Source organism: Pseudocolwellia sp. AS88, from assembly GCF_030551755.1.
In the GTDB taxonomy this organism is placed as follows: domain Bacteria; phylum Pseudomonadota; class Gammaproteobacteria; order Enterobacterales; family Alteromonadaceae; genus Pseudocolwellia.
In genome coordinates, this window is the sequence record NZ_JAUPEC010000001.1 from 115344 (window position 1) to 230686 (window position 115343).

The following is a 115343-nucleotide window of genomic DNA, read 5'->3' on the forward strand; positions in this document are numbered from 1 at the left end:
TTTTCTACACGCTTATTCCAAACACCTTCGATATTTTGATAAATATTTTGAATTTCAGGTGTTTGAATACGATTTAAAAATTCATTCATTGCACCCATTACATAAGGGTGGGAGTTAAATGTTCCACGAGCAAATGAGACATCAGCCGGCGCATCTTTTCTAAAGCGTTTCATTAAATGAGCTTGTCCAGCTAATGCTCCAACAGGTAATCCTCCACCTAGTGTTTTACCGTAAGTGACTAAATCAGCTTGCACGTCGAAGTAACCTTGTGCGCCTCTATAGCCCAATCTAAAGCCTGTAAATACTTCATCAAAAATCAATACAATGTTGCGTCGATTACATATTTCTTGAATTTTTTTAAGCCAAATTGTGTAGTTAGCTTTATCGAAATTTGTGGCTCTGTCACTAGCGACTAAGGTTGAATCTGAGCCTGAATCTGAATTAGGGTGAAACGCTTGTAGAGGATTTATTAATACGCAAGCAATATCGTTTCTTGTTGCTAATATGTGAAGTGCGTTATCACTTAAATCGGCTAAGGTATAAACATCATTTACTTTGCGACGATTACCAACACCTGGCTGAACACCGTCCCACCAGCCATGGTAAGCACCACAAAACCTAACTAAATGTGATTTTTTAGTATGATATCTGGCCAGTCGAACTGCTTGCATAACCGCTTCTGTGCCAGACATGTGAAAAGACACTTCATCTAAACCTGAGACACTTTTAATTAACTCTACATTCTCAGCGATAATGGGATGATAAGCGCCTAATACCGGGCCTAAGTCTTTAACTTGTTCAAAACCTTTATCCATACAATCTTTATAAAAGTCGTAACCAAAAACATTAACACCATAAGATCCTGATAAGTCGAAGCGCCAGTTACCGTCTAAGTCTTTTATTTTGGTACCTAAGGTTTCATCAACAATAGAACCCAGCTTAAATGCCTTAGGTAGTAATTTCTGAAAGGGAAAGGGGATACGGTAATTACTTGTAAACTGTATATCTGAAATGCTTTTTTCAAGCTGATGAGAATAATCTATGGTTTTAGCACAGCTGTTATTAAGCTTGGTTGCTAAATTATGTAACGCTTCTTTGCGTTGTTGTCCTATGTTTTGAGGCGCACCATCACAGGTAAAGTAATGAGCTTCATTATAATAAAAGTAAGGGATTTTACTTGTTATTCGGCGCGACCATTTACTGTGACCACGCAACGAAGGGTGCTTTGCTTTTGATAATTGCAAACGTATTCGAATGCGATTCAATAAATAAATCACGGTAATAACACATAAAATATATAGTAAAAAATTCTCTTTCATTGTTAATCTCAACTATTCCTTTAGTCACGAGATTAACAAGCATATTTGAAGGATTTATTTCAGATATATGTCGTTTGTGTAACAGTATTGTTTTAGAAAAAAGACACGAGTGTGCTAAATAATTAGAATTGCGATTAAGGTAGTTTCAGGTTTATTTTGTCTTTGTGCGAAGGGAATATGGTCTAAGTAGACTATTGTATGCAATTTTATTGGTAAACGGTGCAAAATAAAAATTAGTGTCTAATATTAAGAAAAAGGCGATAAGCGTTTTCATTTATTCAACATGGAAGCAAATATTATTAGCAATATATTTAGGCATCACACATTAATAAATGACTCAGTGCATCAATTATTTGATGTGGTTGATGCTGTTTCTGTACAAGGCTACGATGAAGAACGTCGCGTAATTTATTGGAATGCCGGCAGCGAATTACTGTACGGTTATACCAAAGTTGAAGCTTTAGGTAAGAGAATAGAAGAACTTATTATTCCCCCCTCCCTCAGAAACGTTGTCATATCAGCACATCACGACTGGATCCATAAAGGTATTGAAATTCCAGCGTCTGAAATTACCTTACGCCATAAAAGTGGTGATGAAGTTGGTGTATTTTCAAGCCATGTGATGTTTGTTAATGAACATAATACTAAGCAGATGTACTGCATTGATGTTAATTTAACTGATGTTAGGCAAGCACAGGCGCATGCAGCATTTAAAGAACATATGCTTAAAGCTGTACTTGAATCAACACCAGATCTGTTTTTTCTTATGGAAGAAGATGGCACTATTATCGACTTTCATGCCAGTAATCAAAAGGAACTCTATGTCACTCCTGAAGAATTTATTGGTAAGTCTATGGTGGATATTTTACCCGATGGAATTGGAAATAGACTTAAAGTTTATATTGAGAAAGCATTAAAAGAACAAGGTGTTTCTAGCTTTGAATATGAGCTTAAGTTGCCTCATGGTTTACTTTTTTATGAAGCAAGAGTTAGCCACTTACCCCAGTATAATCAGATTGTTGTTATTGTTAGAGATATTACAGAGCAGCATAAAACTGATGAAATAATCCGTCATCATGCTTATTTCGATACTTTAACCTTATTACCTAATCGCTTTTTAGCTTTAGATCGTTTATCTCAAATGATTAATGAAGCTCAAAGAAATCATGAAAAAACAGCCATACTCTTTTTAGATTTAGACGATTTTAAAAAAGTTAATGACTCTCTTGGTCATGAAATAGGCGACAAGCTTCTGATAGAATCTGCTAATCGATTGAGTCAAAGTATACGTAAGGAAGATACCGTTGGTCGACTTGGCGGTGATGAGTTTATTGTTTTATTACGCGGTTTAACTGATGAGAATAACGCACTCGATTTTGTAGAGCATCTGCTGGAGGTATTTAGAAAGCCTTTTAATATTGATGGAAGAGAACTTATGATCACCTTAAGTATAGGGATTGCCATATATCCTGAAAATGGTGAAAATGCTTCCAACTTGCTACGTAATGCTGACACTGCAATGTATCAAGCTAAAGCTTTAGGGCGTAATGCTTATTCGTTTTTTACTCAAGAAATGAATGTGACTATGATCCGGCGTTTTGAAATTGAAGAGCAAATGCGTTGCGCATTGGAACGTGATGAATTTGAAGTATATTATCAACCTAAATTTGATGTTAAAACTGGATGCATAGTAAGTGCTGAAGCATTAATTCGTTGGCATAACCCCGTTTTAGGTAATATAACCCCTGATGAATTTATTCCCCTTGCTGAACACACAGGATTAATTATTCCTATCGGTCAGTATGTTATTAAGCAGGCGTTATCATTTTTAAAAGAGTGGCAAATGACTGAGCAGGAAAACTATACCATAGCTGTTAATTTGTCACCGCGTCAGTTCAGAGATAAAAGCTTATTCAGTTTCGTTCAGCAATCACTTATTGAGGCCAATATTAAACCTCAACATTTTGAGTTTGAGATCACCGAAGGAGTATTAATGATAGGTAAGTCTTATATTGACGAAGTCTTATCTAAAATACATGAGTTGGGTATTAAACTGTCGATGGATGACTTTGGTACAGGTTATTCATCACTAAGTTATTTACGACAATACTCATTTGATATATTAAAAATAGACCGAAGCTTTATCGATGGTATCACCATAAATAAATCTGACTGTGATCTTGTTAAAGCAACTATTGCTATGGCTCATAGTTTAAATTTAACTGTGGTGGCAGAAGGTGTTGAACTACAAAATCAATTGATATTATTGAATAAACTAGGCTGTGATTGCACGCAAGGTTTTTACTTTAGTAAACCTATACCGAGCAAAGAATTTTTAAAGTTTACGGCTAACTATAATAAGAAAACTTGTCAATAAGCTCATGAGTGAATCTTGATACATCAATACTTATTCAATCATAACCCATCATCCATTTAATTTTCTGTATTCGATTAACTTCTTATATTCACTAATAAAGTCACCCTCCAAAAATTTAGCGCAAATTTTACGCCTAGTGTTCAAAATTATCGTTACAATTATATTTATATCAAAACCGAATGAACTTTCAGTAAGTGGCTATTAACATGTTAAGTAATGTATTAAATAAAAAACGCTATAGTTACGTTTTTTCTGTATTTACAGTGTTTTTGTTTTCAATATTAGCCTATTTACTTTCTCTTATCATTTTGCCAAAAACAGGCATATTAATTATTTTGCAACTAGCTGTTGTGGTTGTGTCTATTTCATCTAATCGAATAGCCACTACATTGGCAGGCGTTGTGTGTGCTTTAGTATTTAACTATTTTTTTACTCATCCACTTTATTCACTTCATATGACCAATGCTGAAGATATTATTAATACGATAATCTTTATTGTTGTAGCAATGTTAACCAGTGAATTTTCCATAAGATATCGGAAAAAAAGTGAGGCTCTTGAGCAAGCAGAAATACGTTCAAATATTTTGTTATCTGTATCCCACGACTTAAGAACACCGTTAGCTAATATCATAGGTTCATTAAGTACATTTAAAGAATATAAAGAAAAAATAAATAATAAGGAAAAAGATTTACTTATTAATAGTGCGATTGATGAAAGCCATCGTTTACACAACTATGTCGAAAATATTCTTCAATTAACCCGCATTAAAAACAACACATTTAATTGCTACTTTGTTGCTCAATCTATTTGGCCAGTTATTAAAAAAGTGGAAGCGCGTTTTATAAGTTCTCGTTTAATTACGACTAAAGCTGACGATTTACCTCAAGTATTAATACAAGAGTCACTTTTGGAGCAGGCTATTTACAATATTGTAGATAATGGTTTGAAATATTCACCTAAACACTCTCAAGTAATGCTTACCGTAAATTGTGATAGCCAATTTATGTCGATCGTTATTTCAGATAATGGGCCCGGGATTGCTAAAGATAAACTGCCTATAATTTTTGATCTTTTTTATTCAACTCGAATTGGTGATACAGGAGAGGGGGGGGCAGGTATTGGTTTAACTGTAGCTAAAGGTATTGTTGAAGCACACAACGGAACTATAACCGCTAAAGCGAGCGACACAGGTTGTACTATTCACATTAAGCTACCGTTAGGAGATGAACATGCAACGGCCTAAAATTTTGGTTATTGATGATGAATCTAAAATTAGGGATTTTATTTCTATTTCTTTGTCAGCAGAAGGTTTCGAATTTATAGGTGCAAATAACGCTAAGCTAGGTTTACAGCAGTTTGCTTCAGAAAAACCAAATCTTATTGTTTTAGATTTAGGTTTACCAGATATAGATGGTCGTGAAGTACTAAAGAAAGTAAGAGAAGTCAGTCATATTCCTGTTTTAGTTTTAACTGCTCGTGATCAAGATAGTGAAAAAGTTAGGTTATTGGGTGCTGGAGCGAACGATTATTTAAGTAAGCCATTTAGTATTAAAGAGTTGATTGCGCGTATTAAAGTTTTACTGCGCGATATTAAATATGAGCCAATAGCGGAAGAATTATATTTTAGTGATTTAACTATTCGAACTAGCGAACCTTGTGTGTTTATTCATGAACATCAGGTTCATTTAACTAAAAAAGAGCATCAATTATTAGTTAGGTTGGCTAGTACGCCTGATGCTTTAGTTAACCAAAAACGTTTATTAGCTGATATTTGGGGTCCTAGTCATGAGCAAGATACTCATTATTTGCGCGTCCTTGTAACCCAATTAAGAAAAAAGCTTAATGATAATGCTGATGATCCACTTTACATAAATACTGAGCCAGGTGTTGGTTATCGGTTTATTGCAAGCCCTCTTAAGAATCATACTGATGACTAATTATCGTTTATCTTGTGTGAGTATTGTCTTGTTCACTCTAAAATATTACTGGAATAAAAATTATGGCGCATTTTACTATTATCGGATTAGGTAGTTTTGGTCTTTCAGCTTGTTTAGAGTTAATACATTTAGGTCATACGGTAACTGGGATCGATAGTGATCCTAAGGTTGCTGAAATGTATGTTGAATACTTAAATCAGGTGGTTATTTGTGATTGTACAGATGAAAATGCTTTACGCGAACTCGATTTAAAAAGTAGTGATACCGTGTTAGTTGCTATAGGCGAAGATATGCAATCAAGCATTTTGTGTACGCTGTGTTTAAAAAATATTGGTGTTGAAAATATTTGGGTAAAGGCAAATACAAAAGCTCATCACACAATCATTTCAAAATTAGGTGTTTCACGTATCATACACCCAGAAGAAGAAATGGGGATTAGAGTCGCTCAAGCCCTTAATTATCCTACTGTGAATGATTATATTACTTTAGGGGATGGTTATTATGTAGTAGAAATTCACATTAAAGAGCATTTACACAATCATGCTATCTCCAGTTTATTAGGAGGTACTCCAAGTTCGACAGAGCCTTTAATGGTGAAACGTAACAAAGAGAATATTACCCATTTAAATAGTAAATTTTTACTTCAAAGTAATGACACTTTACTTTTGTGCGGTAAACGCGCGGCACTTAAAAAAATATCACCTAGATTGTTGTAAAGCCAAATGATTTTATGGAAACCTTCTTACCAATTAATTGTTCGAAAAAAGATCGCAAATAAACGAATTAATGCTGCACCTCCTTTTATTTTGGCAGGGAGTTTTGCTATTTTGATCTTAATTGGTTCTTTACTCCTGCTCTTACCAATGGCAACTACAAGCTCTATTTCTTGGGAGCAAAGTTTATTTACTGCTACATCAGCTGTTACTGTTACCGGTTTAGCTGTAGTTGATACAGGAGCAAGGTTTACTCTTTTCGGACAAACCATTATCGCTATTCTTATTCAATGTGGTGGAATAGGTTTAATGACCTTTGCCGTTGTCACTTTGATAGCTTTAGGTGGAAAAATTGGTTTTTTACAGCGCGTAGTAGCTAAAGAAGCTTTTAATCATACTGATACTTCAACCTTGTTTAGTGTTGCTAAATCAGTCATCTATTTTTCATTTATTGTTGAGTTGATTGGTTTTTTAATACTTTCGGTATATTGGAGTAATGAATTAGGGTGGGAAACAAGTTTATTTCATGGCTTTTTCTACACCATTAGTGCTTTTAATAATGCTGGATTTGCATTGTCGCCTGATAGTTTAATGCCGTATGTTGACGATCCTATTATCAATTTAACCATCACAAGCCTTTTTATTGCTGGCGGCTTAGGTTTTACTATTTGGAAAGATGCGGTTAAATCAAGATCTTGGCAAGGTTTATCACCTTATAGTAAAACAATGATCATTGGAACAATTGTTATCAATGCCATTGCATTACTAGCAGTTTATGCAATTGAATATAATAATCCCAATACTTTAGGGCCTTTAACAGAATCAGGTAAATGGTTAGCTTCGTGGTTTCAAGCTGTTACTCCAAGAACAGCTGGCTTTAACACTTTAGCCACAGATAAACTTGAAGATGCCACTACTGCACTCATCTTATTGCTTATGTTTATTGGTGGAGGTTCGTTAAGTACGGCAAGTGGAATAAAGGTAGTTACTTTTATTGTATTAATTCTAGCAACATATAGTTATTTAAGAAGAGATAAAGCTATTACCTTGTTTAATAGAGAAATTGATAAGCAAACGATTTCAAAAGCTTTAGCATTAACTATGATTTCGGTTGGTGTTACTTGGATATCTATTTTCTTTTTATTATTAAGTGAAGATGCTCTTTTTCTAGATATTGTGTTTGAAGCTGTTTCGGCTTTGGGCACTGTGGGTCTTTCTAGAGGATTAACAACATCTTTGTCTGGTGCTGGTGAAGCGATTATTATATTACTGATGTTTATTGGGAGGTTAGGCCCGTTAACCTTAGCATATTTTCTAGCAAGCCCAAGAACCCGCCGTCTTAGATACCCAATCACAGCACTTACCATTGGGTAGCTATTTTATTTATTCTGTTTTGATATTATTAGTCGATAAATATTTAGTATATTCAGCATGAACTTTTATTTTATGACTATACTAAAAATAAGTTTATAAAATTCCACCAGAAATAAGACTTGTTAAACACAACAGGCTTTTGGACGGTTATTAGGGATGCTGATAATAAATCATGGCAGATATAACCACCTTACAAATTAATATCAGAAGAAGAAATGTTTTAGCAATCACTCTTATTGCCGTATTAATTGTTATTTCATTCTTTAGTTTAATACTCCTTTTTAATCAGCAAAAAGAAGATGCTCGGCTTATTAATTTGGCTGGTAGTCAAAGAATGTTGTCACAGAAAGTAGCGTATTTCTCTTATCTTCATCATCATCATTTAACCTTAGATATCGTCGACACTAACATTAATGAAAATTTAGCCGCAACGGCTAATGACTTTTATAAAAATCAACAGGTGTTAACAAGCTTAGCGCTTGATGAGTCAGATACTATTCCCGAAGAGGTTGCATTAATTTATACCTCTGAGCCAATAAACCTTAATAATCAAATTGAACATTATGTTGAAAATGCTAAAGCCCTGAGTAAAACCACTAATAAGAATATTTCTGAAAACATCATATCCACTCAATTTGAAGCGAGTGCTGTTGAGCATTTATTGAGTCAACTTGATGATGTTGTTACAAAGATAGAGCAACATGTTAATAATCGCATTGCCTATTATGAAATGCTTAAAACCATTTTGTGGTCAGTGGCTATGTTGTTACTTATCGTTTGTAGTTTTTTTGTTTTTGTACCATTACAGAAACGCATTAAGAAAATTTATCTTTCACTGTTTCTCGCTAAACAGCGCAGTGCTGAATTAAACTTCGCTATCGATAAACACGCGATTGTTTATCGAATTGAAATAAACGGAGATATTACTGAAGTTAACGAACGTTTTTGTGAGTTTTATTGTTACAGCGAAGAAGAAGTCATTGGTCTTAATGTCATGAGTATTTGCAGCGATACTTATGACGCTGGTTATCTAAAAAATATTTTTAAAGAGTGTGCTGAACATGAGTATTGGCATGGTGAATCAATCAATAAACTCAAAGGTGGGCGTGAATTATGGTTAAGTACCACAATTGTCCCTCTGAAAAATGATAACAATAGGATAGAGTCTTTTATTGTTATTCAAAATGATATTTCTGGTATAAAACATACTGAATTAGTTCTAAATAAATTACATTCGATCACTTCAAGTCTAGATAAAACTTTGCCGGAGAAAATACAAGGTATTCTAGAATTGGGTAAACAAATATTTAATTTACCCTTAGCCATCATTAGTGAAATACACGAAGAAAATTATCAAGTTTTATATTGCCATACACCGAATGATGAGATTTTACCTGGTACTGTATTTGAATTAGGTAATACCTATTGTTTCCATACCTATTTAGCTGACCATGCCATTGCTTTTCATCATGCGGGTTATAGCTCTATTAAATCACATCCGTGTTATCAGAATTTTGGTTTAGAAAGTTATATTGGTGTGCCATTACTTGTTGATGGTAAGCGTTTTGGTACTTTAAATTTTTCAGGACCAGAGCCTTCATCCAGAGCATTTACTAATCGCGAATTAGATTTAATACAATTATTTTCTCATTGGATAGGTTCAGAGTTAACACGAGCTAATCATGAAAACGAATTATTAGCTCAACAGTCATTGATGGAGGAAATAGGTAAACAGGCACGAATTGGTGTTTGGGAAATAGACATGATTAATGAAAACATTCATTGGTCTGATGTTACAAAAGATATACATGAAGTGCCTTATGATTATGAGCCTGATTTATCAACAGCAATTAACTTTTATAAAGAGGGATATAGCAGGAATACCATCGAATTATTGGTGGCTAAAGCTATTGAAGAAGGCGCTGCTTTTGAACGTGAGTTAGAACTTGTAACGGCTAAAGGAAATAAAGTTTGGGTATCAGCCCGAGGTAAAGCTGATTTAGAGAATGGGCGTTGCATACGCTTATTTGGTTCGTTTCAAGATATCACTGATAAAGTACTTACTCAGCAAAAAATAGCAGAGCATAGCCAACGTATGAGCTTGGCTGCTGATTCAGCTGGATTTGGTGTTTGGGCATATAATCTAATTGATAATGATGTTAAATGGGATGATTGGATGTATAAACTTTATGGTATATCCCAGAACTCCTCTATTAGCCCTTATGATTTATGGGAAGATAGTTTACATCCTGAAGATAAAGAAAAGGCTGTATCACAGCTTGCATACGCAATTGAAAATAATACCAAATTTGATACTCAATATAGGATTGTTTGGCCTGATGGGAAAATAAAATATATTAAAGCATCTGCCACGGTTACCTATGATCATGCAGACATCCCTGTTTCTGTTATTGGGGTAAACTATGACGTTACAGAACGTGAAGAAAACGAAATAGCGTTAACTAAAGCTAAGGTTCAAGCTGATTTAGCTGTGACCGCCAAAAACGAATTTTTTGCTAGTATGAGTCATGAAATAAGAACGCCAATGAATGGTGTTATTGGCATGCTTGATCTCGTTAAAGAGTCAAAGTTAAACCAAGAGCAAAAACACCGTATTGGTATTGCTCAGCAAAGTGCTAAATCTTTGTTATCGCTTATTAACGATGTTCTCGATTTTTCAAAAATAGATGCGAACAAGTTGGAGCTAGAAAATATCAGCTTCAATCTAATAAAAATGGCTGGTGATTTAGCTGAAGCTTCTGCACAACAAGCACAAAGTAAAAACTTAGAATTAATACTTGATACTGTTGACATGGAGGAGTCGTTAGTTGTTGGAGATTCAAACCGCATTCGTCAAATATTAACAAACCTAGTAGCAAACGCGATTAAATTTACCAAACAAGGTGAAGTGGTTATTCGACTCAAGCAACAGTATTATTCTAATAGTCATTGGCGAATTGTTGTTGAAGTTAGTGATACAGGTATTGGTATTCCAAAAGATAAACAAACGGCCTTATTTGAAGCATTTAGCCAAGTAGATGCTTCAACAACTCGAGAATATGGTGGAACAGGATTAGGTCTGGCTATTGTAAAAAAACTTTGTGCATGTATGCAAGGGAGTATACGAGTAGAGAGTACTGAGGGCAAAGGCAGTGTTTTTATTTGTGATTTACTATTAGAAAAATCGAATGAATCACTTTCATCATTACCTGAAAAAGAATTACAAGATCAGCGTGTACTTATTATTGATGAGAATAAATTGTGTGGTGAAACTATTATTCGACAACTGATTTGTTGGAACATTGAGGCTAAGTTTATCTCTAACGGACATGAAGCCTTGTCATTATTAGTATCTCAAGTTAAAAATCCGCAATTTGATTTAGTTATTATGAATCGTCATTTGACCGATGAAGATGGAATTTCTTTTGCCAATAAGGTTCGACAACATCCCCAATTAAGTGATTTAAAAATAATATTTATGACACAGATGGCAAGTCAAAATGATTTAGCTGATTTAGAGAAAATAGGGATCAGTGGTCACTTTCCTAAGCCTGTCACAGTAGATGATTTACATCGATCACTAAATGTCACATTAAACTTACCTGACACAGAATTAAGTCCTGAGAATGATGGAATAACAAGCGCGAATGATATCGATTTTAGTTGGAAAGGTGATGTTCATTTATTACTTGTTGAAGACAATCGAGTTAATCAAATGGTGGCACTTGGCGTATTGAAGAAAATAGGTATTAAAGATGTTGTGATAGCTGTTAATGGGCTCGATGCTATCGCTAAGCTAAAATCACATAATGATAAGCCTTTTAATTTTATTTTTATGGATTGCCAAATGCCAGAAATGGATGGTTATCAAACGACTAAATTGATCCGTGAAGGAAGTGCTGGTGCTTGTTATCAAGATATTCCTATTGTCGCGATGACCGCTAATGCCATGTTAGGCGATGAACAAAAATGTTTAGATGCGGGTATGAATGACTATTTAGTTAAACCTATTAATAAAGATAAGATTAGCAATACTTTACAAATTTTCATGAGCAAAGTGCATTAAATTTTCTCTTTTGAGAATTGATATATTTAATACAAGCTCATATAAAGCTCCTTATGAATAATTATGCTTTTCACTTCAACATTCGTTTACTAGCCTGAGGCTTTATTTCCCTTTAAAGTCTTGGGCTATTTTTATTGAAAATCCCTTTGTGTTTAGACTTTAAATTGCAGTCTTTGTTTACTTCATTAATTTTTAATTTATCTAAAAAATTGATGCTTTATATTTTATTCGTTTTTTACACTATTTTCATAATATAAATCTTGCGTTTTAGCTAAAGCTACCCTATATCTATCATCCGAAATGAGCTGTTGATACGGCATGAGTTTTTATTTGTTTTATTGGAGAAAAAACACAGGTTAGTACAGGTCATTGTAGAGTAAATATGGGTAGTACTGGATCTTGAATTCAGCCTTTAAAATAATGAGAAAAATATGACAGACGATATGTTAACGGAAGACACCGAACATAAACTAACTTTAAGACATTTAACTCTTGAAGATTATGATTATGTAAAAGACCTAATGGATGCTGTTTATCCTGGTTTAGGTGGCGCTTGGCCGAAAAATAAATTTAGAGCTCAACTTAAAGTTTTTCCGGATGGACAAATTTGTATTGAAGACCATGGTGTTGTCGTTGCTGCAGCCTTTAGTGTTATTGTGGATTACGATAAGTTTGGTGATCAACATACTTATGATGAAATTACTGGAGACGCTTATTTAACAACACATGATCCATTAGGCGATGTGTTGTATGGCGTTGATGTTTTTGTATCACCAGATTATAGAGCTATGCGTTTAGGACGACGACTCTATGAAGCACGTAAAGAAATCTGCCAAAACCTGAACTTAAAATCAATAGTTGCAGGCGGCAGGATACCAAGATACAAAGATCATGCCGCTAACTTAACACCGCAAGCTTATATTGAAAAAGTTAAACGAAAAGAGTTATATGATCCGATTCTTACCTTTCAATTATCTAACGAATTTGAAGTTAAGCGTGTATTAAAAAATTACTTGCCAGAAGATGAAGAGTCTCATGGTTATGCAACTTTGCTTGAATGGACAAACCTTTATTACGATCCTGACAAAGCTCCGTTAATTGGTGCTGCTAAAACCACAGCTCGTGTAGGTTGTGTGCAATGGCAAATGCGTCCATTTTCTTCTGTTGAAGAGCTGTCACAACAGGTTGAGTTTTTTATTGATGCCTTATCTGATTATCAATGTGATTTAGCGTTATTTCCAGAATTCTTTAATGCGCCACTTATGGGGATTGAGAACCATCAAACCTCTATTGCGGCGATTAAGGCATTGGCCGAATACAGTGTTGAAATTGTCGAAGTTATCTCAAAATTAGCAGTATCATATAACATAAACGTAATTGCTGGCTCTATGCCTGTGATCGAAAATGATGAACTTTTTAATGTTTCTTATTTATGTCGTCGTGACGGTACAATTGACTCGCAATATAAGATCCATGTTACACCACACGAAAAACGTGCCTGGATTATGCAAGGTGGTAACGAGCTAAAAGTATTTGATACTGACTTTGGCAGAATAGGAATTTTGATTTGTTATGATATTGAGTTCCCTGAACTAGGACGCTTATTGTCAGAGCAAGGTGTGCAGATTTTATTTGTACCTTTTTGGACAGATACAAAAAATGGTTACTTAAGAGTGAGGTGTTGTGCACAAGCACGCGCAATAGAAAATGAATGTTACGTTGCTATTGCGGGTAGTGTGGGTAACTTACCAAAAGTAGATGGTGCTGACATACAATATGCTCAATCAGCGGTTTTCTCTCCATCGGATTTTTCGTTTCCACACGATGCAATTATGGCTGAAACAACTCCTAATACCGAAATGACCATTATTGTTGATTTGGATTTAGATAAACTAAACAAACTACAAAATGAAGGTTCAGTAAGAAACTATTTAGATCGACGACGTGATCTTTATAAAATAGGTTGGATAGGAGACTAGTCTGAAGGGAGGCTAGTTTGCATCTTAATGTGACTTTATTTTAAAGATCGAGTATCTGTAGATCAGTTAGACGAATATATACTTGGTTAACTGATCTTTTAATAGATAGCTTGTTACAGTCATTTAGACATTATATGATTAAACTTATTTAAACTTATTTAAACTTATTTAAACTTATTTAAACTTAGGTGAATTGAAGGCGTATTACCTATGAAAACTAAAACTATGAATAAAACCAAAAATATAGGGCACATATCAAAAGGTAATGGATTTACCCTAATAGAATTAGTTGTTGTTATTGTTATATTAGGAATTTTGGCTGCTACAGCTGCTCCCAAATTTATAGATTTAACAGGAGATGCTAACGAATCTGTACTAAATAGCCTAGCTGGCACTATGAGATCTAGTGGGCAATTGGTTTATACCAAATCAATTATACAAGGGCTACATAATGAAGCTACGGGTGAAGTTGATTTAGATGGTGACGGTACAACCGATATTTCGACTAAATATGGTTACCCTAACGCACATAGATCTGAAGGTATCATAAATGCGTTAGATATTTCAGAAGATGATTGGACTTGGTCTGGAAATGGTTCCAATAATGTTTTTTTTATCACGACTGCTTCTTTAGGTAAAACGAATGGACAATATGTAAATACAGTTAATATATTAGCTTCCAATTGTTATGTTACTTATACAGGAGCAACAAGCGCTGGTGAATCAGCTGTAGTTGAAGTTATTAATACTGGATGCTAGTTATTGATAATGCCTGTTGTTGGATATTTTAATGATATCAGGTAGTTGGTGAAAGCTGGCTACTTAAGTGTTTTTCATTCTTTTCCTCAATATTTTATTTCTTCATCAATAAATATCTCATTGATTTGTCTGATTTAATTAAACTTTATTCGAAGCCTATACTTCATTTTGTAGTAAGGTGTAGACACTTTTCTAGGCATTAAAATATAAAGGATAACTAATGCTGGGTAATATTTATGAAGATCGCGTTAAATTTCTTCTAAGCAGATTTCGTGAGCGACTTTGGGTAAAGCCTCTAGCTGTATGTTTACTTTCAATAGTGGCTGTATTTTTTGCAAAATTCGCTGATGATACGAAACTAATCGATATTGTTCCTAGTATAACCTCAGAGGCCATTGAAACATTACTTTCTATTATGGCTTCTAGTATGTTGGTGATTGCGACACTCTCAGTTGCCTCTATGGTATCGGCTTATGCTTCAGCAAGTCGCACAGCAACACCTCGTTCTTTTGCCTTAGTCATATCTGACGACGCTTCACAGAATGCACTATCTACTTTTGTAGGAGCCTTTATTTTTAGTATTGTGGCTCTTACTGCAGTTAAAAATAACTATTTTCAGAATGCGGGTATTTTTATTCTTTTTGTTCTAACTGTTATTGTATTTGCTGCCGTACTTTTTATGTTTGTGCGCTGGGTAGATCGAATTGCTCGTTTAGGGAGAATTACTTCCACAATTGATAAAGTAGAGAGCGCTTCCGCCAAAGCTTTTAGTATTCGAAAAATGGCACCAACATTATGCGGTGTGTCGGTTAAGTCAGGAAAAAAGGGGAAAGCTATTTATGCTCGAACCATTGGTTATGTTCAACATATTAATATTGAAGCAATAAATACTTGGGCTGCTAATGCTGAATTACGCGTTGTAGTAGCGGCATTACCCGGAACATTTACCGCACCTGATAAACCTATAGCTTATTTGTACTCTGAAGAAGGAGAAGCCGAAGAGGATAATGTTGATTGTGTTATAGAGTCATTTCAAATTGGTGGTGATCGTATTTTTGATAATGATCCTCGCTTTGGTTTGATTGTTTTGTCTGAAATTGCTAGTAGAGCTTTATCTCCTGCCGTTAATGACCCAGGTACCGCAATAGATGTGATTGGGACATTACTAAGATTATTCTCTCAATGGAATGAGCCTGTAGACTCCAATAAAGTAAAAGATAACTGTTATAAAAATGTGGAAGTTCCTGAGATTTTAATAGAAGACATGTTTGACGATGCCTTTACTCCTATTGCAAGAGATGGGGCTGGCTTAGTTGAAGTCTCTATTCGTTTACAAAAAGCATTGGGTTCATTAGCTTCATTAAAAGATTCTAACGGGCATGAAAGTCATTCTACTCAAATGAAAGAGTCTGCTGAGTACTACAGCCGTTTAGCACTGAAAAGATCAAAGTTGGCTATGGATATTGAAGAGGATTTTTTAGCTGTAGAAAAGGCAGCTAAATTCAACTCAGCTGATTAAAATATTAAATGAGGGGAATGATTATAGTTGAGTAATGTATTTCTTTTCTTTTCTTTTCTTTTAATTCTTGAATATAGATAAAAAAATAACGCTCTCAAAAATCCTTTTTTTAAGAGCGTTTCAAATAGAACTAAGCTAGTTCAATTTTTTATACTAGTAATTAACCTGTATTTCTCATACCTGTTGCTATACCAGCCATAGTCACCATTAATATCTGTTCGTTATCAGGGTGCTCTGGTTGTGCACGAAGGCGCTTTAATACTTCAATTTGTATCAAGTGCAGTGGCGCTAAATAACCTCGACGTAAATCAAACGAACTATAATTCCATTGGTCGTTTTTCAAGAAACTGTCTTGACCTAATAAGTTTAATAAAGTCTTTTTATCTGTTTCTAACTGCGCTCTTAAGTCTTCGCCCATGTATTTCAATTCATCTTCAACTAAAGCTTCATCATAAAGCTCAGAAACTTTACTATCAGATTTAGTATAGACCATTTCTGTTAAAGACATTCTTGATTTGAAATAAGGCCAAGTTGTTAACATGTCGTGCATTATTTTACTGTTATCTTTGTAAGCGGCTTCAATAGCTGTTCCCAAACCTAACCAGCTTGGAACTACCAATCTGTTTTGGCTCCATGCGAATATCCATGGAATAGCTCGAAGTGATTCAATACCACCATCTGATTTACGTTTACTTGGACGAGAGCCTAAAGGTAGCGATGCTAATTCTTGCTCAGGTGTTGCCTGCCTGAAGTATTTAACAAAGTTTTCGTTAGCCTGAACGTAAGATCTATAAGTATCACAACTTTTGGTTGTCATTTCGTCCATGAGTTCACGCCACTCTGCTTTAGGTGCTGGTGGAGGCGTAACTAAACACTCCAATATCGCAGATGCATATAAATGTAAGCTGCGCGTAGCTAAATTAGGTAAGCCAAACTTATGACGAATGGTTTCGCCTTGTTCAGTGACTCGTAATCCACCATCTAATGAGCCTGGAGGTTGTGATGCTATCGCTGCATGTGCAGGTCCGCCGCCACGTCCAATTGTGCCGCCACGACCGTGGAATAACTTAAGTACAATGTCGTTTTCAGCAAATACTTCAACTAACTTTTCTTGACACTGATATTGACCCCAAGTTGCTGCTAATACACCAGCATCTTTAGATGAATCACTGTAACCAATCATTACGTGATGTTGTTGATCACAATATTCTTTATAAGTATCTAATGTAAATAATTCAGCCATTACTGCTGGCGCATTATTTAAGTCATCTAAGGTTTCAAATAAAGGCGCAATTGGCATTTTCCAGCTAATTCCTGCAGCTTTCATTAACAAGTTTACTGTTAATATATCGCTGACTTTACTTGCCATTGAAATAATATAAATACCGAAAAGCTCCGATGGCTGTTTTGCTATCATCGCGTAAGTATCTAATACTTCTTGCGTGTCTTTAGACCATGATTTATTTGGTAATAATGGTCTAGGGTTTTGTAATTCTTCAACTAAAAACTGTTGACGCTCTTTTTCGTCCCAAGCAGCAAAGTCACCAATATTTAATGTTTGGGTGATCTCTTGAACTGCACTTTCATGACGTTCACTGTGTTGACGAATATCTAATTTAACTAATGAAATTCCAAAACAATTTACTTTACGGATCATATCTAAAACTAAAGAGTTACCTGCATACTTTAACCCAACAGCAAGTAAACTATCACGACAAGCAATTAGTGGGGCTCTTAACTGTTCAGAGCTGCTTAACGCACCTTCAGTTTTACCATCTTTTAATTGCTCTACGCTGTGTTTTAGTAGTTCAATAACAGGTAGTAATTTTTTGCGATATGGTCCAATGTTATCAACATCTTCATCGAGTAATTCAGCTGAAGCTTTACGCATTGAAAGTTCTAACGATAAGCGTTCAAAGTCATCCAAATAAAGCTGAGCCGCCATTAATCTAGCATTTAATAGTGCTTGTTCGCTTAATTTTGCTGTAACAAATGGGTTTCCATCTCTATCGCCAGCCATCCAACTTGCCATTGTGATTGGGTTGTAATCAATCGGTAAGTCTTTGCCTGTTAACTCTTGGCTTAATTCATTTAATTCTTTTAAAAATTTCGGTACTGCAAACCAAAAACTGTTAGCAATTGCATTTAAACCCCAACGAGATTCGTCTAATGGAGTAGGGCGTTGCTGACGAATTTCGTCTGTGTACCAAGCTTGTTCTACTAATTCAGCAATACGTGTTGAAGAAGCTTTGTTATCTTCTTCAAGTGCTTGAGCAATTTGATTAAATTTATGAATAAGTGTTCGACGATTTACTTCAGTAGGATGTGCCGTTAACACTAATTCTATGTGTAATTTTTGTAATGCTTTCTCAAAGTTTTCTGGAGAAGTATTTGCTACGGCTAATTTCTCTTTTAAATCTTCTAGTGGATGCGCAAGTTCTAGCTCTGCTAAACCTTGTGGGCTAGTGGTATATTGTTGCTCGGCAACATTTTCTAGGTTTAGAAACTGGCTAAATGCACGTGCATAAATCAATAGTTCGTCTTCTGAACAATTAGCGATAGATTCTTGAAGTTGTTTAACTATAGATGCATCACCTAAGGCTATTTCACGGCCTTGTAGTCTTACTTTTTCTATATTTTCAAGCCATTGTTCGCCTTTATCATTGGCAATAGTTTGGCCAAGTAAAGTACCTAGTTCTCGTACGTTTTGTTGAATATTCTCTAACATGTAGCCTCTCTAAATGATGAATATTTATAAACTGTGATTTAATTTTTACGTTCTAATTGTTTTCTATTTTTAACTTATTGTTAAATTTAATATTAAAGCTGAGTAATGTATTTAGCTGCTGTGGTATACCATTCAATTCCCCAGATAACATTAAAGCTGAAACTTATGGCTAATGAAGCAAATAAAGCTTGCGCTACATTGGCTTTAGGATGTGTTTGTTCAAATACTGCAGGAACTGCTATATAGGAAGCACTTGCACCTAATACAGCTAACAGTGCTGTTCCACCATGGCTTAATCCTATTAACCATGCGGTAAATAATCCAATACTTGCCCCTACCAAAGGCATAACTAGTGCAAAACTTATGATAAATACTTTATTTGGACCAATATCTGACACTTTACTACCTGCCAATGCACCCATGTGTACTAAGTAAAGGGCTAACATTACGCTAAACATTGGTTTTAAATCATGTGTCATTGGTTTAGCACTATCACCATATAAAGCACCAATCACCATACCTATAAGAATTAAAGCTAAGCTTTTATGCGCTAATATAGTTTTTACACTTAATTTATTCTTTTTATCACTTAATAAATATAGCCCTAAAATTATGGCTGGCAATTCCAGTAACGCTACAAATAAATTAAGAGTAAGTTCATGGTAAATACCTTGTATATCTAAAAAACTTACCGCGACAGCAAAGGTACCAACACTCACTGAACCATAATGAGCAGCTAAGGTTATTGAGTCTGTTTTATCTAACTTTGAACCTACTTTAATAAACATGAGTGCAACTAAGGTAATAAACAACCCCATAACAATGATTAAAGTACTTTGACCTACTAATGCAAAGCTAGCGTTTGCACTTATCGCTTGCCCACCTTTTAAACCTATAGTAATTAATAAAATATAGGTTATAAGTTGATAAGCTGCATCAGGCAATCTTAAATCAACTGAAAGTCGTTGAGCGATAAAGGCCATCAGAAAAAAGAAAGCAAGAATGTCGGGAAGAAATTGAGTCATTACGTATAAATTTTGGTAGTTAATATGTGGGTTAATCTTACTTAGCTCTACAAATAATTAAAAATATATATTTTTAATATAAAGTATAGTTATTTATCTATACCTTGTTTGTTATACTTACAATTATTAATTATTTGAATGATCCTGTTATTTAAGATTATTTGTTACGTGAAAAGGTTTTAGCTTTTTATGGCCAACAGAACCCCCACATTACGTCAGTTACAAATATTTTTAGCTTTGTCTGAACATAAGAATATTTCGCGAGTTGCTGAAACTTTGCATATTTCTCAACCCTCTGTATCTATTCAATTAAAAAACCTAACTGATGTGTTGGGTATGCAGCTTTATAATGTAAATGGACGAAGTGTTGAATTAACAGAAGCAGGAGAAGCTACTGTTAAGAGCGCGCGTGAAATGTTTTTCTCGCTTGATAAGTTACATATAGAGTTAGATGATCTGAAGGGCATTAAGTCAGGGGTATTAAAGTTGTCGGTTGTTTCAACGGCAAAATATTTTTTACCTATTTTACTTGGCCAATTTTGTAAACGTTATCCACTAATCGATGTTGAATTGAATGTAGGAAATCGACAGGAAATTATTAAACGCTTTAATCAAAACAAAGATGATTTTTATGTTTTCAGTCAATGTCCCGAATCTGATAATTTAATAGCAGAACCGTTTTTAGATAATCCTTTAGTCGTTGTTGCACCTGCTAATCATGAATTAACTAAGAAAATGCCTATTAGTTTAAATCGTTTGGCTCACTATCCTTTTTTATTAAGAGAAATAGGTTCTGGAACACGTCGTTGTATTGATGACTTTTGTAAGTTACATAAGATTAAGCTGAAAGCGAAAATGACTATTGAAAGTAATGCTGCTATTAAACATTCTGTCGCAGCTGACTTGGGCTTAGCGATATTGAGTAGCCACACTTTAGATTATATGCAAGATTCAAGTTTAGCGATATTAGACGTTGAGCACTTTCCTTTGAAAAGCCAGTGGTATTTGGTGCGTACTAAAAATAGAAATCAAACGGCGTTAGCTGAATTGTTTCATGAATATTTACAAAATGAAGGTTTATCTACGCTACAAAAAATAGCGAAAACCAAAGCTTAATGCTAAAAAAATTGTATAAAAAAAGCCTTCAATTAAATCGAAGGCTTCTTGATAAGGTGTTCAGTACTTAGTTAACAAGTAATAGCAATTAAGCTAAAGGTTTGATTAAGCAAAGTTAGCTGAAGCAAATTCCCAGTTAGCTAAAGCATAGAATGCTTCCATGTAGCTAGGACGTAAGTTACGGTAATCAATGTAGTAAGCATGTTCCCATAAATCTACAGTAATTAGTGGTGTAACACCTTCATCAGTTAATGGTGTAGCAGCATTAGACGTGTTAACGATTGCTAAAGAACCATCAGCGTTTTTAACTAACCATGTCCAGCTTGAACCAAAGTTGTTAATTGCGCTGTCTGTGAATTTTGCTTGAAATTCAGCAAAAGAACCAAAAGTAGCGTTGATAGCATCAGCTAAAGCGCCAGTAGGTTCGCCGCCGCCGTTAGGGCTTAAGCTGTTCCAGTAAAAAGTGTGGTTCCAGATTTGTGCTGCATTGTTAAAAATACCAGCTGAAGATGTTTTAACGATATCTTCAAGAGATTTAGATTCAAATTCAGTACCTTTAATTAAACCGTTAAGCTTAACAACGTATGTGTTGTGATGCTTACCGTAATGGAACTCTAATGTTTCTTGTGAAATGTGTGGTGCCAACGCATCCATAGCATATGGTAATGCTGGTAATTCAATAGCCATTCTTCTCTCCAGAAAATGTAATTAAAAATATATATTCTTATACGATATATTAAAGAATTAGTTTGTTTTTATGTTAAACCTAGTAAACTACTCGGGTATTAATAAACCTTACTTAGTTTAACCCAATATATTGGGATTAACATTGATTTTATCAAGGTTAGTAAGTTTTAATAGTTAACAATTATATTTGTAAAAAGGTTTGTTACAAATAATGGCATTGTATAAATGTATTTTGCCACCATTATATAGTCGAGACTATACCCAAACCACTTCAACATTTAACAACGCTAAGATTAAATGCTTAGGTTACTTACAGTTAGCTTAAACAAGTGCTAACAGATGTTTAAGGTGGTTTGGGTATATATCATACAGTCAAGTTCATTAAATATAGAGGTTACCATGGATACGATCGAACGTATTAAGCAACAAATAGCTGAAAACTCAGTACTACTTTACATGAAAGGTTCACCTAAGCTTCCTAGCTGTGGCTTTTCGTCTCAAGCGTCTCAAGCACTTATTTCATGTGAAGAAAAGTTTGCATACGTAGATATTTTACAAGATCCAGAAATTAGAGCTGAATTACCAAAGTATGCTGATTGGCCTACATTCCCACAATTATGGGTTGATGGTGAGCTTGTTGGTGGTTGTGACATTATTATTGAAATGTTTCAACAAGGTGAATTACAGACTTTAATTAAAGAGTCTGCAGCAAAAAATAATTCAGAAGAAGCTTAGTTTTTTTAAAAATAATCTTGAAAAGTTAACATTCATCACAATAATGGGTAGTGTTAACTAAATAATTTAACCTTTATGGTTTTTTAAATTTATAAAAAGGAAAATAAAATGAGTGTATTAGTTGGTCGTTCAGCACCAGACTTCACAGCAGCAGCAGTACTAGGTACTGGTGAAATTGTAGATAGCTTTACTTTATCAGAAGCGATTAAAGGTAAAAAAGCCGTTGTATTTTTCTACCCTTTAGATTTTACATTTGTTTGTCCTTCAGAATTATTAGCTTTTGATCACCGTATGGATGAATTCACAAGCCGTGGCGTTGAAGTAATTGGTGTTTCTATCGATTCACAATTTTCTCACAATGCTTGGAGAAACACTCCAGTAAACGAAGGTGGTATTGGTCCAGTTAAATACACTTTGGTTGCTGATACAAAGCATACAATCTGTCAAGCATACGATGTTGAGCATCCAGAAGCTGGTGTTGCTTTCCGTGGTTCTTTCTTAATTGATGAAGAAGGTAACGTACGTCATCAAGTAGTTAACGATTTACCATTAGGTCGTAACGTTGATGAAATGATCCGTATGGTTGATGCATTACAATTCCACCAAGAACACGGTGAAGTTTGTCCTGCAGGCTGGAACAAAGGTGATAAAGGTATGACTGCTTCTCCAGACGGTGTTGCTGCATACTTATCTGATAACGCTGACAAGTTATAATATTGTTTTAAACAAGTTATAATTTAGCTCGTAAAATGGAAAGCCACTTAATTAAGTGGCTTTTTTTATGTTTATTAAATGGGTATATACTCAGTGAACCAACTAAAATCCGCGAAAGAATATTCTTTTAAAACTATATTTATTCAACATTTTTTGCATCAATTCAACATCTGAAATTCGATCATCTAATGCTTCAATTTGTAGTTCGTGTTTCACTAGTTTATTGTCTTGTGATTTATCTAAACCACCACTGGCTACAAAGTTTCTAATAAACTCTAGTTCACCTTTATCTAACCAAATACCACAATTAATACAAGAATCTATAAGCACACCTGATATAGACTTGAAATTACGACGCGACATCATTTTTTTACAATTTGCACATGGCAGGTATTTTTCTGATGCGGGTAAACTTGGGCGCATGTATAGCGGGTTGCTGTTGTCATCTCGGTAAACATCAAACTCTGAGGTGAGCACCGCAAATTCGTCAGGTTGAAGCCATATGCCTTCACAGGTATTGCACCTATCAAGTTCATGATTTCGGTAAATGTATTCGTCTAATTTTGTTGTGCAGCGAGGACATGATTTTATTTTAGATTGTTGGACCGATTTCATGCTTCCATTACACATAGGGCAATGGCGAATGGTTGTTTTAACGATATGATTACAAGATGAGCATTGAGAACTAGCCATAAATATCCTTATTTATTGTGGTTAAAGTACTTTATAAGGTTTTGTATAACATACACTAATTAACTTTATTATTTAACGGATATAAGATTTTTATTGAAACAGGCATTGTTGATTCATACTTACAGTGGGTAGCTATTATATTACCCTTTTGTAATGTCCTTAATCATTGGCACAATATGATAACCACTTGAACGCTTAATTGTTTGCGATGGTGTTTCACCAAACAGATGTTTATATTGTGAGTTGAATGTGGCTATATGATAAAAGCCAAAATCTAATGCAAGATCAGCAATAATAATATCCTTGTCTTCGCTATTTAATAAAATACGTCTGATCTCGTTAAGCCGACAATCTCTAATATATTGAATGGGAGAGATACCAAATCCGTGCTCAAAACAATATTGTAAAGTACGTCTGCCTACACCGGTAATTTTGCATAACTCAGAAATAGTGAGAGGGTAACTACTGGTTTCTTTTACATAATTGGTGATGTCAGCTACCACTTTTTGGATAGTTAGATTAGTCGTTAAATGTGTAACCTTAGGATCGGTATAATCGTATTCTGTTCTTGATAATAAATCGGCAACTTTAGAAGTGATCAACGGGCTTAGTTTAGTTAGTCGAGAAAGGTTATTTTGATCTAAAATCTCACTATTACCTATTGTCGAATTATTCGTATTAAGTACTAGGTTTATTATCTTTGCTAATTCATAAGTTACGTAATGGTTAGGCGCTGATACTTGCATATTGGTACTTTGATTTTGCCATAGCTCAATATCTGGTCCCACCATTTCTTTACTCAAACTTTCTTTATTGATCACTAAGCCATAAATAGAAAAATCTGAAGGGGTGAGTAGTTCAAATTCAACGCCTGAAGGGCGTGTCATTATTTGGCCTGCAAGGATCTCTTGATTATTTATTTTGGGTCGTTGCTGTTGCAATGAAAAACCTAGCCATAAATTATCTTCATTGATAGAGCATTGTTGTAATAAAGTGCGGTTTGTAAATTCTTCAAAGAAATGAATACCATCTAACTTTAATTCATCTAAATACCCATTGAACGTACCGCTACTGTGTTGATTATAGCGTTGCTCCCATTGAACTAGGCTTTCTGCTTGTTGGTTTACATCGAAGGTAAACGATTTGCACCTTTTTAGTGTAGAAGAGGAACTAATATGGTGCTGTTTTAAAATACTCATACATCCTCCTATATCATTTGTGCATTAAATTAATGCATAAAACCTATATCTTATTGTTTTTAAATACTTGTTCTTGATTGCGCAATAGCGTTATTTGGTTGGAATGATCTAAGCTACTATATCTTTCATCGTTTGCAAAGTTTGCGCCTAATTTATTTAAGGTATTTAAAATGTCTAATTATCGCTATCAGTTAGGAACTCATGTTTATCAATTTGATAACCTTGCTGATCTGATGGCAAAAGCTTCTCCTATGAGATCAGGAGATCAACTTGCTGGTGTTGCTGCACTCTCAGCAGAGCAAAGAGGTGTAGCTCAAATGTTATTGGCAGAGTTGCCATTAAAGGTTTTTCTTCAAGAAACAGTTATTCCTTATGAAATAGATGAAATAACGCGTTTAATTATAGATGAGCACGATGCGAGTGCATTCTCTGAGATTTCTCACTTAACCGTTGGTGATTTTCGTAATTGGTTGTTGCAAGAAGCTACCACTGAAGTTGAGTTTAAACGTATTCGTGCCGGCATAACACCTGAGATGGTTGCAGCGGTAAGTAAAATTATGCGTAACCAAGATCTTATTTTAGTGGCTAAAAAATGCAATATCGTAACTAAATTTCGTAACACCATAGGTTTACCGGGACATTTATCTACTCGCTTACAACCTAATCATCCGACTGATGATGTTAATGGTATTGCGGCTACTATTTTTGATGGTTTGATGTATGGCAGTGGTGACGCTGTTTTAGGGATTAATCCTGCTACCGATAGTGTTTCTCAAGCTGTTAAGTTAATGAAGTTGATGGATGATGTTATTCAACATTATGAGATCCCTACTCAATCTTGTGTTCTAACCCATGTAACAAACACTATTGAAGCTATTGAGCTAGGTGCTCCAGTTGATCTGGTTTTTCAATCTATTGGTGGCACTGAAGCCACTAACCAGGGGTTTGGCGTTAATCTAAATATTTTAGATGAAGCTCATAAAGCGGCTTTAGAGTTAAAGCGTGGCACGGTTGGTAATAACGTTATGTATTTTGAAACAGGTCAAGGTAGTGCGCTTTCAGCTAATGGTCATCATGGTGTTGACCAACAAACCTGTGAAACCCGAGCTTATGCGGTAGCGCGTAAGTTTGCTCCTTTACTCGTTAACACTGTTGTTGGATTTATTGGTCCTGAATATTTGTTTGATGGTAAGCAAATTATTCGTGCAGGTTTGGAGGATCATTTTTGCGGCAAGCTTTTAGGTTTACCTATGGGCTGTGATATTTGTTACACCAATCACGCTTATGCAGACCAAAATGACATGGATAATTTGTTGACCTTGTTAGGTGTGGCTGAATGTTCATTTATCATGGGCATACCAGGTTCAGACGATATTATGCTGAATTATCAAACTACGTCTTTTCATGATGCTTTATACGCTCGCCAAGTATTAGGTCTTCGTCCAGCTCCCGAATTTGATTTATGGCTTAAAAAGATGCAAATCTCGCCAGATCATGGACTCACTCAATTAACTAATAAGTTACCAGATAGCTTTGCTCATCCTTTAAATATGATTAAGGAACAGTTATGAGCAATATCAAATCCTCTGAACAAAATATTGTTCAAAAAGATCCATGGGAAAAGTTACGCCAATTTACCGATGCACGTATTGGATTAGGCCGTGTAGGAACCAGTATTCCTACCGAAGAGTTATTACGCTTTCAGCTTTCACATGCTCAAGCTATTGACGCAGTACATGTACCATTAGATGTTGAACAACTAGCAGAACAATTTGGGCAATCTGAATTACTTCAACCTTATTTACCTCTGCAGGTATTACATAGTAAAGCTCGTGATCGTATGGAGTATTTACAACGTCCTGATTTAGGTCGCCAATTAGATGAAGTTTCTATTTCTAAATTACAGCGATCTCCTGATCGCCGTTACGATTTAGTGTTTGTTGTTGCTGACGGTTTATCTTCTTATGCAATTAGTCATCATGCCAAAGCCTTTATCGAATTATTTATTAATCAATTACATGAAGACTCAAATAAAGATTGGCACATAGCACCTATTTGCGTTGTTCAGCAAGGGCGTGTGGCTGTTGGTGATGATGTGTGTGAGGCGTTAAATGCTAAGCAGTTGATCTTACTGATTGGCGAACGTCCAGGCTTAAGTTCACCAGACAGCATGGGCTTATATTTAACATGGAATGCTAAACGTGGTACCGAAGATTCTTTAAGGAATTGTATTTCAAATATACGTCCTGAAGGTTTGAAATATCACGCAGCGGCGCACAAAGGGTATTACTTATTAAATGAATCGCACCGAAGAGAGCTCTCAGGTGTGAGTCTTAAAGATCGTTCAGATGACTCACTACTTGAAGTAACTGATACACAACAATTCTGTTTAACAAAAAAATAATAAAGTAGAGGAAGTTTTATGACGACTAATAATGAAGAATATCTCGCACAAAGACAGTTGAAAAAAGGAGCCGCAGGTTGGATTTTACTTGCTGGTTTGGGTGTCTCATACGTAATATCTGGCGATTTTGCTGGCTGGAACTTTGGTATAGCTCAAGCTGGGTGGGGCGGTTTTGTTATTGCCGCTGTGCTTATGGGGATTATGTATTTAACACTGGTTCTATCTTTAGCAGAAATGTCGGCGGCTATTCCTGCTGCTGGTGGTGGTTATAGTTTTGCACGACAAGCGATGGGACCGGTTGGGGGTTATCTAACAGGTTTAGCTGTATTAATTGAGTACACCCTTGCTCCTGCAGCGATTGTTATTTTTATCGGTTCTGCTGTTAATGAATTATTAGGTATAGATGGCCCCATGGTCTATGCCGCTTTCTATATCATTTTTGTAGGTATTCATGTTTTAGGTGTTGGTGAAGCCTTAAAAGTAATGATGGTAATCAGCGCATTAGCTGTGCTGGCGATTATCACAACAGGTGTCGTGTTATTACAAGATTTCAGTGTAGATAATTTATTTGATATTGCACCGCTTGCTAATGGCACTGAGTTTTTGCCAATGGGATATTATGGTGTTTGGGCGGCATTACCTTTTGCCATGTGGTTATTCCTTGCTGTTGAAGGTGTGCCATTAGCCGCAGAAGAAGCTAAAGACCCAGCTAAAGATGTGCCTAAAGGTATTATTGCAGCGATGATCTTCTTATTATTTACAGCTGTTCTCGTTGTTGTACTTGTTGCTGGTGCTGCTGGTGCTCAAGCTACCGGTGCCAGTGCTGTACCTTTAGTTGACGCGTTAAATATGACAGGTAACCCTAAGATCGCCACTATGGTGAATGTATTAGGTTTAGCGGGGTTGATCGCTTCATTCTTTTCTATCATTTATGGTTATAGCCGCTTGGTGTTTGCCTTGTCTCGTGCTGGCTATTTACCGCAAAAATTGTCATTAACAAGTCAACGTAAAGTACCTGTGCGCGCACTAATTGTGCCTGGTGTTTTGGGATTTTTACTTTCGTTGACAGGTGAAGGAGACTTAATGTTGTCAATGGCTGTAGTAGGTGCGACCGTATCTTATGCCATGATGTCGGGTAGTCATATATTACTACGTATTAAGCAGCCAGAAATGAACCGTCCATACAAAACGCCAGGTGGTATTTTTACTTCAGGCATTTCATTTGTATTGTCGTTAATCGCGTTAACAGGTGTATATGCATATGACGTAAGAGCATTTTACTTTACTTTAATATTGTTTGTTATCGGTATGGTTTATTATGCTTTGATTGGTCGAAATAATTTAGTAGCGAGCACTGCTGAAGAAGAATTTGCACTGTTATCTCAAGCGGAAAGTGAACTAGCAACGGATTAACAATAACTACAGTTAATTGTTATTAGTCTTTCCAGAAACCTATTTTAGTAAGGTAGGTTTCTGGTTTTTTTGATTATTTGTAGGGAAATATAAGGCTTTTTGATTTTCAAAGTTAATCAATATTTTTACTCTCACTCTAACTACATATATAAATATTCAAATTAATTTATGTGTTCTTTGTTTCCTCAGTGTTTATTTCAGCATTTTCTTCTTCAAGCTTGGCTGTTATTTTTTGACTGAAGTCGTTTAAACCTTCTTGTACAAAGTCATAAGTTAAATCAATCTCGCTAGCAATTTCATCCTCAAGAACCGATAGTTTATCTAATATATCGCGTGCTTCACCAAACCCGGTATCTATACCGCTGCGAATAACACCCATAAATTGGGTAAGTGCTTCACTTTCACTCAGATCGCTGTTTTGTTCTTTGTATGCATTAAAGAATGCTGTCGCCCCCGTAATAATACGTTTTGCTGTAGCTTCTGAAGATACATCTAGATTGTTCTCATAAGCTTTTTCTATTGTGCTTTCTTTGCCTGTAGCTGGCATGTGCTTATTGATTTCTTCTATTGCGGTTCGAAATAAAAGTGACATAACACTCGGGCCATCTTTTAAGCTTACCTCTAGTTGGGCTTCAACAATTCTCTTATCGCTTTCTTTTTTCATATCAGCAATATTATATGACGGCTTAGTTTGCTCTACCGATGCTGTATGATTACTAACGCTTGATATAGCCATGAGAACCTCATTTATGATGTATGTTTTATAAACTAGTTTAGTCGTTTATTGTTAGCTGTACAGTTAAACTCGCTAATCTTTCTTTGCATTGAGTTTGAAGAGGGCTTGTTATAGTAATTTCAGAGGTGTTTTGTCAGCTTTTAGCTGTTCTTTAAATACGTGGTGCTTTGTAAATAATATAAAACTCTTATTATTTAAAAATGCTGCAACCTTTTTAATCTTTTTATCGTTTTAGACATTAGGTCGCTCCAAAAATAATATATTGAAACTATACGTAAGCTTTGTAAAACGTTACTTATCATTATTTTTTGACATGCTTTTTTACACTTGCACTTTGGTACATATAGTTTGAGGTAGACCAACTTAGTAAAACGTCTTGGTTTTAAGTGTTTTATCTTGAGTTATAAATAGTTCTATTTACACATAAAACGTAACATTTTTTTTGTATATTTTATGTAATGGTATCTATTAATTTTTATTTATAAAGCTACTATATCTTTATGCTTTATAAGCTAAATTTTATTGCTAACTCCGTTGTAGCAATAAATTATTGTTTTGCCATCTTTTAAGGTTAATCGTTTTATGAACTGCACTTTTCGGCACGGTTTTATAATCTTTAGTAGTCTATTTTTGTTTTCATGTGGAAACCTGTCAGAAATCGATAAAAAAATAGTAGATGTAACTCCGCCTACAAATTGGCAACAAGCTTCCTCCGCTCTAAAAGTGGAAGATAATTGGTTAGCTCAATTTAACAATAGTCAACTTAACATGTTAGTTGAACAAGCATTACAAGCTAATCATCAATTAAAAATACAGGCTTATCAAGTTGATATATCTAAGCAAAATGTGATTGTTTCAGGTAGTCAATTATGGCCAGAACTTGATTTGTCGGTGCAAAGCAGTCGAATTAAATCAACACAGCCTACAACTTATTCATCTGATAACGAGTTATCTTTAGACTTAAGTTATGAAGTCGACATTTGGGGCAAGTTATCAGCGGCAGAACGTGAAGACCAGTATAATTACTTAGCGCAAAAAGCTTTGTTTGAACAAGCGAAACAACAATTAGTTGTAGATGTAGTAACAAGTTGGTTAGCTGTAATTGAAGCAAATAAGCTTTTAGATTTATATCAAAAGCAAGCTGCCAACTCTCGTGAAAACTTAATGATAATTGAAGCTGGCTATCAAGCAGGTCTTAATGAAGCGCTTGATGTGTATTTGATACGTAATGAGCTCAATACCGCTTTATCACAAGTTGCATTACAAGAAGTTGAGAAAGTTAAGCAAGTAAGAGTATTAGAACGATTAATGGGGAAATACCCAACAGGCACTCTCGATGTTAATGCTCAATTACCTGAAATTAAAGATGATATTCCTTTAGGGTTACCTTCTGAACTGATTAGTAGAAAACCTCACTTAAAATCTAGCTGGTATCAACTACTTGCTAAAGATGCGGGTTTAGCTTACGCACATAAACAACGTTTTCCTGGTATTAACTTATCTGCTTCATTAAGTGATTCAGCCGATGATATTGGTGACTTATTGAGTAGCTCTTCCTTAGCTTGGTCTTTAATTGGTAGTATTTCTGCTCCTATTTTTAATGCTGGAAGATTAGAAGCGAACGAGGAAATAGTACGTGCAGAGCTTAGACAAAGCGAGCAAACCTATTTAGATGATTTATATGGTGCATTTAGTGATGTTGAAAATGCGTTATCAGTAGAAAAAAGTCTACGACAACGTTATGAAACAACGTTAGCAGCACAAGAAAACGCTATGTTAGCGGCAACACTTTCTTTTGAGCAATACCAAAGTGGTTTAGTAACTTACACCACGGTACTTGAAGCTCAAGCTCGATCATTTGATGCTCAAGCTAATTTAATTAACATACAAAATCAATTAATTGTGAACCGTATTAACTTACACCTTTCACTGGGTGGTGACTTTACCGCTGTGTCTGCAGAATCAAAGGCTGAATAAACATGACAAACAATAAAAAATCTCGAATCAGTAAACTTATAGTACCTCTCTGCGTTGTCGTGATAACTGCTGCTTTGGTTTATTGGATTAAAACAAATCCACCAGAAAGTAAACGTAAAGAAGCAAGCAATGCTCCTCAAATGACGGTTGAAGTTAAAAAGCTTATACCGCGCAGCTATCAAGTAAGCGTTGAAAGTTTTGGTACTGTAGCCCCAAGAACACAAAGTGTTTTATTTTCTCAGGTATCAGGTCAAATTATTAAAGTGAGCCCGCAATTTCGTGATGGTGGTTTTTTTGATAAAGGTGATGTACTTCTTGAATTAGATGATAGAGATTTTCGATCTGAAGCAAAAACAGCTGAAGCGGCTTTAATTGAAGCTAAACAAAACTATGCAGAAGAGAAAGCCCGAGGTGAGCAAGCAATAACAGATTGGAAACGCCTAGGTAATGGTAAAGAAGCTTCAGACTTAGTGTTACGTAAACCACAACTTGCTGCAGCACAAGCTCAAGTTTTATCTGCAGAAGCACAGTTTGAGAAATCGAATTTAGCATTAGAGCGAACAAAAATTATAGCTCCTTATGCAGGACGAATTCTTACAAAGAATGTTGATATTGGACAGGTTGTGTCAAGTACAACAGCGTTAGCTGATATTTACGCTGCAGACTATGTTGAAATTCGTTTACCTATAAAAAATAAAGATTTAGCGTTAATGAAGTTACCTGAAGAATACATTAATGATGCAAATGAAGATAAAGCATTAGGTAATGTTGTTATTTCGTCTAACTTAATTGGCAAGCAAGTTTGGCAAGGTAATATTGTGCGTACTGAAAGTGCTATAGATGAAGACTCTCAGCAACTTTATGTTGTTGCACAAATTGATAAACCTTATGAAAGTAATAACCAAACTGCTCAAATTAAAATTGGTCAATATGTTACCGCGGCCATAGAAGGTAAAAAAGTTGAAGGTGCACTTGTTGTTCCAAGTAGCTCAATTTACCAAGGTAGTTATGTTTACATAGTTGAAGAAGGGGTTTTAAAGCGTAAATATATAGAAGTCACTTGGCAAAATGGTATTGAATCTATTATTGGTTCAGGACTATCTGCAGGTGATAACTTGGTGATAACTGCCCTTGGACAAATTAACTCTGGAACTCGTGTACTTATTGCTGGTGAGCCAGTAGCACCTCGCAGTGGCCCTCGAAATGGTAAAGGTAAGAAGGGCGAAGGTAAAAAAGGCCAGGGTAAAAAAGGTGAAGGTAATAATGATAAGGTGAATAACTCATGATAGCTTGGTTTGCCAAAAATCATGTGGCAGCAAACTTACTGCTACTTACAATATTATTTGCCGGTTTATACAATTTAAGCATGCGGATCCCTCTAGAGATATTTCCTACTACTGAAGCCGAAACTATCAGTGTTAGTGTTTCTTTGCGTGCAGCGACACCTGAAGACGTAGAGCAGGGGATTTCTATTCGTATTGAAGAAGCGATACAAGATTTAGAAGGTATTAAAGAGATCCGCAGTAACTCATCAGAAGGCAGTGCATCTGTTACTATCGAAGTTGATAGTGGTTATGAACCTCGTGAAATACTTTCTGATATTAAAAGCCGTGTTGATGCGATTAATACATTTCCAGCTGATGCTGAAAAACCGATTGTTGCTTTAGCTACACGTAAAAGAGATGTTATTGCTGTTACAGTTACCAGTATTTACGGTGAAAAGGAAACTCGTGAATATGGGGAAAAAGTAAGAGACGACTTATTAAAAATACCAACCATTACCCAGCTTGAATTGGCTGGCGTACGTGATTACGAAATAGCGATAGAAATATCTCAAGATACTTTGCGACAATATGATTTAACCATTAATGAAATATCGTCTGCTGTTGCTAATTCCAGTATAGATGTATCTGCTGGTAATTTAAGAACTGAAGGTGGAGATATTTTATTACGTTCTAAAGGGCAGGCTTATCGTAAAGATGCTTTTGATGAGATCGTAGTAAAAAGTAACCCTGACGGTTCAATAATTCTTTTAGGTGACATTGCTACAGTCACCGATGGTTTTGAAGAAACGCCGGTTAGAGCTCGATTTAATGGCGAGCAAGCCGTATTTATTGATGTATATAGAATTGGGCAACAAAGTGCTATTGAAGTAGCTGATGCGGTTAAAAACTATATTGATGAACAACAAGAACTTTTACCTGAGGGTTTTGCGTTAAGTTATTGGGATGATGATTCTCAAATTGTTAAAAACCGTATTTCAACTCTTGCTTCAAGTGCTTTTCAAGGCAGTATTTTAGTACTGGCTTTACTCTCTTTATTTTTAAGACCATCCATTGCTTTTTGGGTGTTTATTGGTATCCCAATTTCATTTATGGGTGCCTTTATAATGATGCCGTTTTTTGGTGTTACTTTAAACGTTGTCAGTATTTTTGCTTTTATTTTAGTGCTAGGGATAGTGGTGGATGACGCCATAGTTACGGGGGAGAATATTTACTCCCATTTAAAAACTGCTAAGTCTGGTGAAGAAGCTGCTATTAAAGGTACTCAAGAGGTATCTGTTCCTGTAACTTTTGGTATTTTAACAACCGTTGCGGCATTTTTACCTTTGTATTTTATTGAAGGTGATCGTAGTGCATTATTTACTCAGATACCTGTTATTGTTATTCCCGTTTTATTGTTTTCATTAATAGAATCGAAGTTTGTTTTACCTTCACATCTTAAGCGATTAAAACTACGTTCTGAGAAAACTAAAAGATCCAAGTTTGGAGAATTCCAACAACGTTTTGCTGATGGTTTTGAAGCTATTATACTTCGTTATTATCAACCGATATTAAGAGTAGCGATTAGAAATAAAGCCACAACTGTTCTTGGTTTTACTGCGGTTTTCTTAATTATTCTTACATTAGTTGTTAGTGGTTGGACTAAATTTATTTTCTTCCCAAGAGTTCCTGGCGAAACAATCAGTGCAACAGTTGTATTACCTGCTGGAACACCGTTTGAATTAACCAATCAACACATCATGAAAATGGCAGAAAAAGCGGAAGAACTTCAAGCTAAATACATAGAACCTTCAACTGATAAAAGCGTAGTGCTAAATATTCTCGCTTCTACAGGTGGTCGTGGTGGTACGTCAAATGTAGGTAGTGTTCGTTTTGAAATTACACCACCAGAATCTCGTGAGTTATTAATTGGTGCAAGCGATTTAGCGAAAGAATGGCGTAGTTTAATTGGTGCAATACCTGGTGCTGAAAGTGTGACTTTCAGAGCGGAAAGAGGACGAGTATCAGATCCTATTGACGTGCAATTATCAGGTACTTCATTAGAAACGTTAAATGCCGTAGCAGAAAAAGTTAAAGGACGTTTAGCAACCTACCCAACTGTGTTTGATATTGCTGATAGTTTATCAAATGGTAAGCAAGAAATTGGTATTGAATTAACTGAACAAGGTAAAGCATTAGGCTTGACCCGAAACTCTGTTGCTAGTGAGGTTAGACGCTCGTTTTTTGGCTCTGAAGCACAACGTATTCAGCGTGGTCGAGATGATGTGAGAGTGATGGTGCGTTTACCACTAGAAGAGCGACGCACTATGGCTGATCTTGAGAGTATTCTTATTTCAACACCAAGTGGTGGAACCGTTCCGCTTTCTCATGTTGCTAGATTAATTCCAGGGACAAGTCCTTCTACAATAACTCGAATTAACTTATATCGTACCGTTAACATTACTGCGGATATTGAGAAAGAAAATACCAATATGACGATATTGCAAGCTGATTTGACTGAGTACTTAGATGAGCTGTTACTTCAGTATCCTGGAATTAATTACACATTAGAAGGTGAAGCAAAAGAACAGAGTGAATCGTTTAATTCGTTATTTATTGGTTTGTTGTTCGTGTTCTTTATTATTTATGCGCTATTAGCCATTCCATTTAAGTCTTATATACAGCCTATTATTGTGATGAGTATTATACCTTTTGGCATGATAGGCGCTGTTATTGGGCATTGGATTGTTGGTATGGATTTAACGATCACTAGTGTATTAGGTATGCTGGCATTGATAGGTGTTGTTGTTAATGACTCATTAGTTTTAGTCGATTTTATCAATAAAAAACGTCTTGAAGGTATTGCAACTATGGATGCTGTATTAACGGCAGGTGCTGCGCGATTTAGACCGGTAATATTAACTAGTTTAACAACCTTTATTGGTTTAATACCTTTATTGTTTGATGAGTCTACTCAAGCACAATACTTGATTCCTATGGCGGTTTCATTAGGCTTTGGTATTTTATTCGCTACTTTTATTACATTAATTTTAGTACCGGTAAATTACTTAATTGTGGAACATATAAAAGCTTTATTTAGTGGTAATAAAGAAGGCTTATATTTGAGTGATAATTCGGTTAAAGCTGCTGAATAATATATGTAATAAATTGCACTTATTAATTTTTAATAAGTGCAATAAATCTAATGTAATCATTTTATGTTTAATTTAGACATAATACTTAACCTGAACTTGGGATAAGCGATTATGCCTAACATTGTTATTTAACCTCCTACCTTAGTTGCCTATTTAGTTCGAGATGATTTTAAGATTAACTATCGTGTCCTAGAAGAAAGTAAGGAATGATATGTTTAAGTCATCTCAATTTTTGAAGGCTTCTTTTAAGGCTTTAGAGGTTAACGTTGAGGTGGGTAGAATGTTTTATTTTACAAGCTTTAGAAGTAAACGCTATCTAAAGCTTGCTCTGGTATATTAGTTAACTTAACTATTTCCCCAAGGGTTAGCTTTACCTGCAGCTCTTTCTCGTGTTTTTATTGCTTTCTTTGCTCTTAACCTTTCAGCATCTTCAAAACTCAAGTCTGCAGGCTCTTTAGGACTTTGATCGGCAGGTACAATACGTGCACGTGGTAGCAATAAAAATTGCTCATCATCAGCTTTAGGAAGACCTTTATATTGATACAAATAAAAGGCTTCTACTTTTTCACGAGCCCAATCTGTTTTTTTCAGGAATTTAATACTTGAAGCAATACTAGGGTTCTTTCTGAAGCAATTAATGTTTAAATAAGCATCAAGCAATTCAAAACCATATTGATCTACTATTTCATTTAATAAGGTTTCTAGTTTTAGGCCGTGAAGAGGGTTGTTATGATATGGGTTTTCGGTAGTCATGTTTGGCCTTTTTGTCACTTGTGTGAATTAATATGTTGATATGATGTCTATTATAAATTTCCTTCGAGTGTTTAGATAGTTTTATTACATAGTCCTCATTTTTTTGGGGTAATAATTAGATCTAATATACTTATCTTAGGTTTTTATATTTTATCCACTTTTTATAGTCTATTAGCTCTACCATTTAAAATAACGTCTATTTTGATTTATAGTGTTATTTTAGAAATGTTTATTCTATAAGTATTTCTTTTCTAATTCTTCTGCAGGTAAAGGTTTATCAAAAAAATAGCCTTGCATTTTATCTACATTCAAATTTTTACAGAAGTTTAAATCACTTTCTGTTTCAACACCTTCAGCAACAATTTCAAGCTCTAAAGATTGGATCATTACCACTAAGCCTGTGAGTAATTGTTTTACTTTTTCTTTAGATGTTGCATTTGGCATTAGTGATTTATCTATTTTTACAATATCTATCGGAAAACTATGCAAATGTGATAATGATGAAAAACCTGTACCAAAATCATCGAGTGAAATCTTACAGCCTAAGTCACTTAATCCTTGAATAACTTTCTCTGTTTTATCTGGCTCTACAATTAACGCTGTTTCTGTTAATTCTAATTCAATTAAATGTGCTGGGACTTTATATTGATTCAGACAATTGCTGATGAAATCAAGTAGGTATTCATCTGTTAGTTGGCGTGAAGATAAATTAATTGCCATGGTCATAGGCACAAGACGACTTTGATTCCAGTAACTTAGCTGTTTTATGGCTTCTTGCAAAACCCATTTACCAATTTCAATAATTAAACGTGACTTTTCAGCTATAGGAATAAAGGTGTCTGGGCTGATCATTTCACCGTCTAGATTCCAACGAATAAGTGCTTCAACACCAGTTAGTTGTTCGGTTGTTGAATCGATTACGGGTTGATAATTTAAATAAAAGTTGTTGTTATTAATGGCTGTTTTTAATTGGTCTTCAATAGTGAAGTGAGCTAAAAATTCTTTTTGCATTTCTTCTTCAAAAAATGAAAATTGACTACGGCCTTTGTTTTTAGCTTTGTACATTGCTATGTCAGCAAATTTAAATAATTCTTTCGTATCTGTACTATCCCAAGGACAAATAGCTATACCAATGCTTGCTCCTGAACGAATAGAATGTTTATCAATAATAATGGGTTCATTTAATGAGTTAATAATGCGTTGGGCAACAATGCTTGCACCATTCACAGATGTTAAGTGCTTTAATGTAATTGCAAATTCGTCACCGCCTAATCTTGCGAAAACTTCATTGCCTCGTAAGCAACCACTTATTCTTTTAACGACTTCAATAAGGAGCTGATCACCAATATCATGTCCAAAATTGTCGTTTACATATTTAAAATGATCTAGATCGATTAAGAGCAATGCAAGAATCGTATGGTCTCTTTGGTGGCTTTTTATATCTCTTATTAAAGCTTCATCAAAAAAATACCGATTAGATAAACCCGTTAAACTATCGTGCTCTGAAAGTTTTTTGGTGTACTGATAACTTTGGTATAACTCTTTTTCAAGATCTGAACGAGCTTGAGCATTAATAATTGCTCGTTGTAATCTGAAGGCGTTTATTTCATTTTTTACTAAAAAGTCTTGCGCGCCCGCATTAATACAATTAAGAGCTAATTCATCTTCCTTTGACGTACTCATCATAATCACGGCGATATTATGCCTTTTGGGGGCGTCTTTTAACTCCAATAATAATTCAATACCGTTTCTTTGCGGAAGATTGTAATCTAGTAAAACTGTATCAAAAGATGCGTTACTTAACTGGGTAAGTGCATCATCTATTGATTCAACTTCAGTAATTTTGCAGGTAATATTACTGCGTTTAAGAGTTCTTTTTATTAGTTCTCTATCAACAAGATCGTCATCAACGATTAATACATTCATCTGTTGCAACGGGACTCCAATTCTATTGTGATTTAGTTAATTTTATCATAGTGTTAAAAGGAAATACTTTAATGTTATGTAAAGTTTTATTTAGGTAAACGAACAACTTTCCAGTAACTATCTAAGACATTAATAATGTCTAAGAACTGTTCGCCCGACTTTCCTTTAACAAAATATCCCGCTATTTGCTGACGATAACTCGATATCATGTCTTCTTCTGATTCTGAGGTCGTTAACACAAAAACTACAATATCAGATAATTCATCATCTGCACGTAGTGCTTTTAAAAACTCAATTCCGCCCATTCTTGGCATTTGTAAATCAAGTAAAATGATTAGTGGACGTGAAATTTTATTACTTTTTAATAATTCTAAAGCTTCTATTCCATCATAAGCTCGCACAATCTCATTCGATATTCGCTGCTTTAAAAAGTTTCTCTTAATCATCATGGCATCTATATCATCATCTTCTACGAGTAATAAAGTTACCTCATCAGTATCATCAGCCATATTCTTTTCCTTGTTTATCAACGAAGTTTACAAGAATATTAATTTTTTTTCCAAAATATTAGTATTCTTGTTCCACGTTTACCATCTGAATGTATCATCACGCTTCCTTGGTAGTGAGTGACTATTTTTTTGATCATAGATAAGCCCATACCACTACCTTCTACTTTGTCTCTTGGTTTTAACGTTTGAAACATTTCCATCGCTTTTTCATGAAACTCTTCTGGTATGCCTGGTCCATCATCTTCTACGGTAATAATATGAAAGTCATTTCCTTGTTCATAAGAGATGATTATAGTCCCATTTTCTTTATCATGATGTTTAATTGAATTTGAAAGTAAATTTCTTAATACAATTTCAAAAGGTACTTCTGGAATTGTAATGTTGATATCTGGTGCAATGATGTTGAATCCACTAGGTATATCGAGCAATTTATCTAAATCTTTAGTCATTTCTTTAAGATTGATCGATATACTTTTAAATTCAGTTCGGTTAATACGTGAGTAATCAAGTAAATCGTTGAGTAATTTCATCATACGATCACTTCGTTGAGTTAAAATATCTAAGTGATTTTTGGATTCTTCAGGGATGATATCTATACAGTCTTCTCTTACCCAGCCAACCAGTTGTTTTATTGCATTTAAAGGTGACTTTAGGTCGTGAGAAGCGACATAAGAAAACTGTTCTAGGTCTTTATTCGATTTCTCTAAATGTTTGGTTTTAGTCTCTAGGGATGAATTTATCCTATCAGCATAATCAAGCGCGAGTCTGTTAGCTCTTGATAAAAAGAGAAAAAGTCCAAGTAGCATAGAGTCTATAAACAACCCCCCAATTAATATATATGAAGATTGATTCGCGGTTGATTCATTTCTAAAACTTAAATTTGATTGAATAGAAAAACTCCAAACACGACCATTTAGTTTGATATCAATTTGTTTTGTAAATAATGGGGTATTATCAAAATCTGTTAAGCTTTTATTATCTTTGTCGTCGTAAAGTATGTCTCCCGAATCTGTTATCTTAATACTTACTTGTCTATTTTTTTCGGCCAAGGTACCTTGCATTAAGTTTTTCATAATAAAAGGTGCATAAACAACACCTTCAATTAAATCTCTTCGTTCATCTATGCTTTTGGGTTTACTCCCATTTTTATAAAAAGGAGTATAAAACAAAAATCCCGGTGTTTTCTTAGCGTCTTGAACTAAAGTTATAGGCCCCGTTAGTTGGGCTTCTCCTGTATCTCTAGCTTTCTTAACTGAGGAATATCTATTTGTTTCAAATGCCATATCAAGACCAACAGCCATTTTGTTTGGCGCTACGGGTTCAATGTATGTAATTGGCCAATATTCAGATTCAGTATGGTTTGGGTGTATTTTATAGTTGGGTCTATATTGTCGTTGTTCATCTAAATAGCTATTTAGTTGATCAGGCTTAATATTATATATAATACCTATGCCATTTATCCCTGGATAAGTTAGATCTATTTTTAGACTGTTTGCATATAAAGCCCAGCGAGGTTGGGTTATTTCTGTTTCAACAGAGTCTATATAGGCAACGCCACTCCAAAGTGCGTTTTCATAAAGCTTCATTCTTTCTTTTACTAAATTGACGACTTGTTCCGCATTTCGTTCAAATTTAGCTTCAAGTTTTTGGTTTAATTGTGATTTTGAATAATACCAAGCGATTAATGTAATAACGATTGAGAGGACCACAATAAGCCAATGTACTAGATGCATTTGGCCTGCTTTTAGTAATTTTTCTCTTTCTTCGTGGATATTTTTCGGATCAAGCATCAATTCTATATCTCTTATTATTCCTTTAGTTAACTATAGCGGTTAATTATAACTTTACCGATAAAATATTTATTTTTTTGGGATAAATAAATTTTGATTGATAACTCAAGTGTTTGATTAGTTTGTTGGTATTAATATATTGATTTTAATAATAGATGGTTTTTAAAAAGAGGAGAATTTAGTATTGATACATTATTCTGATTTATTTAATTATTTATAATGAGTTATTAAATTAAAGTCAGATGTTTGTGCTACAGAGGTGAAATAATATTAAAAGTTAAGGGGTGTTTATTGCTTTGAAATAGACAAATCTAATTAAACACCTTCTTAAAAATATCTTAGTGATTAAAGTATATTCTAGCGGCTAGCTAGTAAATTGGATTTATTGGCAGCTTTGCTAATTTTAGGCTCTATTGATTTAACTTCTATAATATTGAGTTTTGGATAATAAGTGATCGAAGCAAAAGCATCGTTAGTTGATTCATAGGTCTTAGTTTCTAGCTCACTATAAAAGTCATTATTCAAACTACTTTGTTCTAAAGTATTGGCTACACATTCTTCTTGAATATTGAGTGATGCAGCATCTATACATTTAAATATTTCTGTTTTTTCTGCTACAGCAACTTGGCTAAAGCTTAAAATGGCAGCCATTGTTAACATACGTTTAAACATTTTATTCTCCTCTTCTTTAATACAAATAATATTAGCAAGGGAGTTGGCTTTTAGCTAACACATTAATATGACAATATTATGACAAAGGTTTTGATTTAAAAAAATAACCGCTAGACGGTTAAATATTTTTACATAGGAAAAATTTTAATTGAGTGATTTCTGTAATTCTTCAAGTTTGACTTTTTGGTCATTGATCAGTTTTATGTATGTTTTGTCAGTAGATATTATTTGCTTAGAAATTTCGTTTTGATGGAGTGAGCCCGCTCTATTATTACTTACAGACATAAAATTTGCTTCTAGCTCACTTAACTTGTCATTCTTTTGCTTAGTTAACGCTTCTATTTTTTTGACTGTTTTTTTTATTTTTTGGGTAACAATGAAGTTTTGCGGATCGTTTGTTATGTTCTCTGAATTTTGGGTTGAACTTTGTTGACTAGATTTAAAAGATTGTGGTTCATCAACTTCGATTTTTTGTTCGGTATCACCACATGGGATTTGACTAAATGTTGTTGTGCCATCTATTAAACAGGTGTAAATGTCCGCTGCATCTATGTGATAGTTAAAGCCAAAACTTAATACTAATATTGATAATAATTTACGCATTCCTGTCGTTATCTCGTTATTCCGTTTGTTGTCAATCATACCTTAACTTTAGCTATATTAATAAATTTTCCATCACGCCTATTAGTTTTGTGAGACATTGTCCCTAAATACGTAGGTTAACGATGTAAATATAGATGATTTTGTCTGGGGCTTTATTGTAACTTATTGTTTAATAGTGTTAAGTTTGTTTTTTTATATAGAGGACAAGGTTTTTTTTATTTGTACCTAGTAGGTAAAATATCAAAACTCTTTAATATTGTTTTTGTCAGGACGACATAGGATTTAAGAAAAAGCAGGAGCTTTTACCCACGGAAGGTTTAAGGATAAGTCGGGAAGACTTGCAGTATATGGATGTTGCTAGGATGCTAGGGAAAATAACTCTTCAGGAAGAAGTATTAGCAAGGATAGGCTTACATTAAATAAAAATACGACTTCGGTCGTATTTTTTTTGTCTCAATTTTATTCAAACTAATTTTTATAATTTTAATTTTTTTGTCATAAAAAAATCATATTTACCAATTAAATTTAAAGGAAAACTTTAATTAGGAATTAATATGTCTACTTCACATTCAGATCAAATAAATTATGACGAAGAAATGAGTGAATTTTCTGCTTTTGAAATGAAAGAAAATAGTAAAAAGCGTGATAAACGTCGTAATACTAAAATAATGAAAAAACAGCAACGCTTAAACAAGGATTCAGAGCAGTTTGAAGACTATAATATTTATGGTTATGAGCAATAAGTTAAGATCTTAATATAGCTAAAATATACAAGTTAAAGGCCTATCTATTATCTTACTCTTACCCATAGGCTGAAAGTGTTTTATTGGTAAATACGTTTAACCTCAAAAATCAATGAACTTCTAACGTATTACTTAATCTTGATAAAAACTACTGGGATTATTTTAGGAGAAGGTAATATGAATCAAGAAAGTTTAAAGGCGTTTTTCCCCGCTGGTGGCAGAGTAGATGAAAACATCAATATAATGGATGTTCAGTCTACAAGTCGAGATGATGTTTTAGTAGGAATGGCGGTTCTGCCCTTTACTGACTCTCAGCAGAAGGTTGTTATTTATCAACTAATATTATCAAATGGGGAATCTGATTACCGTGCTATTTCGGCATCATGCCCGCATCAAGGCGCTGATATTAGTAGAGATACATTAAAGCCGGATGGAAACGTTTATTGCTCGCTTCATAAAAGACCTATTTGTATTTACAGTAAATTCAATCAAGCATACGCAGTAGTAAAACATGATGGTCAATACATTATTACTAAAACTGTTTAGCTAAAATACTCCTTATTAAAGCATCTAAAGACATAAAAATATAAGTGAATAGGAAGTAAGAATATTCAATATATGTAACTTCATTCAGTCTTTGTCTATGCATTTATTTGTAAGGTTATAACGTGTATAAATCTTGCAAAAATCTGTCCGGTTTAGGAAGGTAGTAATTATCGTAGTTTAATGAAAAAGCCACGATTTCTGCTTTACCTTTTAATTCATCTCTTGGTACAAAACCATAAACTCTTGAGTCAGCACTATTACGACGATTATCACCTAATACTAAATAGTGATCTGCGGGAACAGTTACGTTTTTGAATGAAGCTAAATGAGTACTTTTTGTTTGATCATATTTAACAATGTGTTTTAAGTCTATTAGATTTTCTATCGCTTGGTTATGTAGGTTTTTAGCTGAAATAGCTTGATAATTTATCTGCTTACCATTAATTGTTAACACTTCATCATGCATCGATATATTATCACCAGGTAAACCTATCACTCTTTTTATCAGGCGATTATTTGCCGCTTCAGACTCAAAAACAATAATATCTCCTCTGTTGGGTTCACTCATTTTTTTAAGTGAAATATTTGTTAGGGGAATTCTTAAATCGTAAGCCATTTTGTTAACTATAACTCTGTCGCCAATTTCTATAGTGGGTTGCATAGAACCACTTGGCACAGTGTACCAATCAGCTACTGCACTTCTAAAACATACCATTAATATAAGAAATGAAAATATGCCGGCATAACTTTTGATTATTCTTCTGGTTTTTTCTCTGATAGATGATTTCATTAGTTTCGCCTTTGGCTGTTTAAATTTTTTAGTTTGTCTTATTTGTATTCGATTAGTTATTGAATTGTTGTGTTGAAGTGTAAATAAGTGTGAAAAGTAAACTAAGCTAATGTTAAAGAGAGCTTTTTAACGAATAAATCATATTAAAACCTGAGTTGTAGGTAACTCTAATTTTTGCCTAGCTTTTTAAATCAGAAATTGTGCTTTAAATACTCTATTTAGATTAAGTGTAGTTCTGTTTTTTATATGTTTTATAACAGTGAGTTAAACTGTATTTATTATGTTGTTTATTCGTACTGTAATCTTTATTACAGGTTAATTGTAATTATGATATGAAATAATTATGCACAATAGTATTAGATAGCTATAACTGTTGATATAATGCTGTTAATTAATGTTTTATCACTATTTTATTAGAGGTTCCTTGGATGTCGGAAGCTGAAAACCGTCCAACAAATTTTATCCGCCAAATTATCGATGCTGATTTAGAAAGCGGCAAACATACTACTGTGCAAACTCGTTTTCCTCCTGAGCCTAATGGTTATTTACATATAGGGCATGCGAAATCTATCTGCTTAAACTTTGGCATCGCTCAAGACTATAAAGGCCTTTGTAATTTACGTTTTGATGATACTAACCCAGAAAAAGAAGATATTGATTTTGTTAATTCAATTCAAGCAGATGTTAAATGGTTAGGCTTTGAGTGGGCAGGTGATATACGTTATTCATCAGACTATTTTGACCGTTTACATGGTTTTGCTGTTGAGCTAATTGAAAAAGGTTTAGCTTATGTATGTTTTTTAAATGGTGAAGAAACACGTGAATATCGTGGTACTTTGAAAGCACCAGGAAAAAATAGTCCATACAGAGACACAAGTCCAGAAGAAAACTTAGCCTTATTTCAAAAAATGAAAGAGGGTGGCTTTAAAGAAGGCGAATGTTCTTTAAGAGCTAAAATCGACATGAGCTCTAGTTTCATGTGTTTACGCGATCCTATTATTTATCGTGTTAAGTTTGCCGACCATCATCAAACCGGTGATAAATGGTGTATTTATCCAATGTACGATTTTACTCATTGTTTGTCTGATGCGATTGAAGGTGTTACGCATTCATTATGTACATTAGAGTTTCAAGACAACCGTAGATTATATGATTGGGTTTTAGAAAATGTGTCTATCGATATCACTCCGCATCAATATGAGTTTTCACGCTTAAATCTTGAATACACGGTAATGAGTAAACGTAAGTTACATACATTAGTAGATGAGAAATTAGTTACAGGTTGGGATGACCCTCGTATGCCGACTATTGCTGGTTTCAGACGTCGTGGTTATTCAGCTGCTTCGATCAGAGAATTTACTAAGCGTATTGGTGTTACTAAAATGGATAACACAGTTGAAATGGGCGTGTTAGAAGCTTGTATACGTGAAGACTTAAATGATAATGCTCCACGAGCTATGGCTGTTCTTGATCCTATTAAGTTAGTTATTGAAAATTATGATGAAGCTAAAGTTGAAGAACTAACGGTTAAGAACCATCCTAGTGATGATGAGCAGGGCACACGTATTGTTCCTTTTAGTAAAGAGCTATACATTGAAGCCGAAGACTTTAGAGAAGAAGCTAATAAAAAATATAAGCGTTTAGTATTAGATAAAGCGGTACGTTTACGCGGTGCTTATGTTGTTACTGCTGTGCGCTGTGATAAAGATGCTGAAGGTAATGTTACAACGGTATACTGTACTTACGATCCTGAAACATTAGGTAAAAACCCAACTGATGGCACTAAGCCTAAAGGTGTAATTCATTGGGTATCTGCGGAACAAAGTGTTGACGCTGAAATTAGACTTTACGATCGTTTATTCACTGTAGCAAATCCTAGCGCAGCTGAAGATTTTAACTCGGTTATTAATCCTGACTCACTTATTATTAATACAAAAGCTAAAGTTGAACCTTATTTAGTGAATGCTAAACCTGAACAAGCTTTTCAGTTTGAACGTCAGGGTTACTTTTGTTTAGATAATTCAGCTCAAACAAGTGAGAGTGGTAAGCTGGTATTTAATAGAACAGTAGGCTTAAGAGATACTTGGGCTAAAATGGATGTTTAGTGATTAAACTAATCAGCAGCTATAAAAAAACCGATGTTATGTCGGTTTTTTTATAAGAAGTATTTAATCTTAATTTGATTAAATTATCAGATCTTTAATACCTAAAAGTTACTTTTACGATATTCTTCACAAGCATCAACATCGTTACACTCACCATACAAATATAAACTGTGGTTAGTCAGTTTGATATTATGAGTTTTAGCAATATTTAATTGTCTTTCTTCAATTACGTCATCTTCAAACTCAACCACTTTACCGCATTTCAAACATACTAAGTGGTCATGGTGTTTTTTATGAGAAAGTTCAAATACAGACTTTCCACCTTCAAAATGATGACGAGAAACAATACCAGCATCATCAAATTGGTTAAGTACACGATATACAGTTGCTAAACCAATTTCTTCATTTTGCTCTAAAAGAATTTTATAAACATCTTCAGCACTTATATGTTGATTAGCTGGATCTTGTAATATAGAAAGAATTTTTACTCTCGGAAGAGTTATTTTTAAACCAGCGCGTTTTAGTTCTTCATTTTGATCAGGCATATAATTCTGTTTTTACTTATTAATAATTAATAGAAAATTATAGGTGTTTATTGCCGCGGTTGAAAGGGTTTGTTGGATTTTAGTTTATTTAATTTAACTTTTTCCTTATTATATTATGCTAAAGTTAACTGGTACGATGTGATTGTTTATCAAATATAGGTTAAAAATATGGAATGGATGTTTAGAAAATCATGGCTAATGAAGGCCTTACTTAATATTTGGCCACCTTTATTTTTTTCTCGTATTAAATTAGTATCTTTATCATCTGATTATAAAAGCGCGAGAGTTAGACTATCGTTAAGTGCTTGGAATAAGAATGCTGTAGGTACACATTTTGGTGGTTCTATATTTGCCATGACAGATCCCTTTTATATGCTGATGCTTATGCATCACTTAAGAGATGAACATTATGTATGGGATAAGTATTCAGATATAGATTTTATTAAACCAGGTAAAGGCAAGATTTATGCTGATTTTGAGTTAACTGATGAGATTATTGATAATATTAAAGCTATAGCCCAAAACGGTGAAAAATACTTACCTAGCTTTACTATTGATATCAAAGACGAAAATAATCAAGTTATCGCAAAAGTAACTAAAACCCTTTATGTTCGAAAAAAGAAGAAGAGAGTGATTAACTCATAAGGTCTAAAACAAAAAAGCTTAACGTATTTAACATTAAGCTTTTAGATTTTATTTTAAAATGGCTAAATATATTATTCAGCAAATTCCGCTAAACACATTTCATCATGAATTTGATTAACCCATTTTGTTACGCGCTCATCAGTTAATTCTGGTTGTCTATCTTCATCAACACATAAACCAATAAAGGTATTGTCATCAACTAAACCTTTAGAGGCTTCAAATTCATAACCTTCAGTTGGCCAGTTTCCTACTAAGATAGCACCTTTAGATTCAACGATATCACGAAGAGGACCCATAGCATCACAAAAATACTCTGAGTAATCTTCTTGGTCGCCTAAGCCAAAAATGGCAACTAGCTTGTCAGTAAAGTCGATTTCTTCTAGCTCAGGTAAAAAATCATCCCAGTCACATTGGTTTTCACCGTAGTACCAAGTTGGTATACCTAAAATAAGTAAATCAAATTCTGCTATTTCTTCTTTCGTACTTTTTGCAATATCTTTAACTTCAATTAGCTTTTTACCCAGTTTTTTCTGGATCATTTTACTAACAGCTTCTGTATTACCTGTATCGCTTCCGAAAAATAAACCTACAATTGCCATGTACTTATAACCTTTTATCGATAATCTAACACCCTAATAAGAGGTTAGAACATTTAATTTTAAATATTTTTTAACGCTTGCGTAAGTAGAGTTTCAATCAATTGACTGCGGTTAACACCTTCTTTGTCGGCTAACTGCTCAAGTTGTTCAAATAATGATTGGTGAATTTTAAATTCAACACGTTTTAAACCATTATTTCTATCACGTTTTACTTGATTTCTTTTGTTGATCTTTATTTGTACACTGCGTGAATGAGGATTTGTTTTAGGGCGTCCTGGACGTTTCTCATCTTGAAATAAATCAATTGTTGTTAAGTCTGATACTTCTTTAGCCATACTATTAACCTAAACCTTGGCTTTCAAATACAAATTGAATAACACCTTTGGCAATAAAACCTGCGCATCCTAAAAATAAAACAAAATAAACAACGTATTTCCCTTTTTTAGGAACATCATTGTTCTTCATCACATCATGAATAGTTAAGCCAATAAAACCAAATATAAATAAGTATGCAAGGTTAAGTGCTATCGTTTCAATTAATTCTAAATGTTCAGCTAACATAGTTTACCCTAAAAATTTCAGGCAATATAATAGCATAGCGAACTATTTAAGCCCAAATGTTTTGCTATTAAATTAGTAACAATTATTTACTCTATTTATGCTAAAAACTTTTCTACAATTTTATTAAACATGACTGTTTTCTCTGCGTGTAGCCAGTGTCCAGCATCTTGTATAACTTTAGCTTTACTATTTGCAAATAATGCGACGATTTTCTCTCTATGCTCAGCCAAAATATAATCTGATTGACCGCCTTTTATAAAAAGAGTTTCACCAGAAAAGCTAGGCATATTACTAAAACCAACCATAATTTGTTTATAGCAGTTACTTATAAATTCTACGTTACATTTGAAAACAAGTTTATCATCAACGGTTGATATGTTTCTTAATAAAAATTGGCGAACGCCGATCTCTTTAACATACTCTGATAACTGTAGGTCTGCGTCTTTTCTATTTTTCGCTAAGGTTAAATCAATCGACTTTAAACCTTCAATTATTTGATTATGGTGAGGTGGATATTCTACAGGTGCTATGTCTGCAACTATCAACTTCTCAACCTTTTCAGGAAAAGCTAGTGCACAATACATAGCTATTTTTCCACCCATTGAATGACCTAAGAAGTTAGCTTTTTCAATAGATAAATGTTCCATTACATTAATAATATCTTTAGCGAGCTCTTCATAACTCATTGAGTTTTCATGAAATGAGCTTCCATGGTTTCTTACATCTACACTTGTTACGGTATAATTTTCACGGAGTTTTTTCGCAACCATATTCAGGTTTTCTAAACTGCCAAATAATCCATGTATAAGAATAACGTGTGGTCCTGAGCCTTGTTGAGTGTAATTAAGTAGTGCCATGTAAGTCGCTTTTTAATAGATTAATGAGTAAGCCAAGTATTATATCAAATCTATAAAGACTTACTTGTACAATATTAAAATTAATCTTTTTATCAAATGTAAAATCTATAAGGTGAGTTGCTATTTTTTTAAGTAACTCATTAACGTCTAATATTCTGTGTTATCTATATAGCTCAAAAGAAGCTCTCAAAGCCGCCTTGAAAGTTTACAAGACCCAATGTACTTGCTTGTTATTTTAATCTGAGTCATGTATATCTTTATTGATGTACATCATATATCTGATACTCGAGTCGATTATTTTTATAAGCCTCGATATTTTATAAAGAAAATTTTGCCATTATTTTGATTAAACTTCCCTCATAGCTGAAATCCTTGTGGAGACTTATAAAGAAGATAAGTATAATCTTGATGCGTACGCAGTATTTTAATATCCAAGGTTCAAGGTAATTAATGAAAAATATAGAAATAGAAGAAGACCTTTATCAATACATCGCTTCACAAACTCAGTTTATCGGCGAAAGTGCAACGTCTATATTGCGTAGACTCTTATTAAACAACACTAAAGAACAATTCAGTTCTGAATCATCAAATAACGAAAATGTATCTAATACTCAAATAGAATCAATAAACCTTGATGATGTTAACGAGATTGATAGTCGTTCTGAATCAAGTAAAGTAATTGAATCGCCTAGTTTTGAAGGTTCAAATAAAACAACATCAGTGGCTGTGGATACTTATGTTGAAGAAGATAATGGCTCTGTTTTTGATTATTTAAACAAAGAAGAATTAGCAATGCAAAGAGGTGCGGTAGGTCGATTCTTACTTATTCTTGGCGCTTTATATCGTGTTCATTCTAATCGTTTTTCTGTTGTCTCTGAAATTCGAGGTAGAGACCGTTTATATTTTTCAGATAATTTAAACGAATTAACTGAAAGTGGAAGTAGCACAAAACCTTTCCAAATACCTGAAAGTCCATATTGGGTAGTTACTAATTCAAATACAACACGTAAGAAAATGATTTTAACAAAAGTTGCTCTAGCTTTAGGTTACAGTGAAAGCGACTCTGAAGATATTCGAGAATTATTGTAATAACTAACTAAAAAACTAATTTACTTATTTTATCAAGGGAGACGTTATGTCAGTTCATCATCATGCAGGAAAGCCAGTTAGGCCAGAAGACCGTATTAACATTGGCCGATTAGTAAGTGATTATTTTTTACAAATACCCGATGTAAATATTGTTGAACAAAAGGTTACATTTGGTACCTCAGGACACCGCGGTAATGCAAGTTTATTAAGTTTTAACGAATTACATATTGTTGCTATTTGTCAGGCTGTTGCAGAATATAGAACTAAGCAAGGTTATAAAGGACCATTGTTTTTAGGTAAAGATACACATGCGTTATCTGAGCCTGCTTTTGCTACGGCTATTGAGGTACTTATTGGAAACAATGTGCCTGTTGTTATTCAAGATGACGACGGTTTTACGCCAACACCAGTTATTTCACGTTTAATCATTAGTCATAATAAAGTTAATTCTGATCAAGCTGATGGCTTAATTATTACACCATCGCATAATCCCCCAACTGATGGCGGTATCAAATATAATCCGCCACATGGTGGACCAGCTGAAGGTGATGTAACTAAACTTATTGAACAACGTGCTAACGATATTATTTTAGAACAATTAAAAGATGTGAAAAAACTATCTTTTAAACAAGCATTAGCCTCTCCGTTACTTTCTAAACAAGACTTTATCGAAAATTATGTTAGCCAACTAGATCAAGTTATTGATATGGAGGCAATCGCTAAATCAGGCGTTACTATTGGTGTTGATCCTTTAGGTGGTTCGGGTATTCATTACTGGCCTGTTATTGCTAAAAAATATGGTATTAAATTAGAAATTGTTAATCCAGTGGTTGATGCAAGTTTTGCTTTTATGCCATTAGATAAAGACGGCAAAATCCGTATGGATTGTTCTTCGCCTTATGCTATGGCTGGCTTAATTGCGATGAAAGATAAGTTTGACCTTGCTGTAGGTAACGATCCTGACTTTGATCGCCACGGTATTGTTACCAAGACTGGTGGCTTGATGAATCCTAATCATTATCTTGCTGTTTCAATTGAATATTTGATGACACACCGTAACTGGCCTGAAAGTTGTAAAATTGGTAAAACATTAGTTTCTAGTTCATTAATTGACCGCGTTGCCGAAATGATTAATCGTCCATTATCTGAAGTACCCGTGGGCTTTAAATGGTTTGTTGATGGTTTACACGACAGTAGTTACGCCTTTGGTGGTGAAGAAAGTGCAGGTGCTTCTTTCTTAGCAAGAGACGGCTCTTGTTGGACAACGGATAAAGATGGCTTCATTATGGCTTTACTTGCTGCCGAAATGTTGGCTGTTACAGGTCAAGATCCACATCAACGATTTGAAGCTATTGCTGCTAAATTGGGTAAACCTTTTTATGGTCGTGTAGAAGCTGTTGCTAGTCTTCAACAAAAAGCTGTATTAACAGCACTTACTTCTGATGCGATTAAAACAACAACTTTAGCTGGTGAAGAGATTGAACATATTCTTTCTCATGCTTCAGGTAACAATGCCGCAATTGGTGGTATTAAAGTTACAACTAAGAATGGCTGGTTTGCAGCTCGTCCTTCTGGTACTGAAGATATTTACAAAATCTATGCTGAAAGTTTTATTAGTGATGAACATTTACAACTTATATTTTCTGAAGCACAAGTTATTGTCAGTGCAGCATTCACTGATGCTGGTGTTGTATAGCTAAAGAATATTATTCAAAATAATTAATAAGGCTTTAATTGAATAACTATTCAGCAAGTTAAACAGAGGTTTTTCTGCATAAGCTTTTAGTCTGTGTAAAAAAGAGCTTCTTGATTAAGCGTAAAATTAATCAAGCTTAAAGGCATGAATATTTATACAAAACCTTACTGAAGGCGCTTTTATAGCGCCTTTTTATTTGGCCAATATTTAACGTAGAATAACTTTATTAGTTATTTAAAAAAGAAGGTTTTGTGGAAAATATATCGAATCAAAATAAAACAGAATTACTTACAACAGCTGATTTTCTTAAGCTATCTTGTGCAAACGAGTGGTCGCTAGCTGAACCATTTTCATTTGATGTCACTGCATTAGATATTGTTATTAAAGTAACTGTCTTAGATACAGGTATTATAATCTTTGAACCTGATTGTAAAACAACACAAGATATTGTTTTATCTAGTGCAGTACATGGTAATGAAACAGCGCCTATCGAAATTTGTAATGATTTAATAACGCAATTAATTAAGGGCAAAATAGCACTTAAACAACGCGTATTATTTTTATTTGGTAATCCAGCATCTATTAATATTGGTAAACGCTTTGTTGAAGAAAATTTAAACCGATTATTTTCAGGCGCACATTCAGAACTATTACCTGATGGCTCAACGTTAATCAATAAAGAAAGAGCTAGAGCAAAAACATTGGAAGACGCTGTACGAGATTTTTACCAACAAGGTGAAAAAATATCAGCACAACGAGATCGTTGTCACTACGATCTTCACACAGCCATTCGAGGCTCTAAAAATGACAAGTTTGCTGTATATCCATTTCAACATGGCAAACCAAGAAAGAAAGAGCAATTATTGTTTTTAAAACAGTGTGGTATTACTACTATTTTACTTTCACATTCACCGACCACAACGTTTAGCTATTTCTCTGTTAATGAATTTGAAGCCGATGCATTTACCATTGAACTGGGTAAAGTAAAGCCATTTGGTGAAAACAATATGGAAGATTTCGCTGCAATTAAAGCAACATTACTCAATTTGATTTCTGGTAATGATTTAAGCTTAGGTGAATACATTGCTGAAGATTTTGAAATATTTGAAATTTACCAAACCATTAATCGTGAAGCAGAGGATTTTAGATTGAATTTTGCTGACGATGTTGAAAATTTTACATCTTTCCCGATCGATAGCATTTTAGTATTTGATGGCGATAAAGAAGTTAAAACTAAAAAAGAGGGTGAAGCGATTATTTTTCCTAATGCGGATGTCAGTATTGGTCAAAGGGCTTTATTAACTGTTACGCCGACGCATATTGAATAGAGCATTTTATTAACGCTATTTAAAAAGAAAAACTCCACACCAATATTAGTGTGGAGTTCAAGCAATAATATCTGCTAAATATAGGGGGATACTTAATGTCCGAACATTACGTAATTAAGTGTGAGAATAATAAAATAAGAATATTACAGCTTAATGACAACTGACAACTGACAATAACGAGATTTCTTTCTGTTATTTGAACAATATCTATATAAAACACTTCAATAAAATCTTTGACAGCCATCAAAACATATTTTCAACAGCCCCTAATATTTATTCACTCATACATCTAATAAAATATTGATTTGGATCAATTTTTACTACATTAAAGTTTCAGGCTGGGTTAGAATATGCGCCCTAATTTAATTAAGAGAGTTCTAGTATGTCTGAAGATACTAATTTCAAAGAGTCGTCTCACTTTGGTCATTTACTTACAGCAATTGTTGTTACATTAGCTATGCCATTATTACCTATGCTAATGGGCTGGTTTACAATGTTATCTTAATGATTTTAAGCCTATTTTCAGCGGTTAATATAATTCTGTATAATAGGCTCAATCTTTCCTAGTATTATTTTCACACAGTTAAAAGCTACACCTTCTGTTTAATATATAAAGCCTTATCGCCCCTAAGTATTTTTGTTTTCAACTTAATTCATATTCCCTTGCTGTATCACTGTAAAAAAGAGTCAAATTGATTTATTCTTCGGGTAACTATTTATTACTTATTTTTGCTAATGACACCACAACAAACAGAAACACTTAAACAAGCTATTCATACCGTTCCTGATTACCCAATTGAAGGGATTTTATTTAGAGATGTAACTGGCGTATTAGATGATGCCGAAGCATTTGCATTAACCATTCAGCTACTTGTTGAAAAGTATCAAGGGCAGGGGTTTACTAAAGTTGTTGGTACCGAAGCAAGAGGCTTTTTATTTGGAGCTCCTTTAGCATTAGCTCTTGGTTTAGGCTTTGTTCCTGTGAGAAAACCAGGCAAGCTTCCAAGACCTACTTTCGCTCAGAACTATCAATTAGAATATGGTGAAGATACATTAGAAATCCACCAAGATGCATTAAATCCTGAAGATAAAGTACTGATTATCGATGATTTATTAGCAACAGGTGGTACCATTGAAGCAACAACTAAACTTATTCGGAAGATAGGTGCTGATGCTTCTCATGCAGGGTTTGTTATTTCTTTACCTGAATTAGGCGGTGAAGAGAAGCTAGCAAGTTTAAACCTCAATGTTTATTCATTGATCCAATACGAAGGTAAATAGGCTTTTAATGAGTTATCAAGTTTTAGCAAGAAAATGGCGTCCAAAAAATTTCAAAGAATTAATGGGACAAGAACATGTAGTAACGGTTCTTGTTAATGCCCTTGAGCAAGAACGTTTACATCATGCTTATCTGTTTACAGGTACTCGTGGTGTAGGTAAAACCACTATTGCTCGTATTTTTGCTAAAAGCTTGAACTGCCAGGTCGGTATTACCTCTGAACCTTGTGGAAAATGTGATACCTGTTTAGATATTGATTTAGGTCGATTTGTTGATCTAATTGAAATAGATGCGGCGTCTAAAACGAAAGTTGATGATACCCGCGAAATTCTTGATAACGTGCAATACGCACCAACCAGTGGTCGTTATAAAGTTTACTTGATAGATGAAGTACACATGTTATCGCGAAGTAGTTTTAATGCCTTACTTAAAACGCTAGAAGAACCACCTGAACACGTTAAATTTATCCTAGCGACAACTGATCCTCAAAAATTACCTGTAACAGTATTATCACGCTGCTTACAATTTCATTTAAAAGCTTTAACTGTTAGTCAAATAGAGCAACAACTTAATTTGATTTTAGCGGCTGAAAATGTGAAAGCCGACAAAGGCTCTGTGACTTTATTAGCGAAAGCTGCTCGCGGTAGTATGCGTGATTCATTGAGCTTAACTGATCAGTCTATCGCTCAAGGCGCTGGTGAGATAACACTATCAAACGTACAAAAAATGTTGGGTGGTGTTGACCAAAGCTGGGTATATAAAATCCTTATCAGCTTAATAAAACAAGATTCAAAGCAGTTGATGGAATTATCGTTAAATATTGCGAGTTATTCTCCAAGCTATAGTCGCTTATTAGCTGAACTTATCCAGTTGTTGCATCAAGTTGCTATGGTACAAATTGTTGATAGACATTTTGATTTACCGCCTGAACATGAGGTTTTGCTCAAAAAGTTCGCCAAAGCAATGTCGCCAGAAGATGTGCAGTTGTATTATCAAATTGTATTAAACGGTCGTAAAGATTTACCTTACGCTTCTGATGAGCAAGCTGCTTTTGATATGGTTTTATTAAGGTTGTTAGCTTTTAAGCCTGTTATCAATGCAAGTGAATTACCAAAAGTAGACACTTCTGTCTCAAGTTCTGATGATTCAACAGCAATTGAAGATTTCGACACTAAGTCTTTAACCGACTCGATGGAAAAAGATCCAATTATTGAGAGAGAAACTCCAGCACTTCATGCTATTAAAAGTAGTTCGCAAAGTACTACTGAAGATGTGGTAGGAGAAAGTCGAGAACACCTTGAATATCAAGAAAATAACCAGAACACCATAAGCACAGAAGAAGACATGCACTCTCAACTGTCTGCTGAAATGGAAAGTATTGAACAAGTAGCTGCGCAACATATACAGCAACAACCAATACATACAACTCCACAACAGAATGAACAACAGATACCTGATGTAGACAATACACAACAAGCTGTAGATGTGGAAACGTCCCAGAGCCAAAGCTCAGAGGTTACTGAATTTGCTCAACCGCAGCAATCAGTTCAAGTGGCGCGTAGCGAAAACAATGTAGAGCCAGAATACAAGCAACACTCTGAAGTTGACTTAAGTGTTTCAAATGAGCAAGTTAGTTCATCACAGGTTTATCCAGAACAGCCCCACGATGTTTCAACAAATAATTTTCAACATCAACATCCAACAGAGCAACCCATTACTCAACCGACGGTAACTCAAGAAGAAACAGTTACGTATTCTAGTCCTATAGAGTCGGCAATAGCTACGCGTAATATGTTACGTAGCAGAAAAAAACAAATGGAACAGCAGGTAAAAAAGCCAAATGACGTCGCAGGGCGTCAAATACAAATAACTGACGCTGCAGTAAATTCAACAAAAATAGAAAAAGAACCTGAACAAGTTGTTGAGCCAATTGAAATGGTTATCGACGAGCCTTATCGTGAAGAGCTTATTGATCCGGCTAAAATCAAGTCGGCTAATCAAGTAGATAAGTGGGCAAACATGATTGATTCGATGGCATTAAGTGCGAGGATCAGGCAAATTGCAATTCATGCGACTATTTCTGAAGAATCTACAGATAATCATTTAATTCTGTCGCTTGATCAATCTACTAAGCACCTCAAAACAGATGCGGCTGTGGAACAGTTACAACAAAGTATTTCGAATTATTTATCAAAACCTGTCACTGTAGAAATAAATTTAGTTGAAGAAACGAAAGCTGACCCATATAAAATACAAGTAGACATCAATGATAAACGCTATCAATATGCGGTAAATCTACTTAAAGAAGATGAAATCGTTAAAGGCTTACAAGAAAACTTTCAAGCCGAGTTAGATGAAAACACAATACAAGCGCTATAATTAAACTTAAGAGATATAGCGTATTACTTGAATTTTTGGTTGTTAACAATTATGGTTGGCGACAAATACTTTTGGAGATTATGAATGATGAAAGGCGGTATGGGCAACTTGATGAAACAAGCCCAACAAATGCAAGCAAAAATGGCTAAAGCTCAAGAAGAATTAGCTCAAATGGAAGTAACAGGTGAGTCTGGCGCAGGTATGGTTAAAGTAACCATGACGGGTAGCCATAACATTCGTCGTGTTGAAATTGACGATAGTTTAATGGACGACGATAAAGAAATGCTTGAAGATTTAATTGCAGCTTCATTCAACGATGCTGTGCGTCGCGTAGAAGAACAAAACAAAGAAAAAATGGGTTCATTAACTGGTGGTATGCAATTACCTCCAGGGATGAAAATGCCGTTTTAGTTTACACTTTTCATACTTTTAAAAGCCGACATACAGTCGGCTTTTTTATTAATAGCTCTAGTTATCTAGTCAAATTCATATCACTTTCTTAACTCCACTTCTATTGTGAGCGACAATCGTTTGATTTTAACTATTATCCTTAAATTTTATAGCTTTGGAAATAGCTGAATAAATAAATAGCGTCTATAATAGAGGGATGATCCATTTTCAAGTTGCTTGCTTTGCATAGAATACTTTCTTTATTTATATTTTCTTTCACAATCATCATTATTATTGGTGTTTTTGTGTATTTAAAGCCTTTGTCTTCTGAAGAAAAGGAAATATATTCAGTATCTATAGCTGTATCTAAATCACCTTTATCTACACCTTTTTATATCGCAAAATCTATTAACGCTTTTGAAAACACATGTGTGAGAGTTGAATATGATGAGGTTATTGGAGGTTTAGTCGCTTTTGATAAGGTTATGAATGAAGAAGCTGAATTTGGCACGAGTTCAGACTCTGTTATTGCCTTTAAGAGTTTAGCTAAAGAGAGCTTTGTTACTCATGCGATGTTTGTACAATCAGATAATGACGTAAAGCTATTAACTCATCACGATGACAACCTAAAATCAGTACCCGAACTTAAAGGAAAAAAAATTGGTGTTACTAAAGGTAGTGCTAGTGAATATTTCTTAAGTACTTTATTAGCGATAGAAGGCCTAAGTATTGATGATGTTGAACTTTATGATTATAAACCAGCTGAGCTTATCAATGGTTTAACTAACCATGAAGTTGATGCAATCGTACCTTGGGAGCCCTTTGCTTTTAATGCTGTTAATCAATTAAAAGATAAAGTTGATGTTCAAGAAACTAAAAATGTAAATACATTGACCTTTAATTTGATTTCAAAAAAAGCAGATGATTTATTGGTAGAAAAGGCTACTTGTATCATTCAAGGGCTAAATGTTGCCATTGCTTATATTGCATCAAACCCTGAAAAGTCCAAAAAAATTGTTATTGATGAACTTAATTTAGACCCATCATTTATTGATTGGGTCTGGGAAGACTATATTTTTAAACTTGGATTAAATCAATCATTAATATTCAACATTAAGTCTCAGGCATCATGGGCTATTGATATGAAAATGAGTGAGCATAATGAAATGCCAAATATTAATGATTTTCTTGATAGTAGAGCTATGGTTCAAGTTGATCCTGGTGCTGTAAATATTCCGCTATGAGAAGGTTAGAAATATGAAAGTAAGCCTTACACAACGGATCTACTTCTTTATATTTACCTGTTGCATATTATTTATTGTAATAGTTGGGAGTATTTTATGGTCATCTCAAAAAGTTGAACTCGCTTTTAGTCGTGAAAATTACACACAAGAAGTTGCTAACTATGCAAACATTTTAAAGCAACTTATTATTACAGATAATATATATGCGAGTGATTATGATGGAAGTAACTGGCTTAAATTACAAAGTAAATTAATGAATTTACTTCAATCGGCTCCAGCATTAACACCGCAACAACAAATAATTCAAAATAGTATTAATAGCCAAAGTCAAAGTGCTAAACAATTATTTAATAAGATTAATGAAAATAAATTAAAAGATGCCAATGAATCGATAAAAAAACACTTAAAAACTAGGTTAATGACTCAATTAGAAGTGATAAGAGCTGATTCTGTTCAGCTTTCTAATATTGTTCAAAAAGATATTTATAACGTAATTAAGCAGCAAGCATTATTTATTTTCATTATTCTTGCAGTGAGTATTTTGATTTTATTATACGGTTCAGCTAGATTAACTAGAGTATTTAAAATATCTCTAAATGAAGTAAAAAGTGCTTTTGAAAATAATCATAGTGGTAACTTCCAGAAAATAGAACTTTCAAATCACTCAGATGAATTCGCTAGTATTGTTACCGCTTTTAACTTAATGAATTACAAGTTGAGTGAAACCATGGTTTCACTCGCTATGATGAAAAATATTGTTGAAGACCGAACTCGTGTTTTAGAGCAGTTATCTAATACTGATCCTCTTACTAAAGTAGCAAACCGCCGAGCCCTTTTTGAAAGAGGGGATTTAGAGTTATCTCGTGCAGATCGAATTCATAATAACTTGTCACTTATTTTAATTGATTGTGATTACTTTAAAAATGTTAATGACGAGTACGGACATCAAGTAGGCGATGAGGTATTAAAACATATTTGTAAAATATGTAATCAAGAAATACGCTCTATCGATTTTTTAGGTCGCTACGGCGGTGAAGAATTTATTATTATTCTACCTAATTGTAATATTGATGGTGGAATAGAAATTGCTAAACGTATCCAGAATTCTTTAATGGATAATTGTCTAATATTTGAGGGTGAACCATTGAAAGTGACGTTAAGTATGGGGATTTCAATGTTAACGGATGAAAGTGAAACTTTTGAACAACTTATTAATAAAGCAGATAAAGCTATGTACGTAGCTAAAGAGAATGGTCGTAATAGAATTGAGGTTAGCTTGAAAAATCTAACCTGAGTTCACACTATCTAATACTATTTTATTATTACATTAATTTTTGCATTCGTTGGGCTTCTTATACAACGTATCGTGTATGAATATTTACCCTTCAATTTACCTCATTTATATTACTAAAAAATTATTTATTAACCTGAAGTTAAAATACTTGTGTATTGATTTGAAGCTTACAAAATCAGGTAAAACTCTTTAAAGTCGATTTGGAATTACCGTTCATAAAGTTTTTATTTATATTATCTATAAGTCATAAATTATCCCAAAAACTTTATGAAGCTAGGTTTCTTTAAAAGATGATGTACAAATGAATTTACAGGGTGGTGTTCGGCTTTATAGCTGGTCGTCTTTATAATCAAGTAATAATCTATGCACACTTTAATTAAGGATACTTTGTTACTTTAGCACGATGATATAAATTTTCTTGTAATAAATGCGCTATTAACGTGCAGTTCCCCTCGTTTATTTTACGAACTAAAGTAGTAAAACCTTCAAACTAGAGCATTGATTGAATAAGCTATTAGTCATTTCAATCAATTAGAGATGTTTAAACGGGTTAATACTAGATAATAGTTACCTTATAGTTATTTATATCGAAGTATATTACTTTAACTGTCAAACATCAGGTATAAAAAAACCAGCGATTAAGCTGGTTTTTTAATTAACAATAGAATCTAAAAGCTATTGTTATATATCAAAGTATTACTGAGGTTTAGTTGGGCCTGCAGAACTCTTGTTAATAACACTAGATACCATTGCTGAACGGCCAGAAGCTACATGCTTAGGTCTTTCTTCATTAGTTAATGCTGCTGTTGGAATATTACCAACAATCGCTGTAGCAACAGGTTTGGTCATAGGTGATGATGCTTTACCTTGCTTAACACTAGCAGCTGCTTTTGTACCTTTTGGCATTTTAGCTTTTCTTACTGCCTTAGGTTTTACTGGAGCTTCAACTTTCTCTGGGGTTGCAATTTCAGTTTGTGTATCAGCTTTTACAGAAGCAGCATTTTCTACTTCTTCAGTCACAACTTCAGTTGTTTGAGTGTCAGTAACTTCCTCTCCTTTCGCAACTTCAACAGGTTCTGGTTTACTTTCAACTACAGGAGCTGTTTTAACTTCTGTTTCGGCTTGAATTGCTGGTTCAGCTTTAACTTCTACTTCTTCAGCAGGTTTGCTTTCAACATTTACAGCTTCTACTTTAGCTTCATTAACTGCTGTTGCTTCAGTCATTACAGTTTCAACAACTGGTTCAACTTCAACTTTAGTTTCATCAACCGTTACAACAGGAGCTTCAGATTTAGGACTTGCAACTGCCTTTTCTTCAGCTACAACAGCCTCAACAACTGGTTCAACTGGAGCTTTAACAACTTCAGGAGCTTTTACCGTATCTGTTGATTCAGCTTTAACTTCTTTTGGTGCTGGGCTAGGTTGCTCTGCAACTACATTATTATTTGTTGCAACTTTTTCTTTAACAGGAGTTGTTTGTACTGTTACTGAAGGAGTTTGTGGAGTTTCATCAAATGGCAAGTTCTGTTGAACTTCAGATGATGGTTCCGCTGTAACGTCACCTTCTTTTACTTCAGTCTCATTATTTGGACGTCGTTTACGTTGACCATGAGTACGTAAGTGTCTAGGAGTACGTCTGTTTCTTGGACGTTCTTCGGCATTACCTTTTTCAGCATTTGCTACCGTTGCATTCTCATCTACCGATGCAGTTGTAGCAGTAGTATCTAAAACAACATTTTCAGCAGCTGGAGTCGCTTGTGGTTTTGCTACCTCATTTGCTTTTGTAGTTTCAGTAGCTTTAGGTGCATTTCGTTGGTCGTTAACTCTCACTTTTTTGCGATTGTTACGACGTTGTCTGCGTTCAGCTACTTTCTCTTCTTTAGGCTTGTTGTCTTTATTATGATTAGGCTTACGAGCTGGTTTAGCTGTTTTAACGTCTTTAGATTCAACTTCCGTTTTAGGAGTATTGGTTCTTTTATCGTTACGCTTATCATTTCTAGGATTACGTTTGTTTGCGTTGCGCGACTTTTGAGGGCGACGGTTTTCAGGTTTTGGTGCTGGAGCCTTAACAGGTTCTTGAACCTCTTCACTAACAAATAATCCTTTTAACCAAGCAAAGAATCCGCCACTTGATTTAGTTGTAGGCTTTTGTTCTACAATTGTTGCAGGTGCTTTTGCTTGTACAGGAGCATTTTGCTTCGGCGATGTCATTCCTTGAAGAGCTGGCTCATCACGTTTAGCTGCATCAGCATTAAACTTAGGCATAACAGCTTCTTCAACTACCGCTTGCTTAATTGGTAATTCGTAGCTTGCTTCTGTAATTGTTTCATCTTCTTTTATTCTAACAACTTCATATTGAGGTGTATCCATATGAGGGTTAGGAATAATCAAAACGTGAACACTGTGATGCTTTTCAATATGCATTACAGAGCGACGTTTTTCATTTAGTAGGTAAGTAGCAACAGGAACCGGAACATGTGCTTGTACATGTAAAGTGTTATCTTTAATCGCTTCTTCTTCCATTAAACGTAAAATAGAAAGAGCTAAAGATTCAACACCACGTACATGACCAGTACCATTACAACGCGGACATACACCTTGGCTTGTTTCGCCAATTGATGGACGTAAACGCTGACGAGACATTTCAAGTAAACCAAAGCGAGAAATACGACCTAATTGAATACGAGCTCTGTCAGGTCTTACTGCATCGCGCATTCTATTTTCAACTTCACGTTGATGGCGCACAGGTGTCATATCGATGAAATCGATAACAACAAGTCCACCTAAGTCACGAAGCCTTAATTGACGAGCAATTTCTTCTGCTGCTTCTAAGTTTGTATTGAAAGCTGTTTCTTCAATATCTCCACCTTTTGTAGCTCTAGCAGAGTTGATATCAATTGAAGTCATTGCTTCTGTAGGATCTATAACAATTGAACCACCAGACGGTAAACGTACTTCACGTTGGAAAGCTGATTCTATTTGAGATTCTATTTGGTAATGAGTAAATAATGGTACATCGTTAGTGTAAAGTTTAACTTTGCTTGTGAAGTCAGGACGAACAACTTCAATATGCTTTTTAACACTTTCGTAAGTTTTAGGGCGATCTATTAATATTTCACCAATATCTCTTCTTAAATAGTCTCTGATCGCTCTTTTAATAACGTCAGTTTCTTGATGAATTAAGAAAGGAGCAGGACGGTTTGCTGAGGCATCTTCAATCGCTTTCCAGTGATGAAGAAGAACACTTAAATCCCATTCTAGTTCATCATAAGCTTTGCCAACACCAGCGGTACGAACAATAAGCCCCATACCTTTAGGAAGATTAAGCTTGCTTAGCGATGTTTTTAAATCAGTTCTTTCTTCGCCTTCGATTCTGCGAGATATACCACCAGCTCGAGGATTATTAGGCATTAATACTAAGTAACTACCCGCTAAACTGATAAAAGTAGTAAGGGCTGCGCCTTTTTGGCCGCGCTCTTCTTTATCAATTTGAACAATAACTTCTTGTCCTTCGTGGAGTACTTCTTTGATGTTTGGTCTGCCTTGGAAAGAATAACCTTTTGGAAAGTATTCACGGGCAATTTCTTTCATTGGAAGGAAACCGTGGCGGTCAGCGCCGTAGTCAACGAAAGCAGCTTCTAAAGATGGCTCAATACGAGTGATCTTAGCTTTGTAGATATTTGATTTTTTTTGTTCATGACCAGGACTTTCTATATCTAAATCATATAGTTGTTGACCATCAACAAGTGCTACGCGCAATTCTTCAGATTGGGTAGCGTTAATTAACATACGTTTCATAGTTGTGTGACTCTTTTTTAGTCACAGCAATCAATTTGCTTAGTACACAAAGCAATCTTGGTAAAGTAAAACAGCAATTCGTCAACCTCTCGGCTGTCAATCTTATTACGCCATATTGCGTAGTAAGCTGTTATAAAATCTGATTGTATTAATCTAACTATGACAATTGGTCATAGTGAATATATTTCTTTATGTTCTTCAGCATGAGTGCTGTGTAAATTTTAGTAAAGGCTTTTAGCGATGGTGTAGTGGACACGATAGTGCTTATCGTTGTGTTGTCTTTTATCTATACCTGAAAATGTTCTTTTACTAAATATTGTTACAATGGTTCTTTTGCGCTGGATAGAATGTTTATGTAGTCTCTTTAACTGGTTACATTTGTTAGATGTGTTAAATGTTACAAAAGGCCATTCATTTATTATGTCGTTTCATCCATCTAGAATGACGCATAATAAAGTAGCCGCATTTTATCTCTTACGTTTCGCTCAGAACTTCCATTTATTAGGATAGTCTTTATTTAAAATTCTATCCTCTTTATTATCCCACTATATTGTTAGGTTTAGCAATTAAATACCTCACTTAATTCGCTTAATTATCAAATGAATTGTGATAAACTTGGCTTATTGAAAGAAAATAATAGTAAATAAATCGATTGAAAGACAATAATACGAATGAAAATGATAAACCTAAAGTTAGGTTCATCACGATTGACAGCGAAGATGCTGGTCAACGAGTTGATAATTTTTTAGTTAAAACACTGAAAGGTGTTCCTAAAAGTCATATCTATAGATTATTACGTAAAGGCGAAATTCGCGCGAATAAAAAACGTATTAAGCCTGAATATAAATTAGTTGATGAAGATATTTTACGTATAGCTCCCATCAGATTAGCTGAAAAGACTGATACAGTTTCTACACAGTTAAACATTGTTGCTAATTTAGAAAAACAAATATTGTTTGAAGATGAGCGTTTAATCGTTATTAATAAACCTTCAGGCATGGCTGTTCATGGTGGTAGTGGTTTAAGCTTTGGGTTAATTGAAGCCATGAGAGCACTTAGACCTGATGCAAGAATGTTAGAACTTGTGCATCGTCTTGATAGAGATACTTCAGGTTGCTTAGTTATTGCTAAAAAACGTTCAGCTTTAAGAAATCTTCATGAGCAGTTGCGTAATAAAACAGTTCAAAAGTTTTATCATGCTTTAGTGAAAGGCCAATGGTCTGCAAAAGTAACAAAAGTAACTGAAGGTTTAAGAAAGAACGATTTAAAATCTGGTGAACGAGTTGTTATTGTAGATAACATTAATGGTAAAGAATCAGAAACACGTTTTAAGATATTACAGCAATATCAAAATGCCACTTTAGTTAGAGCTTTTCCTGTAACAGGTAGAACACATCAAATACGTGTACATTGCCAAGTAAAAGGTCATGCAATTGCGTGTGATGCTAAATATGGTAATGAAGCCTTTGATGAAGAAATGAAATCTATTGGCTTAAAACGCTTATTTTTACATGCTGCAAGTATAGAGTTTACACATCCGTTAAGTAACGAACGTATAAAAATAGAAGCACCATTAGACGGTGAACTACAAAAAGCTTTAAACAAGCTGGTTAAAGCTAGAGGTAATTAACCAGAACTCGGGATAATTTTTTTGTAAATTAAAACTTTATCCTTTAGTTAGCTTATTACAAAATTAGACTTGTTGTTGAATATACAAAGCCATTTATCAGTTAAAGATAAATGGCATTTCTGCTTTTATTCATTGTTTTAATAGAGAAGGGGATAACTATCCATTAGTTGGCTGTTCTTTTAAAACATCAAAATCATGCTGCTTAAGTAAGCTGATTAGTTTGATTAAAGGCAAACCGATAAGTGAGTTCGGATCTTCACCTTCTAAATTTTTAAATAAACAAATACCTAAACCTTCACTTTTAAAACTTCCTGCACAGTTGTATGGCTCTTCTGCTTTTATATAGCTGATAATTTCATTTTGCGTTAATACATTAAAATGAACAGTAAAAGGTTCAACTAATGACGTGACTTTATTTGTACTAGAATCTAAAACACACAGGCCAGTATAAAAGGTAACTGCTTTACCACTAAACTTAGTTAGTTGTTTTACAGCATTCTCAAAGTTATGAGGTTTACCTAGAATTTCTCCTTCACATAAAGCAACCTGATCAGACCCTATAATAAGTGCATTAGAGAAACTTGTGATTGCTTGTGCTTTTTCTATCGCTAATCTTTCAACAAGCTTTATAGGTGTTTCACCTTCATGCGCTGTTTCATCTATATTAGGTTTTGCACACTCGAAAGGAATATTCAATTTCTCTAATAATGCCTTTCGAAAAGGAGATGTTGAGCCTAATACTATTGTTCTAGAAGCCATTAGCTTTTCTCTAAATAATTAAGTTATTGTTAATATAGAGGCAATATTTACTTTTTAAAGCAATTATTGTAATTTTCTTTTGACACATCAGCCTCAGGGCATTATTATGCGCGCCTTATGAAGAATCTTAAACTCCCGATAACGATAGACCCATTTAAAAGTTCCCAGCGCAGGTTGGAGTGTGAAGGTGTGTTTAAATTATCAGGAATGAACAGATTGCTTGCTGTTTGCGAACCTAGCAGTGAGCAAGTTCAAGCTAAGTTTAATTTTGATTTGGATGAACGCGGACTGAATGTACTTTCAGGTGTCGGTTCAGCATTAGTTAAACTTACTTGTCAGCGATGCACTGAAGCGTTTGAACACGAGTTAAAAGCAGATTTTGTTTTTAGTCCCGTTAAAAACCAAGATGCTATTGCTGAATTGCCGTCATATTATGACGCAATAGAATTAGATGAGAATGGTGAAGTTAATTTACTTGAATTATTAGAAGAGGAGTTCTTACTCTCTATTCCATTAATTCCCAGACATGAACCGAAAGACTGTTTAGCTCCGGCTGATAGTGTTTGGGGTGAATTGCCTGAAGAGTTAGAAAAACCAAATCCATTTGATGTATTAAAAAAACTTAAATAGTTGAATTTATTCAACTCAACAACCGAATTTTAGGAGTAGGTAATGGCAGTTCAAAAGAGCAAGAAGTCTCGTTCAAGACGTGGCATGCGCCGTTCACATGATGCTTTAACCACTGAAAACTTATCAGTAGATCCAGTTTCAGGTGAAACGCATCGTCGTCATCACGTAACAGCAGATGGCTTTTACAAAGGCGTAAAAGTAATTAACAAATAGTTTTAAACTATATTGTTATCAAAAATCACTATTTATATTTAGCTGATATTTTGGAATGTTCTAGTGTTTCTAACTTTTCCATATAAAAAGTAATGAGTACTCTAATGTTTAAACTAAACAAAATAACTAATTTATGAATAGTGATTTTAATCTAACTATATCGTTAGATATTATGGGGGGCGATAAAGGCCCCTTAATAACTATTCCTGCTGCAATTATGGCTATTGAAAAAATGCCTAATTTGCATCTTATACTTTGCGGTGATGAATCCTTCATTACACAAGAACTCACTAAACTTCATCAAAAAGATAATCCTCAACTTTCTATTTGTCATTCAACTGAAACTGTTGCAATGGACGAACTACCTGCAAGCGCTTTAAAAAACAAAAAAGACTCATCAATGCGTAAAGCGATTGATCTTGTTAAAAGCAATAAGTCTCAAGCTTGTGTTAGTGCCGGAAATACAGGAGCCTTGTTTGCAACAGCTCATTATGTATTGAAAATGCTCCCAGGTGTTGAACGTCCAGCGCTAATCTCTGCTTTACCTACTCATGACGAGAATAAACACGTTTTTATGTTAGATCTTGGGGCAAATGTTTTTTGCGATTCAAACGTGCTTTATCAATTCGCTATTATGGGCTCTGTTTTAGCTGAAGAAGTTGATGGGATAGAAAGTCCTAAAGTTGCATTACTTAATATGGGTACCGAAAATATTAAAGGTAGTGATCATATTAAATATACTGCAGCTCAACTAACCAATAATCCTCATATCAATTATATTGGTTTTGTTGAAGGTAATGATATTTTGTCCAATAAAGCTGACGTTATCGTGTGCGACGGTTTTGTTGGTAATGTTGCACTTAAAACATGTGAAGGTGTGGCGTTAATGGTTTATAGCAAATTTAAAACTGTATTATCTAAGCGTTTATTAACACGTCTGCTAGGAAAGTTTTTTGCATCAACGATTAAAAAGTTATTTAAGTCACTGAACCCTGACCAGTATAACGGTGCAAGTCTGATAGGATTACGCGGTATTGTGGTTAAAAGCCATGGTAATGCAAGTTCATTGGCTTTTTTGGCTGCTATTATGGAAGCGGCTAGAGAAGTGGAACGACAAGTTCCAGACAAAATTAAGAAAAAACTTGAGCAAAGTTTAGCTGATTAATTTTAGATAAAACAACAACATTCAAATAGAACATAAATAGGTATTAATAATGCAAAATAATTTGGCGTTTGTTTTCCCAGGACAAGGATCTCAAGCTGTATCTATGCTTGCAGATTTTTCAGAAGAAAGCGTTGTACAAGAAACCTTTAAAGAAGCATCTGATGCATTAGGTTATGATGTATGGCAACTTGTTTCTGAAGGACCAGCTGAAAAATTAAATCAAACAAATTTTACTCAGCCAGCTTTATTAACAGCTAGTGTTGCTTTATGGCGATTACTTGCTGCAAAGACAGAAATAAAACCGTCTACATTAGCGGGTCACAGCTTAGGTGAATACTCTGCTTTAGTGTGTGCTGATATTATTAGTCTTAGCGATGCTGTTAAACTTGTACAGAAACGTGGCGAATTAATGCAAACATCTGTTCCTGAAGGCGTTGGTGCTATGGCTGCTGTTATTGGCTTAGCTGATGACTCTATTATTGCTGCATGTGAACAGGCGCAAGAAAATGAAGTGGTTTCTGCTGTTAACTTTAATTCACCAGGGCAAGTTGTTATTGCTGGTAATAAAGCTGCAGTAGAGCGTGCAGGTGTTTTATGTAAAGAAGCGGGTGCTAAACGCGTTTTACCTTTACCTGTTAGTGTTCCGTCTCATTGTGCATTAATGGAAAGTGCAGCCGAAGAATTGGCTAAAGAGCTCGATAAAATTACATTTAATACACCAACTATTCCAGTCATTAATAATGTTGATGTAGCTATTGAAACTTCAGAAGCAAGTATTAAAAATGCATTGGTAAGACAGTTGTATTCTCCAGTACGTTGGACAGAAACTATTGAATTATTAGCAAAAAATGGTTGTACACAAGTTTTAGAAATAGGCCCAGGTAAAGTATTACAAGGCTTATTAAAAAGGATTGATAAATCAATTTCATGTGAATCGGTTAATGATAATGCTTCATTAACTAAAGCATTAGAATTAATTAAGTAAGGTTTAAATATGTTTTCATTAGAAGGTAAAGTTGTTTTAGTTACAGGTGCTAGCCGTGGTATTGGCAAAGCGATTGCAACTCAATTAAAAAACTTAGGTGCAACCGTTGTTGGTACTGCAACTTCAGAAAGTGGTGCTGATAAAATCAGTGAGTACTTAGGCGAAGGTAATGGCATGGTATTGAACGTAACAGATAACGATTCTATTGCTGCTTTATTTGATGCAATTAAAGAAAAATATGTTGCGGTAGATGTACTTGTTAATAATGCAGGTATAACTAAAGATAACATCTTTATGCGAATGAAAGATGAAGAATGGCAAGATATTATCGATACTAACCTTTCATCAGTATTTAAGCTTAGTAAGGCTGCAATTCGTCCTATGATGAAGAAACGTAATGGTAGAATCATTAACATTGGTTCTGTTGTTGGTAGTATGGGGAATGCAGGGCAAGTTAACTATTCAACAGCTAAAGCTGGTTTATTAGGTTTTACTAAATCTTTAGCAAGAGAAGTTGCCTCTCGAGGCATAACTGTTAATACAGTTGCTCCTGGTTTTATCGATACAGACATGACACAAACCTTAACAGATGAACAAAAAGAAGGCATTTTTTCACAAGTTCCTGCAAACCGTTTAGGAAAACCTGACGAAATAGCAAGTGCTGTTGCCTTTTTAGCATCAGATAATGCAGCATATATTACTGGTGAAACATTGCACGTTAATGGTGGTATGTACATGTTATAGTTGATTTTATAAATTATAAAATCTAATATGTTCATACAATAGCAACAGGTTTGACCAGTAATAAAAATAAAATTAGTTACTTGCAAGCTAAGCTTTTGACGAATACACTACATACAATTTGAAAAATAGCATTTTCTAGTAAAGGAAAAAAAATGAGTACTATCGAAGAACGCGTAAAAAAAATCACTATAGAGCAGTTAGGTGTAAGTGAAGCAGAAGTTAAAACTGAATCTTCATTTGTTGATGATTTAGGTGCTGACTCACTTGACACTGTAGAATTAGTTATGGCGTTAGAAGAAGAATTTGATACTGAAATTCCTGACGAAGAAGCAGAAAAAATCACTACAGTTCAAGCAGCTATTGATTACGTTAACGCTAATCAGTAATTGTTAATATATTTAGGGCGGTTTATACACCGCCTTAAATATTTTTAAATCAGTGTTCGTAATCTCATAGATTCATCATTTACGAATAACCCCCTTTCAAAATTCTTTTCTATCGGAGGCAACTCATCCTATGCGGCGTGTTGTAGTTACCGGTCTTGGTATGTTAAGCCCTTTGGGTAACAATCCAGAAACAACTTGGCAAAATTTACTACTTGGTAAAAGTGGTATTAGCGATATTCAACATTTCGACACAACTGAATATACGACTAAGTTTGCAGGATTGATCAAAGATTTTAGTGCTGAAGACTATATGGCTCGTAAAGAAGCCAAAAAAATGGATCTCTTTATTCAATATGGCGTAGCTGCAGGTGTGCAAGCAATTAAAGATTCAGGTTTAGAAATAACTGATGAAAATGCTACACGTGTAGGTGTTGCTGTTGGTGCTGGTATTGGTGGTTTAGGGCTTATTGAAGAGAATTTCGAGAAAATGCTTAAAACAAGCCCTCGAAAACTATCTCCTTTCTTTGTGCCTTCTACAATCATTAATATGATTGCAGGTCATTTATCTATTATGCATGGTCTGAAAGGTCCTAATATTTCAATTGTTACTGCTTGTACAAGTGGTGTGCATAATATTGGTCATGCAGCTCGAATGATAGCTTACGGCGATGCTGATGCTATGCTTGCTGGCGGTGCAGAAAAAGCTTCAACCCAAATGGGGATGGGCGGATTCGGTGCAGCAAGAGCGTTATCTACACGTAATGATGATCCTCAAGCAGCTTCAAGACCTTGGGATAAAGATCGAGACGGTTTTGTATTAGGCGATGGTGCTGGTGTTATTATGCTTGAAGAGTATGAACAAGCTAAAGCACGTGGCGCCAACATATATGCTGAATTAGTAGGTTTTGGTATGAGTGGTGATGCTTATCATATGACATCTCCTCCTGCTGATGGTGCTGGTGGTGCTTTAGCAATGGGTAATGCAATTAATGATGCGAAAGTTGATGTATCAAAAATTGGTTATATCAATGCTCATGGTACTTCTACTCCTGCAGGTGATATTGCTGAAACCAATGCGGTTAAGTCGGTTTTTGGACAACATGCTGATAAAGTAATGATGGGGTCAACTAAATCGATGACAGGGCACTTATTAGGTGCTGCTGGAGCGGTTGAAGCAATATTCAGTATTCAAGCTTTAGTTAATAATGCTGTTCCACCGACAATTAATTTAAACAACCCTGATGAAGGGTGTGATTTAGATTATATTGCGAATACTGCTAGAGATGTATCTTTAGAATATACTTTATGTAATTCGTTTGGTTTTGGCGGAACAAACGGTTCATTGATTTTCAAAAAAATGTAAATTGATGTAGCGTAGTATTAAGTGTGATTAACGCTTAAGTCAAAAACAATAAAACCTGAATATTTGTTTACAATTATTCAGGTTTTTTATTTTACGCCATTTAATTTTAGCGCTCCAATTCAACTAAACCTATTTTTAGTGTTATACCAAACGGATTAATTTATTGAGCAACTTAGAGCTACATTAGCAAGCTTAGAACAAGCAAAATTGATTAAACATAGTTATTCTATATTTTTTTAATTTTGTGATGTTATCAGTTTGCTAATGAGCTCCCCAAGGGCGAGAATTTAAAGGCTTATATGCCGCGTTATTGATTTTGACAAGGTTCCTACATGGATGTAGGACATTAGGGTAACGCAGGAGCAGTTACCGAGAATAACCATTCTCTTCAATCAATGCCTCGCCTACATGGAGGTAGGTGCTTAGGTTCAGTCTGGAACTATGAACCTGTGCCTCTAAGCCTTTAAATTCTCGCTAAGTGAGCAATAAATTAATCCGTTTGGTATTATTAATTTCTAATAAATAATAAACTACACCCTTTATCTATATTCGACCAAGCTAAGTGTTTAAATAACTATGTATTTTCAATCTGTTAATGGACAACAAATTAATCATATATCTATCAATGATAGAGGTTTAGCGTATGGCGATGGTATCTTTACAACAGCTAAAGTTACCAATGGAGAGATAGAGCTATTACATCTTCATATAAAACGTTTACAAACAGGCTGTCGTTTATTTAAGATTTTAGATGTAGATTTTACAGCCTTAGAAAAAGATCTGATTGAATGTAGTAGAAGCTATAAGTTAGCTGTAGTAAAAGTTGTTATAACTTCAGGCGAAGGCGGCAGAGGTTATTCTCGAGTAGGGGTTAGTCATCCAAATATCATTATTAAGATATCTGAATTTCCAACTAAATACCTTGAGTGGCAAAACTCAGGTATTTCCTTAGCAAATTCATCTATTAAGTTAGGCATCAATCCAATGTTTGCTGGAGTCAAACATTTAAACAGATTAGAGCAAGTGCTGATCAGGGACGAATTAGATCAAACGAGTTTTAATGATTTACTTGTATTCAATATTTTTGATGAAGTTATAGAAACAACCTGCGCTAATGTTTTTTGGTTTGAAAATGGTGAGCTTTTTACACCTGAAATCAAAGACAGCGGTGTAGCAGGTGTACAACGAGCTGAAGTTTTAAGAAAACATCCTAGTACTAAAATCATTAAAGCAAAAGCTTCTGACATTCTAAGAGCACAATCCATTTTTATTACCAACTCAATAATGGAAATAGTACCCGTAATAAGTTACGCGGATAGTGAACTTGATATACAACAAGTTCATCAATTTAAAGCACACATAGCGAACATTAATTAATGTTAAAAAAGTTACTTTTATCAGCCATCTTAATTGCCATATTATCTTTAGTGGCTTTATATGGTTATATGAACCAGCAAGTACATAAGAAAATTCCATTAACCAAAGCCGAACTTATTACAATAAAAAAAGGTTCAACGGTTAGCTCATTTTCTAGAGAGCTTGTAAATAAAGGTTGGATAGAGACTAACTTTTGGCTTAAAGCTTATATTAAGTTAACACCTGAATTAAGCGCCTTAAAACAAGGCTCATTCCTTATTCCTACAGATATCAATTATGTTGAGTTAATAACATTACTGGTTAAGGGTAAAGAGCATCAATTTGCTATTACCTTTATTGAAGGGAGTACATTAAAAGATTGGTTAATTGCATTAGCAAACGATAAAAATTTGGCACATAAAATACCTGATCTTTCAGTAAATAATGTTGCTGAGCATTTAGGACTCAATTATAAAAAACCTGAAGGCTTATTTTTCCCTGATACATATTTCTTCACTGCAGGTACGTCGACGCTAGAAATACTTCGCCGAGCAAATAATAGGATGAATAAAGAACTCGACTTTTTATGGAACGGAAGAGATCCTGACCTACCTTATGAAAGTTCATATGAAGCGTTAATCATGGCTTCAATTATTGAAAAAGAAAGTGCTTTAGAAAGTGAACATCCCATTATTAGCTCAGTATTTGTTAATAGATTAAATAAGAAAATGCGTTTACAAACAGACCCTACGGTCATTTATGGATTAGGCGAAAGGTATAAAGGTGACATTAAGCGCAAACATTTGCGTGAGAAAACAGCTTATAACACTTATCGTATTGATGGTTTACCTCCTACACCTATTGCCATGCCAGGAAAACTTGCCCTAACAGCTGCAATGCATCCTGATACAACTGATTATTTATACTTTGTAAGTGATGGGTTTGGAAAGCATGTATTTTCAAAAACACTAAAAGAACATAACAAAGCGGTTGCGGAGTATTTGTCTGCGACTAAAAGTAAATAGCTAGAGATTCAGCGTCGCCTTAGTTATGATATACCTGATTTTAAAGTAAATTTTAATAATAGATAAATAATGTACTGCGAGATAATTTAATGAAAAAAGGTTTTATGCTTGTTTGCGATGGAAGTAATGGCGCAGGCAAAACAACAGTAATAAAAACAATTGAGCAGTACCTAAAAAACAAAGGTTTAGACGTTATTGTTACGAGAGAGCCTGGTGGTACACCTATAGGCGAGAAAATTAGAGAGATTATTCTCGATCCTACAACTCCTGAAATGTGTAATTTAACCGAGCTCATGTTATTTGGGGCCGGTAGAGCACAGCATATTAATGAAAAGATATTGCCAGCATTAGCGGCAGGAAAAGTGGTTATTTCAGATCGTTTTGATGCTGCAACATTCAGCTTTCAACATTATGCTCGAGGCATTGATTTAGACACCATATGCAAAATTAATGATATGGCCTTAAACGGTTTTTCTCCTGACATGAATATTATTTTGGATCTTGACCCTAAAGTAGGCCTTGAGCGTGTAATGCAACGCGGTGAAGGTTTAGACCGAATGGAAGATGAAAAAATGGAGTTTTTAGAGCGAGCAAGAAATGGTTATTTAACTCAAGCAAAACAGAATCCAAGTAAATTTACAGTAATAGATGCATCACAAACCCAAGCAGAAGTAGCTGATGAAGTAATATCAGCTATAGATAGACTTATTGAAAACCACTCTACGTGTTAATTTTGATAGTGAATATTTATTACTAAACTTGATACATTTCACGTTTTAGTCAGCGTTTATATTTAATAACCGAGCCTGATGCACAACTCAAGCATCAATTTATAGCAAAACTTAGAGTATCAATAGGTTACTTACATGAAAAGCTGGTTAGCTAAAGAACAAGCCTTATTTTCTCAACATATCATTGCTGGTAATCTTCCACATGCGATTTTAATTAGTGGTGTTAAAGGCAGTGGTAAAGAGGAGTTAGCCAATTGGTTGATTCAAGTTATTCAATGTACTCAAACTATTTCAGATAGCTCGCAAAAAGATATTCTTCAACCTTGTCATCAATGTAAACATTGTAAATTATTACTTAAAGATAATTATCCCGATCATTCTACTGTTATCGCTGAAAAAAATTCATTAGGTGTTGATAGTGTCAGAAAGGTTAGCGCCTTTTTTGAAAGAACGGCGCAGATAGGGACTATTAAGACAGTCTTAATTCCACAAGCAGATAAAATGACAGTCGCTGCAGCTAATGCTTTATTAAAAACATTAGAAGAGCCAAGTGATAATAGTATTATCGTTTTACTTTCTGGTGAGCGAGATACACTTTTACCGACTATAATTAGCCGATGTCGTTTATTTGAAATACGACCTCCTTCAGGTGATATTTTAGCGCAGCATATTAACGTGAGTGCTAATAACACAAATGCGTTTACTAATTTAAGCCATTTACCTGAATTGAGTAGTGCAGACGTCGCAGCAGAATACGAAACATTTGAACGAACTTTTTTTAATTACATCACTAAAGGTGAAGGTCGCACTCAAATTGTTAAAATGTCACTCGCTTCCCCTTACGGCCTACGTTGGTTAGAAAAAGCGACGACCCATGCGATGCGAGGTGCTAATGGATGGAGTAAGGAAGATGATTCAACAGAAAGTTTCTCTACTTTATTAAATAAAGATACTTTATGGCATATTTACAATAAAATAACGGCTACAATAAATAAAAGTAAAACATTAAGTCAGGTGAATATTCAATTTATACTTGAAAAACTTATTGTTGATATCGATAATATTTTAATTCACGAGCAATCGCAGGAGTAAGCATTGAAAAATATATATGTAGAATTTATTTCAGAACGAGACTTATACCAAGCTTACATGCCTTTTTTGAAAAATGGTGGATTGTTCTATAAAACAAATTCTCGCTTTGAATTAGGAACTGAAGTTTTACTTGAGGTTTCGTTACCTGACGCGTTAGAAAGTGCAGAAGTAAAAGGTGAAGTTTGTTGGTTAACACCTATTGGTTCTCAAAGTGGTACACCTGCAGGTGTTGGTGTTAGCTTTGTTGATGATCCTGAATTAGTAAAAAATCAAATAGAGAAATATATTGCACGATTCTTAAATTCTTCAGATCCTACCTTAACGATGTAAATTAAAGGCTTATGCCAATAGTTTAACGCTTTTCTTTTTATTTAATAATATACATATTTTGTTGGAGTTACCTTTGTTTATAGATTCACATTGTCATTTAGACCGTTTAAAACTTGAAGAATTTGACAATAATTTAGATAACGTAATAAATGCTGCGAAAGAAGTACAAGTAGATCATATGCTTTGTGTCAGTGTTACGTTGAAAGACTTTCCTGCAATGGCAGCTTCCACTGAAAAATATAAAAACGTTTCCTTATCATGCGGAATGCATCCTTTAAATCAGGAAGATGAAGTCGATGAAGATGAATTACTTCAACTATCGCAGCATGAGCGTGTTATCGCAGTAGGGGAAACGGGTCTTGATTATTTTTATGCACCAGAAACTAAAGAGGTTCAATTAGACTCTTTTATTAAACATGTTCGAGTTGCAAACAAAATCAATAAGCCACTGATTATTCATACGCGTGCTGCCCAAGAAGATACTTTAAAAGTATTGCGTGACGAGAATGCTCAAAATGTTGGAGGTATTTTACATTGCTTTACCGAAGGTTGGGAAATGGCAGAGCAGGCAATAGAATTAGGTTTCTATATTTCTTTTTCTGGCATTGTTACCTTTAAAAACGCAGCAGAATTAAGAGAAGTCGCTAAGAAAATACCTGACGATAGAATCTTGATAGAAACTGATTCACCTTATTTAGCCCCGGTTCCTCATCGAGGTAAACAAAATCAACCCGCTTATGTTGTTGAGGTTGCCAAGCATCTTGCTAGTATTCGTGGGCAATCGGTTGAGCACATAGCGGCAATATCTACACAAAACTTTAATAGGTTATTTAACCTGAATAAATAAAATTATTTAGGGATATTACAGCTGCTAATACTTATGTTTGACTGGCTTTAGGTTATATAATAGTTTTACATATTATTCTTTTGAATAGGTTAATCAAAAGCTGCTGAGAAACTAAATTAAGTATAAAAAATCTCTGCTTATTGTTTCTGTGGAATATAAAAATCTATAGACAAAAAAATAGCCCATAATTATTGCTAATTAAGGGCTTAGGGGGCGGTTCATATGAACCAGTGCTAATAAACTTACCTAGAGAAATAACCAAGCAGCGAGCAAGTGTTTTTCTATTGTTAAAGTTAACTAAACTTTATATTAATTAAGTGTAGTGTAATATTTTAGCAATACTAATTTATTTTTCTTTATTTTTGTTTTTTTTATAATCAATTGATAAATATGGATTAATAGTTTGTTATTTTATCTTTCTTTATAAAGGTGACTGTGTTTTTTACGGGTTACACACTTTATACCAACCGTTTTCCGTACAAGGTAAGTGAGCTGTTATTGTTACCTTAATTATGCCATCATCTTTTTATTCTACTTAATGAAAATGTATTTGTGCTAAATCGCCTTTGGATCAGCTTCTTTTTTATTGCTTTTATTTCTTCATTATATCAATGGGGAGTGATGGGTGATGCGCTCGTTTTTGAAAGAATCATACAATCCCTTTTTGAAATGTCTTCAGTCACTGTTGATATAGCGGTAGGTTTAATCGGTGTTTTAGCTTTTTGGTTAGGCATGATGAAAATAGCCGAGAATGCTGGCCTAATAAATAAATTGGCGTTAGCAATTTCCCCTTTATTTTCAAAACTAATGCCTGACGTACCAAAAGGTCATCCGGCTATTGGTTCAATGACGATGAATTTATCGGCTAATTTTTTAGGAATAGATAATGCTGCAACACCTTTAGGACTAAAGGCAATGCAAGATCTGCAAACACTCAATTCAACAAAAGATACAGCCACTAATGCGCAAATCTTATTTCTTGTTTTAAACACTTCCTCCGTTACCTTATTTCCTGTTGCTGTTTTTGTTTACCGAGCACAACAAGGTGCTGTAAACCCTACGGATGTTTTTATACCAATAATGCTCGCAACTTTTGCCTCAACATTCGCAGGCTTATTAGCTGTGGCGAGTGTGCAAAAAATTAAATTACATCATCCCATCGTTTTACTGTATTTATCTGCGGCTATCGCACTTATTGGTGGGATAACGGTATATTTTGCGACTTTAACTTCTCAAGCTTTAGCACAGCAATCGTCACTATTTGGTAATATATTGATCTTTTCTACCCTGATTATTTTTATAGCGGCAGCAGTACGTAAAAAAATTGATGTGTACGACAGTTTTATTGAAGGTGCTAAGCAAGGTTTCGAAACGAGTATTAAGCTTATTCCGTATTTATTGGCTATGCTATGCGCAATTGGCGTGTTCCGAGCTAGTGGTGCTTTAGATGTAGTTGTCGACATATTTAGACAATCAGCTGTATTTTTTGGTATGGATACTCGTTTTATCGATGCATTGCCTACCGCTATGATGAAACCATTAAGTGGTTCTGGCTCAAGAGCTATGATGATTGAAACTATGAATGCCCACGGCGCAGATTCATTCGCGGGTAGGTTAGCATCAATTTTTCAGGGCTCTACTGAAACCACTTTCTATGTACTCGCTGTTTACTTTGGCTCTGTAGGTATTAAATACAGTAGGCATGCTGTTAGCTGTGGTTTAATTGCAGATGCTGCAGGAATTTTAGCGGCTATCGGCGTTTGCTACTGGTTCTTTGGCTAATATTATTAACTATTCTGCTTAAAATATTTCCCTCTACTATTATCATTTTCTGATAAAAACGTTCATATCTAAAGTCTATATTTTAATTAAACCTACTTTTTAGCGATTCAATCCATCGATCTCTCTGTGTATGAGTAATTTATTTTTTGCATAAACTCCTTGGTTTATAACAAAATAGTTTACCAACAACCATATTGTCGACAATTTTTTGTTGTTTTGTTGAATTATTATCATTTTTGCTTATAATCTATCCATGTTTTTAAATGTGTCGACAATATATGCCTCTAGAGCTTAATACTTTAAACAACCCAACTCACTTAGCTGCTGTAACTACTGCAGATAAGGTTTATGAACAACTTCTCCATCAAATTGTAAATGGAGTTATAGCACCGGGTAGTAAAATTAGTGAGCCAGAATTATCGAAAAAATTCGAAATTAGTCGCTCAACCTTACGCGAAGCTTTAAATAGATTAGAAAAATGTCACTTAATAGAGCGTAAAGCTAATGTAGGCTCTCGTGTTGTAGATTGTTCAATAGAAGGTTTATTAGAGCTATACATTACACGTGAGGCTTTAGAAGGTATGGCGTGTAGACAAGCTGCAATGAACATGACCGATGAAGAAATTCTCAGCATGAAACAAATGCTTAAAGATCACAGTAACCAACAAGATTTAAAAGATGGTATTTCATATTACCAAGAAGAAGGTGATGTAGATTTTCATTATAAAGTTATTCTAGGTAGCCATAATCAACAACTTATCAATATTATTTGCGGGCAGCTTTATCACCTTGTGCGCATGTATCGAATTCAATTTGGTATGAAAAGCTCTCGAGCTAAACGTGCCTTTGAAGAACATTCTCAAATTATTCAAGCAATTGCAGACCGAGATGGAGAATTAGCGGAGTTATTAATGCGTCGGCATATTGCAGCATCTCGTAAAAATATTGAAAGAAAAATAACAGAACAAACTTAATTTATTCATTTAGATGGAGAGCAACGTGGCTTCTATAAAATCACCAGGCAAAAAATTTAGACAAGCATTAGAAAACAATAAACCACTGCAAGTTGTAGGAACTATTAACGCTTATTGCGCCATGATGGCTGAAAAATTGGGGCATCAAGCCATTTACCTTTCAGGTGGTGGAGTTGCTAATGCATCTTATGGATTACCTGACTTAGGCATGACATCGTTAAATGATGTGATTGCTGATGTGCAACGTATAACTTCAGCATCAAGCTTACCTTTACTTGTTGATGTAGATACAGGTTGGGGCGGGGCATTTAATATTGCTAAAACTATACGTGATATGGAAAAAGCAGGTGCTGCTGCGGTTCATCTTGAAGATCAAGTCGCTCAAAAACGTTGTGGTCATCGCCCAAACAAAGAAATTGTTTCTATTGAAGAAATGGTTGACCGTATTAAAGCTGCTGTTGATGCGCGCACAGATAAAGACTTTTTTATTATGGCTCGCACAGATTCTTTTGCCCAAGAAGGATTAGAAGCAGCTATTGCTAGAGCCAAAGCTTATGTTGCTGCTGGTGCTGATGGTATTTTTGCTGAAGCTATCAAAACTGAAGAACATTACCGTGCTTTTTCTGAGGCATTAGATGTTCCTATTCTTGCTAATATTACCGAGTTTGGTCAAACAGAGCTTTGGAATAAAGAACAGTTAGGTGAGTGGGGTTGCGCCATGGTGCTTTATCCATTATCGGCATTTAGAGCAATGAATAAAGCCGCAGAGTCGGTTTACAAAACGTTGCTATCAGATGGTGATCAAAAAGCTGAAATAGATAATATGCAAACGCGTATGGATTTATACGATTATCTTGGTTATCACGACTATGAACAAAAGCTAGATAGTTTATTTGCTGAAGGCAAAAATAAATAGAAAACAATAATAACAAAAATAATAAGAATATAAATTACAATTTTAAATATTACTAATACATACAACGAGTTAGTTAAGGAATTTATGATGGTTGATAAAAAATTAAGTGGTGCAGGTTTACGTGGTCAAAGTGCAGGCGAAACAAAGTTATGTACCGTAGGAAAGTCAGGTAGTGGTTTAACGTATTGCGGTTACGATGTGTCTGATTTAGCTGATAACGCAACCTTTGAAGAAGTTGCCTACCTTTTATTTAATGGTGAATTACCAAATCAAGAACAACTTGATGCTTATAAAGTTGAATTGAAAGCAATGCGTGATTTACCACAAGCTTTAAAAGAAGTTTTGCAGCGCATTCCTGCAGAAGCTCATCCAATGGATGTTATGCGCACAGGTGCCTCTTTTCTTGGTAACTTAGAGCCAGAAGTTGATTTTTCACAAGAACGTCAAGCAGCAAATCGCTTATTGTCAGCTTTCCCTGCCATCATGTGTTACTGGTATAAATACTCACACGACGGTATTGAGATTGACTGTATGACAGATGAAGATTCTTTAGGTGGCCATTTCTTACGTTTATTAAACCAAGAAGAGCCTTCAGAGCAGCATAAACGTGTGATGGACGTATCATTAATTTTATATGCAGAACATGAATTCAATGCATCTACTTTTACTGCACGTGTTTGTGCATCTACATTATCAGATATGTTTTCATGTATTACCGGCGCTATAGGTACTTTACGTGGTCCACTTCATGGTGGTGCTAACGAAGCGGCAATGGATATGATCCTTAAGTTCAAATCTCCAGCAGATGCTAAAGAGCAAATGGCAGGAATGTTAGAGCGTAAAGAAAAAATTATGGGATTTGGTCATGCTATCTACCGTACTTCTGATCCTCGTAATGTTGTGATCAAAGCATGGTCTGAAAAACTTGCCGCTGAAAATGGTGATACGTCTTTATACGATATTTCTGTGGCTTGTGAAGAGTTTATGTGGGACAGCAAAAAGCTATTTTGTAATGCTGATTTCTTCCACGCATCTACTTATAACTATATGGGAATCCCAACAAAACTATTTACACCAATTTTTGTGTGTTCACGATTAACAGGTTGGGCCGCTCATGTTATGGAACAGCGTGTAAACAACCGTATTATTCGTCCAAGTGCTGATTATACAGGTGCTGAACCGCGTAAGGTTAGTCCTATATCTGAAAGGTAATTTGACTAGTTATTTTTCATTGTTTCTTCGTTAGAATGTTTTCGCATAGGAAAACTATGTGTCCAATATTCTGCCTTGAATTAATAAAAAATTCCTGTGTCAATAACTCGAATATATTAATAAGGGAGCGTATTAAGTGAATAATTAACTTCACTTCTTCTCCCTTATAAAAGTGGAATAAATTATGAATTACGATTACCGCAAGCCTTTGCTTGGCTATAAAGTAAATGGCGTTAATATAGACTTCTTTGATACGCGTCAAGCGGTTGAAGAAATCACTCCAGGTAGCTATGCAAAATTACCTTATACCTCTCGCGTATTAGCTGAGCAGCTTGTACGTAAGTGTGATCCGGCAATGCTGAGCGACTCTTTAAAACAACTTATCGAGAGTAAACAAGAACTCGATTTTCCTTGGTATCCTGCTCGTGTAGTGTGTCATGATATTTTAGGACAAACTGCCTTAGTTGATTTAGCTGGCTTGCGTGATGCTATTGCTGAACAAGGTGGCGACCCTGCAAAAGTGAACCCTGTTGTACCTACACAATTAATTGTTGATCACTCGTTAGCTGTTGAGCATGGTGGTGATGATTCTGAAGCCTTTGATAAAAACCGGGCTATAGAAGATCGTCGTAATAAAGACCGTTTCAAATTTATTGAGTGGAGCAAGACCGCCTTTAAAAATGTTGATGTAATTCCTGCCGGTAACGGCATTATGCATCAAATCAATTTAGAAAAAATGTCTCCAGTTATTCAGTTACGCGATGGTGTTGCTTTTCCTGATACCTGTGTCGGCACAGACAGTCATACCCCTCACGTAGATGCTTTAGGTGTTATTGCTATAGGTGTTGGTGGTCTTGAAGCTGAAACTGTTATGTTAGGTCGTCCATCTATGATGCGTTTACCTAATATTGTTGGTGTAAAGTTAACAGGTAGAAGACAAGAGGGTATTACCGCTACTGATATCGTGTTAGCGATCACTGAGTTTTTACGTAATGCCAAAGTAGTTTCTGCTTATTTAGAGTTTTTTGGTGAAGGTACGAAAGATTTAACCATAGGTGATAGAGCAACCATTTCAAACATGACACCAGAATATGGTGCTTCTGCTGGTATGTTTTATATCGACCAGCAAACCATTGATTACTTAAATCTTACAGGGCGTGAAACTGAGCAGGTTGCGTTAGTTGAAACCTACGCTAAACACACAGGTTTATGGGCTGATGATTTAGTTGATGCTGAATATAAACGTGTACTTGAGTTTGACTTATCTAGTGTTTGTAGAAACATGGCTGGACCTTCAAATCCGCATCGTCGTTTAGCTACATCTACACTTACTTCTAGTGGGATAGCTAAAGAGCTTTCAGCTTGTAATGAACAAGAAAGCCAAGGTCAAATGCCAGATGGTGCTGTAATTATTGCGGCTATCACGAGTTGTACAAATACTTCTAATCCTCGCAATGTTGTCGCTGCTGGTCTAGTCGCTAAAAAAGCCAACGAGTTAGGCTTAATTCGTAAACCTTGGGTTAAGTCGTCATTTGCTCCAGGCTCTAAGGTGGCTAAACTTTACTTGGAAGAATCTGGTTTATTACCTGAAATGGAAAAACTAGGTTTTGGTATTGTCGGCTATGCTTGTACTACCTGTAATGGTATGTCGGGCGCACTTGATCCTGAAATACAAAAAGAAGTGATTGAACGTGACTTATATTCAACAGCTGTATTATCAGGTAATCGCAACTTTGACGGACGTATTCATCCTCACGCTAAGCAAGCTTTCTTAGCATCGCCACCATTAGTTGTGGCTTATGCTATTGCAGGAACTATACGTTTTGATATTGAAAGAGATATTTTAGGAACAGATAGCAAAGGTAATCAAATCACTCTAAAAGATATTTGGCCGTCAGATAAAGAAATAGATGACATAGTAAATACTTTTGTTAAACCTGAGCAGTTTAGAAAAATATACACACCTATGTTTGATTTAGGTGCATTCGAACCTGCTGAAAGTCCATTATATGATTGGGATCTTAAGAGTACTTATATCCGCCGTCCTCCCTACTGGAAAAAAGAGGGGGAAGGTGCTTTGGCGGGTAAACGTACCATGAAAGGCATGCGACCATTAGCTGTACTGGGTGACAATATCACAACAGATCATTTATCACCGTCTAATGCTATTCAACTCAATAGTGCATCAGGAGCCTATCTAAAAAAGATGGGGTTACCGGTAGAAGATTTTAACTCGTACGCAACACATCGTGGTGATCATGAAACGACACAACGCGCCACGTTTGCTAACCCTAAGTTGTTTAATGAAATGTGTCGTGATGATAAAGGTCAAGTAAAACAAGGCTCATTAGCTCGTATTGAACCTGAAGGTACTGAGTCTCGTATGTGGGAAGCTATTGAAACCTACATGGAGCGTAAACAGCCATTAATTATTATTGCTGGCGCTGATTACGGTCAAGGTTCATCACGCGATTGGGCTGCGAAAGGTGTTCGATTAGCGGGTGTTGAAGTAATCGTAGCACAAGGTTTTGAACGCATTCATCGTACTAATTTAGTTGGTATGGGCGTTTTACCGTTAGAGTTTATAAATGGTGAAACACGACAAACCTACAATATTGACGGTAGCGAAACATACGACGTAGTGGGATCGACTTCTCCAGGTGCATTGATGACTGTTGTAATGACACGTCAAAAAGGCGAGAACAGTGGTGAGGTTATTGAAATACCCGTGAAGTGCCGTTTAGATACAGCGGAAGAAGTTTCTGTATACGACGGTGGTGGGGTATTGCAAAAGTTTGCTACTGATTTCTTAAAGTCTAACGGCTGAGAGGTTAATTAAGCTTTGTTCGTTGTTGGAAGTGCTCATTGACGTTCGTCAACTCCGTGCTTCCACCTAAAACAAAACTTAATGTAACTCTCTTATACGCCAAACTTGATTTTATTTATATTAAAGCAGCAAATGGGTAAAACTAATTGCTGTTTTTTAGTTTAATAATGATTAATTAACTCTTAGAAAACCGCGAATAAAAAATGTGTATTCACAAGGCGAGTAAAGGAGCATAGATTTCTATGTGATGTTATTCAACGATGTTAAAGCGCATTTTAGCAAGCGGAAAATAAGTATGGAGATAAACATGTCCAATGTTCCTCAAGTGAAAATTCCTGCTGTGTATATGCGTGGCGGTACGTCCAAAGGTGTCTTTTTCAATTTAACCGATTTGCCTGAATCTTCTCAGGTACCTGGATCTGCTCGTGATAATTTATTATTGCGTGTTATTGGAAGCCCAGATCCTTATGGTAAACAAACCGATGGTATGGGGGGAGCAACATCAAGTACGAGTAAAACCGTGATTTTAGCGAAAAGTGATGTTGAAAATCACGATGTAGATTATTTGTTTGGTCAAGTGGCCATCGATAAAGCCTTTGTTGATTGGAGTGGTAACTGCGGAAACTTAACGGCAGCGGTTGGTTCATTTGCTATTTATTCCGGTTTAGTTGACCAAGATAGAATTCCAGAAAACGGTGTGTGCACTGTGCGCATTTGGCAAGCCAATATAAAGAAAACGATTATTGCTCAAGTACCAATCGTAAATGGTGAGGTGCAAGAAACGGGTGACTTCGAATTAGATGGTGTGACTTTCCCCGCAGCAGAAGTTCCTGTTGAATTTATTGAACCTGTTGACCCTTCAGAAGCTATGTTTCCAACTGGTAATGTTATTGATGAACTTGAAGTGCCTGATATTGGAACCTTTAAAGTGACTATGATAACTGCTGGCATTCCGACCATATTTTTAAATGCTGAAGATATTGGCTTTACAGGTACAGAGCTTCAAGATGATATTAATAATGACGATGAAGCTTTAGCTAAGTTTGAAAAGATCAGAGCTTATGGCGCATTAAAAATGGGGCTTATTAAAGAGCTTTCTGAAGCAGAAGCAAGACAACACACGCCTAAAGTCGCGTTTGTTGCACCCGCTAAAAGTTACCAAGCGTCAAGCGGTAAGCAAATCCAATCAAACGATATTGATTTAAATGTAAGAGCTCTTTCTATGGGTAAATTACATCATGCAATGATGGGAACTGCTGCTGTGGCTATAGGTTCCGCTTCCGCAATTCCTGGCACATTAGTTAATATTGCTGCTGGCGGAGGTGATTGTAAATCGATTACTTTTGGCCATCCATCGGGCACATTAAAAGTAGGTGCTGAAGCTAGTTTAGTGGATGGGAAATGGGCAGTAAATAAAGCAATAATGAGCCGAAGCGCACGTATATTAATGGAAGGGAATGTGCGAGTTCCAGGCGATTCTTTTGTATAAAAAACAATTATTTACACTTATGTAAACATTCCATTATTTCTATTTATAATGTTAAAAGAGGCTCTTAGCCTCTTTTAACTTCCTAGTTTATCTACATATCTTATTAAAACTTATAAATTTTTTAATATATTTCTCCTATTTCATTGTTAATCAAATAATTTCAACTACATTTATATTAAATACTTCTCAGGAAACTTAATATGAATCTATTTAAAACATTATCGGTATCAGCAAAGATTTATTTAATTCCAATAATAGGAACTATTTCATTTGTTATTTACTTAACGCTATCTACATTTAATGCCAATGATAATGTGGATATCCTTTCAGACGCTAAAAATGTTCAGTTTCCCGTAGTTCAATACTCTAAGGAAGTGTCAGTAGATATTGTCAAAATTTCGGAGCTTCTTAATGCTGCAGTTACAACAGGAGATGAAGATAATATTAATAATGCAGATGAGGTCGCGACAGTAATTAAAGTACTGATAGAGAAAATTGGCTCTACAGATGAACGTTTTATCAATACACAAAAAAAAATGCTTAGTGAGTTTAATGATTACTACGCTCAAGCAAAATCTCTTTCTGTAGGCATGCTTAATGAAACCGTTGATTATGAACAATTACCTGCATTAGGCAAAAACATGAATCAATCATTTGAACTCATTTTAGCTACAGTTAATGGCTTCAATTCTGAACAAGTACAAAAGTTTGAAGAAACCATTTTAGAAGCAAATCAGTCAGCTCAATCAATGGTTACTATTGGTTTTATTATGGGGATTACTACCATAGTTTTACTCTTCGGTACGGCAATTCCTATAGCCTCTGGTATTAAATCATCTATTAGTGAAGTTGTAACTTCCTTAAAAGATATAGCAGAGGGAGAGGGCGACTTAACGGTAAGATTAGTTGCTAAAACTGAAGATGAAGTTGGACAACTTGTTCACAGTTTTAATTTATTTATGGATAAATTACAAACAACCATCAAGCAGGTTGTTGATATAGCCTTACCATTATCAGAAATGGCTATATCCGTAAGTACTACCGCACTAGAAACCAATAAAATCACATTAGAGCAACAACAAGGAGCTTTACAAACAAAAGATGCTGTTGAAAACATGAATTTGAGTGTTCAAACGGTTGCCCACAGCGCTTCTTTAGCTTCATCTGCATCAACTGAAGCCTCAAGTATTTCTAAAGAAGGGGCCATTGTCGTAGAGCAAACAGTACAAACTATACATTCTTTAGCTAAAACAGTAGAAAACTCATCTGCGGTAATCGATAAGTTAGATGCAGATAGTAAGCAAGTTGGTGCAGTTTTAGACGTTATTAAAGGGATTGCAGACCAAACTAATTTATTAGCTTTAAATGCGGCAATTGAAGCAGCACGTGCTGGTGAACAAGGACGTGGCTTTGCGGTAGTTGCAGATGAAGTAAGAACACTAGCTTCAAGAACTCAAGATTCAACAACTGAAATTCAGAAAACCATTGAGCAACTTCAAATTGCAGCACGTTCTGCAGTAGAAGCAATGAGTAATGGAAGAAGTTTAGCTGAAAAAGGTGTTTCAGAAGTTAGTTTAGCAGGTGAATCTCTTGCTGCTATTACTTCTTCTGTTGAGCAGATTAATGCAATGACAACCGATATAGCGACAGCAACGAATGATCAGTCGACTGTAGCAACCGAAATTGTATCGCATGTTGATAATATAAGTATGACAACAAAAGTGACACACCAATCATCAGAAGAGCTAGCAGAGGTAAGTAGTAACTTAGCTGATTTAGCCAATAATCTCCAAATACTGACTAAAGGATTTAAAGTTTAACTAACTTAACGAGGTATAACATGAAACCAATGAAAAAATGTAAAGTTGCACTACTTATAGCAGGCGTCTGTTGCTCCATGTCATCCATGGCTGAAGTCAAATTTAATGGCTTTGCATCAATTAAAGCAGGCGTTTTATTTGACGATCCAACAGATCTGAATAGCAATGGTTTCATCGATGATGAAGAAATGATTTTAGGGGGATTTTACGACAAAGATTTGTCTTTTAAACCTGAAAGTGTTTTTGCATTACAAGTTTATTCTGATTTAGGTGAAGGTCTTTCTTTTACTGCACAATTATTTGCAGAAGGTAGAAGTGATTTTGATGTTGAAGCACGTTGGGTTTACCTATCATACGAACTTACTGATGAATGGAAAGTAAACGTTGGTCGTATGGTATTACCTATGTTTTACAAATCAGAGTCTGAAAAAATTGGTTATACAGTAACGGGTAACAGATTACCTCGCTCTGTATATGATGATTTCGATTTTGCTGTTGTTGAAGGTGTTAGACTTAATAATTCAACGGAAGTTGGAGACTGGACGATTAACTCTTCATTTGGTTACTATTCTTGGGAAGGTGATTTTGGTACAAGTAATGGCGACTTTAACACATCTTTCGACAACATAATTAGTGTGAGTGCAGAGTTTAACTATGATTGGTTAACATTATTTGCTGGTGGCTTTATTGCAGAAATTGACTTTAGTGAGCTTAATGAAGCTGTTATTTATCCAGGTATTGATGGCGGTGCTGCTGCGTTTGGTTTATCTGCAACAGAAACACAATCGTTAAAAGACACGGTTCAATTAAGTGGCGATGGACAGTACTATTATATTGGCGCATCAATTGATTATAATGACTGGTTAATGACTGCTGAGTACGCTGACTATGGTATTAAAGACACTGGTGATACCTTTAACGAAGTTTATTATGTAATGGCAGGTAAACGATTTAATGAGTATACAGTGCTATATACCTATGAAGAATATGATGAGCCAGAAGATCTTTCTTCGTTAAATGGTTTTTCAGTACCAGCTCAGGCTATAGGTACGGCTATTATCAACAATTTACTTACTAATAAGTTTACTACTCAAACAGTAAGTTTACGTTACGACTTCCATTCAAATGCAGCATTTAAAGTTGATGTATTTAATTCAAAACCAAATGGAAGTAATGAAAGTGTTTCTGGTATGTCGTTTGGTGTAGATTTAGTATTTTAAGAGGAGAAAAAAATGAGAAAACTTATAACATTAACCGCTTCTCTATTATTTTGTAGTTCTGTATTTGCAGGTGGAGTTGTTATCGTTCACCCATCAAATACAGCAAGTCTAGATAATAAGGCGATTTCAAAAATATTTTTAGGTAAAAGTAAAAAATTCTCAGATGGAAGTGAAGCTAAACCTTTAAATCTAGAATCAGGGGATACGAGTGCTGAATTTACTAAAGAGATTTTAGGTAAATCAGAAAGTCAATTGAAAGCCTATTGGTCTAAATTGCTCTTTACTGGTAAAGGGCAAGCGCCAGAGTCTTTAGCCAGTGATGCTGATATTATCGACATGGTAAGCAAAAATCCTAATATGATCGGATATGTTAGCGATTCAGCTAATGTAGATAGCGTAAAAGTTGTATCTAACTTTTAAAGTTACTAATTTGTTGTTATCAAAGCCGACATTTATGTCGGCTTTTTTTATCTCTTGGTAAATATAGATAAAATTCGGTAATTTACTTCGATATTCCTTTAAATTGAAACACTATACCTGTATGTTATGCGTTTTTTACCCATTCGATGTTTATTATGAACAAACTTGAAGAATATAGCCTTACACTAAAACAAATTGAGGCTATTATTAGTGATGAATCTGATATTATCGCCAATATGGCAAATATTAGCGCTTTATTATTTGAAAGTTTACACGATGTGAACTGGGTTGGTTTTTATCGAGTTATTTCAGAAGAACTTGTATTAGGACCATTTCAAGGTAAAGTTGCTTGTATACGTATTCCTTTTGATAAAGGTGTTTGCGGAGCGGCAGCAAAACAGAATAAAACTATGCGTATAGCTAATGTTCATGATTTTTCTGGACATATAGCTTGTGATTCAAATAGTAATTCAGAGATCGTAATTCCATTAGTTGTTAATGGAAAAGTAATAGCTGTGCTTGATATAGATAGCCCGTTATATGATCGATTTGATGAAAACGATCAAACTGGATTAGAAAACATAATAAATGTATTTGAAAATATCATCATCAAGCATGGCGTGTTAAACTAATGAAAGAAATTGTTGTTATTCATGATTATTTGGTGTCCGAAGCAGTAGTAGGGGACTGGGATGGTGATGAGGAACTCGTTGCTGAGCGTATTAATGAAATTTATCATTTAATATATGACTTAGCAGAAGAAGATATTGCACCAGAGGTTTTAGAAGGTTTATTAGCTTTGGTGTGGGATACTTGGATCGGGCAAGATTCTTTGCCTGAATTAGAAAGTGAAGATATTTATGACTGGTGCCGACATTTGTTGGAAAACCGTGAACAGTATCTAGAAAATTAGATTATTTGTGAAAAGTTGATTTATGGAAACTAAACGTACTAGTACTAAAGAAATTATTGCTTATTTAGCTGAGAAATTTCCGGCTTGTTTTTCTATTGAAGGACCAGCTAAACCATTAAAAATAGGTATATTTCAAGACTTAGCCGAAAAGCTAACTGATGATGAAACCGTTAGTAAGACACGTTTAAGACAAGCGCTTAGACATTACACAAGTAGTTGGAGATACTTGAAATCGGTTAAGGTTGGTAGCGTTCGTGTAGATATCGATGGTAACGAAGCTGCTGAGATTGATCAGGTACAAGCTGATTACGCGAGCAAAACGTTAAAAGAAAGCCAAGAAAAATTTGGTAACAATAAACCTAAAGAAAACAACACGAAAAAGCAGTATAAAGATCGTAAGCCAGCTAAAGATCAAAATGCTAAACCAGATCAAAAAGCTAAATTTAAGGCTGTTAAGTCAACCAAACGATCAAGTGTTAAGACAGAAGTTAAACTTCAACCAGTTTCAGCAGAGTCTATAATTGTAGGTAAGAAAGTAAAAGTACAATTAAGTAACTCTCCAATGAACGCTACTATTACCGAAGTATCAGGTAAAGATATTACCGTTCAACTTGATTCTGGAATGATTGTTAAAACTCAAGTTAAAAACATATTTACTGAATAATCGGAGTTTAATGCATGCTAAAGTTTTGTCGTGTCGCACTTGCTGTGTCTATTTCTTTATCAAGTTTACTTGTTAATGCAAATGAAAAAAAAGTAGAAGAGCTTTCTTTACCTATTTTGGCTCCAGAAGCGCAGCATGCAACGTCCAGTAAGCGGATAACGGCGCAATTTACGCGTGCACATTATAAGCAAGTTAAAATGGATGATGATCTGTCAATTCAAATCTTTGACAGGTACATCAAACAATTAGACTATGCTCGCAATGTATTTACCCAAGCCGATATAGACGGTTTTGCTAAATACAGACTCGATTTTGATACCGTGATTTCTCGCGGTAAATTAGAAACAGCTTACGAAATATATAATCTAAATCTTAAAAGACGATTAGAGCGTTATGAATATGCTTTAAGTCTATTAGAAAAACCTTTCGATTTTACCCTCGATGAATCATATTACTTTGATCGTGAAGATGCTCCTTGGCCTAAAGACAGAGCTGAATTAGATGAGTTATGGCGTTTAAAAGTAAAATATGATGCACTTAATCTAACCTTAGCGGGTAAAGAGTGGGAAAAGGTTTCTGAGGTTTTAGGTAAAAGATATAACTACGCTATAAAACGTTTAAAGCAAAGTGAAAGTGAAGATGTTTTTCAAATAGTAATGAACAGTTTTGCACGTGTTGTAGAGCCTCATACTTCTTATTTATCTCCTCGCAATGCTGAACGTTTCCAAATGGAAATGAATCTTTCTCTAGAAGGTATCGGTGCTGTTTTACGTGCAGAAGAAGATTACACAGTAATTCAAAGTGTTGTATCAGGTGGTCCTGCAGATAAATCTAATGAACTTAAACCTAAAGATAGAATTGTAGGTGTTGCTCAAGCAGATGAAGATTTTGAAGATGTTATCGGATGGCGTTTGGATGATGTAGTTGAATTAATCAAAGGCCCTAAAGGCACACAAGTTCGTTTACAAGTACTTAGTGGCGAAGCAGATGATGATGCTAGTGCAAAAATTGTTTCTATTATAAGAGATACAATTAAGTTAGAAGATAGAGCTGCTAAGTCTGAAGTTTATTATGAAACTCCAGGTGACGAAACAAGCAAAAAATTAGGTGTTATTAATATACCAAGTTTTTATAACAATCTTTCTCGTGACGTTAAAGTTGAATTAAAGAAACTTGAAGAAGAAAACGTAGAAGGCGTTATTGTTGATTTACGAGGTAATGGTGGTGGTTCTTTAACTGAATCTACTTTACTTACGGGGTTATTTATCGATAAAGGGCCTGTTTCTCAAGTACGCAATGGCGCAAATCGCATTGAAGTTAATAGCGACAGAGATGGAGTTAGCTACTATAAAGGGCCACTAACTGTAATGGTTGATCGATATAGTGCTTCGGCTTCTGAGATTTTTTCTGCTGCTATCCAAGATTATGGGCGCGGAGTTATTCTTGGTGAACATACTTTTGGTAAAGGTACTGTTCAGCAACACAGAGGTTTAGGTCGCGTTTACGATTTATATGAAAAACCTTTAGGTAGCATTCAATTTACTATTGCTAAGTTCTATCGAATTAATGGTGGAAGTACTCAACATCGTGGTGTTTTACCTGATATTTCTTTCCCTTCGGCAATAGACCCTGAAGATTGGGGTGAAAGTAAAGAAGAGAATGCATTGCCGTGGGATAAAATTCCTAAAGCTGAATACGCAAAAGTAAACGATCTCAATAATGATTTTGCTTATTTGCAATCGCTGCATGATGAACGTATTAAAGAAAATACCGAGTTTAATTATCTCCTTGATGATATTGAAACTTACAAAGCTGAAAAAGATGACAAAACAGTCTCTCTGAATTTAGCTATTCGTAAAGCTAAACGTGAAGAACGTAAAGCTAAACAATTGATTAGAGTAAATGAAAGATTAGTCAAATTAGGTAAAGAAAAAGTCAAATCATTAGATGATGATTTACCTGATGAATTAGATGAGCTTGATCCATTCTTAGATGAAGCGGCTAAAATCACATTTGACTTGGTTTCTTTAGGTAAAATGGCAAAAAAGTAGAATAAACTACTTATTAAAAAAACCGCTTATTAAGCGGTTTTTTTGTGAGCTTCACATAATAAATAACTCATAAATATTTAATCATTATAAGTGAATAGTTATTTTGCAAGTAGTTGTTTTTAAAGAGCTGCAGTCAATATTTTATTGATAAAAAACTTGCACTATCTTTTAATAGAGGGCATGTTATCAGCATAAAAAGTAATATGAATAATAATAAGGCACAATTTCTATGACTGAACAGTCAGAACATAAATCACCTAGTATGCTGGATGCGCTAATCCCTCTGATAGCTCTTATATTCATGCTTTCCGGCGCAGTATTTTATTTTGGTGATAATTCAACTGGTGGACCCAACCAAATAGCTCTGTTAATTGCGACAGGTATCGCTATTGTTATTGGACTAAAGAATAACTACAAATGGGCTGATATCGAAAAAGCCATGATAAATGGTATTTCCATATCGATGGGGGCTATTTTCATTCTTCTAGCTGTTGGTTCTCTCATTGGTACATGGATGCTCTCAGGTACTGTACCTAGTATGATTTATTATGGTTTAAAAATACTAGATCCAAGCTGGTTTTACGCTGCAACTTGTATTATCTGCTGTATCGTTGCATTGAGTATTGGTAGTTCTTGGACAACTGCAGCCACAATTGGTGTTGCCTTAATGGGAATATCAACAGGCTTACAGCTAGATCCAGCAATTACTGCCGGTGCTATAATTTCTGGAGCATATTGTGGTGATAAAATATCTCCGCTTTCAGAAACAACTAACTTAGCGCCAGTGGTTGCAGGCTCTGAATTATTTGCTCACATACGCTACATGATGTGGACCACTATTCCATCAATTACTATCAGCTTATTAATATTTACCTTTTTAGGTTTGTCAGCTGAGACGACTGTGACGCTAGAAGCTGTTGAAAAGATCAATAATCAATTAGATGCTAACTTCAATATTACTCCTCTAAACCTTATTCCAGTGTTTTTATTACTCGCCATGGCTATTAAAAAAGTACCTGCTTTTCCTGCCGTAGCTATTGGTGCCTTGTTTGGTGCAGTTTGGGCATTATTTTTTCAACCTGATTTAATTAAATCTTTAGCTGAAAATGGGCTAGATACATTAACGGCAAATATTACAGTAGTATGGGGCGCTTTGTTTGATGGCGTTGCTATTAATTCTGGTGATGCAGATTTAGACAGTTTATTGAGCGGTGGTGGCATGAAGAGCATGTTAAACATTGTTTGGTTAATTATGTGTGCTTTAATGTTTGGCGCTGTTTTAGAACACTTTGGCATGCTTAAAAAATTCGTTCAGGCTATATTAGGCTCTGTTAAATCTGTTGGCGGTTTAATCGCTAGTACAGTGGCAACATGTATTGGTACTAATTTAGTTACAGCAGACCAATATATTTCTATCGTAATGCCAGGTCGCATGTACAAAGAAGAATATAAAAGACGTAACTTAGATCCACTTGTATTGAGTCGAACTTTAGAAGATTCAGGTACTTTATCTTCACCACTCATTCCGTGGAATACTTGTGGTGCTTTCATGTTTGGTGTTTTAGCATTAACTAATTATGAATATATTTTTTATTGTTTCTTTAACTTTATTAATCCTGTTTTAGCTATTGCTTATGGTTACACAGGGTATAAAATTAAAAAGTTAGTAACTGAGTAAATAAGTTTATTAACTTTTTACCATTAAAGCCTGTTTTTACAGGCTTTTTTATTTAAATCTGTTAAACTTTTATAAAATATTTGAGTTGTTTGTTATTTGTTTATTTAACGTATAAATCTTCATCAAAAACGCAAACATCTTTTATATACTCTTTTCATCGAATTGTAGGAACCTCCATGACTGAATTTACAGCCCGTTATTTATCCGACTATAAAAAATCTGCATTTAATATTTCTACGATCGATTTAATCTTTCAATTGGATGATACCAAAACACTCGTAACCAACGTTATGTCTGTGAGTCGTGCAAGTCATGATGTTGAGCCGTTAATTTTACAAGGTGAAGAGTTAGAGCTTGTTTCAATTCGTGTGAATGGTCTGGCTTTATCTGCAGAGTCTTATGTTCAAACAGACACACAATTGGAAATAAATGTAGCAGATACAGAATTCGAGTTAGCCATAGAAACTCAAATAAACCCAGAGAAAAACACTTCTCTAGAAGGTTTATTCAAATCAGGTGGGGCTTTCTGTACACAATGTGAAGCCGAGGGCTTTAGACGAATTACCTATTATTTGGATCGTCCTGATGTTATGGCCATTTTCTCAACAAAAGTTATTGCTGACAAAGCAAGCTACCCATTTTTATTATCAAACGGTAATAAAGTGGAGTCGGGCGATTTAGCTGATGGATTTCATTATGCGAAATGGCAAGACCCATTCCCAAAACCTTGCTATTTATTTGCATTAGTTGCCGGAGATTTTGATTTATTAAGTGATACTTTTACAACATGTTCAGGCAGAAACGTTGTGCTTGAGATTTTTGTAGATAAAGGAAATTTATCTAAAGCTCATCACGCAATGGCGTCTTTAAAACATTCAATGAAATGGGATGAAGAAACCTTTGGTTTAGAATATGACTTAGATATTTATATGATAGTGGCTGTAGACTTTTTCAATATGGGGGCTATGGAAAATAAAGGCCTTAATGTTTTTAATAGTAAATTTGTATTGGCGGATGAAACTTCAGCTACAGATGTTGACTATTTTAATATTGAAGCTGTTATTGCACACGAATATTTTCATAACTGGACTGGTAACAGAGTTACATGTCGAGATTGGTTCCAGTTAAGTCTTAAAGAAGGGTTAACCGTATTTAGAGATCAGCAATTTAGTGCAGATATGACTTCGGCAAGTGTAACACGCATTCAAAACGTTCGAGTGTTAAGATCATTGCAATTCGCTGAAGATGCGGGGCCAATGGCACATCCTATTCGTCCAGAAAAAGTAATGGAAATGAATAACTTCTATACCTTAACTGTGTATGAAAAAGGTGCTGAAGTGATAAGAATGTTGCACACCTTGCTAGGTAAAGATAATTTTAGAAAAGGCATGGATCTTTACTTTGAACGCTTTGATGGTATGGCAGTGACTTGTGATGACTTTGTAAATGCGATGGCTGATGCATCAGGTATTTCTCTAGAGCAGTTTAAATTATGGTATGTGCAAACCGGTACGCCAATTCTTACTGTAACAGAAGACTATAACTCAAAAGATAAAACTTACACCATTCATATAACACAAAAAAATAGCCGCTTAGATCACGCTACGCATGCTTTACATGTGCCGGTGAATGTTGAGTTGATTTCAGCTCAAGCAAATATTGTTGCAAAAAGCCAAAGTCACTTAGTTGAATTAAAACAACTAGAACAAAGCTTTAGTTTTGAAGGTTTTGATGAAAAACCTGTACTCGCCTTTTTAGGTAATTTTAGTGCGCCAGTGAAAGTTAACTTTGAACAAGCTGATCATGATTTAGAAAACATTATGGTAAACGCTCAAGATGAATTCTGTCGTTGGGATGCTGGACAGCAACTATTAAAAAACTTTATTAAAAAATTATTAAATACCCCTTCAGAAACCTTATCTGCAAATGTTATTGCCTCTTTTGAGCACATTTTAACAAGTTCTATAGATCCGGCATTAAAAGCTGAACAATTAACTTTACCTACATTCGACGAGGTTGCTGACTCTATCGAAGAGGTAGATGCTGCTGCGTTAGTTGAGGCGATAAACAATATTAAACATCAGTTAGCTAATGGTTTAGCCGATACATTTAAAGCACTTTACACAGAGTTAAGTAGTGATGAGTTTTCAATTGATGGAGTGAGTATCGCTAAACGTTCATTGAAAAACGTTTGTTTATCTTATTTAGCGTTAATTCCAAGTGAAACTGATCTTATTAACAATCAATTTACAGTTTCAGATAATATGACGGATACACTTGCTGCACTTTCATGTAGTGCGGACAATAATATGCCAGAATTTGACACTCAAATGAAAGCATTTGAAACCCAGTGGAGCGATACAGTATTAGTGATGGATAAATGGTTTGTGTTGGCAGCCTCTTTAAAAAGTGATGATATTTTTGAGCGTTTACAAAACTTGTTAGCACATCCATTATTTAGCTTGAATAATCCAAACAGAGCGCGTTCGTTAATTGGTGCTTTTGCCGCTAAGAATCCAAAGTATTTCCATTGTTTGAGTGGTAAAGGTTACCAGTTTTTATCTGATCAAATCATTAAATTAAATGAAATCAATCCGCAAATTGCTTCACGCTTGATTACGCCTTTGATCCAATTTAAAGGTTTTGACCAAACCAGACAAAAATTGATGAGAGCAGAATTAGATAAGTTAAGTGCATTACCTAATTTATCTAAAGACTTAAAAGAAAAACTGGATGCAGCACTTAAATAAAAACCTACTATAATGAAATATTATTTCCACATTAATATATCGTACGATGAATTTTTACCTTATTACCAAGGCAAAGTTACAACTATCGTAGTAATGAGTACGGAAGGGCAACGTATACAGTTTCCAGCAATGCATATAAGAAAGTACTTACTGTCGACAGGTATAAAAGGACTTTTTTGTATGCACACTAAAAATAATAAGTTTTTATTGCTAGAAAAAATTCGTTGATTAGAGTTTCTGCTTTAAACGGTGGTCTGACCATCTCTGTCCTAGGTTTATCCTTTCCGAGTACAGACAAGCTACTGAAAGTAAGGCGCTAACAGTCAATGTAAGTCATGTTTTAAACAAGTGTTTTAAACGTTAGTTTTTAAGTGGTCTGATCTTCTTTATAAGTCACTAAAAACAAGAGGAATAATTAGGTTCCTTAACGCTTGATAGTTTTTTGAAATGATGCAATTATTGTTTTATCCCGTTTAAGGGAACATAACAATAAACGTATTATTATAATAAGTAAGCATTCTATTTTTAGATCTGGGGAGAACATAAATGAAAAATAGCTCTCGCGGTTGGGTTCAATTAAAACCTGTAGCTGCAAGTATAAGCATTGCTTTATTATCATTATCTGCACCATCGATACACGCCAAGAATTTTCAATTGGGTGATTTTGATATAAGTTTTGATTCAACATTCTCTGCTGGTGGTAGTTGGCGAGTTGAAAATCGAGATTGGAATGCGAGTATTGGTAAATCAAACAATATAAATAATGGTTTTGATTTTTCTAGTTACCACCCAAGCCTAAACGTTAATCCCGATGCAGCAACTGTTTGGAATGGCGCAGGTAATTATTCAACCAATAGTGATAATGGTGACTTAAACTTTGATTCTGGTGAAAGTTTCTCAAAAATTATCAAAGGTACTCACGATCTTGAAATTAGATATGAAAACATAGGGCTATTTGCTCGTGGTACATATTTCTATGATTTCGAGATGATGGACAGTGACAGAGCTTGGACTAACCCTTCTTCTAATACAGTAAATAATCCTTGTCGAGATGATGAGGCTCGCGATCAAGTGTGTCGTGATATTCGTTTATTAGATGCATTTGTTTATGGTGATTTTGACCTTGGTGAAATGCCATTATCTGTTCGTATTGGTCAACAAGTTATCAGCTGGGGGGAAAGTACTTTAATTTCTCATGGTATTAGTGAATTAAATCCAGTGGATATTGCACGCTTAAGAGCTCCAGGTTCAGAGCTGAAAGAAGCTTTTATTCCATTTGGTGCTGTTTGGGCCTCTATCGGTATTACCGATAATTTTGATGTTGAAATGTTCTATCAATACAGCTGGGAAAAAACAGTTCTTCCTGCACCAGGTAGTTATTTTTCTACTAATGATTTCGCTGGTGATGGCGGGCATTTCAATAACGTTCAATTAAACTTTGCTAGTAATCCTGATATGGATTTAGATTCATTAATTACTAATTTGAACATTTTAGGTGACACAATTCGCTCTGGAGCTATTACTGCAGAGCAGGGGGCAGCTGCATATTTAGGTGGTTTTCCTACTAAACTTACGCTTAGACAAGAAGATGCAGAAAATGACCCTGAAGATGGCGGTCAATATGGTTTGCGTTTGTCTTGGTATTTACCTGAGTTAAACGAAACTGAGGTTAGTTTATATTACATGAACTACCACAGTAGACGACCTGTATTCTCTGGAGTAACTGCTGACTTTTCACAAGTAGGTACAGATGTAGCAAAAATTGCATCAGGTGAGATAACTTACGAAAATTATACAGACTTAGCTTCTTTCTCTCGTGTTGAGATTGATTACGCTGAAGATATTCAGTTATACGCTTTTAGTTTCAATACTACAGTAGGTGAAACTTCAGTCGCAGGTGAAATAACTTACCGTCAAGATGAACCATTACAAATAGATGATGTTGAATTACTTTATTTAGCTATGCCACAACAATTAGCTAATGCGGGTATCCGACCTGATTTAGATGGTGTTTCGCAAATACCTAATGTAGGTCTAGGCGAAAGAGTTGATGGTTTTATATTATCAGACACTTTACAAGCCCAAATGACATTAACGCATTTATGGGGACCATCATTCGGTGCCAATCAATTCACCACTTTATTTGAAATTGGTGGTATTGATATCAGAGATATGCCGTCTCAAGATGTATTACGCTTGAATGGTCCTGGTACTGCAAGAAATGGTGGTATTGCCGTTAGTCCTGGTTTAGAGCTTGCTTTACAAGATGGCGTAGAAGCCAACCCTTTCCCAGATGATTTTGCGTGGGGTTATCGCGCAGTTGCAAAGCTTGATTACAGTAACGCATTTGCTGGAATTAACATTTCACCAAAAATTGTATTTTCTCATGATGTAGAAGGTATTACACCAGATCCATTGTTCCTGTTTATAGAAGATCGAAAGTCTGTAGCCTTAGGTGTTGCATTCGACTACCAAAGTCGTTGGACAGCTGATGTTAGCTATAACAGTTTCTTTGACGGTGTAGGCACTACTAACCAATTATCTGATCGAGATTACATCTCTTTCAGTGTTTCGTATTCAATTTAGGAGCTGTTTTGATGAGAAAATTCACAAAGACAACTATGATATCGTTAGCCGTTTCTCTAGTTTTAACTAGTGGTAGTGCGTTAGCAAAAATTACAGCTGAAGAAGCTAAAAAGTTAGGTAATGAATTAACCCCTATGGGGGCAGAACAAAAAGCCAATGCAGATGGTTCTATCCCTGAATGGACTGGTGGTATAACTAAAGCACCTGAAGGTTATGTGGTAGGACAACATCATGTGGATCCTTTTGCAGCAGATAAAAGTTTATTTACCATTACGTCTAAAAACTTAAATGATTACAAAGGTAATTTAACACCAGGTCAGATTAAGTTATTTGAAACGTATCCTGACACTTACTCTATGAATGTTTATCAAACTAGACGTTCAGCTTCGTTTCCAACACATGTTTATGATGCAGTTAAAGAAAATTCAACTCGCGCAGAACTTGTTGAAGAAGGTAATGGTATTACACAAGCATCAGTGGGTATTCCATTTCCAATTCCTGAAACGGGCTTAGAAGCTATTTGGAATCATATTCTTAGATATCGTGGTGAGCAAGTTAAGCGTGAAGGTGGGCAAGTATCACCAACAGCAAGCGGTGATTACACATATTTAGGTTTCGAAGAAAGTTTAATACTTCCATACAATGTACAAGGCGCTAAACCTGAAACATTGCAAGAAACTAATATTTTATTCAAGTTTAAGCAAAAAGTAACTGAACCGGCTCGTTTAGCGGGTACCGCGTTACTTGTACATGAAACGATGGATCAAATAAAAACGCCACGTCAAGCTTGGACTTACAATACAGGTCAACGTCGAGTACGAAGAGCTCCAAACGTTGCTTATGATACGCCAGGTACAGCTTCTGATGGTTTAAGAACAACAGATGATTTTGATATGTATAACGGTGCACCAGATCGATATACTTGGGAATTAAAAGGTAAACAAGAGTTATATATCCCATACAACGATTATCGTTTACATAGCAATGAGTTAAAGTACGAACAAATTTTACAACCGGGTCATATTAATCCACAATATGTACGATATGAAAAACATCGTGTATGGGTAGTAGAAGCTAAGCTTAAATCATCTACTCGACATACTTATAAAAAACGAGTGTTTTATATTGATGAAGATAGCTGGCAAGTTGCTGTAACTGATATTTATGATAATCGTGATGAGTTATATCGTGTTGGTGTAGCGCATGGATTAAATTACTATGAAGTTCCTACGCAATGGTCTACGCTTGAGGTCTTCCATGATTTGCAATCACGTCGTTATATCGCGATGGGATTAGACAATGAAGCAAACATGTATGATTTTAAAACTGAACAGAGTGATTCTGATTTCACTCCGTCAGCATTAAGAAGAGAAGGACGTCGTTAATCTTAATTACATGATGAAACGGCTGGCTTTTGCCAGCCGTTTTTGTTTGAAATAAAGGAGTTTTAACCTTCTATTTATATACTTAAATCTAACATTGTGAATGTTGTTAAAGTATTATTGTACTAAAACAGAGGTTTGGTGCTTTTTAAACCTTAAGGTCTTAAAGTAATATTTGTTACTTTAAATAAGTTTATAAATCAGATGAAAGACAAACATCCTTTAATATAAAATTAAATAATTTGGAGTTTTAATTTTTTATGCTACGTATTTTAATTATTTTATTCAGTTGTATTTGTATGGGTAATACAAGTATGGCTAATGAAACGCATACTTCTATACTTGCACCTTTAGCTGAAAAATCATTATTGCTTGATATCGCTAATGTACAACAAAAGAAGCTTGTGGCTGTAGGTGAAAGAGGCCATATATTATTATCTAATGATGGTAATCATTGGCAACAAGTGGTCGCGCCAACTCAGGCAACTTTAACAAGTGTTTTCTTTATTAACGAACTTGTAGGTTGGGCTGTTGGTCATGACACCACTATTTTAAAAACCACTAATGGTGGTAATAATTGGAAAGTTCAATACTCGAACCCTGATTTGGAAAAGCCTTTATTAGATATTGTTTTTAAAGACCCATTTCATGGTGTTGCTGTTGGTGCTTATGGCCAATTCCTTAGAACAATTGATGGCGGTAAAACATGGCTGTCAGAGTTTCATGAAGAATTTTTACATGAAGAAGATAAAGCCTTTTTAGAAGAGCTTAAAATAGAGGATGAAGAAGCTTACTTTGACGAAAGAGAAAGCATTCTTCCTCACTTTAATCGTATTATTTCAGATGGTAGAACAACTTATCTTGTTGGCGAAGTAGGGTTAATTGCGAAAAGTAATGATCTTGGTCTTACATGGGAAGTGTTTGATGAGATATACCGAGGTTCATTTTTCGACTTATCAAGAACCCATGAAGGTAATTTAATTGTTGCTGGTTTACGCGGACATGTTTTTAGAAGCTTAAAAAATGGTTCACCTTGGGTAGCAAGAGAAACTAACACTACAGCATTACTTAATTCAATTGTGTTATCTGATGAGGGGCGAATATTTATTCTAGGTAATAATGGCGTTATTCTTGAAAGCAAAGATGATGGCAATACTTATTCTTTAAGACCGCAACCAGATGGTAAATCATTAATTGCAGGTGTATGGTTCAACAATAGAATTGTTGCCGTTTCAGATGTTGGAATTAAAAATATCTCTATGAATTCTTCAGGGTTTAATTATTAATATGGCTATTAACTCATCAGTTCAACGACTTGTAAGTGCTTTATTCAAAATTCGTTCAGCGGTACTTGTTGTATTTGCAATTGTAACGGCATTTCTACTCTTTCAAGCAACTCAAATTAAATTAGACGCATCGTTTACTAAAAACATTCCTCTTCAACATAGTTACATGCAAACCTATTTAAAACATCAAGAAAACTTTGGTGGCGCAAACAATATCCTAATATCGGTGTGTGATGCTAAAGGCGATATATTTAATGAACCCTTTTTCAATGCTTTAAAAGGTGTTCACGACCAGCTGTTTTTTATTCCAGGTATTGAACGTACACAAGTTAAATCTTTATTCTCTCCAAGTACTCGATTTGTTGAAATTGTCGAAGATGGTTTTGCTGGTGGACCGGTAATACCCGCAAGCTTTGTCCCTAATAAAGCTGGTTTAAATATTGTAAAAGGCAATATCGAAAAAGCCGGTATTGTTGGGCGTACTGTTGCTGATGATTATAGCTGTGCAATGGTTAATGCATCATTAATGGAAGTGAATCCTGAAACGGGTGAAAAACTTGATACCATTCATATTGCAGAGCAACTTGAAACAGAAATCCGTGATAAATTTGAGAACGCTGACACAAGTATTCACATCATCGGTTTTGCTAAAATGGTGGGTGACGTAGCTGATGGTGCAAAAAGTGTTGTAACCTTTTTTGCTACAGCAATCGCTATAACTGCTGTGATGGTTTATTTCTTTTGTTATTCGATTAAATTAACTGTTTTACCTATTTTGTGTTCATTCGTTGCGGTTATATGGCAAATGGGAATGCTTTCAACATTAGGTTATGGCTTAGATCCTATGTCTATCCTGATCCCATTTCTCATCTTTGCTATTGGTGTAAGCCATGGCGTACAAATGATCAATTCGGTGAAAAAGCTAGTTGTTAAAGGCAATACGAGTTTGCAAGCAGCTAAAATAAGTTTTGCTGCTTTACTTATTCCTGGTGGCGTTGCTTTATTATCTGACACGGTAGGTTTTTTAACTCTTCTTTCTATTGATATAGGTATTATTAGAGAATTGGCTATCGCCGCTTCTTTAGGTGTAGCTATGATCATTTTAACTAACTTAGTGTTATTACCTTTATTAGTGTCACTTATTACAATTTCAGTCAAAGAAGAGTCAACTGAAGTAACGAAAGTTAGAGGAAAAGATTTTAAATACCACGAGAAACAAACCGCATGGGATTATATTGCAAATCTTGCAACTAAAGGTCCTGCGACTATCATTCTTATTCTTACTGCATTTATCTTTGCCTTAGGATATTTTAATTCTCAAGACATGAAAATAGGTGAGCTACATGCTGGCGCTCCTGCGTTACATGAAACTTCTCGATATAACCAAGATACCGCGTTAATCACAAGTCGTTATGCTATTAGTGTTGATTATATCTCTATTATTGTTGAGACAGTTCCAGATGCTTGTACGCGTCATGAAATAATGGAAGTGATAGATGATTTTCAGTGGCGTATGGAAAATGTTCCAAGTGTTCAGTCTGCTATTAGTTTAGCGTCTGTCGCAAAAGTCGTTAATGCGGGTTATAACGAAGGAAACGCTAAGTGGCGTGTACTTTCTAAAAATCAGCAAACATTAGTGCAATCAATTGCTCGTGTTCCATCTTCAAGTGGTTTATTGAATAACAACTGTAGTGTAATGCCAGTTATTTTATTTTTAGATGACCACAAAGCTGAAACAATCACACGTGTTGTTGATGCTGTTAAATTAGCTGCTGCCGAACTGAATAACGATAACCTTACCTTTAAGTTAGCATCGGGTCCTGTTGGTGTAATGGCTGCAACGAATGAAGCCGTTAAAGAAGCTCAATTACCTATGATGCTTTATGTTTACAGTGCGGTTATTATTTTATGCTTATTAAGCTTTAGAAGTGTTAAAGCAACCATAGCTGTTGTAGTGCCACTTTATATCGTTTCAACATTAGCCCAATGGTTGATGACAAGCTTAAATATTGGTTTAACAGTATCTACCTTACCGGTTATCGCATTAGGTGTTGGTATAGGCGTGGATTATGGTATTTACATACTGTCTACCATGAATGAAAAACTTAATAAGGGATACAGTGTTAAAAACGCTTACCATGCTGCACTAACTGAAAGAGGAAGTGCTGTTATTATTACAGGTATTACTCTTGCTATAGGTGTTTCTACTTGGTTATTCTCTGATTTGAAGTTTCAAGTGGATATGGGCATTGTATTAACATTCATGTTCCTCGTTAATATGTTAGCTGCTGTAGTAATTATTCCGGCAATAGCTGCATTTCTCTGGAAAGACAAAAAATAAATCAAATTATTTTTCAATTGTATGTTTGAATATTTAATTAAAAAAATGACCGAAAGGTCATTTTTTATTTATAGAAAGTGAATAAAGTTTTTTTAAAATTCAGTATTATTTGTAACCTCGTTTAAAAGCTTTCAAGCCCCATAAAATTACCTCGCAATTACCTAAAATTACTAATAAAATTCTAAATATCGTCTATTATAAATAAATAGATATAAAAAAGAGTACGTAAACAAACAGAGTTACAATAATGATTGTTTATTTAGGTACGTAAAAAATTAAAATAATTATAAAAAAATTACATTCAATAAAATGTTCGACATAAAAGGAACAAGTCATGGCGTTAGTCAATGGTTTACCTTCAGTTACCCTTAATAATGTAGCTGAATTAATACATCAGAAAGTCCCTAAAGCTTTAGCTCCGCTCGTAGATAAATTTTCTCAGTTACTTTATGGCAACATATCAACATTAGATTTAAACAATCGTAATGACAGTGATATGTATGGTGCTACATTAAGTTTGTGGAACACCCTTAATGAACATAAAGATCAGAAACCCGTCATTAAAGTTTTTAATCCTCAAGTGTCAAAACATGGTTGGAAATCAAGTCACACTGTAATTGAAGTTGTAGTGTGCGACATGCCATTTTTAGTTGATTCATTGAGAATTGCATTAGGTCGTTTAGGCTTAACACCTCATTTAATGCTGAACAGTCCAATTAAAATAGTGAGAGATAAATCGAATAAGATTGTTGAATTATCAGCAGCTTCAGATAATAAGATCAAAGCTACATCAACTGAGACTGCTTTTTTTATTGAGGTGGATCGAATTACCGAACAAAGCTTACTTAATAATATTGTTAAAGAGTTAGGTTCAGTTGTTAGTGACATATCGCTAACAGTTAATGATTGGCAGGCAATGAAAGACAAGCTTAGTGAAACTATAAGCAATGTAAAAAAGTCTACATTTACCTGTTCAAAAGAAGAACATGCCGAAACATTAGAATTTTTGAATTGGCTACAAAATGATAACTTCACTTTCATGGGATATCGTTCTTATGACATGAAATCTATAAAAGGTGATGTTGCGTTAAGCGCTAAAAATGACACTAGCTTAGGGTTAATGAAGCAGTCTACAGGCACTAAACAAAGATTGCTTTCTGAATTAGGTGAAGATGCTAGAGAAGTTGCGTTAGGTAAAAATATTCTCGTTTTAACCAAGTCGAACTCTCGTTCACGTGTACATCGTCCTGCATTGTTAGATTACATTGGCGTAAAACATTTTGATGATAAAGGTAACGTGCTAGGTGAAGAACGCTTTATTGGTTTATTTGGCTCCGCTTATTACACCAATAGTGCATTAGATTTACCGTTAATAAAATCTAAAGTATCTGCTGTTTTGCAGGCTTCAGGATTTGGTCAGAAAACTCATGCCTATAAAACCTTAATTAATATTTTAGAAACTTATCCTAGAGATGAAATTCTTCAGTCAAATACGCCAACATTGTTAAATAATGTTTTAGGTGTATTTCAAATGCAAGAACGTGATTACTCTGGCTTATTTGTCCGCAGAGATACCTTTGACCGTTTCTATTCTTGCATGGTTTATGTACCAAGAGAGCGTTACAACACCAAATTAAGAATTCAAACCCAAGCGCTTTTAAAAGAAGCCTTTGGTAGTGATGAAAATGTTGAGTTTACAACTTACTTCTCTGAATCAGCACAAGCCCGAACTCATTATATTGTTAGAGTTAATTCTACTAAAGCGGATATTAATGTGAAAGAAATTGAACGTAACCTAAACGAAGCCGCCTGTAGTTGGGACGATAAACTTGCTACGGCATTAAATTCAAATAAAGGTGAAGCGTTAGGCAAAACTCTTGCGAGAAAGTATGTACATTTTCCTCAAGCTTACAAAGATGAAGTGTTACCAGGTACAGCCTTAGTTGATATTGATAAATTTGAACGTTTAACCTCTGAAAACACTTTAGAGATGCTGTTCTATCAACCACAAGAAGAAAGCTCTGATAGCCGACTAGTTAAGCTAAAATTGTTCCACTCAGGTGAACCTATTCATTTATCTGATGTTTTACCTATTTTAGAAAACTTTGGCTTAAAAGTGATTGGTGAAAGCCCATATGCAATTAAAACAGCTAATGGTGAAGTTTATTGGATACTCGACTTTTCAATGCTTCTTACGGGTAAAGGTAAATTCAATTTAGAAAAAGTGCAAAGCTTGTTCCAAGACGCTTTTGCTAAAGTATGGACTGGTAAACTGGAAGATGATGGTTTTAACCGATTAATCTTAGGTGCTGAACTTGGTGGCAGAGAAGTTTCTATTTTAAGAGCTTTTGCTAAATATGAACGTCAAATTGGCGGAACATTTAGCCAAAGCTATATTGAAGATACTTTTTCACGTTACCCAAGTATCGCTAAATTAATCATTAAACTGTTTAATTTAAAATTTGATCCTAAAAAGAAAACTTCTGAAAAAACCATCACTAAAGTTGAAGCTGATATAGAAACTTCTTTAGATAATGTCGCTAACTTAGATGATGATAGAATTATTCGTCGTGTAGTTGAAATGGTGGGTGCAACCATTCGTACCAACTATTTCCAAGCGGATGCTAATAATGAAGAAAAATCGTATATATCCTTTAAAATTGAACCTAAATTAATTAGTGATATACCTAAGCCTGTTCCTGCATTTGAAATATTTGTTTATTCTCCACAAGTTGAAGGTGTTCATTTACGTGGTGGTAAAGTTGCTCGTGGTGGTTTACGTTGGTCTGATCGTCGCGAAGATTTCAGAACAGAAGTATTAGGTTTAGTAAAAGCCCAACAAGTAAAAAATACCGTAATAGTTCCTGTAGGTGCTAAAGGTGGTTTTGTTTGTAAACAACTTCCTCAAGGTACAAGACAAGAAATCTTTGAAGCAGGTAAAGAATGCTACAAAACTTTCATCCGTGGTTTATTAGACATTACAGATAACATAGTTGCTGGCGAAATCGTTCCACCGCCAAGTGTTGTAAGACTTGATGAAGACGACCCGTATTTAGTGGTAGCAGCAGATAAAGGCACTGCTACTTTCTCTGATATCGCTAACGGAATTTCAGAAGAATATAACTTCTGGATGGGAGATGCTTTTGCTTCAGGTGGTAGTGTAGGTTACGACCATAAAGGTATGGGTATTACCGCTAAAGGTGGGTGGGAATCTGTTAAACGTCACTTCAGAGAAATGGATATCGACTGTCAAACCACCGACTTTACCTGTGTTGCTATTGGCGACATGGCGGGTGATGTATTTGGTAACGGCATGCTGTTATCTAAACATATTCGTCTGCAAGCCGCTTTTAACCACTTACACATTTTTGTAGATCCAACTCCTGATGCTACGTCTACTTATGTAGAGCGTGAAAGACTATTTAATTTACCAGGTTGTAGCTGGGAAGATTACAACAAATCGTTACTTTCTGAAGGTGGCGAAATCTACAGTCGTTCAGCTAAGTCTTTAAAACTTACACCGCAAATCATGAAAATGCTGGGTACTAAAAAGCAAAGCATGGCACCAATCGAATTGATCCAAGCACTATTAAGCATGCAAGTCGACTTGTTATGGAACGGTGGAATAGGAACTTACGTTAAAGGCTCTTCTGAAACTCATTTAGAAGTAGGTGACAGAGCTAACGATGCATTACGCATTAATGGCAAAGAGCTAAAAGCTAAAATTGTAGGCGAGGGTGGCAACTTAGGTTTTACTCAACTAGGTCGTATTGAATATGCTGCTCATGGTGGACGTATTAATACCGATGCTATTGATAATGCAGGCGGTGTAGATTGTTCAGATAAAGAAGTAAATATTAAAATTTTACTGAACACTTTAGTTCAAAACGGTGATTTAACCGTTAAGCAACGTAATAAATTACTTTACGATATGACCGACGATGTATCCGTTAAAGTGCTTGAAGATTGTTACCGTCAAACTCATTCATTGTCTATTACCGCAATGCGTGGAGGTAGTCAGTTAAAAGAGCAGTCACGTTTTATTCATGAACTTGAACGAACAGGTAAGCTTGATCGCGCACTAGAGTTTATTCCTAATGATGACGAAATTGCAGACCGTTTAGTTAAAGGTGTTGGCTTAACTCGACCTGAGTTATCAGTACTACTTGCCTATAACAAAATGGTATTGAAAGACGATTTAGTTTGTCCTGAAATAACAGGTAACGCATATTACGATAAGTTTTTAGTTGAATATTTCCCACAAATGCTTCAACAAAAATACTTAACTGAAATGCAAAGTCATCCATTGCGCGCAGAAATTATTGCTACACAACTTGCTAATGCAATTGGCAATGACATGGGCTTTAATTTTGTAAATCGCATGTTTGAAGAAACGGGCGAAACAGTGGCTGAAATAGCTAACTGTTATACAGTGGCAAGTAATGTGTTTGGTATGGCTGACATGTGGAAGAAAATTGAAGCCTTAGACAATAAAATACCAACAGCCGTACAAACAGAAATGTTATTCCAAATCCGTCGTACAGTTAGACGAGCAACACGTTGGTTCTTACGCCATCGTAATAAAGCGTTAGATGTTGCAGAATCAATAAAATTCTACCGCTCAACCTTTATCGATTTAACGACTAACTTGTATAGTTACATGACAGAAGGTGATTGTGAGCAATTAAAAAGTGCTGAAGCTGAATTAATTAATTCGAATGTACCTGAAGATGTTGCAAGCTACGTCGCTAAACTTAGTTCTATTTTCTCAACCATGGATATTGCCGAGTTAACCGCTGAAGATAGTCGAGATGTTAGTATAGTAGCGACTGCCTATTTTGAGCTTGGTGCTCGATTAGATTTACATTGGTTCCTAGATCAAATAACACGTCAGCCTGTTGCGAACCATTGGCAAGCACTTGCCAGATCTTCTTATAGAGAAGAGCTCGATTGGCAACAACGTTCTCTTACCAGTGTAATTTTGCGAGCAGACTGTAAGAGTAAGAAAACAGACGAATTATTAGATAATTGGTTTAAAGAAAATAAACAGTCACTTGGACGTTGGAAACATATTTTATCTGAATTTAGAATTGGTGAGACTCACGAGTTTGCTAAATTCTCAGTCGCATTACGTGAATTAATGCTACTTAGCTTAAAGTGTGATCCAGATAAGTAGAATACTTAGGGTCTGTTGATCTTTCAGGCTTAAATTAATTAAAGTGCCTTTATTGGTTAATCTTTAACTGCTAAAATCCCCGCCATTGTGTGGGGATTTTTTATTTCAGTCACCTTAAAAAGTCAGCTACTTTCTAAAAACTAATAAATACCAAACTAATTAACCCAATAATTTGTTTGGTAAAACCCTGAGGTATTATGTTTTATTCTGCAATTCGTAAAGTGTTTTTTAAGTTTGACGCTGAAACTATTCATGAAATGACTATCAAAGCGTTAAAAAGCACAGGAACTACACCTTTAAGAGCCTTATATTGTCAAAACGTACCTTCTAAGCCTGTTACGGTAATGGGGATCGACTTTCCAAATCCCATTGGTTTAGCTGCAGGGTTAGATAAAAATGGCGAATGTATTCCTGCTTTTGGTGCTATGGGGTTTGGTTTTGTAGAAGTTGGTACGGTAACTCCTCGCCCACAACCTGGTAACGAAAAGCCACGTATTTTTAGGTTACCTGAAGCTAATGCCGTAATTAATCGCATGGGCTTTAATAACAAAGGTGTTGATTATCTAGTAGATCAAGTACGTAAAGCACAGTTCAAAGGTGTTTTAGGGATTAACATAGGTAAAAATAAAGACACACCTGAAGAAAATGCAAAAGATGATTACATCCATTGTATGCAAAAGGTTTATAACTTTGCATCATATATCACGATTAATATCTCTTCACCAAACACCCCTGGTTTACGCTCTTTACAATATGGTGATGCATTAAATGAATTGCTTTCTTCATTAAAAGCCGAACAAACAATCCTTGCTGAAAAACATGGTAAATATGTACCACTCGCTGTAAAAATTGCACCAGACTTAACAGAACCAGAAGTTGAATCTATCGCAGAATGTTTAATTGCTAATAACATCGATGGTGTAATAGCAACGAATACGACACTTTCTCGTGAAGGCGTTGAAGGTTTAGAACATGGCGAAGAGATGGGCGGATTAAGTGGCGCACCAGTTAAAGAAAAAAGCACACAAGTTATCAAGTTATTGGCAAAAGCGTTAGATAATAAATTACCTATTATTGGTGTAGGTGGTATTTCAAATGGTGCTGACGCGAAAGAGAAAATAGATGCAGGAGCTAAATTAGTACAAGTTTACACAGGTTTTATTTATCAGGGACCTGATTTAATTAAAGACGTGGTTAAAGCCCTTTAGTTTATGTAAAAAATAATCATCAATAATCCCATTGTTGATGGTTATTTCTAGGAAATAAACTAATCTATATATATATCAATATAATATGAATTTACTTAGGCGATACTATTTATTCAAATAATAAAATACAAAACATCAATGTAGTAAATGTAATATCTAGACCGTGTAGGATAATTTAATGTTTTTTAAAACGATCAAAAATACTACGGCCTCTATAGCTACTATTGCAATTTGTATAGTTAGCTTGAGTATTCTTACTTTTTCTCTTCAAGAGCACGAAAAATTATATTTTGAATCCGTTAAAGGAGATTTAGACGCACTATCTGAAAATATGTCTAGTGATTTAGTTCCTCTTTTAGCTTTTAAGCCTGATGAATTTGAATTAACAACAATGCTTTTGCGTTTAGATCGATATGATAATGTTAAATTTGGCGTTATTTATGATAAAGATTTTCGACAACTACAAAGCTACCATGGTAACTCGTTTTCTAATTCTGATGTTGTTATCACTCCAGATCTTAAATTACTAGAAGAAGAACCTTTAGGTGTTTACGTTAAAAATGGTGATTTAGTTGCGCTAAAGCTTATTGGTGACAAACGTTTACCTTTAGGTTATTTGCTTATTGTTCATGACTCTAGTGGCCCGCTTAGTAAAAGTAAACATAACTTACTTAAACAGGTATTACCATTAACTTTACTTTTGTTAGCTGTTGTTATTGCCGTTTTATTTTGGATTCAAGGTCGATTATTTTTACCTCTAAGTCGACTTTCGATTTTGGCACAAAAAATTCAAACTACACACGATTACTCCCTAAAAATTGATATTAGAGGTAAACAAGAAGTTGTCTCCTTAAGCCAAGATCTCAACCTAATGATGCAAACCATTAACCAAGAAACTCAAAAAAATAAAGAATATACTGAAAGGTTAATGGAACAGCAAAAAAAAATGGAACGATTAGCTAATTTTGATGGGCTAACGGGATTACCAAATAGACAGTTTTTTATGGAAACACTACGTCTAGAATTAGCTAAAGCGAAGCGATCAAAAACAAATTTAGTATTAATGTATTTTGATTTAGATGGCTTTAAAGGGGTAAATGATTCACTTGGTCATGAAACAGGCGATCAATTACTTATTGATGTAAGTAAGAGAACCCAAAAATTTTTACGTGAAGGAGATCTTATTTCTCGTTTAGGAGGGGATGAATTTTTGGTACTTCTTCACAATGACCCTAATGATTTATTATTATCTGACATTGCAGAACGCATAGTAAAAGGGCTTTCTGAGCCTTTTGAAATTAATTCATGGCAAGTGCAGGTAAGTGTGAGTGTTGGTATTGCTAAGGCTTTTGATTCTAACTTTAACCTGAGTGAATTTGTGAGCAATGCGGATTTTGCTATGTACCGTTCCAAGCTTGCTGGTCGTAATACTCACACAGTGTTTATTCCAGAAATGATGGAAGACAATAAACGTAAACTATTAATTGCCAACTCTATTTCTCATGCGATCAAAAATGATGAGTTTACTTTATTTTATCAACCTAAGGTTTCGCCTGAAGAAAAAATAGTAGGCTACGAGGCCTTACTAAGATGGACAAATGATACATTAGGGATGGTATCTCCAGCAGAGTTTATTCCTATTGCAGAGCAAAGCGGTAAAGTACAAATTATAACAAAGTGGGTATTAGAAAGATTATGTAAAGATTTTGCCAAAATTAAAGAAAGTATAGATCCAAATATTGTGATATCAGTTAACTTATCAGCCCAAGACATTAAAAGTAAGTCGCTCACTTCTTTTGTTAAAAGCTTGTTTACTCAATATGCTATTAATCCTCATTCTATTGAGTTTGAAGTAACAGAGTCTGCTTATTTGGAAAACTTTGACATGGCAAATACCTTTTTCACTGAAATGAAAAAACTAGGTATATCAATTGCTCTTGATGACTTTGGTACAGGGTATTCGTCTTTAGGTTATCTTACGCAATTACACTTAAATACTCTTAAAATAGATAAACAGTTTGTCGATAACCTTTTAATCTCTGAGCGCAGTACATTAATCACTAAAACGATTATTGAAATGGCGAAACAACTTAATTTGAAAATATGTGCTGAAGGTGTAGAAACAAGAGATCAGTTTGATTTTTTGGTAGAAAATGGCTGTCATCAATTACAAGGTTACCTATTCTCTAAACCCATTTGTTTGGAAGACGTACTTAAATTTAAACTTTAAGTATCTCAGTTAACTCAACTAAATTAAATAAACTGTACGTTAAATTACTTAGTACATAAGTTAACTGAAGTTACTCTATTTCAAGTATTATTGTTAAATTGCTAGGAATCTCAGCAGTAGATGATAAATAAGCAATGGTCCCTTTATTATTTTTAAGGTATTCAAGTGCCAAAATTTCACTATCAACTTCTTTAGGTGCTACCTTACGACCTGTAAAGCGCATTTGTGCCCAATACGACTGAATACGAGCCTCCGTTAAACCAACTACTTTAGTATTAAATAGCACACGTGTTTGATTTTCTGGAGGTAGAGAAATGGCTTTTAAATCGTAAGGTATTGCCCCTCCCATAAATAAATTTCTTATTTGTTGACGATTAAGCTTAATTAAACTGTCGGTGGTATTTGCGACAACATAAATAGTGTTATTAGCATTAACGTTCGGTGCAAAACTAAGGGCAGATACTAAGAGTAAAGGAATATAATTTTTCATTAAAATACCCACTCCGCGCCAATTTGATACAGAAGGGCATGACCATCAAATCCACCTAAATCTTTTAAACCATAACGGTTACTAATTTTGTCGTCAGCTTCTACAAATGTTATTTCTGCTTTAAATGCTAAATTAGTTTTCAATCCCAACGGGTACCAATTTTAATACCTGTTGATTGGTCATCTGCGAAGGTGGTTGTTATAGCATCATATCCACCTGCTAACATATCTAAACCGGGAGATAAGCCATAAGGAATTTCGTTGATAGCGTGCTTATAATAAAGGTCTTTTTTACTGTAAGATATATATGCAGTATAAGGCGCAAAGTTATAACCAGCTGATACATAAAAACTATTTATATCTGGTAGTAAACCACTACCACCAACTAATTTAGATACTTCACTACGGAAAAAATAATCTAAATTTTCGTAATTTACACTAAAATGATAAAATTGAATTAGCCCGCTTGTGTTAAGCCAATTAGCATTGTTAATGAATCCAAATTGACGTAATTGTTGGCTAAACTCTTCTACCTCTGTTTGTTCAATACTTGCATCACCTTTATTATAGGATGCACGAACAGTGAAGTTTTCATAACTAACACTAACGTTAACGCCATACAAACCGACTGCTTTAGTGTCTAT

At 34.9% G+C, this 115343-nt stretch carries 90 protein-coding genes and 1 pseudogene (2 of these 91 cut by a window edge); 68 read left to right on the forward strand and 23 right to left on the reverse strand.

What is annotated here, in order from left to right; all coding sequences use genetic code 11:
- A protein-coding gene (locus Q5N69_RS00535) for an aminotransferase class III-fold pyridoxal phosphate-dependent enzyme (RefSeq protein ID WP_304366612.1) crosses the window boundary here: on the reverse strand, positions 1-1319 show its 5' portion. The gene continues 514 nt to the left of window position 1, outside the view; the window shows 1319 of its 1833 coding nt (coding positions 1-1319); the start codon lies at positions 1317-1319; the stop codon falls past the left edge of the window.
- Between the two features lie 283 nt (positions 1320-1602).
- Between Q5N69_RS00535 and Q5N69_RS00540 the strand changes: the two genes are divergently transcribed.
- The 9 genes from Q5N69_RS00540 (at position 1603) to Q5N69_RS00580 (ending at position 16044) form a co-directional block, all read left to right on the forward strand.
- A complete protein-coding gene (locus Q5N69_RS00540) occupies positions 1603-3696 on the forward strand; it encodes a bifunctional diguanylate cyclase/phosphodiesterase (RefSeq protein ID WP_304366613.1) in 2094 nt (697 codons plus the stop codon).
- Between the two features lie 206 nt (positions 3697-3902).
- Positions 3903-4940 (forward strand): ATP-binding protein, encoded by a 1038-nt coding sequence (locus Q5N69_RS00545; protein ID WP_304366615.1) that lies wholly within the window; start codon positions 3903-3905, stop codon positions 4938-4940.
- Positions 4927-5634 carry a response regulator transcription factor gene (locus Q5N69_RS00550; RefSeq protein ID WP_304366616.1) on the forward strand — a complete coding sequence of 236 codons (708 nt, stop codon included), beginning with the start codon at positions 4927-4929 and terminating at the stop codon, positions 5632-5634. Before Q5N69_RS00545 ends, Q5N69_RS00550 begins: the two co-directional genes overlap by 14 nt.
- A 62-nt stretch (positions 5635-5696) precedes the next feature.
- The gene (locus tag Q5N69_RS00555; RefSeq protein ID WP_304366618.1) at positions 5697-6350 is read left to right on the forward strand and encodes a TrkA family potassium uptake protein; all 654 of its coding nucleotides are present in this window, start codon (positions 5697-5699) and stop codon (positions 6348-6350) included.
- A gap of 6 nt (positions 6351-6356) precedes the next feature.
- Complete coding sequence (locus Q5N69_RS00560; RefSeq protein ID WP_304366620.1) at positions 6357-7721, forward strand: TrkH family potassium uptake protein; 1365 nt, start codon at positions 6357-6359, stop codon at positions 7719-7721.
- Between the two features lie 172 nt (positions 7722-7893).
- On the forward strand, positions 7894-11787 hold the full coding sequence (locus Q5N69_RS00565; protein WP_304366622.1) for a response regulator: 3894 nt from the start codon (positions 7894-7896) through the stop codon (positions 11785-11787).
- Positions 11788-12218: 431 nt separating this feature from the next.
- Positions 12219-13766, forward strand: coding sequence for a carbon-nitrogen hydrolase family protein (locus Q5N69_RS00570; RefSeq protein WP_304366624.1), 1548 nt, complete (start codon positions 12219-12221; stop codon positions 13764-13766).
- Positions 13767-13976: 210 nt separating this feature from the next.
- Entirely contained in the window at positions 13977-14525 is a 549-nt protein-coding gene (locus Q5N69_RS00575) for a type II secretion system protein (protein WP_304366625.1), read from the forward strand.
- 220 nt (positions 14526-14745) lie between these two features.
- Positions 14746-16044, forward strand: coding sequence for a DUF2254 domain-containing protein (locus tag Q5N69_RS00580; protein WP_304366626.1), 1299 nt, complete (start codon positions 14746-14748; stop codon positions 16042-16044).
- 160 nt (positions 16045-16204) lie between these two features.
- On the opposite strand, the gene ppc is transcribed toward Q5N69_RS00580, so the two are convergent.
- Both ppc and Q5N69_RS00590 read right to left on the reverse strand, forming a co-directional pair.
- Entirely contained in the window at positions 16205-18772 is a 2568-nt protein-coding gene (ppc, locus tag Q5N69_RS00585) for a phosphoenolpyruvate carboxylase (RefSeq protein ID WP_304366628.1), read from the reverse strand.
- A 92-nt stretch (positions 18773-18864) separates the two neighbouring features.
- Positions 18865-19797, reverse strand: coding sequence for a sodium-dependent bicarbonate transport family permease (locus tag Q5N69_RS00590; RefSeq protein ID WP_304366630.1), 933 nt, complete (start codon positions 19795-19797; stop codon positions 18865-18867).
- 189 nt (positions 19798-19986) lie between these two features.
- On the opposite strand from Q5N69_RS00590, the gene Q5N69_RS00595 reads away from it, so the two are divergent.
- Positions 19987-20913, forward strand: coding sequence for a LysR family transcriptional regulator (locus tag Q5N69_RS00595; protein WP_304366632.1), 927 nt, complete (start codon positions 19987-19989; stop codon positions 20911-20913).
- A gap of 105 nt (positions 20914-21018) precedes the next feature.
- Here the strand turns inward: Q5N69_RS00595 and sodB are convergent, their stop codons facing one another.
- The gene (gene sodB / locus Q5N69_RS00600; RefSeq protein WP_304366634.1) at positions 21019-21600 is read right to left on the reverse strand and encodes a superoxide dismutase [Fe]; all 582 of its coding nucleotides are present in this window, start codon (positions 21598-21600) and stop codon (positions 21019-21021) included.
- 399 nt (positions 21601-21999) lie between these two features.
- Here sodB and Q5N69_RS00605 point away from each other — a divergent pair, with 399 nt between their 5' ends.
- Both Q5N69_RS00605 and Q5N69_RS00610 read left to right on the forward strand, forming a co-directional pair.
- The gene (locus Q5N69_RS00605) at positions 22000-22335 is read left to right on the forward strand and encodes a Grx4 family monothiol glutaredoxin (RefSeq protein ID WP_304366635.1); all 336 of its coding nucleotides are present in this window, start codon (positions 22000-22002) and stop codon (positions 22333-22335) included.
- A 108-nt stretch (positions 22336-22443) separates the two neighbouring features.
- Positions 22444-23049, forward strand: a complete 606-nt coding sequence (locus tag Q5N69_RS00610; protein WP_304366638.1) for a peroxiredoxin — start codon at positions 22444-22446, stop codon at positions 23047-23049.
- Positions 23050-23151: 102 nt separating this feature from the next.
- Here Q5N69_RS00610 and Q5N69_RS00615 read toward each other — a convergent pair whose 3' ends face one another.
- Complete coding sequence (locus tag Q5N69_RS00615; RefSeq protein WP_304366639.1) at positions 23152-23742, reverse strand: zf-TFIIB domain-containing protein; 591 nt, start codon at positions 23740-23742, stop codon at positions 23152-23154.
- A 140-nt stretch (positions 23743-23882) separates the two neighbouring features.
- Positions 23883-24941 carry a helix-turn-helix domain-containing protein gene (locus tag Q5N69_RS00620; RefSeq protein ID WP_304366641.1) on the reverse strand — a complete coding sequence of 353 codons (1059 nt, stop codon included), beginning with the start codon at positions 24939-24941 and terminating at the stop codon, positions 23883-23885.
- 170 nt (positions 24942-25111) lie between these two features.
- Here Q5N69_RS00620 and Q5N69_RS00625 point away from each other — a divergent pair, with 170 nt between their 5' ends.
- The 3 genes from Q5N69_RS00625 to eat are packed head-to-tail and all read left to right on the forward strand — an operon-like array spanning position 25112 to position 28758.
- Positions 25112-26512 carry an ethanolamine ammonia-lyase subunit EutB gene (locus tag Q5N69_RS00625; protein WP_304366643.1) on the forward strand — a complete coding sequence of 467 codons (1401 nt, stop codon included), beginning with the start codon at positions 25112-25114 and terminating at the stop codon, positions 26510-26512.
- Entirely contained in the window at positions 26509-27345 is an 837-nt protein-coding gene (gene eutC, locus Q5N69_RS00630) for an ethanolamine ammonia-lyase subunit EutC (RefSeq protein WP_304366645.1), read from the forward strand. Before Q5N69_RS00625 ends, eutC begins: the two co-directional genes overlap by 4 nt.
- An 18-nt stretch (positions 27346-27363) precedes the next feature.
- Entirely contained in the window at positions 27364-28758 is a 1395-nt protein-coding gene (eat, locus tag Q5N69_RS00635) for an ethanolamine permease (RefSeq protein WP_304366647.1), read from the forward strand.
- Between the two features lie 166 nt (positions 28759-28924).
- Here eat and Q5N69_RS00640 read toward each other — a convergent pair whose 3' ends face one another.
- Entirely contained in the window at positions 28925-29494 is a 570-nt protein-coding gene (locus Q5N69_RS00640; RefSeq protein ID WP_304366649.1) for a DUF5610 domain-containing protein, read from the reverse strand.
- Between the two features lie 582 nt (positions 29495-30076).
- On the opposite strand from Q5N69_RS00640, the gene Q5N69_RS00645 reads away from it, so the two are divergent.
- The 3 genes from Q5N69_RS00645 to Q5N69_RS00655 are packed head-to-tail and all read left to right on the forward strand — an operon-like array spanning position 30077 to position 35888.
- Entirely contained in the window at positions 30077-31471 is a 1395-nt protein-coding gene (locus Q5N69_RS00645) for a TolC family protein (RefSeq protein ID WP_304366650.1), read from the forward strand.
- Positions 31472-31473: 2 nt separating this feature from the next.
- Positions 31474-32757 carry an efflux RND transporter periplasmic adaptor subunit gene (locus Q5N69_RS00650; protein WP_304366652.1) on the forward strand — a complete coding sequence of 428 codons (1284 nt, stop codon included), beginning with the start codon at positions 31474-31476 and terminating at the stop codon, positions 32755-32757.
- Complete coding sequence (locus Q5N69_RS00655; protein WP_304366653.1) at positions 32754-35888, forward strand: efflux RND transporter permease subunit; 3135 nt, start codon at positions 32754-32756, stop codon at positions 35886-35888. Before Q5N69_RS00650 ends, Q5N69_RS00655 begins: the two co-directional genes overlap by 4 nt.
- 345 nt (positions 35889-36233) lie before the next feature.
- On the opposite strand, the gene Q5N69_RS00660 is transcribed toward Q5N69_RS00655, so the two are convergent.
- The 6 genes from Q5N69_RS00660 to Q5N69_RS00685 form a co-directional block, all read right to left on the reverse strand.
- Positions 36234-36641, reverse strand: a complete 408-nt coding sequence (locus tag Q5N69_RS00660) for a VF530 family DNA-binding protein (protein ID WP_304366655.1) — start codon at positions 36639-36641, stop codon at positions 36234-36236.
- 234 nt (positions 36642-36875) lie between these two features.
- Positions 36876-38567 (reverse strand): bifunctional diguanylate cyclase/phosphodiesterase, encoded by a 1692-nt coding sequence (locus Q5N69_RS00665; protein WP_304366967.1) that lies wholly within the window; start codon positions 38565-38567, stop codon positions 36876-36878.
- 86 nt (positions 38568-38653) lie between these two features.
- Positions 38654-39076 (reverse strand): response regulator, encoded by a 423-nt coding sequence (locus tag Q5N69_RS00670; RefSeq protein WP_304366657.1) that lies wholly within the window; start codon positions 39074-39076, stop codon positions 38654-38656.
- Positions 39077-39114: 38 nt separating this feature from the next.
- The gene (locus Q5N69_RS00675; protein WP_304366659.1) at positions 39115-40866 is read right to left on the reverse strand and encodes a CHASE domain-containing protein; all 1752 of its coding nucleotides are present in this window, start codon (positions 40864-40866) and stop codon (positions 39115-39117) included.
- 357 nt (positions 40867-41223) lie between these two features.
- A complete protein-coding gene (locus Q5N69_RS00680; RefSeq protein ID WP_304366661.1) occupies positions 41224-41538 on the reverse strand; it encodes a hypothetical protein in 315 nt (104 codons plus the stop codon).
- 144 nt (positions 41539-41682) lie between these two features.
- A complete protein-coding gene (locus Q5N69_RS00685; RefSeq protein WP_304366663.1) occupies positions 41683-42180 on the reverse strand; it encodes a hypothetical protein in 498 nt (165 codons plus the stop codon).
- Positions 42181-42695: 515 nt separating this feature from the next.
- Here Q5N69_RS00685 and Q5N69_RS00690 point away from each other — a divergent pair.
- Together Q5N69_RS00690 and Q5N69_RS00695 are read left to right on the forward strand one after the other, a co-directional pair.
- Positions 42696-42884, forward strand: a complete 189-nt coding sequence (locus Q5N69_RS00690) for a hypothetical protein (protein ID WP_304366664.1) — start codon at positions 42696-42698, stop codon at positions 42882-42884.
- Positions 42885-43061: 177 nt separating this feature from the next.
- On the forward strand, positions 43062-43430 hold the full coding sequence (locus Q5N69_RS00695) for a Rieske 2Fe-2S domain-containing protein (protein ID WP_304366667.1): 369 nt from the start codon (positions 43062-43064) through the stop codon (positions 43428-43430).
- 115 nt (positions 43431-43545) lie between these two features.
- On the opposite strand, the gene lepB is transcribed toward Q5N69_RS00695, so the two are convergent.
- A complete protein-coding gene (gene lepB, locus Q5N69_RS00700; RefSeq protein ID WP_304366669.1) occupies positions 43546-44220 on the reverse strand; it encodes a signal peptidase I in 675 nt (224 codons plus the stop codon).
- Positions 44221-44648: 428 nt separating this feature from the next.
- Between lepB and glnS the strand changes: the two genes are divergently transcribed.
- Positions 44649-46325 carry a glutamine--tRNA ligase gene (gene glnS / locus Q5N69_RS00705; RefSeq protein ID WP_304366672.1) on the forward strand — a complete coding sequence of 559 codons (1677 nt, stop codon included), beginning with the start codon at positions 44649-44651 and terminating at the stop codon, positions 46323-46325.
- A gap of 101 nt (positions 46326-46426) precedes the next feature.
- Here glnS and fur read toward each other — a convergent pair whose 3' ends face one another.
- Positions 46427-46870, reverse strand: a complete 444-nt coding sequence (fur, locus tag Q5N69_RS00710) for a ferric iron uptake transcriptional regulator (RefSeq protein ID WP_304366674.1) — start codon at positions 46868-46870, stop codon at positions 46427-46429.
- Between the two features lie 168 nt (positions 46871-47038).
- Between fur and Q5N69_RS00715 the strand changes: the two genes are divergently transcribed.
- Complete coding sequence (locus Q5N69_RS00715) at positions 47039-47515, forward strand: DUF4442 domain-containing protein (RefSeq protein ID WP_304366676.1); 477 nt, start codon at positions 47039-47041, stop codon at positions 47513-47515.
- A gap of 71 nt (positions 47516-47586) precedes the next feature.
- On the opposite strand, the gene fldA is transcribed toward Q5N69_RS00715, so the two are convergent.
- The 4 genes from fldA to Q5N69_RS00735 form a co-directional block, all read right to left on the reverse strand.
- Positions 47587-48114: a flavodoxin FldA gene (gene fldA, locus Q5N69_RS00720; protein WP_304366678.1), complete on the reverse strand. Its 528-nt coding sequence runs from the start codon at positions 48112-48114 to the stop codon at positions 47587-47589.
- 59 nt (positions 48115-48173) lie between these two features.
- On the reverse strand, positions 48174-48449 hold the full coding sequence (ybfE, locus tag Q5N69_RS00725; protein ID WP_304366680.1) for a LexA regulated protein: 276 nt from the start codon (positions 48447-48449) through the stop codon (positions 48174-48176).
- A 4-nt stretch (positions 48450-48453) separates the two neighbouring features.
- Complete coding sequence (locus Q5N69_RS00730; protein ID WP_304366682.1) at positions 48454-48675, reverse strand: DUF2788 domain-containing protein; 222 nt, start codon at positions 48673-48675, stop codon at positions 48454-48456.
- Positions 48676-48770: 95 nt separating this feature from the next.
- Positions 48771-49532 (reverse strand): alpha/beta fold hydrolase, encoded by a 762-nt coding sequence (locus Q5N69_RS00735; protein ID WP_304366684.1) that lies wholly within the window; start codon positions 49530-49532, stop codon positions 48771-48773.
- A 450-nt stretch (positions 49533-49982) separates the two neighbouring features.
- On the opposite strand from Q5N69_RS00735, the gene Q5N69_RS00740 reads away from it, so the two are divergent.
- From Q5N69_RS00740 to Q5N69_RS00780, 9 genes are all read left to right on the forward strand, one after another.
- A complete protein-coding gene (locus Q5N69_RS00740; protein WP_304366686.1) occupies positions 49983-50621 on the forward strand; it encodes a replication initiation regulator SeqA in 639 nt (212 codons plus the stop codon).
- A 46-nt stretch (positions 50622-50667) separates the two neighbouring features.
- Positions 50668-52317: a phosphoglucomutase (alpha-D-glucose-1,6-bisphosphate-dependent) gene (gene pgm / locus Q5N69_RS00745; protein ID WP_304366688.1), complete on the forward strand. Its 1650-nt coding sequence runs from the start codon at positions 50668-50670 to the stop codon at positions 52315-52317.
- 260 nt (positions 52318-52577) lie between these two features.
- Positions 52578-53645 (forward strand): succinylglutamate desuccinylase, encoded by a 1068-nt coding sequence (gene astE, locus Q5N69_RS00750; RefSeq protein WP_304366969.1) that lies wholly within the window; start codon positions 52578-52580, stop codon positions 53643-53645.
- A gap of 382 nt (positions 53646-54027) precedes the next feature.
- Complete coding sequence (locus Q5N69_RS00755) at positions 54028-54150, forward strand: hypothetical protein (RefSeq protein WP_304366690.1); 123 nt, start codon at positions 54028-54030, stop codon at positions 54148-54150.
- 230 nt (positions 54151-54380) lie between these two features.
- Entirely contained in the window at positions 54381-54926 is a 546-nt protein-coding gene (gene apt, locus Q5N69_RS00760; protein ID WP_304366692.1) for an adenine phosphoribosyltransferase, read from the forward strand.
- A gap of 7 nt (positions 54927-54933) precedes the next feature.
- Positions 54934-57303, forward strand: coding sequence for a DNA polymerase III subunit gamma/tau (dnaX, locus tag Q5N69_RS00765; protein WP_304366694.1), 2370 nt, complete (start codon positions 54934-54936; stop codon positions 57301-57303).
- An 84-nt stretch (positions 57304-57387) separates the two neighbouring features.
- Positions 57388-57714: a YbaB/EbfC family nucleoid-associated protein gene (locus tag Q5N69_RS00770; protein ID WP_304366696.1), complete on the forward strand. Its 327-nt coding sequence runs from the start codon at positions 57388-57390 to the stop codon at positions 57712-57714.
- A gap of 221 nt (positions 57715-57935) precedes the next feature.
- Positions 57936-58937 (forward strand): ABC transporter substrate-binding protein, encoded by a 1002-nt coding sequence (locus Q5N69_RS00775; RefSeq protein ID WP_304366698.1) that lies wholly within the window; start codon positions 57936-57938, stop codon positions 58935-58937.
- 13 nt (positions 58938-58950) lie between these two features.
- Positions 58951-60231 (forward strand): diguanylate cyclase, encoded by a 1281-nt coding sequence (locus Q5N69_RS00780; protein ID WP_304366700.1) that lies wholly within the window; start codon positions 58951-58953, stop codon positions 60229-60231.
- Positions 60232-60927: 696 nt separating this feature from the next.
- Here Q5N69_RS00780 and rne read toward each other — a convergent pair.
- Positions 60928-64029, reverse strand: a complete 3102-nt coding sequence (rne, locus tag Q5N69_RS00785) for a ribonuclease E (protein ID WP_304366702.1) — start codon at positions 64027-64029, stop codon at positions 60928-60930.
- 652 nt (positions 64030-64681) lie between these two features.
- Between rne and rluC the strand changes: the two genes are divergently transcribed.
- On the forward strand, positions 64682-65659 hold the full coding sequence (gene rluC, locus Q5N69_RS00790; RefSeq protein ID WP_304366704.1) for a 23S rRNA pseudouridine(955/2504/2580) synthase RluC: 978 nt from the start codon (positions 64682-64684) through the stop codon (positions 65657-65659).
- A 156-nt stretch (positions 65660-65815) separates the two neighbouring features.
- Here rluC and Q5N69_RS00795 read toward each other — a convergent pair whose 3' ends face one another.
- Positions 65816-66418, reverse strand: a complete 603-nt coding sequence (locus Q5N69_RS00795) for a nucleoside triphosphate pyrophosphatase (protein ID WP_304366708.1) — start codon at positions 66416-66418, stop codon at positions 65816-65818.
- A gap of 117 nt (positions 66419-66535) precedes the next feature.
- Here Q5N69_RS00795 and yceD point away from each other — a divergent pair, with 117 nt between their 5' ends.
- The 36 genes from yceD (at position 66536) to Q5N69_RS00975 (ending at position 114210) form a co-directional block, all read left to right on the forward strand.
- Positions 66536-67048, forward strand: coding sequence for a 23S rRNA accumulation protein YceD (gene yceD, locus Q5N69_RS00800; RefSeq protein ID WP_304366710.1), 513 nt, complete (start codon positions 66536-66538; stop codon positions 67046-67048).
- 42 nt (positions 67049-67090) lie between these two features.
- Positions 67091-67261: a 50S ribosomal protein L32 gene (rpmF, locus tag Q5N69_RS00805; RefSeq protein WP_076417850.1), complete on the forward strand. Its 171-nt coding sequence runs from the start codon at positions 67091-67093 to the stop codon at positions 67259-67261.
- 133 nt (positions 67262-67394) lie between these two features.
- Positions 67395-68426, forward strand: coding sequence for a phosphate acyltransferase PlsX (gene plsX, locus Q5N69_RS00810; protein WP_304366713.1), 1032 nt, complete (start codon positions 67395-67397; stop codon positions 68424-68426).
- A 49-nt stretch (positions 68427-68475) separates the two neighbouring features.
- Positions 68476-69411, forward strand: a complete 936-nt coding sequence (gene fabD, locus Q5N69_RS00815; protein ID WP_304366715.1) for an ACP S-malonyltransferase — start codon at positions 68476-68478, stop codon at positions 69409-69411.
- A 9-nt stretch (positions 69412-69420) separates the two neighbouring features.
- The gene (gene fabG, locus Q5N69_RS00820) at positions 69421-70155 is read left to right on the forward strand and encodes a 3-oxoacyl-ACP reductase FabG (protein ID WP_304366717.1); all 735 of its coding nucleotides are present in this window, start codon (positions 69421-69423) and stop codon (positions 70153-70155) included.
- A gap of 152 nt (positions 70156-70307) precedes the next feature.
- Positions 70308-70541, forward strand: coding sequence for an acyl carrier protein (acpP, locus tag Q5N69_RS00825; protein ID WP_076417854.1), 234 nt, complete (start codon positions 70308-70310; stop codon positions 70539-70541).
- Positions 70542-70671: 130 nt separating this feature from the next.
- On the forward strand, positions 70672-71904 hold the full coding sequence (gene fabF, locus Q5N69_RS00830) for a beta-ketoacyl-ACP synthase II (protein ID WP_304366719.1): 1233 nt from the start codon (positions 70672-70674) through the stop codon (positions 71902-71904).
- Positions 71905-72480: 576 nt separating this feature from the next.
- Positions 72481-73281, forward strand: a complete 801-nt coding sequence (gene pabC / locus Q5N69_RS00835; protein WP_304366721.1) for an aminodeoxychorismate lyase — start codon at positions 72481-72483, stop codon at positions 73279-73281.
- On the forward strand, positions 73281-74285 hold the full coding sequence (gene mltG / locus Q5N69_RS00840) for an endolytic transglycosylase MltG (RefSeq protein ID WP_304366723.1): 1005 nt from the start codon (positions 73281-73283) through the stop codon (positions 74283-74285). The genes pabC and mltG overlap by 1 nt, the downstream gene beginning before the upstream one ends.
- A gap of 74 nt (positions 74286-74359) precedes the next feature.
- Positions 74360-75016, forward strand: a complete 657-nt coding sequence (tmk, locus tag Q5N69_RS00845; RefSeq protein ID WP_369686658.1) for a dTMP kinase — start codon at positions 74360-74362, stop codon at positions 75014-75016.
- 135 nt (positions 75017-75151) lie between these two features.
- Positions 75152-76108 (forward strand): hypothetical protein, encoded by a 957-nt coding sequence (locus tag Q5N69_RS00850; RefSeq protein WP_304366726.1) that lies wholly within the window; start codon positions 75152-75154, stop codon positions 76106-76108.
- A gap of 3 nt (positions 76109-76111) precedes the next feature.
- Complete coding sequence (locus Q5N69_RS00855; protein WP_304366728.1) at positions 76112-76438, forward strand: PilZ domain-containing protein; 327 nt, start codon at positions 76112-76114, stop codon at positions 76436-76438.
- Positions 76439-76511: 73 nt separating this feature from the next.
- Positions 76512-77285 (forward strand): TatD family hydrolase, encoded by a 774-nt coding sequence (locus Q5N69_RS00860; protein ID WP_304366730.1) that lies wholly within the window; start codon positions 76512-76514, stop codon positions 77283-77285.
- A 552-nt stretch (positions 77286-77837) separates the two neighbouring features.
- Positions 77838-79067, forward strand: a complete 1230-nt coding sequence (locus tag Q5N69_RS00865) for a nucleoside recognition domain-containing protein (RefSeq protein ID WP_304366731.1) — start codon at positions 77838-77840, stop codon at positions 79065-79067.
- A gap of 278 nt (positions 79068-79345) precedes the next feature.
- Positions 79346-80041 carry a GntR family transcriptional regulator gene (locus Q5N69_RS00870; RefSeq protein WP_304366971.1) on the forward strand — a complete coding sequence of 232 codons (696 nt, stop codon included), beginning with the start codon at positions 79346-79348 and terminating at the stop codon, positions 80039-80041.
- 13 nt (positions 80042-80054) lie between these two features.
- Positions 80055-80957, forward strand: coding sequence for a methylisocitrate lyase (gene prpB, locus Q5N69_RS00875; protein ID WP_304366733.1), 903 nt, complete (start codon positions 80055-80057; stop codon positions 80955-80957).
- 87 nt (positions 80958-81044) lie between these two features.
- Positions 81045-82169, forward strand: coding sequence for a 2-methylcitrate synthase (gene prpC, locus Q5N69_RS00880; protein ID WP_304366735.1), 1125 nt, complete (start codon positions 81045-81047; stop codon positions 82167-82169).
- Between the two features lie 184 nt (positions 82170-82353).
- Positions 82354-84996, forward strand: a complete 2643-nt coding sequence (acnD, locus tag Q5N69_RS00885; protein WP_304366737.1) for a Fe/S-dependent 2-methylisocitrate dehydratase AcnD — start codon at positions 82354-82356, stop codon at positions 84994-84996.
- Positions 84997-85303: 307 nt separating this feature from the next.
- Positions 85304-86485, forward strand: a complete 1182-nt coding sequence (prpF, locus tag Q5N69_RS00890; protein ID WP_304366738.1) for a 2-methylaconitate cis-trans isomerase PrpF — start codon at positions 85304-85306, stop codon at positions 86483-86485.
- 200 nt (positions 86486-86685) lie between these two features.
- Entirely contained in the window at positions 86686-88305 is a 1620-nt protein-coding gene (locus Q5N69_RS00895) for a methyl-accepting chemotaxis protein (protein ID WP_304366740.1), read from the forward strand.
- Positions 88306-88382: 77 nt separating this feature from the next.
- Positions 88383-89525 (forward strand): hypothetical protein, encoded by a 1143-nt coding sequence (locus Q5N69_RS00900; RefSeq protein ID WP_304366742.1) that lies wholly within the window; start codon positions 88383-88385, stop codon positions 89523-89525.
- A 12-nt stretch (positions 89526-89537) separates the two neighbouring features.
- Entirely contained in the window at positions 89538-89945 is a 408-nt protein-coding gene (locus tag Q5N69_RS00905; protein WP_304366744.1) for a phosphate ABC transporter substrate-binding protein, read from the forward strand.
- A gap of 155 nt (positions 89946-90100) precedes the next feature.
- Positions 90101-90577 (forward strand): GAF domain-containing protein, encoded by a 477-nt coding sequence (locus Q5N69_RS00910; RefSeq protein ID WP_304366746.1) that lies wholly within the window; start codon positions 90101-90103, stop codon positions 90575-90577.
- 32 nt (positions 90578-90609) lie between these two features.
- Positions 90610-90858 (forward strand): hypothetical protein, encoded by a 249-nt coding sequence (locus Q5N69_RS00915; RefSeq protein WP_304366747.1) that lies wholly within the window; start codon positions 90610-90612, stop codon positions 90856-90858.
- Between the two features lie 22 nt (positions 90859-90880).
- Entirely contained in the window at positions 90881-91522 is a 642-nt protein-coding gene (proQ, locus tag Q5N69_RS00920; RefSeq protein WP_304366749.1) for an RNA chaperone ProQ, read from the forward strand.
- A 14-nt stretch (positions 91523-91536) separates the two neighbouring features.
- Entirely contained in the window at positions 91537-93573 is a 2037-nt protein-coding gene (prc, locus tag Q5N69_RS00925) for a carboxy terminal-processing peptidase (RefSeq protein ID WP_304366751.1), read from the forward strand.
- A 229-nt stretch (positions 93574-93802) separates the two neighbouring features.
- Entirely contained in the window at positions 93803-95251 is a 1449-nt protein-coding gene (nhaC, locus tag Q5N69_RS00930; RefSeq protein WP_304366753.1) for a Na+/H+ antiporter NhaC, read from the forward strand.
- 176 nt (positions 95252-95427) lie between these two features.
- Positions 95428-98001 carry an aminopeptidase N gene (pepN, locus tag Q5N69_RS00935; protein WP_304366755.1) on the forward strand — a complete coding sequence of 858 codons (2574 nt, stop codon included), beginning with the start codon at positions 95428-95430 and terminating at the stop codon, positions 97999-98001.
- 12 nt (positions 98002-98013) lie between these two features.
- Positions 98014-98229 (forward strand): DUF2835 domain-containing protein, encoded by a 216-nt coding sequence (locus Q5N69_RS00940; protein ID WP_304366757.1) that lies wholly within the window; start codon positions 98014-98016, stop codon positions 98227-98229.
- Positions 98230-98547: 318 nt separating this feature from the next.
- Positions 98548-100587: a DUF1302 domain-containing protein gene (locus Q5N69_RS00945; protein ID WP_304366758.1), complete on the forward strand. Its 2040-nt coding sequence runs from the start codon at positions 98548-98550 to the stop codon at positions 100585-100587.
- Between the two features lie 11 nt (positions 100588-100598).
- Entirely contained in the window at positions 100599-101972 is a 1374-nt protein-coding gene (locus Q5N69_RS00950) for a DUF1329 domain-containing protein (RefSeq protein ID WP_304366760.1), read from the forward strand.
- 311 nt (positions 101973-102283) lie between these two features.
- Entirely contained in the window at positions 102284-103255 is a 972-nt protein-coding gene (locus tag Q5N69_RS00955) for a YCF48-related protein (protein ID WP_304366762.1), read from the forward strand.
- Between the two features lies 1 nt (position 103256).
- Positions 103257-105596 (forward strand): RND family transporter, encoded by a 2340-nt coding sequence (locus tag Q5N69_RS00960; RefSeq protein WP_304366764.1) that lies wholly within the window; start codon positions 103257-103259, stop codon positions 105594-105596.
- A gap of 334 nt (positions 105597-105930) precedes the next feature.
- Positions 105931-110772, forward strand: a complete 4842-nt coding sequence (locus tag Q5N69_RS00965; RefSeq protein WP_304366766.1) for an NAD-glutamate dehydrogenase — start codon at positions 105931-105933, stop codon at positions 110770-110772.
- Positions 110773-110969: 197 nt separating this feature from the next.
- Positions 110970-111980 (forward strand): quinone-dependent dihydroorotate dehydrogenase, encoded by a 1011-nt coding sequence (gene pyrD / locus Q5N69_RS00970; RefSeq protein WP_304366768.1) that lies wholly within the window; start codon positions 110970-110972, stop codon positions 111978-111980.
- Between the two features lie 178 nt (positions 111981-112158).
- Positions 112159-114210 (forward strand): EAL domain-containing protein, encoded by a 2052-nt coding sequence (locus tag Q5N69_RS00975; protein WP_304366770.1) that lies wholly within the window; start codon positions 112159-112161, stop codon positions 114208-114210.
- 70 nt (positions 114211-114280) lie between these two features.
- On the opposite strand, the gene Q5N69_RS00980 is transcribed toward Q5N69_RS00975, so the two are convergent.
- Together Q5N69_RS00980 and Q5N69_RS00985 are read right to left on the reverse strand one after the other, a co-directional pair.
- Positions 114281-114700, reverse strand: coding sequence for a hypothetical protein (locus tag Q5N69_RS00980; RefSeq protein ID WP_304366772.1), 420 nt, complete (start codon positions 114698-114700; stop codon positions 114281-114283).
- Positions 114700-115343: pseudogene (locus tag Q5N69_RS00985) on the reverse strand (porin) (it continues 567 nt past the right edge of the window). The gene Q5N69_RS00980 and the pseudogene Q5N69_RS00985 overlap by 1 nt, the downstream one beginning before the upstream one ends.

Excerpts from the sequence above, each read along its gene's own strand:
- pgm (WP_304366688.1), top strand. The coding sequence starts at position 50,668 with ATGTCAGTTCATCATCATGCAGGAAAGCCAGTTAGGCCAGAAGACCGT.
- Q5N69_RS00620 (WP_304366641.1), bottom strand. The coding sequence starts at position 24,941 with ATGAGTATTTTAAAACAGCACCATATTAGTTCCTCTTCTACACTAAAA.
- Q5N69_RS00960 (WP_304366764.1), top strand. The coding sequence starts at position 103,257 with ATGGCTATTAACTCATCAGTTCAACGACTTGTAAGTGCTTTATTCAAA.
- Q5N69_RS00610 (WP_304366638.1), top strand. The coding sequence starts at position 22,444 with ATGAGTGTATTAGTTGGTCGTTCAGCACCAGACTTCACAGCAGCAGCA.
- Q5N69_RS00770 (WP_304366696.1), top strand. The coding sequence starts at position 57,388 with ATGATGAAAGGCGGTATGGGCAACTTGATGAAACAAGCCCAACAAATG.
- Q5N69_RS00965 (WP_304366766.1), top strand. The coding sequence starts at position 105,931 with ATGGCGTTAGTCAATGGTTTACCTTCAGTTACCCTTAATAATGTAGCT.
- Q5N69_RS00625 (WP_304366643.1), top strand. The coding sequence starts at position 25,112 with ATGTCTAATTATCGCTATCAGTTAGGAACTCATGTTTATCAATTTGAT.
- glnS (WP_304366672.1), top strand. The coding sequence starts at position 44,649 with ATGTCGGAAGCTGAAAACCGTCCAACAAATTTTATCCGCCAAATTATC.
- Q5N69_RS00850 (WP_304366726.1), top strand. The coding sequence starts at position 75,152 with ATGAAAAGCTGGTTAGCTAAAGAACAAGCCTTATTTTCTCAACATATC.
- fabF (WP_304366719.1), top strand. The coding sequence starts at position 70,672 with ATGCGGCGTGTTGTAGTTACCGGTCTTGGTATGTTAAGCCCTTTGGGT.
- pyrD (WP_304366768.1), top strand. The coding sequence starts at position 110,970 with ATGTTTTATTCTGCAATTCGTAAAGTGTTTTTTAAGTTTGACGCTGAA.
- plsX (WP_304366713.1), top strand. The coding sequence starts at position 67,395 with ATGAATAGTGATTTTAATCTAACTATATCGTTAGATATTATGGGGGGC.
- Q5N69_RS00555 (WP_304366618.1), top strand. The coding sequence starts at position 5,697 with ATGGCGCATTTTACTATTATCGGATTAGGTAGTTTTGGTCTTTCAGCT.
- Q5N69_RS00545 (WP_304366615.1), top strand. The coding sequence starts at position 3,903 with ATGTTAAGTAATGTATTAAATAAAAAACGCTATAGTTACGTTTTTTCT.
- Q5N69_RS00690 (WP_304366664.1), top strand. The coding sequence starts at position 42,696 with ATGTCTACTTCACATTCAGATCAAATAAATTATGACGAAGAAATGAGT.
- Q5N69_RS00740 (WP_304366686.1), top strand. The coding sequence starts at position 49,983 with ATGAAAAATATAGAAATAGAAGAAGACCTTTATCAATACATCGCTTCA.
- eutC (WP_304366645.1), top strand. The coding sequence starts at position 26,509 with ATGAGCAATATCAAATCCTCTGAACAAAATATTGTTCAAAAAGATCCA.
- ppc (WP_304366628.1), bottom strand. The coding sequence starts at position 18,772 with ATGTTAGAGAATATTCAACAAAACGTACGAGAACTAGGTACTTTACTT.
- Q5N69_RS00685 (WP_304366663.1), bottom strand. The coding sequence starts at position 42,180 with ATGATTGACAACAAACGGAATAACGAGATAACGACAGGAATGCGTAAA.
- Q5N69_RS00780 (WP_304366700.1), top strand. The coding sequence starts at position 58,951 with ATGAAAGTAAGCCTTACACAACGGATCTACTTCTTTATATTTACCTGT.
- nhaC (WP_304366753.1), top strand. The coding sequence starts at position 93,803 with ATGACTGAACAGTCAGAACATAAATCACCTAGTATGCTGGATGCGCTA.
- sodB (WP_304366634.1), bottom strand. The coding sequence starts at position 21,600 with ATGGCTATTGAATTACCAGCATTACCATATGCTATGGATGCGTTGGCA.
- pabC (WP_304366721.1), top strand. The coding sequence starts at position 72,481 with ATGTATTTTCAATCTGTTAATGGACAACAAATTAATCATATATCTATC.
- Q5N69_RS00605 (WP_304366635.1), top strand. The coding sequence starts at position 22,000 with ATGGATACGATCGAACGTATTAAGCAACAAATAGCTGAAAACTCAGTA.
- Q5N69_RS00655 (WP_304366653.1), top strand. The coding sequence starts at position 32,754 with ATGATAGCTTGGTTTGCCAAAAATCATGTGGCAGCAAACTTACTGCTA.
- Q5N69_RS00575 (WP_304366625.1), top strand. The coding sequence starts at position 13,977 with ATGAAAACTAAAACTATGAATAAAACCAAAAATATAGGGCACATATCA.
- Q5N69_RS00540 (WP_304366613.1), top strand. The coding sequence starts at position 1,603 with ATGGAAGCAAATATTATTAGCAATATATTTAGGCATCACACATTAATA.
- Q5N69_RS00595 (WP_304366632.1), top strand. The coding sequence starts at position 19,987 with ATGGCCAACAGAACCCCCACATTACGTCAGTTACAAATATTTTTAGCT.
- yceD (WP_304366710.1), top strand. The coding sequence starts at position 66,536 with ATGAAGAATCTTAAACTCCCGATAACGATAGACCCATTTAAAAGTTCC.
- Q5N69_RS00955 (WP_304366762.1), top strand. The coding sequence starts at position 102,284 with ATGGCTAATGAAACGCATACTTCTATACTTGCACCTTTAGCTGAAAAA.
- Q5N69_RS00950 (WP_304366760.1), top strand. The coding sequence starts at position 100,599 with ATGAGAAAATTCACAAAGACAACTATGATATCGTTAGCCGTTTCTCTA.
- Q5N69_RS00980 (WP_304366772.1), bottom strand. The coding sequence starts at position 114,700 with ATGAAAAATTATATTCCTTTACTCTTAGTATCTGCCCTTAGTTTTGCA.
- Q5N69_RS00940 (WP_304366757.1), top strand. The coding sequence starts at position 98,014 with ATGAAATATTATTTCCACATTAATATATCGTACGATGAATTTTTACCT.
- Q5N69_RS00895 (WP_304366740.1), top strand. The coding sequence starts at position 86,686 with ATGAATCTATTTAAAACATTATCGGTATCAGCAAAGATTTATTTAATT.
- acnD (WP_304366737.1), top strand. The coding sequence starts at position 82,354 with ATGAATTACGATTACCGCAAGCCTTTGCTTGGCTATAAAGTAAATGGC.
- Q5N69_RS00900 (WP_304366742.1), top strand. The coding sequence starts at position 88,383 with ATGTCATCCATGGCTGAAGTCAAATTTAATGGCTTTGCATCAATTAAA.
- dnaX (WP_304366694.1), top strand. The coding sequence starts at position 54,934 with ATGAGTTATCAAGTTTTAGCAAGAAAATGGCGTCCAAAAAATTTCAAA.
- fabG (WP_304366717.1), top strand. The coding sequence starts at position 69,421 with ATGTTTTCATTAGAAGGTAAAGTTGTTTTAGTTACAGGTGCTAGCCGT.
- Q5N69_RS00975 (WP_304366770.1), top strand. The coding sequence starts at position 112,159 with ATGTTTTTTAAAACGATCAAAAATACTACGGCCTCTATAGCTACTATT.
- mltG (WP_304366723.1), top strand. The coding sequence starts at position 73,281 with ATGTTAAAAAAGTTACTTTTATCAGCCATCTTAATTGCCATATTATCT.
- Q5N69_RS00795 (WP_304366708.1), bottom strand. The coding sequence starts at position 66,418 with ATGGCTTCTAGAACAATAGTATTAGGCTCAACATCTCCTTTTCGAAAG.
- Q5N69_RS00660 (WP_304366655.1), bottom strand. The coding sequence starts at position 36,641 with ATGACTACCGAAAACCCATATCATAACAACCCTCTTCACGGCCTAAAA.
- Q5N69_RS00715 (WP_304366676.1), top strand. The coding sequence starts at position 47,039 with ATGGAATGGATGTTTAGAAAATCATGGCTAATGAAGGCCTTACTTAAT.
- eat (WP_304366647.1), top strand. The coding sequence starts at position 27,364 with ATGACGACTAATAATGAAGAATATCTCGCACAAAGACAGTTGAAAAAA.
- fldA (WP_304366678.1), bottom strand. The coding sequence starts at position 48,114 with ATGGCAATTGTAGGTTTATTTTTCGGAAGCGATACAGGTAATACAGAA.
- prpC (WP_304366735.1), top strand. The coding sequence starts at position 81,045 with ATGGTTGATAAAAAATTAAGTGGTGCAGGTTTACGTGGTCAAAGTGCA.
- proQ (WP_304366749.1), top strand. The coding sequence starts at position 90,881 with ATGGAAACTAAACGTACTAGTACTAAAGAAATTATTGCTTATTTAGCT.
- Q5N69_RS00695 (WP_304366667.1), top strand. The coding sequence starts at position 43,062 with ATGAATCAAGAAAGTTTAAAGGCGTTTTTCCCCGCTGGTGGCAGAGTA.
- prc (WP_304366751.1), top strand. The coding sequence starts at position 91,537 with ATGCTAAAGTTTTGTCGTGTCGCACTTGCTGTGTCTATTTCTTTATCA.
- Q5N69_RS00730 (WP_304366682.1), bottom strand. The coding sequence starts at position 48,675 with ATGTTAGCTGAACATTTAGAATTAATTGAAACGATAGCACTTAACCTT.
- Q5N69_RS00570 (WP_304366624.1), top strand. The coding sequence starts at position 12,219 with ATGACAGACGATATGTTAACGGAAGACACCGAACATAAACTAACTTTA.
- Q5N69_RS00560 (WP_304366620.1), top strand. The coding sequence starts at position 6,357 with ATGATTTTATGGAAACCTTCTTACCAATTAATTGTTCGAAAAAAGATC.
- Q5N69_RS00670 (WP_304366657.1), bottom strand. The coding sequence starts at position 39,076 with ATGGCTGATGATACTGATGAGGTAACTTTATTACTCGTAGAAGATGAT.
- Q5N69_RS00905 (WP_304366744.1), top strand. The coding sequence starts at position 89,538 with ATGAGAAAACTTATAACATTAACCGCTTCTCTATTATTTTGTAGTTCT.
- Q5N69_RS00675 (WP_304366659.1), bottom strand. The coding sequence starts at position 40,866 with ATGCTTGATCCGAAAAATATCCACGAAGAAAGAGAAAAATTACTAAAA.
- prpF (WP_304366738.1), top strand. The coding sequence starts at position 85,304 with ATGTCCAATGTTCCTCAAGTGAAAATTCCTGCTGTGTATATGCGTGGC.
- Q5N69_RS00870 (WP_304366971.1), top strand. The coding sequence starts at position 79,346 with ATGCCTCTAGAGCTTAATACTTTAAACAACCCAACTCACTTAGCTGCT.
- Q5N69_RS00645 (WP_304366650.1), top strand. The coding sequence starts at position 30,077 with ATGAACTGCACTTTTCGGCACGGTTTTATAATCTTTAGTAGTCTATTT.
- Q5N69_RS00550 (WP_304366616.1), top strand. The coding sequence starts at position 4,927 with ATGCAACGGCCTAAAATTTTGGTTATTGATGATGAATCTAAAATTAGG.
- prpB (WP_304366733.1), top strand. The coding sequence starts at position 80,055 with ATGGAGAGCAACGTGGCTTCTATAAAATCACCAGGCAAAAAATTTAGA.
- Q5N69_RS00680 (WP_304366661.1), bottom strand. The coding sequence starts at position 41,538 with ATGTTTAAACGTATGTTAACAATGGCTGCCATTTTAAGCTTTAGCCAA.
- Q5N69_RS00580 (WP_304366626.1), top strand. The coding sequence starts at position 14,746 with ATGCTGGGTAATATTTATGAAGATCGCGTTAAATTTCTTCTAAGCAGA.
- fur (WP_304366674.1), bottom strand. The coding sequence starts at position 46,870 with ATGCCTGATCAAAATGAAGAACTAAAACGCGCTGGTTTAAAAATAACT.
- Q5N69_RS00665 (WP_304366967.1), bottom strand. The coding sequence starts at position 38,567 with ATGAATGTATTAATCGTTGATGACGATCTTGTTGATAGAGAACTAATA.
- Q5N69_RS00590 (WP_304366630.1), bottom strand. The coding sequence starts at position 19,797 with ATGACTCAATTTCTTCCCGACATTCTTGCTTTCTTTTTTCTGATGGCC.
- apt (WP_304366692.1), top strand. The coding sequence starts at position 54,381 with ATGACACCACAACAAACAGAAACACTTAAACAAGCTATTCATACCGTT.
- rne (WP_304366702.1), bottom strand. The coding sequence starts at position 64,029 with ATGAAACGTATGTTAATTAACGCTACCCAATCTGAAGAATTGCGCGTA.
- rpmF (WP_076417850.1), top strand. The coding sequence starts at position 67,091 with ATGGCAGTTCAAAAGAGCAAGAAGTCTCGTTCAAGACGTGGCATGCGC.
- Q5N69_RS00735 (WP_304366684.1), bottom strand. The coding sequence starts at position 49,532 with ATGGCACTACTTAATTACACTCAACAAGGCTCAGGACCACACGTTATT.
- lepB (WP_304366669.1), bottom strand. The coding sequence starts at position 44,220 with ATGAAATCATCTATCAGAGAAAAAACCAGAAGAATAATCAAAAGTTAT.
- Q5N69_RS00615 (WP_304366639.1), bottom strand. The coding sequence starts at position 23,742 with ATGGCTAGTTCTCAATGCTCATCTTGTAATCATATCGTTAAAACAACC.
- acpP (WP_076417854.1), top strand. The coding sequence starts at position 70,308 with ATGAGTACTATCGAAGAACGCGTAAAAAAAATCACTATAGAGCAGTTA.
- Q5N69_RS00650 (WP_304366652.1), top strand. The coding sequence starts at position 31,474 with ATGACAAACAATAAAAAATCTCGAATCAGTAAACTTATAGTACCTCTC.
- Q5N69_RS00910 (WP_304366746.1), top strand. The coding sequence starts at position 90,101 with ATGAACAAACTTGAAGAATATAGCCTTACACTAAAACAAATTGAGGCT.
- ybfE (WP_304366680.1), bottom strand. The coding sequence starts at position 48,449 with ATGGCTAAAGAAGTATCAGACTTAACAACAATTGATTTATTTCAAGAT.
- Q5N69_RS00945 (WP_304366758.1), top strand. The coding sequence starts at position 98,548 with ATGAAAAATAGCTCTCGCGGTTGGGTTCAATTAAAACCTGTAGCTGCA.
- Q5N69_RS00755 (WP_304366690.1), top strand. The coding sequence starts at position 54,028 with ATGTCTGAAGATACTAATTTCAAAGAGTCGTCTCACTTTGGTCATTTA.
- Q5N69_RS00640 (WP_304366649.1), bottom strand. The coding sequence starts at position 29,494 with ATGGCTATATCAAGCGTTAGTAATCATACAGCATCGGTAGAGCAAACT.
- pepN (WP_304366755.1), top strand. The coding sequence starts at position 95,428 with ATGACTGAATTTACAGCCCGTTATTTATCCGACTATAAAAAATCTGCA.
- Q5N69_RS00565 (WP_304366622.1), top strand. The coding sequence starts at position 7,894 with ATGGCAGATATAACCACCTTACAAATTAATATCAGAAGAAGAAATGTT.
- fabD (WP_304366715.1), top strand. The coding sequence starts at position 68,476 with ATGCAAAATAATTTGGCGTTTGTTTTCCCAGGACAAGGATCTCAAGCT.